Origin of the sequence: Escherichia sp. S10b (assembly GCF_028421345.1) — a bacterium.
Taxonomy (GTDB): domain Bacteria; phylum Pseudomonadota; class Gammaproteobacteria; order Enterobacterales; family Enterobacteriaceae; genus ECMA0423.
In genome coordinates this window covers 1-114,553 of the sequence record NZ_JAHZSO010000161.1, presented here as the reverse complement: position 1 = coordinate 114,553, position 114,553 = coordinate 1, and the positions used below count along the sequence as shown (strand labels likewise).

The following is a 114,553-nucleotide window of genomic DNA, read 5'->3' as shown; positions in this document are numbered from 1 at the left end:
AGGGATACGGCACATCGCTATTAATATTTTGACGAATGATAAGGTATTCAAGGCAGGGTTAAGACGTAAGATGCGAAAAGCAGCTATGGACAGAAACTATCTGGCGTCAGTCCTTGCGGAGAGCGGGCTTTCGTAGTCTTACCCCGACTCTCCCCCAGCCTTAAACACAACCCCCACTCACCGCAACCTAAACTCATCCGCATCCTGCCATGCCGGAAACTTTTCTCTATATTCCCGCAATGCCACCATCGACAGCTCCGCATCAATGCGCGTTGCCTGATGCGCGTCGGCAGTAGCGATAATCTCGCCCTGCGGGTTAATCACCCGGCTGTCACCGCGATAATGGCAGCCGTTGCCATCGCTGCCGACGCGATTGCATCCCGCCACATACGCCTGATTCTCAATCGCGCGGGCCGTCAGCAATGCCTGCCAGTGCAGAGAGCGCGGAGCAGGCCAGTTGGCAACGTAGATGGCGAGGTCATAATCGTTGAGATTGCGCGACCACACAGGAAAACGTAAGTCGTAGCACACCAGCGGCAAAATACGCCAGCCGCGCCATTCCACAATCACTCGCGCATTGCCCGCTTTATAATGCAGATGCTCATCTGCCATGCGGAACAGATGACGCTTATCATAAAAATGTACCGTGCCGCCCGGCTCAACCAGCAAAAAGCGGTTAACCGAACCAGACTCCGTTTGTAATGCAACACTGCCTGCAATCAGCGCATTGCACTGCTGCGCTTTAGCTGTCATCCAGTTCACTACGTCATTTTGTGCTAGCGACGAAGCTGCCGCTTCCATGGCAAAGCCGCTGGTAAACATCTCCGGTAGAACGATCACATCGCGCCCGGTAATACCTTCCAGTTGACGATCAAAATGACGCAGGTTGGCAGGGCCATCCATCCACACCAGTGGTTGCTGCAAAAGCGTAATCTTCAAACCAGGCACGGTGTACAACTCCTTTATGCGAAGGGTTTTATAACTTTAACACCTTATCAGGCAGTTGCCTTAGCGCAGAATAAATTGATAACAAATGCTGATATTGGAAATATCTGATTTGCAAATTATCGTGTTATCGCCAGGCTTTAGGAGGTTAATAACATGGGCAGGATAAGCTCGGGAGGAATGATGTTTAAGGCAATAACGACAGTCGCCGCTCTGGTCATCGCCACCAGTGCAATGGCGCAGGATGATTTAACCATTAGCAGCCTTGCAAAGGGCGAAACCACCAAAGCTACATTTAATCAGATGGTACAAGGGCATAAGCTGCCTGCCTGGGTGATGAAAGGCGGTACTTATACTCCCGCACAAACCGTAACGTTGGGAGATGAGACGTATCAGGTGATGAGCGCGTGCAAACCGCATGACTGTGGCTCGCAACGTATCGCTGTGATGTGGTCCGAGAAATCTAATCAGATGACGGGGCTGTTCTCGACTATTGATGAGAAAACGTCGCAAGAGAAACTCACCTGGCTGAATGTGAACGATGCGCTTTCGATTGATGGTAAAACGGTGTTGTTCGCGGCGTTGACCGGCAGCCTGGAAAACCATCCGGATGGCTTTAATTTTAAATAATTAGCGGATAAAGAAACGGAGCCTTTCGGCTCCGTTATTCATTTACGCGGCTTCAACTTTCCGCACTTTCTCCGGCAACTTTACCGGCTTCGTCGCCAGCTCTTCCGGATCAAAGTCATCAACGTTAATACTGCGCAGACGGCTTTCTTCAGCTTTCACCAGAATAGCGGCTTCATCTTTATCAATCAGCCCCTTCGCCAGCGCGTTGTGCGCCAGTTCATCCAGACGGGTAAACGGCAGGTTTTTACCCAGCTCTTTACAGATCCGCTGATGAATTGGGTCGGCGGCAATCACATCCACCAGCGCCTCTTCCAGCAAGCCAACCGGATTATGCTCGCTCGGCGTCAGGTACTGACCGCGACCAATGCGGGAACGGGTGGCGTTCGGCACTTGTAAAATCTTCGCCACTTTATGATCCAGCTTGTCAGAAGGTGCCAGATAATGACGTCCGGTCGGGAAGATCACCACATTCAGCAGCCCGGCAACCACGCGGTTCGGGAAGTTTTGCAGTAAATCATCCATCGCCTGTTCAGCCTGATACAGCGCATCTTGTACGCCCCAGTGCACCAGCGGCAGGTCGGCTTCATTACGGCCTTCGTCGTCATAACGCTTCAGAACGGCAGAGGCGAGGTAAAGCTGGCTTAAAATATCCCCCAGACGTGCCGAGATGCGCTCACGACGTTTCAGGCTGCCGCCCAGCACAGCCATCGAGACATCAGAAAGCAGGGCGAGGTTGGCGCTCAGGCGGTTCAGGTGCTGATAGTAGCGTTTAGTGGCATCGCCGGTTGGCGTGCTGCTGGTTAAACCGCGCGTCAGGCCCAGCCAGAAGCTGCGAACTTTGTTGCTACCGACGTGACCGATATGTTTGAACAACAGTTTATCGAACGCGTTGACGTCATTGTTCTTCGCTGCTTCCATCTCTTCCAGCACGTACGGATGGCAACGAATCGCTCCTTGTCCGAAGATCATCATGCTGCGGGTCAGAATGTTGGCCCCTTCAACGGTGATGGCAATCGGTGCGCCCTGGTAAGCACGCGCCAGGAAGTTGCTCTGCCCGAGCATAATGCCTTTGCCACCAGTGATATCCATCGCATCAATAATCGACTGCTGCCCGCGGTGGGTACAGTGATACTTAACGATAGCCGACAGCACGGCAGGTTTTTCGCCGAGCATAATGCCGTAGGTAATCAGCGATGCCGCAGCATCCATCACGTAGGCATTACCGGCAATACGCGCCAGCGGCTCTTCAATCCCTTCCATCTTACCGATAGAGATTTTGAACTGACGGCGAATGTGAGCATACGCGCCCGTTGCCAGCGCTACTGATTTCACGCCGCCGGTTGAGTTGGAAGGCAGGGTGATGCCGCGGCCTACCGAGAGGCACTCCACCAGCATCCGCCAGCCTTGCCCGGCCATTTTCGGCCCGCCGATAATGTAATCGATCGGTACGAAGACATCTTTACCGCGCGTCGGTCCATTCTGGAACGGCACGTTCAGCGGGAAGTGGCGACGACCAATTTCCACGCCCGGCGTGGTGGTTGGGATCAGCGCACAGGTAATACCTAAATCTTCTGCGCCACCCAGCAATTTCTCTGGGTCGGAGAGTTTAAACGCCAGCCCAAGCACGGTCGCAATCGGTGCCAGCGTAATGTAGCGTTTGTTCCAGGTCAGACGCATCCCCAGCACCTGCTGGCCCTGCCATTCGCCCATGCAGACAATCCCGGTATCCGGGATAGCGCCTGCATCGGAACCCGCTTCCGGGCTGGTCAGTGCAAAGCAAGGGATCTCCTGACCACGCGCCAGACGCGGCAGATAGTGATTTTTCTGCTCGTCAGTGCCGTAATGTTGCAGCAGCTCGCCCGGGCCTAATGAGTTCGGCACGCCGACGGTAATCGCCAGGATCCCGCTCACGCCGGAGAGTTTTTGCAGCACGCGAGACTGGGCATAAGCCGAGAACTCCAGCCCGCCGTACTCTTTTTTGATGATCATCGCGAAGAAACGATGCTCTTTAAGGTACGCCCACAACTCCGGCGGCAAATCAGCCAGCTCATGGGTGATCTGGAAATCATTCGCCATCCGGCAGGCTTCTTCTACCGGACCGTCGAGAAACGCTTGCTCTTCTGCGGTCAGGCGCGGCTGCGGATAGTTATGCAGCTTTTTCCAGTCCGGCTTGCCCTGGAACAAGTCGCCCTCCCACCAGGTGGTGCCCGCATCAATCGCTTCTTTCTCAGTGCGCGACATCGGCGGCATCACCTTACGGAAACCGCGAAATACCGGCGCGGAAATCATCGACTTACGCATAGGCGCAAAGTTAAATGGCACGAGGATAATGGCCAGAGGCACCAGTACCCACGCCGACCACAGACCAGCAACGCCGAGGGCGGCTGTCCAGGCGAGCAAAATCAGACTGCTGATAAATAAGCTCACGCGGTGATAGAACAACGCGCCGAGCAGGACAACCGTAGCGAGAATACTCAAAATCATCATAACGAAAAGCCCCTTACTTGTAGGAGGTCTGACCACTTGTGATGATATGGTTGTAGTGGATGTAAAAACATTTAGCAATGTGTTTACAATATAATTACAACAAAGCTCACATTGTTGCTGTTTTTATCCGCACTTCAGGTCAAAAAGTCCTGGTCATAGCACCTGCCCGTACTTCTCGCTTTTGGCGGTATCCGGTACACTGCATTTTGTCTATTACATTTATGCTGAAGGATATCCTCATGTACCAGGATCTTATTCGTAACGAACTGAACGAAGCGGCGGAAACGCTGGCTAACTTTTTAAAAGATGACGCCAATATTCACGCCATTCAGCGCGCGGCGGTCCTGTTAGCAGACAGCTTTAAAGCCGGTGGCAAAGTGCTTTCCTGCGGCAACGGCGGTTCCCATTGCGACGCTATGCACTTTGCCGAAGAGTTGACCGGTCGCTACCGTGAAAACCGTCCGGGCTACCCGGCGATTGCTATTTCTGACGTTAGTCATATTTCCTGCGTCGGTAATGATTTCGGTTTCAATGATATTTTCTCCCGCTACGTTGAAGCGGTAGGTCGCGAAGGCGATGTACTGCTGGGGATCTCCACCTCCGGTAACTCTGCAAACGTGATCAAAGCGATCGCAGCGGCGCGTGAGAAGGGGATGAAAGTGATCACCCTGACCGGTAAAGACGGCGGCAAAATGGCTGGCACGGCGGATATCGAAATTCGCGTACCGCACTTTGGTTATGCCGACCGCATTCAGGAGATTCACATTAAAGTGATCCATATCCTGATCCAGTTAATTGAAAAAGAGATGGTTAAGTAAGTCTGGCGTAGGCTGGATAAGGCGTTTACGCCGCATCCGGCACTTGTGCGCTGATGCCTGATGCGATGCTGACGCGTCTTATCATGCCTACAAATCTGTACCCGAACCGTAGGCCGAATAATTCGTTTACGCCGCATCCGACCTGAAAATTCTTAAATCAATCTTCGCCGGGGGCCATTCGCTCCCGCTGTTGTGGAGGTTACCCATGTGCGAATTGCTCGGGATGAGCGCCAACGTCCCTACCGATATCTGCTTTAGTTTCACCGGACTTGTACAGCGTGGTGGTGGAACCGGGCCACATAAAGATGGCTGGGGCATTACCTTTTACGAAGGTAAAGGCTGTCGCACATTTAAAGATCCACAACCCAGCTTTAATTCCCCCATCGCCAAACTTGTCCAGGACTACCCGATAAAATCCTGTTCGGTGGTGGCTCATATTCGCCAGGCTAATCGGGGCGAGGTGGCGCTGGAAAATACTCACCCATTTACCCGCGAGTTATGGGGGCGTAACTGGACTTATGCCCATAACGGACAACTGACGGGCTACAAATCACTGGAAACCGGCAACTTCCGCCCGGTCGGTGAAACCGATAGCGAAAAAGCCTTCTGCTGGCTCCTGCATAAATTAACGCAGCGTTACCCGCGCACACCGGGCAACATGGCGGCAGTGTTTAAATATATCGCCTCACTGGCGGATGAACTGCGGCAGAAGGGCGTTTTCAACATGCTGCTTTCTGACGGGCGCTATGTGATGGCGTATTGCTCGACTAATTTACACTGGATCACCCGCCGCGCGCCGTTTGGCGTGGCAACGCTGCTGGATCAGGATGTGGAAATCGACTTCAGCTCGCAGACCACACCGAATGATGTGGTCACGGTGATTGCAACACAGCCGCTGACGGGCAATGAAACCTGGCAAAAGATTATGCCAGGCGAATGGCGCTTATTTTGCCTCGGGGAGCGTGTAGTTTGATGCCAGTTGTGGCTGCACAACTTCGTGGCTTAACGGCTTGCTGACCACGTAACGGCCATTGACCACAGAAACGGTCGGTGGCTTACGGGTTTGCTCAAAGTAGTCGTAGCCCGGCTTCAGCTGCTCCCAGAAGTCCTTAAAGTTGGAATATTTATGGCGCTTCATATTGGCGTCGGTCATGCGGAACGGGTAAATACTCACTTGCACGCTCGGCTGACCAAACACCAGCGCACCAGTAACGAACTGGAAGATCTCATCAATACCCTGATTGGTCATTGCGTAGCAGCCGATGGAAACACAATCGCCGTGGATCATCAGGTATTTCCCTTCATAACCATGCGCACGGTCATAGGCATTGGGGAAACCAATATTAATCGCTTTGTAGTAACGGCTGTCTGGTTTTAACTGATTACGCTGGACGCTATAAAACCCTTCCGGGCTTTTGAAATCGCCCTGACGCTGTTTTGGCCCTAAGCCGCCGGAATATTTACAGATTTTATAACTGTCGAGCAGCTGATATTGCTCGCCCATTTTGACGTAGAGATCGAGCGTACGTTCTTCCTTGAAGATCTGGATGTAGACAGGGGATCCCATCAACTGCTGCTTATACTCTTTGCTCACTGGCGTGGTCGAGCTACTGCTGCCCAGCAAACCGGCAAACGAAACGCACGGGATCAACAACATCGCAAGAATTAATGCGATTTTACGCATACTGCTTATTCCTTGATAAAACGGTTACACACGCCAGGACGGCAAAATAGATCCCAAATCGGAATAGTCTGGATTTGGAAGGCTCACATTATCACCAAAAGAGTTTTACGCAAGCCTGTCGGCGCAGGGTTTACAAATTTCATCGGCAGCGTGCTTTACCCAAAGAGCGCCGCGTGAGTTCCAGTTCTCTCAAATCGTAAAAGTTTATCGGTAAGTTTGTAAATCAGGATCCAGTCCGGTTCGACATGAGCATCGCGATAACCTTTCCATGAACCTTGCAGCGGGTGGTCTTTATAAACAGCTGGAAGCGGTAAAGCATTATTGATAAGAAGCGTCATAAGATATTTCAATTTATTCATATCCTTATGACGCTTTTGTGCAAGTTTTACATCCTTTGAAAATTGTCCCGAGTATTCAATATCCCTTTGAATCATATTTAAATTCCTAATTTATCAAATAAATCATCGGCGTCTTTGGCCTTATGAACATCAACGCCAGCTTCGCTGTTTTTGATTGATTGAATGGTTAATTGATTAGGCTCGCGTAAATCAAACGGCAATGCCTTTTCACGCGCGACCTTTGTGAGGGTTATGCGAACCAGGTCAGAGATGGTCAGCCCCATCCCGGCCAGTACGTCCGCCGCCTGATTCTTCAGATCTTCATCGATTCGGGCGCGAACAAATGCGTTAGCAGCCATTGGGGTATCTCCTGTGCTGTATATTTATTCAGCTTGAATTGTAGCTCAAATGAGCAACAGCGACAATCCATGAGTAATTTAATAAACGGATGTTTTTACATAATTAACTGAAATATATTTATTAATTTTATAATAATGGTTTATTAAGTTTGTTCAGGTACGGGCCGGGATACACTGCAACATCAATGCATGATCAGCCATTATTGAGTATGTCCTTGCCGTCGATTCCCTCTTTTGTGTTGTCGGGATTACTGTTGCTTTGCTTGCCGTTTTCTTCATTTGCCAGCGCCACCACATCACATATCACTTTCAGCTACGCCGCCCGCCAGCGGATGCAAAATCGTGCGCGTTTATTAAAACAGTACCAAACCCATCTGAAAAAACAGGCCAGCTATATTGTGGAAGGCAATGCCGAAAGCAGAAGGGCGCTACGCCAGCACAACCGCGAACAGATAAAACAGCATCCAGAATGGTTTCCTGCGCCGCTCAAGGCGAGTGACAGACGCTGGCAGGCGCTGGCGGAAAACAACCATTTCTTAAGCAGCGACCATCTGCATAACATCACCGAAGTAGCGATTCACCGTCTGGAGCAACAGCTTGGCAAGCCTTACGTATGGGGCGGCACGCGGCCCGATCAAGGCTTCGACTGTAGCGGGTTGGTTTTCTATGCCTACAACAAGATCCTTGAGGCGAAGCTCCCACGCACGGCCAACGAGATGTATCACTACCATCGGGCAACGATTGTGGCGAATAACGACCTGCGCCGGGGAGATTTGCTGTTTTTCCATATCCACAGCCGCGAGATTGCCGATCATATGGGGGTGTATCTGGGCGATGGTCAGTTTATCGAGTCGCCGCGCACCGGGGAAACCATTCGGGTAAGCCGGTTAGCCGAACCTTTCTGGCAGGACCATTTTTTGGGCGCGCGCAGGATTTTGACGGAAGAGACGATTTTGTAAATGGGTAATATTGACGAACTGGCAAAAGGCCGGATGCCACGCGGCATCCGACTTGTTTACATATGGGCTGAAAACTCACGTTCTAAGACATCAACAATGAGCTGGTTTTTTGAAATGGAATGTTGTCTGGCGACGATGGTCAGCCGCGAATCAATGTGATGAGGAACACGAAGCGTCAGGCGTTTTTGCTCTTCTTCTTCACGAAAAGGGGCAATACCGTCCTCTTCACAATCCGCCATCCACTCATCCAGCGCGCTTTCGCCCTCACGATATAATGCCTCAATGCTTGTGGCTACAAAGTCACAATAACCGTTTACATTGAGGAACTTGCCGCGAAATGCGTTGATATCGGCTTCAAATGTCACTGCGGCTGGTTGACCTTTAATTGTGATAATGTTCGATGCTTTATTCATAATCTACCCCTACACAGTTAACAAACCACTCCTTAAGACCTGCTACTGCACCTTTATCCATCACATTCTTTGGATGTGGCTCATGTGTACTGAATTTGGTCGTTCCAATCTGAAATTTCCTTCTGGACCCATTGTTATTTTTTATTGTTCCACCCACCGCTTTAATGAGCGCAACAACATCATCCCATTTAATTCCAGATTTTGGCGGCTCCGTCATTACATCGTCGAATGTTTTTCTATGGCGGGAGCCTAGCGCGCTGACCTTAATCATACTATCAATCCATGACGTCATTGTATGGTGTCATCGTAGTATGTTTGCAATGTGACGTCAATCAATGGTGTCAGATGCATGCAAAGCATGGAAAAGAATCCTCATCAACTCAACGCTCCCATAATCTTCAACTCCAGCTCATCCGGCACTTCATTATACGACAGCACATGCAGCCCCGGCGCAAACAACCTCGCATAGCGTGCCAGCAAAGGGCGCAACTGCGGCGGCACCAGCAGCACCGGGTCTTTCCCCGCCGCTTTCATCTGCTCCTTCACCTGCGGCATCGTACTCTGGAACTGGTTGAGCATATTCGGATCGACCGGCACGCTGTCGAGCATCACTTTCCCGCCCTGTTGCGCCTGATTCACCACGTTGGTCAGCAGATTTTCCAGCTCATTATTCAGCGTATACACCGTCAGCTCCTGCTTGCGAACGAACGGATGGGTAATGCTTCGCCGCAGCGCCAGGCGCACATCAGCTGCCAGCAGAATATGATCTTTGGTCACCGCGCTACTGGCGACCAGCACGGTGGCAATGGTGACGATATCGCGCAGGGAAACGCCTTCGGTCAGCAGCGCGCGGTACACTTTCAGCAACTGGCTGTAATTCAGCGCCGCGCTTAAATCTTCCGCCAGGCGCGGTGCCATCGACGACAAACGGTTATGCAACTGCGTAATATCGTCATAGTTAAATAAATCAGGAATATAGCTACGCACAATCTTATTCACATGCGTGGCAATCACGCTGGCGCTGTCGATCACCTGATACCCCATATTCAGCGCCTTCGCTTTCTGCGCGGGCTGGATCCAGGTCACCGGCATCCCGTACGCCGGGTCGTTCCCCAGCACGCCGTCAATTTCGCCGTAGGTTTCGCTGGAGGGTAGGGCCATCAGTTTATCCGCCGGAATATCCGCTTCATCAGCCTTAATGCCGTTGATGAAAATAGCGTACTGGCTGGGCTTGAGGCGGAAGTTTTCCCGAATACGGATCTCCGGCAGCAGCACGCCGTTACCGTCGGATATCACCTGCCGCACGCCGCGAATCCGCTGGGTGAGCGGGTTGCCCTGCGCTTTATCCACCAGCGCCACCAGCTTGTAGCCGAGGCTTAAGCTGATGGGCTCGATCAGCGGAATGGTTTCCCAACTGACCTGTTGCTCGCTGGTTTCGGTGATGGTGCGGGTCAGCGTTTCGAGACTTTTCTCTTCCGCTTCCGCCGCCTGCGGGCGTTTGCTCATCCGCCAGCCGGTAAAGCCAAGCAGGGCGCTGAACAGCAAAAACGGCAGATGTGGCATTCCCGGCACTACCGCCAGTACGAACATAATTCCGGTAGCGGTGTAGAGCACCGACGGGCTTGCCAGCAACTGGTTACGCACGTCATGGGCGATATCGCCGTTGTCGCTGACGCGGGTGACGATAATCGCCGCCGCGGTGGAGAGTAGCAGGGAAGGGATTTGCGCCACCAGCCCGTCGCCGATGGTCATCAGCACATACTGCTGGAAGGCGGCGTCGGCGCTCAGGTTGTATTTGAAGATCCCGATACAGACGCCGCCGATCAGGTTGATCGCCAGAATCATCATCCCGGCGATAGCATCCCCGCGCACAAATTTCGATGCCCCGTCCATCGCGCCGTAGAAATCGGCCTCGCTGGCAACATCTTTAGGTCGGGTTTGTGCCTGCGCCTGATTGATCAACCCGGCATTAAGATCGGCGTCAATCGCCATCTGCTTACCGGGCATCGCATCCAGGGTAAAGCGGGCTGAAACCTCGGAAATACGCTCGGCCCCTTTGGTGACGACAATAAAGTTGATTGTCAACAGCGTCAGTAAATCCGAGCGTGAAAGCATTATCGCCGCGCTGCACGGGCAGTCGATTTTTAACGGTGGTGGGCTGTCGCCGTTAAATAAAATCAGCCCGTCTCATCCGCCAAAACCTGCCACCGTGGCGGTGCCGGAAGAAACGGAGAAAAAAGCGCGCGACGTCAATGAGAAAACGGCGCTGCTGAAGAAGAAATCCGCCACCGAGCTTGGCGAGCTGGCAACCAGTATCACCACCATTGCCCGTGATGCGCATATGGAAGCGAATCTGGAGATGGAGATTGTTCCCCAGGGATTACGCGTGCTGATTAAAGACGACCAGAATCGCAATATGTTCGAACGCGGCAGCGCGCAGATTATGCCGTTCTTTAAAACGCTGCTGGTGGAGCTCGCGCCAGTTTTCGACTCGCTCGATAACAAAATTATTATTACCGGGCATACCGATGCGATGGCTTACAAAAACAATATCTACAACAACTGGAACCTTTCGGGTGACCGCGCGCTTTCGGCTCGTCGGGTGCTGGAAGAGGCCGGAATGCCGGAAGATAAAGTGATGCAGGTAAGCGCAATGGCGGACCAGATGCTGCTGGATTCCAAAAATCCGCAAAGCGCGGGCAACCGGCGCATTGAGATTATGGTGCTGACCAAAAGTGCGTCCGATACGCTGTATCAATACTTTGGTCAGCATGGGGATAAAGTGGTGCAGCCGCTGGTGCAAAAGCTGGATAAGCAGCAGGTGCTTTCGCAGCGAACGCGTTAAATGCTGAATCTTTACGCATTTCTCAAACCCTGAAATCACTGTATACTTTACCAGTGTTGAGAGGTGAGTAATGCGTAAAATCATTCATGTGGATATGGACTGCTTTTTCGCAGCGGTGGAGATGCGCGACAATCCCGCCCTGCGCGATATCCCTATTGCTATTGGCGGCAGCCGCGAACGTCGGGGGGTGATCAGCACCGCCAATTATCCCGCGCGTAAATTTGGCGTACGTAGCGCTATGCCGACAGGGATGGCGCTCAAATTATGCCCGCATCTCACCTTGCTTCCGGGGCGCTTTGACGCCTACAAAGAAGCCTCAAATCATATCCGTGAAATCTTCTCGCGCTACACCTCGCGTATTGAACCGTTGTCACTGGATGAGGCTTATCTCGACGTCACCGATAGCGTCCATTGCCACGGTTCTGCGACCCTCATCGCCCAGGAAATCCGCCAGACGATTTTCAGCGAGCTGCAACTGACAGCGTCTGCGGGCGTGGCACCAGTAAAGTTTCTCGCCAAAATCGCCTCCGACATGAATAAACCCAACGGTCAGTTTGTGATTACGCCGGCAGAAGTTCCGGCATTTTTACAAACCTTACCGCTGGCAAAAATCCCCGGCGTCGGCAAAGTCTCGGCGGCAAAACTGGAAGCGATGGGGCTGCGGACCTGCGGTGATGTACAAAAGTGTGATCTGGTGATACTGCTTAAACGCTTTGGCAAATTTGGCCGCATTTTGTGGGAGCGTAGTCAGGGGATTGACGAGCGCGACGTTAACAGCGAACGGTTGCGAAAATCCGTCGGCGTGGAACGCACGATGGCGGAAGATATCCACCACTGGTCTGAATGTGAAGCGATTATCGAGCGGCTGTATCCGGAACTTGAACGCCGTCTGGCAAAGGTAAAACCTGATTTACTGATTGCCCGCCAGGGGGTGAAATTAAAGTTCGACGATTTTCAGCAAACCACTCAGGAGCACGTCTGGCCGCGGCTGAATAAAGCTGACTTAATCGCCACCGCGCGTAAAACCTGGGATGAACGCCGCGGCGGGCGCGGTGTGCGACTGGTGGGGCTGCATGTGACGTTGCTTGACCCGCAAATGGAAAGACAACTGGTGCTGGGATTATGAATAACATACAAATAAGAGACTATCAGCCTGGCGATTTTCAGCAACTATGCGCTATTTTCATTAGAGCGGTTACGATGACTGCCAGTCAGCATTATTCACCACAACAAATTGCCGCCTGGGCGCAGATTGACGAATCTCGCTGGAAGGAGAAACTCGCGAAATCACAAGTGCGGGTTGCAGTCATTAATGCAAAACTGGTCGGCTTTATTACCTGCGTTGAACACTATATCGATATGTTATTTGTTGACCCTGAATACACCCGCCGTGGGGTTGCCAGCGCTTTGTTAAAACCTTTGATTAAGTCTGAATCCGAACTTACGGTGGACGCAAGCATAACCGCAAAACCCTTTTTTGAACGTTATGGTTTTCAGACAGTTAAGCAGCAACGCGTTGAATGTCGGGGAGAGTGGTTTATTAATTTTTATATGCGTTATAAACAGCAACATTAAATCCAGCTTGCAATGAAAATAACGCAAGCCTAGTATGTGCGCGTTTTCTTATTCCACAAACTGCAAGGAGGTAAATCATGACAAATCCTTTATCAATGACTCTTTGCAGACCTTTCCAGGATTAATTCTTTTTTTCTTGCCCTGGATTCGTCTGCCATTTCCTGATTTTTTAATTGTTACTCTCAATAATTCAAGTCGCAACACATGCAACTTGAAGTATGACGAGTCTATTTACGGAATGGTATATGGGCAATTATATTCGTCCCTTATCCGATGCGGTATTTACCATCGCATCTGATGACCTGTGGATCGAGAGTTTAGCGATCCAACAATTACACACCACGGCAAATTTACCCAACATGCAGCGCGTAGTGGGGATGCCAGATTTACATCCCGGACGCGGCTATCCGATTGGCGCAGCGTTCTTCTCTGTTGGTCGTTTTTATCCGGCACTGGTCGGCAATGATATCGGCTGCGGTATGGCGCTATGGCAAACAGATATTCTCACTCGCAAATACAACGCCGATAAGTTTGAAAAGCGATTATCAGATCTGGATGACGTTGCTGAAGAAAGCTGGCTGGAGGAAAACCTGCCGTCAGCATTTGCACAGCATCCGTGGCGCAGCTCGCTTGGCTCTATCGGTGGCGGCAATCATTTCGCTGAACTGCAACAAGTTGATCAAATCTTCAACGCTGAACTGTTTGCACTGGCAGGTCTGGATGCACAACATCTGCAACTGTTGGTTCATAGCGGCTCGCGGGGGGTGGGGCAGTCTATTTTACAGCGGCATATTGCCTCGTTCTCGCATCATGGTTTGCCTCAAGGCAGTGACGACGCGCTACGGTATATTGCGGAACATGACGATGCGCTGGCGTTTGCGTGTATTAATCGCCAGATGATCGCTTTGCGCATAATGCAACAAGTTAAGGCCACGGGAAGTCCGGTTCTGGATGTGGCGCATAACTTTGTTAGCGCGTGTCAAATCGGCGATCAACAGGGCTGGTTGCATCGTAAAGGTGCCACGCCGGATGACAACGGTCTGGTGATTATTCCCGGTTCACGTGGTGATTACTCCTGGATTGTACAGCCTGTTGCGAACGAAAAAACGCTCCACTCGCTGGCGCATGGGGCAGGGCGTAAATGGGGGCGCACCGAGTGTAAAGGGCGTCTGGCAGCGAAATACACGGCGACGCAACTCTCGCGTACTGAACTTGGCAGTCGGGTAATTTGTCGCGATAAACAACTCATCTTTGAAGAAGCGCCACAAGCCTATAAATCGGCTGAAAGCGTGGTGCAATGTCTGGTGCAGGCCGGTTTAATTATTCCTGTCGCGCGGCTGCGTCCGGTGCTAACGCTCAAAAACAGTGGAGGGAAAAAAGGATGATCTTGCTACAACTCTCCTCAGCGCAGGGGCCGGAAGAATGTTGTCTCGCAGTGAAAAAGGCGCTGGACAGGCTAATTAAAGAAGCTGCCCGACAAGACGTCGCGGTAACGGTGTTGGAAACAGAAACGGGCCGCTACTCTGACACGCTGCGTTCAGCTCTGGTTTCTCTGGATGGCGATAACGCATGGGCATTAAGCGAAAGCTGGTGCGGCACTATTCAGTGGATTTGTCCGAGTCCGTATCGGCCTCATCATGGGCGCAAAAACTGGTTTCTGGGCATTGGGCGTTTTACCGCTGATGAGCAGGAACAATCGGATGCAATCCGTTATGAGACGTTGCGTTCGTCGGGGCCGGGCGGTCAACATGTCAATAAAACCGACTCGGCGGTACGCGCCACGCATTTGGCATCCGGTATTAGCGTGAAGGTTCAGTCAGAGCGTAGTCAGCATGCTAACAAGCGGCTGGCACGATTGCTGATTGCCTGGAAGCTGGAGCAGCAGCAACAGGAAAATAGCGCGGTGCTGAAATCGCAGCGGCGAATGTTCCATCACCAGATTGAACGTGGCAACCCGAGACGGACATTTACAGGGATGGCTTTTATCGAAGGATAATGAAGGATGAAACTGCCGGAAGGCGATTAAACGCCATCCGGCAGCAAATCAAATAATTACTTCGCCGGAATTTCTTTCAGCAGTTCAGTCAGCAGTGTCCAGTAATGACCTACGCTTTCGATGTGAACTTGCTCATCCGGAGAGTGTGGACCGGTGATAGTTGGCCCGATAGAAACCATGTCCATTTCCGGATACGGTTTTTTGAACAGACCACATTCCAGGCCCGCGTGGATAATCTGGATGTTCGGCGTTTTGTTGAACAGACGCTGATAGGTTTCACGTACCAGATGCATCACCGGAGAATTAGCGTCCGGCTGCCAGCCAGGATATGCGCCTTTCGCTTCGGTTTTCGCGCCAGCCAGTTTACCCAGCGAATCCAGCATGCTCACGACGTAGTCTTTACCGCTGTCGATCAGTGAACGGATCAGACAGTGAATTTCTACGTTATTATCAGTCATGGTCACCACACCGACGTTCAGGGAGGTTTCGACCACACCTTTTGCCACGTCTGAGTTGCGGATCACACCGTTCGGGGTGGCGTTCAGCAGACGAATAAAGGTATCGCGAGATTTCGCAATCAGGGCAGCTTTATCGTTCGCTACAGAGTCCAGCAACAAGGCCAGATTTTTCTCTTTCTCTGCCAGCTCGTTTTTCAGGATCTCCTGATAGGTATTCACCAGAGATTTCAGGACGTCGACTTTATCAGCTGCGACAGCAATGGTCGCAAAGGCTTCACGCGGGATGGCGTTACGCAGTGTGCCGCCGTTGAAATCGATAAGGCGCAGATCCAGTTCTTCTGCATGACCCGCCAGGAAGCGCACCAGCAGTTTGTTGGCATTACCCAGGCCAACGTGGATTTCCCCGCCGGAGTGACCCCCTTTCAGACCTTTTAAGGTTAACTTGAAGGTTTCAAAACCAGCTGGAACCGCTTCACGATCTAAATGCAGGTTGGAGGTGAAGTCGATACCCCCCGCACAACCCATGTAGATTTCACCTTCTTCTTCGGAGTCGGTGTTAATCAGAATATCAGCCTGCAACCAGTTGCTCTGTAAGCCGAACGCACCGTCCATACCGGCTTCTTCGGTCATGGTCAGCAGCACTTCCAGCGGGCCGTGAACCACGTTTTCGTCAGCCAGAACTGCCAGTGCAGAGGCCATACCAATGCCGTTATCCGCACCCAGCGTGGTGCCGCGCGCTTTAACCCATTCGCCATCAATATAAGGCTGGATAGGATCTTTCGTGAAGTCATGCACGGTGTCGTTATTTTTCTGCGGCACCATATCGAGGTGGGCCTGTAAGACGACCGGTTTACGATTTTCCATACCTGCGGTAGCAGGTTTACGAATCAGGATATTACCTACCTGATCGCGTTCGACATGGAAACCTTTCTCTTTTGCCCAACCAACAATGTATTCAGCGAGTTGCTCTTCATGATAGGACGGGTGAGGAATAGAACAGATTTTGGCAAAAATATCCCACAGCGGCTGTGGAGATAATTGAGACAGTTCAGACACGTTAAGTCTCCTTGTCGATCACCCGCAAAACAGTATTGCAGGTCACAGGGTTAGCAGAAAATGTTGTCAACACAAGACAGGCTTGCGAGATATGTTTGAGAATACCACTTTATCCCGCGTCAGGGAGAGGCAGTGCGTAAAAAGACGCGGACTCATGTGAAATACTGGTTTTTAGTGCGCCAGATCTCTATAATCTCGCGCAACCTATTTTCCCCTCGAACACTTTTTAAGCCGTAGATAAACAGGCTGGGACACTTCACATGAGCGAAAAATACATCGTCACCTGGGACATGTTGCAGATCCATGCACGTAAACTCGCAAGCCGACTGATGCCTTCTGAACAATGGAAAGGCATTATTGCCGTAAGCCGTGGCGGTCTGGTACCGGGTGCGTTACTGGCGCGTGAACTGGGTATTCGTCATGTCGATACCGTTTGTATTTCCAGCTACGATCACGACAACCAGCGCGAGCTTAAAGTGCTGAAACGCGCAGAAGGCGATGGCGAAGGCTTCATCGTTATTGATGACCTGGTGGATACCGGTGGTACTGCTGTTGCGATTCGTGAAATGTATCCAAAAGCGCACTTTGTCACCATCTTCGCAAAACCGGCTGGTCGTCCGCTGGTTGATGACTATGTTGTTGATATCCCGCAAGATACCTGGATCGAACAGCCGTGGGATATGGGCGTCGTATTCGTCCCGCCAATCTCCGGTCGCTAATCTTTTCAACGCCTGGCACTGCCGGGCGTTGTTCTTTTTAACTTCAGGCGGGTTACAATAGTTTCCAGTAAGTATTCTGGAGGCTGCATCCATGACACAGGCAAACCTGAGCGAAACCCTGTTCAAACCCCGCTTTAAACATCCTGAAACCTCGACGCTAGTCCGCCGCTTTAATCACGGCGCACAACCGCCTGTGCAGTCGGCTCTTGATGGTAAAACCATCCCTCACTGGTATCGCATGATTAACCGTCTGATGTGGATCTGGCGCGGTATTGACCCACGTGAAATCCTCGACGTCCAGGCACGTATTGTGATGAGCGATGCTGAACGTACCGACGATGATTTATACGATACTGTGATTGGCTACCGTGGTGGCAACTGGATTTATGAGTGGGCCACCCAGGCGATGGTGTGGCAACAAAAAGCCTGTGCGGAAGAAGATCCGCAACTCAGTGGTCGACACTGGCTGCATGCGGCTACGTTGTACAACATTGCCGCCTATCCTCATCTGAAAGGAGATGACCTGGCCGAGCAAGCGCAGGCTTTATCAAACCGCGCCTATGAAGAGGCCGCCCAGCGTCTGCCGGGCACGATGCGGCAGATGGAGTTTACCGTACCCGGCGGTGCGCCCATCACCGGCTTTTTGCATATGCCGAAAGGCGATGGCCCGTTCCCGACAGTATTAATGTGTGGTGGTCTGGATGCGATGCAGACGGACTATTACAGCCTGTATGAACGTTATTTTGCGCCGCGCGGCATTGCGATGCTGACTATTGATATGCCATCGGTGGGCTTTTCTTCAAAATGGAAGCTCACCCAGGACTCCAGCCTGTTGCATCAGCACGTCTTAAAGGCGCTGCCTAACGTACCGTGGGTGGATCACACTCGCGTCGCGGCCTTTGGTTTCCGTTTCGGCGCTAACGTTGCCGTGCGTCTGGCATATCTTGAATCGCCGCGTCTGAAAGCGGTTGCCTGTCTTGGTCCGGTAGTTCATACCCTGTTGAGTGATTTTAAGTGCCAGCAACAGGTGCCGGAAATGTATCTTGACGTTCTGGCGAGTCGTTTGGGGATGCATGATGCTTCCGACGAAGCGTTGCGCGTGGAGTTGAATCGCTATTCATTAAAAGTGCAAGGATTGCTGGGACGTCGCTGCCCAACGCCAATGTTATCAGGCTACTGGAAGAACGATCCGTTCAGCCCGGAAGAGGACTCACGCTTAATCACCTCATCATCTGGTGACGGTAAATTATTAGAGATCCCATTTAACCCGGTGTATCGGAATTTTGACAAAGGTCTTCAGGAAATCACCGACTGGATCGAAAAACGTTTGTGTTAAAAATTTGCTAAATTTTACCAATTTGGTAAAACAGTTGCATCACAACAGGAGATTGCAATGACGTTACCGAGTGGACACCCGAAGAGCAGATTGATCAAAAAATTTACCGCACTAGGCCCGTATATTCGTGAAGGTAAGTGCGAAGATAATCGATTCTTTTTCGATTGTCTGGCTGTATGCGTCAACGTGAAACCGGCACCGGAAGTGCGTGAGTTCTGGGGCTGGTGGATGGAGCTGGAAGCGCAGGAATCCCGTTTTACCTACAGCTACCAGTTTGGTCTGTTCGATAAAGCAGGCGACTGGAAGAGCGTTCCGGTAAAAGACACTGAAGTGGTTGAACGACTGGAGCACACCCTGCGTGAGTTTCACGAGAAGCTGCGTGAACTGCTGACGACGCTGAATCTGAAGCTGGAACCGGCGGATGATTTTCGTGACGAGCCGGTGAAGTTAACGGCGTGAGTGAAATGTGCCGGATGCATCACATCCGGCAATAATCATTAAAACTGATAGGTCATGCCAACCGCGACAATATCATCATTATTAATATTCAATTTGTTATCGCTATCCAGTTGGTTGATTTTATAATCAACAAACGCTGACATATTTTTGTTGAAATAATATGTAGCCCCGACATCGATATAATTGACCAGATCTTCATCACCGATACCTTCAATATCTTTCCCTTTCGATAAGACATAACCCAGCGATGGACGCAGACCAAAGTCAAACTGGTATTGAGCGACCGCTTCAAAGTTCTGTGTCTTATTGGCAAAGCCGCCAGTTATTGGCGTCATTTTGCGTGTTTCAGAATAAAAAGTTGCCAGATAAATATTATTGGCATCGTATTTCAGACCTGTTGCCCATGCTTCTGCACGCTTGCCAGTGCCACGGCTTTGCAGGTTCTGCTCGTTGGTGCGATCTGAGTTGGTATAGGCACCACTAATGGCGAAATCGCTGCCGCCAAAGTCATATGTCAATGACGTGCCGAAGCCATCGCCGTTTTGCTTTTTAACGTCGCGGTTTTCGTTTTTCCCTTGATATTGCAGGGTTAAGTTCAGGCCATCGATAACGCCGAAGAAGTCGGTGTTCCGATACGTCGCCAGACCGCTGGCGCGTTTGGTCATAAAGTTGTCGGTCTGCGCCGAGGAATCGCCACCAAATTCCGGGAACATATCGGTCCAGGCTTCCACGTCATACAACGCGCCCAGGTTACGACCATAATCGAAAGAACCCAAATCTTTATATTTCAACCCGGCAAAAGCGAGACGCGTTTTTTGCTGTGCAGTATCACTCTCCGCTTTATTTCCGGCAAACTCCGCTTCCCACCGACCATAACCAGTCAGTTGATCGTTAATTTGTGTTTCACCTTTAAAACCAAAACGGATATAACTCTGGTCGCCATCTTTACTGGCGTTATCACTCATATAATGCATGGCTTTAACTTTGCCATAGACATCCAGTTTATTACCGTCTTTATTATATATTTCTGCAGCCTGTACAGATGCAGATGCCACAATGCCCATCACCACTAATGCCAGAGTGCTCTTTTTCATTTTCATTCCTGATTTTAATTAACGCGCGAATATTCAGCGGGAGAGCCCCGTTGAAAACAGGAAAGTTTTTAACCTGAGATTGTTAAAGATATATTACAGATTAATAATATTCTTAAAATGTGGTAATTTATTAAATCTGTAATAAAAGCGTAAACAACTGCCGCTAGGCTTGCTGATCCCGCGCAACAAAACGCCATGCTTTGCTCGCAGATGGTTGGCAACCGACGACAGTCCTGCTAAAACGTTCGTTTGATATCATTTTTCCTAAAATTGAATGGCAGAGAATCATGAGTGACAGCCAGACGCTGGTGGTAAAACTCGGCACCAGTGTGCTAACAGGCGGATCGCGCCGTCTGAACCGTGCCCATATCGTTGAACTTGTTCGCCAGTGCGCGCAGTTACATGCCGCCGGGCATCGGATTGTTATTGTGACGTCGGGCGCGATCGCCGCCGGACGTGAGCACCTGGGTTACCCGGAACTGCCAGCGACTATCGCCTCGAAACAACTGCTGGCAGCGGTAGGGCAGAGTCGACTGATTCAACTGTGGGAACAGCTGTTTTCGATTTATGGCATTCACGTCGGGCAAATGCTGCTGACCCGTGCTGATATGGAAGACCGTGAACGCTTCCTGAACGCCCGCGACACCCTGCGTGCGTTGCTCGATAACAATATCGTTCCGGTAATCAATGAGAACGATGCTGTCGCTACGGCAGAGATTAAAGTCGGCGATAACGATAACCTTTCTGCGCTGGCGGCGATTCTGGCGGGTGCCGATAAACTGTTGCTGCTGACCGATCAAAAAGGTTTGTATACCGCTGACCCGCGCAGCAATCCGCAGGCAGAACTGATTAAAGATGTTTACGGCATTGATGACGCACTGCGCGCGATTGCCGGTGACAGCGTTTCAGGCCTCGGAACTGGCGGCATGAGTACCAAATTGCAGGCCGCTGACGTGGCTTGCCGTGCGGGTATCGACACCATTATTGCCGCGGGCAGCAAGCCGGGCGTTATTGGTGATGTGATGGAAGGCATTTCCGTCGGTACGCTGTTCCATGCCCAGGCGACTCCGCTTGAAAACCGTAAACGCTGGATTTTCGGTGCGCCGCCGGCGGGTGAAATCACGGTAGATGAAGGGGCAACTGCCGCCATTCTTGAACGCGGCAGCTCCCTGTTGCCGAAAGGCATTAAAAGCGTGACTGGCAATTTCTCGCGTGGTGAAGTCATCCGCATTTGCAACCTCGAAGGTCGCGATATCGCCCACGGCGTCAGTCGTTACAACAGCGATGCATTACGCCGTATTGCCGGGCACCACTCGCAAGAAATTGATGCAATACTGGGATATGAATACGGCCCGGTTGCCGTTCACCGTGATGACATGATTACCCGTTAAGGAGCAGGCTGATGCTGGAACAAATGGGCATTGCCGCGAAGCAAGCCTCGTATAAATTAGCGCAACTCTCCAGCCGCGAAAAAAATCGCGTGCTGGAAAAAATCGCCGATGAACTGGAAGCACAAAGCGAAATCATCCTCAACGCTAACGCCCAGGATGTTGCTGACGCGCGTGCCAATGGCCTTGGCGAAGCGATGCTTGACCGTCTGGCACTGACGCCCGCACGGCTGAAAGGTATTGCCGATGATGTGCGCCAGGTGTGTAACCTCGCCGATCCGGTGGGGCAGGTAATCGATGGCAGCGTACTGGACAGCGGCCTGCGTCTTGAGCGTCGTCGCGTACCGCTGGGGGTTATTGGCGTGATTTATGAAGCGCGCCCGAACGTGACGGTTGATGTCGCTTCGCTGTGCCTGAAAACCGGTAATGCGGTGATCCTGCGCGGTGGCAAAGAAACGTGTCGCACTAACGCTGCAACGGTGGCGGTGATTCAGGACGCCCTGAAATCCTGCGGCTTACCGGCGGGTGCCGTGCAGGCGATTGATAATCCTGACCGTGCGCTGGTCAGTGAAATGCTGCGTATGGATAAATACATCGACATGCTGATCCCGCGTGGTGGCGCTGGTTTGCATAAACTGTGCCGTGAACAGTCGACAATCCCGGTGATCACAGGTGGTATAGGCGTATGCCATATTTACGTTGATGAAAGTGTAGAGATCGCTGAAGCATTAAAAGTGATCGTCAACGCGAAAACTCAGCGTCCGAGCACATGTAATACGGTTGAAACGTTGCTGGTGAATAAAAACATCGCCGATAGCTTCCTGCCCGCATTAAGCAAACAAATGGCGGAAAGCGGCGTGACATTACACGCAGATGCAGCTGCACTGGCGCAGTTGCAGGCAGGCCCTGCGAAGGTGGTTGCTGTTAAAGCCGAAGAGTATGACGATGAGTTTCTGTCATTAGATTTGAACGTCAAAATCGTCAGCGATCTTGACGATGCCATCGCCCATATTCGTGAACACGGCACACAACACTCCGATGCGATCCTGACCCGCGATATGCGCAACGCCCAGCGTTTTGTTAACGAAGTGGATTCGTCCGCTGTTTACGTTAACGCCTCTACGCGTTTTACCGACGGCGGCCAGTTTGGTCTGGGTGCGGAAGTGGCGGTAAGCACACAAAAACTCCACGCGCGTGGCCCAATGGGGCTGGAAGCACTGACCACTTACAAGTGGATCGGCATTGGTGATTACACCATTCGTGCGTAAATAAAACCGGGTGATGCAAAAGTAGCCATTTGATTCACAAGGCCATTGACGCATCGCCCGGTTAGTTTTAACCTTGTCCACCGTGATTCACGTTCGTGAACATGTCCTTTCAGGGCCGATATAGCTCAGTTGGTAGAGCAGCGCATTCGTAATGCGAAGGTCGTAGGTTCGACTCCTATTATCGGCACCATCTCAACTTCCCCAAATGTCCGTATTCATCCATAAATACCCTGATTTATAACGATTTTACCGTTTTTTAGTCCATCATCGTCCGCAGCCATCCAGTAGAATCCGATAAAGAATGTGTATAGGATTGTGTATATGTTCCTGTTCGGTCATGGATTCCTATACACATGCCTTTAAACGATATGCAGATTCGCCGCGCTAAGCCTGAAGATAAACCCTATACGCTTGGGGATGGGCAAGGCTTGTCATTGCTTATAGAACCTAATGGAAGCAAGAGCTGGCGGTTCCGCTATCGCTATGCCGGTAAACCCAAGATGATCTCGCTTGGCGTTTACCCAACGATCACTCTTGCCGATGCTCGTTCCCGTCGTGATGAAGCTCGAAAACTTGTGGCAGAAGGAAAGAACCCTAGTGATGTTCGAAAAGAGCAAAAGCTGGCTCTGCAAGCAGAGTCAGAGAACGCCTTCGAAAAGATAGCCAGAGAGTGGCATCAACTTAAATCTGCTAAATGGTCGGCAGGATATGCATCAGACATCATGGAAGCGTTTAAGAACGACATTTTTCCTTATGTTGGAACAAGGCCTGTGAGTGAGATTAAACCGCTAGAGCTGCTGAACGTACTGCGTAAAATTGAGAAACGTGGTGCGTTGGAGAAAATGCGGAAAGTGCGTCAGCGTTGCTCTGAAGTGTTTCGCTACGCAATTGCAACGGGTAGAGCGGAGTACAATCCTGCGGCAGATCTTTCCAGCGCTCTCGAAGTGCACCAATCCAATCATTTCCCGTTCCTAAAAGCTGATGAGATACCCGAATTTCTGCGTGCCTTAGAGAGTTACACCGGGAGTAAGCTTGTCCAGATAGCAACGAAATTACTGATGATTACGGGCGTGAGAACCATCGAATTACGCGCGGCATTATGGCAAGAATTTGATCTGGATAACGCTATTTGGGAAATTCCTGCTGAAAGGATGAAAATGCGCAGGCCGCATCTTGTGCCATTGTCGACCCAAGCGTTAGATTTACTCCATGAACTCAAGATAATGACAGGGAACTATCGTTATGTTTTTCCAGGACGGAACGATCCGAACAAACCGATGAGCGAAGCTAGCATAAATCAAGTTATCAAGCGTATCGGTTACGAAGGCCGACTCACTGGTCACGGGTTCAGACATATGTTATCAACAATTTTGCATGAAGAAGGTTTTCAATCAGCATTTATTGAAGTCCAATTAGCTCATGTTGATAGAAATAATATAAGAGGAACTTATAATCATGCCATATACCTTATGGAAAGGCAGAAGATGATGCAATGGTACAGTGATTATCTTCGCAAAAAAAAGGGGTTATAATATGTTAAACCAGTCATTTTCCGTTTCGAACTTAATTAAGCTTTTAAAAAAAACCGATCCAAAAAGATACAAAATTGGTAGGAATTCAGCTGAATATAAAAAATATATAGCTGATAAAGTTAATGGCTCAATTGAAACATACTCATTTGGTTCGATCTCAAATTCAAGAATTAACAACAAAAATGTGTATATATTTAAAGATTTTATGGATGTACTTGTCGCCAGGAAAATAAATGATAACATTAAGCGTGTGTATAGTGTTAAACAAAACAACAGACATGACATCATAAAAAAAGTAAATACAGTGTTAAGTGAGCCTGTAAATTATTATATTTACAGGCTGGATATTAAGAGTTTTTATGAATCAATAGATAAAAATATCGTTTTCCAAAGAATTAATAATAACCCGATTATTTCTCATAATACTAAAAAATTTATCAATGGTCTTTTTAAACATAACGCTTTCTCTGCAAATAACGGACTTCCCCGTGGTATGGGATTAAGTGCGACTTTATCAGAAATATTTATGGAGGAATTTGATGCTGAGTTGGCGAGGCTGCCTGAAGTTTTTTATGCTTCAAGATATGTGGATGATATCATAGTTTTTTCATTCTATAAAATACCAGATTATAAAAATTATTTTTCAAGGATTTTACCAAATGGATTACATTTAAATGAAAGAAAGTGCAGTGAGTATACCATAGAGGACACTTCAACTAAACATTCTGAAATTGAGTTTTTGGGATATTCATTTATTATACACCATGGATTAAAAAATCAGCGTCGTCATGTTGTGATCAGAATTTCGGAGGAGAAAATAAAGAAAATAAAAAGAAGGATTGCACTTGCGGTAAAAGATTACTCAAATAATTCTGATGCAGAACTCTTGAAGAAAAGAATAAAGTATTTAACTGGTAATATATTAGTAAACTCCAATAGTAATAAAACTGATGCTTTATATAGTGGAATTTATTACAATTATCAACATATAACTGATAAAACACAGCTCAAGGAACTTGATATATTTAAGAATAGGATGCTATTTTCTTCAAAGGGCGAGGTGGGGAGAAAAATTTTAGCAGCAGGTCACAACTTATTAACTGCGCCTAAAAAATACTCATTTTTGGCTGGTTTTGAAAAACGGCTACTGTCTTCTTTTAAACGGGAAGATATTATTAAAATAAATAAGGTTTGGTGATTCATGAAAATTAAAATATCGAAGAGTGATTATAAAAGAGTACTTCTCACGGATATTTTACCATATGAAGTCCCTATCCTTTTTTCTAACGAAGGTTTCTATAAGTTAATTTCTGAAAATAAAGTTTTACCCGGAACATTTTCAGAAGGCCTTAAGCTGGATTCTTATACCATCCCTTACTCCTATAAAATAAAAAAGGGGCTGGCGAGTTCTCGAAGCCTTGGCATTATACATCCTTCAACGCAGTTAAGAATCTGTGATTTTTATGATAAGTATGAACATTTGATGGTTCATATGTGTACAAAAAGTCCGTTTTCGCTACGTTATCCTAGCAAAATAGGGAGCTATTATTACGAAAAGGACTTCTTAAAAAGTAGAATAAATCTAAAAGATGGTCTTGTACAATTTCATAATCATGGCTTTGATTCCCAAGAAACTTCCTCATCTTCCCATTTTTCATATAAGAAATATCCTTTCATCTATAAGTTTTATGAGTCATATGAATTTCATAGATTGGAAAGGAAGTTTAGGAAACTTTTAAAGCTTGATATTGCTAAGTGTTTTAGTCATATATATACACACAGCGTTTCATGGGCTGTAAAATCTAAAGAATTCTCTAAGGTTAATAGAACTTATAACAGCTTTGAAGGTTGTTTGGATAAGCTTTTTCAAGATGCCAATTATGGTGAAACAAATGGCATAATAATTGGGCCTGAATTTTCAAGGATATTTGCGGAGATTATATTACAGCGCGTTGACTTGAATGTTGAGTCTCATTTGAATCTTGAGCCAGGCATAGTTAAAGATAAGAGCTATGCTATAAGACGTTACGTTGATGATTATTTTATATTTGCGGATGATGATGAAACATTTAAGCTAATAGAATTTGTACTGGCAAATGAACTCGAAAAATATAAGCTTTATTTGAATGAATCTAAAAAGGAATTTATCGAGAGGCCATTCGTGACTGGAGCCACGATGGCTAAAAATGATATTGCAGAAATCATTGAGGATTTATATGGATCGTTAATCCATACTGAGAAGTTGGATGAGTTAACAGCTATGGTTAATTTAAATCCAGACGTCAAAATTCAGCCTGAAAATATGAATAACCTTTTTCCATTGAAAGGTGTATGGAATAAAAAGCTACACGCGGACAAATTTATAAAACGAATCAAAATTGCGGTTAGAAAAAACAATACCACATTTGATCTTGTTAGCTCATACTTAATAAGTGCGATTAAGAGTAAGTTTTTCAAAGTAATTAGGCTGTTGAGGATGTTCGATCTGTCAGGAAAAGAAGATATAACTTATAAATTCTTCTCAATATTCAATGAGGTGATTTTTTTTATTTATGCTATGGATTTTCGAGTCCGACAGACATACATAATTAGCCAAGTTATTTTGGAAATAAATTCATTTGCTAATAAGCAAGCTTCAGACATTAGTGAAGTTATAAAAAAGAATACTTTTGATGAGCTTCTTATGTGCATGAAAAGCATGGGTAATATTCATGAGAGGCCAGTGGAGTTATCTAACTTACTTATATGTATGAAAGGTTTGGGGGAGCAGTATAAACTCAATCCAGATGAATTTAAGGATTTGTTGGGTATTAGTGAGAATGAGTGTTTTTACGATTTAGAATATTTTTCTATATGCAGCATGTTACACTATATAGGCGATGATGTTCTCTATCTAAAAATGAAAGAAGATATTGTCCTTGCTATACAGAGTTTGATAAGTGGTCGGAACGATATAAAAAAAGACACTGAAACATTTATGCTATTCCTTGATATGATGACGTGCCCATATCTTACAGTTAAGCATAAGAGAATAATTTATAGAACATATGTCGAAGCAAATACAGGTCAAAAAAGATTTACGAATGCAGTAATTGATTCTGAAATTGATTCTTTAAAAAATAATGTAATCTTTTTTAACTGGTCTGGAGATGCTGATCTTGAGCACGTTCTTTATAAAAAAGAGTTGCGAACAGCATATGAATAGTAGTATTTTAATTTCGTTAAAGGGTTGCGATGCCTAAGGTTTCGACCTGAAGCAGATACCGGAAGATCGGCTTTTGAATGTTCATCCGAAAGATATTCGCGATACGTTTTGAGGATGGACCGATTTAGACACACTATTGCCTTTTAGCTAAACAGGCCGCGAAAGCGGCCTTTTTAATGAATCAGATTTCCCCTCACCGATCTCAATACTTCCCCTCAGCGTGCGCAGCCCCGCCCGCCTGCCCGCTTCGCTTAACAGACTGGTTTTCATGCACCCCTTAAATCGTCTCAGAAGCCACCACACAAGGGCTTTCGCGTCAAAAATGGCGCATGAGACTCATGCGTTTTCATGCGCCATAGATATGCACTCATACGCTCTCAGGCCAGCCAGGGAAAAAGCGTAAAAAATCCCGGTACTGGACCGAGACTTCGTGGGCGTATTTTGCTAATCAGACAGGAATTTGCTGACGGTTTGACAGCTTTGACGCGGAGCCATAGCGATTGAGAGTTTGCTGTTGTTTTTCCGGCATTTTTGCTTTGTCTGATGCCTGTTCATTGCGCCGAGGCTTCATAATTATCGTATCCACGCTTTCCAGTGCGGTAAATGTGCAGGAACATTCCAGACTCTGGCACTGATACCATGAGCGTTTAACCGACGGAGCTTCATAGGCGCTGGTTCTAGCGTGAGCGACCGCGCCACATTCAGGACACTTCAGGGCCATATCAGCACACTCCTTTTTCATTAAGTCGGTTAAGGCGGGCCAGGAAAACTTTATGTTGTGCCGGGGTGAAACTGGCTGAAGCATCAGCGCGCATTGATGCATCCACCGTTAATCCGGTTTCGTCGATAATGCTCTTATATGCTGCTGAAATTACCGGAGTACGGACTTCCGTTTGTCGGGCTACAGCGGTTCGTAATATTTTCATTGCCGCCTCAAGCCCGTATGGTGCGCAAAGAAAAGGAGCCAGAGCGTCAGTGAGTGCATCACCATGCTCGCTCATGAAGTTTTCAGTTGCGCTTGTAACACAGCTTTCCAGCACAATCTGGTGAGCATAAAGACCATCCCGGGCGGCACAGTTAATCTGCCATTCGAGGAGTACAAGATGCTCACGAAGATCCTCAAGTTGGCTGGCATATGCTGCGGGTTTTTCTTCAGTATCCAGCAAAGCCGCCAGACGAAGCTGGCTGGTACTTTGCACATTACGTAGTGTCAGCCAGCTTTTTATCGCCGCGCGGTAATCGTTGAGAGCTTCCTTAGTAATGGTTCCGGTATTCATTCCTTCTCGCCCCCTTTAACCATGTCACGCTGTTTAAGCATCCGGGAACGCGCTGCAGGGCTGGGTGATTGTCTGGCATCCTGTATGGCTTTATCGTCCGCATAAATGCTGATCCCCGGCAGGGCAATATCATCCGTTGAAGATACGTTACAGGACAGTGCCGGAGTGGTGAGTTGCTCGCTGATAAATTGCTTCAGCACACTTTCGGGGTCGTTTACGGTATGAACTACACCGATAACAGAAGATGCGCTTCGGCCCAGAGTCATTTTCAGCAGTCCAAGGATCTGAATAAGTTTCTGGCCGTGTTCCTTCATAAACTCATTCCAGAGCCACACTGCATGAGTTTCAATCAGGCGATTATGTTCGCTGATGTAGCGGTTTGCAGCATCCGCAGTTTTCCATGGCAGGAATTCATTTTCTGCGGCCTGAGCTGCCAGCAAATCTTCGAACTCATCCAGTGTTTCGCGTCCGAGGGCGATTTCTGCCCGCAGTTTTTTCATTCGTGGCGTCATATTCCCCTGATTCTCACGAAACAGGTTTCGCCATTCATCATTAAGCGCCTGCGTCTCCGTTTTTGTATCTTCCTGACGTTTACGGATAGTTTCAGTCATTGCAGCGGCTTCAGTTTGTTTTCGCCGTTCTTCCTGCCAGACAGCTTTTGCTGCTTTAACTTTTTCTACCGCTTCGCGAATTTTCGGCGGGAGGGAAGGTGTAATGTTTACATCAGGGATCTGGTTAACAGTTGTCATGGCTGCTCCGGTAGTGTTTTGTTGTTGAGTCAATTGTGCCGGTGCCCATACAAGCGCACTACCGATGAGGATTGTGCCAGTGACTGAACAATGACCTTGTTCTGGCTAGCCAGAGAAAGGTGTCATGTCTGATCTTCACCCTTCCTTTAATACATACTATTCACTACTGTTCACTTTTATAAAAGAATAGTAAATACATGGAATTAAGGAGTGTAGTGTTTAAATCAAAGTGGTCATCTACTGTTCATGACTGTTCACAGAGATAAATTTAAACTTATATTTGTTTTTCATATGAGTCGCGATCTTTATTTCAGTTTATTACTAGATTTTTACTCATCACCACTATTCACACGTATTCAACACTATTCAATATACAGTATAAAATGTGTCTTATGTCTGTTTGAAAATTCAAAACTTAACCTCCCTACACTCGGTTGCATTTCAAGAAAATATCCATAAAAATGAATCTGTCTGATGCTCATTAAACACATCCGGATAAATGCGGAAGGATGCGGGTAATTTAATTTTTTAGTCGTTAATTTAATTAATACATATGATGAACTGTTTTTTATGGATGTTTTTTGGCCCTTTTATTATTCCGGTGCCGTCTTTGTCCTTATGATGTAACGCCCGGAATGATATGGTCTGGTTCAGGCTTGAGCTGCGATCCTGCCTGGTGTAATAGACTTTTTTATTCTTTAAGTTCCTTATTATATTCCATGAAGGAATGGTTTGTTTTTGTCCGTTTTATCCGGTTTTTAGCTGTTTTATTTTTTGAGAAAGCAATATTTCACTCTAATTAAATAAAGCATGCGCGAGCCGCTTATATAAACATAATAAGGAACTACCTGAATCCGGATGGAATTCTCCGGACTACTGAAAACATATTAGAGAGGTAGCGAGATGCATACTATTTCCGTTTCCACCCAGGCACCAGCTGCTCCGGTGCTCCCGGTTCCGACTCAGCAGGAGCGCTTCATACGATTACCTGAAGTGATGCACCTTTGCGGGCTATCCCGTTCAACCATCTACGACCTTATCAGCCGTGATGCCTTCCCGCAGCAGATCTCCCTGGGTGGAAAAAATGTTGCCTGGGTACAGTCGGAGGTCAGTGCATGGATGGCGGCGCGAATTGCAGCCCGCGAGCAAGGAGTCCATGCGTGAATCTGGCTTTGCAGTCTCATCTCTTTTTTTGTGGCTTGCGTCCTGGCAACCTTTCCAGTTATAGTTTTTCCGCTGCCGCAAAATCGGCAGCCGGGATTTGCAGCCCGTGTAACTTATTGGCGACACAGCACGCGTCGAGCGTGTTTTTTTATGTCGTTGCTCAGGCACACCTATTTTTCGGGCTGTGGTGCTTACACCGTGGCTCCTGTCAGATAATGGTGGTCCGGGCGGGGCAGCCTTCGGGCTGGCCGGTTTCCAATAAGGCCGGTACTGCAAACCCCGTCCGGGCCATCACCCATGAGATTTGCAGCTCTGGTGGTGGCAATAACCGCTACTTATTGGAGATTGCCCTTATGGCTACGATCCTCACCCCATCACATCCTCAATTTATATTTGTTTTTGCCGCCGTTCGTCGTGCAGAACGTAAACCACGTATCAGTATGCTGCGTATTGTCGCCAGCGATGAGTCTCATGCACGTCTTTCACTGGTCCATGAATATGTGCTTTGCCTTGCTGCTCGCCTGCCTGTCCGGGAGGTGATGTGATGAATCACGCCGCAATCTCTTATGACGATATTGTCCGCCTGAAGCATCTTCGTAACGTGGGGGAGTTTGTCACCGGAATGGCTGTTCTTCAGGATTGCTACGAAAAACCTGCCAGTGCTCAATGTGAGCAACTGGTTTCCCTGATTTATCTGATGACAGAGCAGCTTGATGGCGTGGTACAGCGTTGCCAGGATGACCTGATGAACATGGAGGTGGTGCAATGAAATCACGCACTCTTTCCCTTTCACTTCGGGTAGCGTTGTATCGCCGCGCGGTAGCCTGCGCCTGGTTGAGTGCCTGCTATCAGCAAAACCGCCACCTGCAGCTCACTCTGGATGAAATTGAAACCGCTATTGCCCGTGAGCTTGAAGGATTTTATCTGCGACAGCACGGGCAAACAAAAGGCATGGAAATCGCCTGCGCCCTGCTTTCAGACCTGATGGAATCCGGCCCTCTAATGTCCTGTCCCGCACTCTCCCAGCTCGGGATAGCCGTAATGGATGAGTTATGCGTCCGTCACATCAAAAAGCCGGTTTTACACTGAGGGAGAACTGCATCATGTCAGGAATGAAAGTCAGTCAGGCCGTGAAGGCTGCCCGCGGTCACTGGGCTCAGATTCTGCCAGCGCTGGGCGTGAATATATTGAAAAATCGCCATCAGCCTTGTCCGGTCTGTGGCGGTAAAGATCGTTTTCGCTTCGACGATCAGGAAGGACGCGGAACATGGTTCTGCAATCAGTGCGGAGCCGGGGATGGTTTAGCGCTTGTCACCAGGGCACTGAATGTGGATATCAGTGAAGCAGCTGACAGGATACATGGACTGACACATGGTCTGTTTATAGCTAATTCCGAAGTCAGGACGTTAACCGCCGATACCGATAGCGGGAAAGATGCAGCGGCAGCACTTGCCGCGCGACTGCTGCAAGCCTCGCGTGAATCTGCCGGAAACACTTATCTTACACATAAAGGTTTCCCGGAGCATGTTTGCCATGAGCTGACTTCAGCTCATAAAACCGGTGGGGTGATGTTCCGCCCCGGTGATTTGATCGTCCCGCTCTATAACGCTGACGGGGAGCTGGTGAATATTCAGCTTATCAGTGGCAATGGTAGCAAGTGTTTTCTTAAAGGAGGTCAGGTTAAGGAGGCCTATCATCTGATAGAAGGGGGCGGGAGTTCTGTAAGAAGGGTTTGGATTGCAGAAGGTTACGCAACGGCGCTTACCATTCATCATCTGACAGGAGAAGCCGTCATGGTGGCATTTTCGTCGGTCAACTTTCTTTCTCTGGCCAGCGTTGCCCATAACAAGTATCCGGGGTATCAGCTAATTATTGCAGCGGACCGAGATCTGAATGGTTCAGGCCAGAACAGGGCTGAAGCTGCTGCAAAAGCGTGTCAGTGTGACATTGTGCTGCCACCGGTTTTTGGTGACTGGAATGATGCGCTTGCCCATTACGGAGAGGAATCCACCCGGAAGGCAATTCTTGAGGCTTTGAAGCCACATAACGCCAGTCCTTTCGACACAATGAGTGAAGCAGAATTCACAGCGATGAGTGTCAGCGAAAAAGCTCAGAGGGTTCGGGAGCATTACAGGGATGCACTGGCGGTTGATCCGAACGGACAGCTTTTATCCCGCTACGAGTCTGGAGCGTGGAAAGTGATTTCTCAGTCAGATTTTGCCCGAGATGTCGCAGCCCTTTTCCAGCGCCTCGGTGCACCGTTTTCCTCAGGAAAAATTGCCTCATTGGTGGAAACATTAAAGTTAATTGTTCCGCAGCAGCAAAATCCGGCACGTCATCTGATTGGTTTTCGTAATGGCGTCCTCGATACGCGAACAGGGCTTTTTAGTCCGCACTGTAAAGAGAACTGGCTGCGTACCGTGTGTGAAGTCGATTTCACGCCACCGGTAAAAGGGGAAACGCTTGAAACTCATGCCCCGGCATTCTGGCGTTGGCTGGACCGGGCCGCCGGACACAAGCCAGCAAAGCGCGACATTATTCTTGCAGCGTTATTTATGGTGCTGGCGAACCGCTATGACTGGCAGCTCTTTCTGGAAGTGACTGGCCCTGGTGGAAGTGGCAAAAGTATTCTGGCTGAAATTGCGACCATGCTTGCTGGAGAGGATAACGCCACCTCTGCGACCATTGAAACGCTGGAGTCCCCGCGAGAACGTGCGGCTCTGATAGGTTTTTCTCTTATTCGCCTGCCTGATCAGGAGAAGTGGAGCGGCGACGGCGCCGGGCTTAAGGCTATAACTGGTGGCGATGCAGTATCTGTGGACCCCAAATATCAGAATGCTTATTCAACACATATTCCGGCGGTTATCCTGGCCGTAAATAATAATCCTATGCGCTTCACTGATCGCAGTGGTGGTGTGTCCCGCAGGAGAGTTATTCTGCATTTTCCTGAGCAGATAGCACCGGAAGAACGCGATCCGCAGCTGAAAGATAAAATTGCACGAGAACTGGCTGTGATTGTTCGTCAGCTCATGCAGCGTTTCAGCGATCCGATGAGCGCCAGAACATTGCTTCAGTCGCAGCAGAATTCTGATGAGGCTCTCACCATCAAGCGTGATGCTGATCCAGCATTTGATTTTTGTGGCTACCTTGAGGCATTACCTGACACCAACGGCATGTTTATGGGGAACGCCAATATTGTCCCACGTCAGCCTCGTACATACCTTTACCATGCTTATCTGGTCTACATGGAAGCCAACGGCTATAAAAACACGCTCAGTCTGACCATGTTTGGCAAGGGGTTGCCGTTAATGCTGAAAGAGTATGGGCTGCAGTACGAGAAGCGGCGGACCAATCAGGGAATGCAGACCAATCTGGCACTTAGAGAAGAATGCAATGCTGACTGGCTACCGAAGTGCAGTCTCGAAATCACAAAATAGGTATTTAAACCGGTGGAAGCCGGTTTTTTCTTGACATATGAATAAGCTAATCTTCAAATATCTGATCGCAGAATATAATTTAAGAGGTTGTGGATGAAAACTGTATTTGTGCTTGGTGCTGGATTTTCAAAAGAAGCTGGCGCGCCTATGCAGGCGGAAATAATGGGTGAGATATTTAAAATACACCAAGAGGATTCAAACTATTTTAATGGTTCAGATTTTCAGCTTTTTGAAAACTTACTTACTGAACAATTATATTATAAACGTGAGCAATTTAAAGATGTTCAGATTGAAGATATGTTCACTCCTTTAGACCGGTGCTTGGCGGATAATATCCAGTTTAGAGGTCTGTCTATTGAGCAAATGACAAAGACAAGGGATGCTGTTTTTAATATCATTGGTTTGGCCATTAGGAGGATCTTGGAAAGAAAAGGGAATAGTAAGGAATATATTGACCACTTCGCTGAGTATTTAGTGAGGAAATGTAGCAAGAGGCTGGGTGGTAATTATAGACAGCATGATCCTGTAAGCGTTATTAGTACCAACTGGGATATTCTACTAGATAATTCATTGTATGATTACATCCAAAGGAACTACCACGGACGTGCAGTTGTTGATTATTGCTGTTATATAAGCTCCTTAGAAGAAAGGGACGAAACGGTAAAGCCGGGTCTAGAAATGTTAGGAGCAGGTGGTTTTAATGTGAAACTGCTGAAGATTCATGGTTCACTTAACTGGCTACAATGTTCGCGATGCATGCGCCTTTATGTCGGGTTTAATAAAAAAATAGGGGTTGCGAGAGGGGCAACATGTAGGCATTGTGATAAAAATCATGACGCAGTAAATAAAGAGAATAGACTGATATCAAATCTTATTATGCCTACCTTTCTAAAGGATCTATCAAATCCTCAATACAAAATAATTTGGCAGAACGCTGGTATTGAATTATCTGAAGCTGACAAAATAATCTTCATAGGTTATTCGTTGCCGAATGCCGATTTTGAAATGAGACAACTTTTATCTCGAATGATTAAACGAAGTGTTAAAATTGAAGTCGTAACATATGAAAGAGATAAAGAAAAAGAAAAGGATATAAAAAAATATTGGCAGGCGTTTTTTGGTGAGCGTGAGGTTAAAGTTCATTTATGTGGTGCCAGTCAGTTCATTGAGCAATCCTTATATCTTGAATAAATTTAATAGGTTAAGGATGGGGCTAATTTCACAGCCCTATTCTTTTGGAATAGGTTAAAATTTAGGAAAAGATAGTTTTGACCTATCATAAATTTATTGCGAGTGGACCACCAACCCGGCGAATGCTGGGTTTTATTATGGTCTAAGATCAAATGTAGGGTTTGCTGTTCACTCTTCACTTAATGGTTAACTTCTATCATATTGATATTTCATATAAAAATATGATGGTGAATAGTATGTACGCTTTTCTTAAGAAAAAGTATTTTGTTGTGCGATGAGGTGGACGAGTTTTGAACGCTCCCGCCAATGTGTATAGCCATGTGTATAGGATTATTTGTCGATAAGAATAAATTCTTGCAAAACAACGAATTAAGTTGATTTGTTTGTTCCTATTATCGCACCATTAAAATCAAAGAGTTACCCCATATTTAAATACACCACGTTTCCTCCTGTGCCGCATTTGTGCCATTGTAACCTTGGCAATTCATCAAAATACTGTTCTGACATCAGGCAGTGCAGGTGCAGCTATTTAAACCAATTGCTGCCGCCATTCTTTGACGTAGTCAATCAGGGCGCGGAGCTTTGGTGCAATATTGCGACGCTGTGGGAAATACAGATAGAAGCCCGGAAATTGTGGAAGAAAGTCATCAAGCAGCGATACAAGCTTACCGCTTTCAATATATGGCCTGAAAGTTTCCTGAGTGGCAATTGTTATTCCTCCGCCGGCAAGAGCCAGCCTCAACATCAGACGCAGATCATTAGTCGTAATCTGCGGTTCAATCGCAAGGTCGAAAGTTCTCCCGTTTTCTTCAAATGGCCAGCGATAAGGCGCAACCTCCGGGGACTGACGCCAGCCGATACACTTATGGGTATTTCCCCCGGAGGCGAGAAAGCGCTCTCCACGCCCGGCCGCAAGGATCAGGACGACGGGGGCAGGCATGAATCCTCCTCCTGATGGAGACGTACAGAGGCGACTTCTGCCAGCACGGAGAGTGCCAGAGTATGCGCATCCCGGGCTTTGGGGAATATCCCGACGGGTGCCCGGATTTGCGTTGTTTCCTCCCTGGACCATCCCAGCTCGTGGAGCTTTTGCAGACGTAACGTGTGGGTTCGATAGCTGCCCAATGCGCCGAGATAAAAGGGTTTTGCTTCTCGCGCGGCCTGCAACACTGGCAGCTCCCGGTTGAGATCATGGCACAGCAAAATGACCGCCGTATCGGTATCGATCTGAGCGCTGGCTGAGGCCGGAAAAAGATCGAAGATATGGCTGTCATAGCCTGTGGCTGCTGCAAGACTCGCAGTTGCCTGCGCCTCAAGAGAACGTCCGTAAATCATCAGCCTGACGCATGGCCTGAACCCCACCTCAAAGCCATTGAGATTCCAGCCCGTTCGGGTTTGCGTGGGCAGGCACACCAGCGATTGTGCTTGCGGATCGTAGCGCAGCCCCGCCGGTTTTCTCTGTTCCAGACGGTTCAGCACGGCGAGCAGAGGCTGTGCCGAGCGTAGTTTATGGAGCGTCAGCGTGATCCCACCGCCGCAGGGCAGAACGATGTCAAACCACGGCGAACCTTCGCCATAGCGAATTTCGCGATCGCGGCCTGAGCCCATCATCTCCAGCGCTTCAAAAGCGGCAGCGGCCTCCACGCAGCCGCCAGAGACAAAACCGCAGTAACGACCATCTTCGCGAACCACCATCTGCGCCCCGAGCGGGCGCGCTGCGCCGCCGCGTATCTCCACCAGCGTCACCAGCACCGCTCCTTTACCGGACATTAGCGCCTCTACGGCGAAGCGCAGAATGGTCCGGTGGTCATCGGTGAGAAACGCCTGCTCTGGCTTATGCCAGTGTTCGTCTTTATCAAAAAGCGGGTATGACATTGTTTCTCCTTAAACCACATCCGGCAGCTTATCGAGCAGCTTATCCAGAGTGATGGGATAATCCCGTACCCGAATACCGGTGGCGTTATACACCGCGTTGGCGATAGCCGCGCTCACGCCGCACAGGCCCAGCTCACCGACACCTTTGGCCTTCATCGGGGAGGATATGGGGTCGGTATCATCCAGGAAAATCACCTCCTGTTTTGGGATATCCGCATGGACCGGCACCTCATACCCCGCCATATCGTGATTAACGAAGTAGCCCAAACGGTCATCCACCGCCAGCTCCTCCATCAGTGCCGCGCCCATGCCCATAGTCATTGCGCCAATGACCTGGCTGCGCGCAGTTTTCGGATTCAGGATGCGTCCTGCAGCACACACAGCGAGCATACGCCGGACCCGAACTTCTCCCGTCGCGCTATGCACGCCGACCTCCACAAAATGCCCGGCAAAGGTCGACTGCTGGTACTCTTTGCTCAGTGTTCCGAATTCAATGCTCTCTTCCGCTGTCAGTCTGCCGCCTGCGGTGGCTTCATGTAGCGTGGCGCTTCGGGTACCGTTGGTAATCTTGCCGTCGGCAAACTGCGACTGCTCAGGATCAAACCCGACTGCCGAGGCAATCATTTCGCGAAGCTTCATACAGGCGGCGTAAACGCCGGAGGTGGAGGTATTCGCGCCCCATTGTCCACCAGAACCCGCAGAAACCGGGAAACTGGAATCGCCGAGGTGAACCGCAACCTGCTCCAGCGGTACGCCAAGCATTTCCGCTGCCGTCTGGGCCAGAATGGTGTAGCTGCCGGTGCCAATGTCGGTCATGTCCGTTTCTACGGTAACGGTGCCGTTTTGTTCGAGGTGAACCCGAGCACCCGATTTTTCCAGCAGATTATTGCGAAAGCCCGCCGCAACACCGTGGCCGACTAGCCACTCCCCGTCGCGCACCTGTCCGGGTGTGGCGTTGCGCTGCTTCCAGCCAAATTTATCCGCTCCGGTGCGCAAGCACTCGATAAGCTGACGGCGAGAGAAGCAGCGCGTCGGGTCGGCGGGGTCAACCTGAGTGTCATTCAGGATGCGAAACTCGACGGGATCGATGCCCGCTTTTTCCGCCAGTTCGTCGATCGCGATTTCGAGCGCCATCAGACCGGGGGCTTCGCCGGGCGCACGCATGGCGTTCCCTTCCGGCAAATCAAGCGTGGCGAGCCGCAGGCCGGTATGACGATTCGCCCCGGCGTAGAGTAATTCGCTTTGCTGTACCGCCGTTTCCGGCGTGCCGCCGGGCAGGTTTCCAGACCAGCTTTCATGTGAGATAGCGGTGATTTTCCCGCTCTGGTCGGCACCGATACGCAAGTGCTGAAGGGTGGCGGGGCGGTGCGTGGTGTTATTGGGAATAGAGGGGCGGGGGAGCATCACTTTAACCGGACGTTTCACCGCTCGGGCGGCGAGGGCCGCCAGCAGCGCATCGCTTCTCAGGAACAGCTTGCCGCCAAACCCTCCGCCGATATACGGGGAGATAATACGCACATTCTCCACGGGAACTTTCAGCGTTTTTGCCAGATCGGTGCGGCACCAGTCAATCATCTGATTTGAGGTCCAGAGGGTAAGCTTATTTCCATCCCAGACGGCCATCGAGGCATGCGGCTCCATCGCCATATGGCTCTGGTCCGGGGTCGTGTAGGTAGCATCAATCTTCACCGCAGCGGAGGTGAAAGCCCCGTCAAAGTCACCGACGTTTTTGTCGGGCGTGTCTTCCGGCGGCTGATTGACGGCCTGTTTTTCGTCCGCCAGGGAGTAAGCTCCTTTATTACGGCGATAGTGTGCCTGCACCAGCGAGGCCGCCGCTCGCGCCTGTTCGAAGGTCTCGGCCACTACCAGCGCAATGGCCTGATGATAGTGCTCAATAGTGGGGCCGCCTAACAGCCTGGCGGTGTTTTTGTCGCCTTTGCCGAGTGCCCCGGCGTTACTGGCGGTAATGACAGCCAGTACGCCCGGCGCTTTTTGCGCGGCGTCCGTATCAAGGGCGGTGAGGCGTCCTTTGGCAATGGCGGAACCGACGATATAGCCATAGGCGGCGTTGGGGGCCTCTTCATGCCATTCGTAGGCGTAGCGTGCCGTGCCGGTAGTTTTCAGCGGTCCGTCGATGCGGTCATGGGGACGACCGACAACCTTCAGCTGATCGATCGGGTTTTCCCCTGCGGGTTTATCAAATTTCATGCCTGTGCCCTCGCTTCAGCCAGTACGGAGGCAAGCGTTCGCTTCGCCAACAGGAGTTTAAAGGTGTTTTCAGCGGTGGGATGGGCGCTGGCGAACAGCGTGTCATATACGGCCTGCGCCCCCTGGGATAGCTGAGCATCCGCAGCCTCAATGCGCCAGGGCTTATGTGCTACTCCGCCCAGCGCGACGCGCCCGCTGCCGTCAGGCTGAATAATCGCCGCGACCGATACCAGGGCAAAGGCGTAGGAGGCGCGATCGCGCACCTTACGGTAGATATGTTTTCCGCCGAGCGGTGGAGGTAACGTCACCGCAACGATAAGCTCACCGGGAAGCAGGGCGGTTTCAATGTGCGGCGTTTTCCCCGGTGGGTGATAAAAATCAGCCAGTGTGATACTGCGAGTCTTTCCCTCCGGCGTGATGGTTTCCACCACCGCATCCAGCAACCGCATTGCGACCGCCATATCGCTCGGATGGGTGGCTATGCAGGCTTCACTTACGCCTACCACCGCGTGCTGACGGCTAAAGCCTTCAAGCGCCGCGCAGCCGCTCCCGGGCAGGCGCTTATTGCAGGGCTGATTGGTGTCGTAAAAATAGGGGCAGCGCGTGCGCTGGAGCAGATTACCTGCGGTGGTTGCCTGATTACGTAACTGACCAGATGCGCCAGCGAGCAGGGCGCGGGAGAGTACCGCGTAATCACGACGCACGCGCTCGTGAGCCGCCAGGTCGGTGTTCCGTACCAGTGCGCCGATGCGCAGCCCACCCGCGTCGGTCACTTCAATCTTATCGAGCCCGAGGCCGTTCACATCGATAAGGTGGGTGGGCGTTTCAATTTCCAGCTTCATCAGGTCCAGCAGATTGGTCCCGCCCGCGATAAATTTTGCGCAGGGTACGCGCTGAGCGCTAAGTGCCGCCTCGGCTGGGGTGTTCACTCGTTCATAGGTAAACGCCTTCATGATTTTATCTCCCCCGCAGCATCTTCAATGGCGGCAAGGATGTTAGCGTATGCACCACAGCGACAGATGTTGCCGCTCATACGTTCACGGATCTCATCGGCAGTTGTTTCTGGAGCGGAAACCAAATCGACCGTGACGTGACTGGGAATGCCGTCCTGAATCTCTTTTAGCGCCGCTACTGATGAGCAAATTTGCCCGGAGGTGCAGTAGCCGCACTGGAAGCCATCATGCTTGATAAAGGCCGCCTGCATGGGGTGAAGATTATCTGGCGAACCCAGGCCTTCAATGGTGGTGATCTCGGCCCCCTGATGCATGACTGCAAGCGTCAGGCAGGCATTAAGCCTGCGACCATTGACCAGCACGGTACAGGCTCCGCACTGTCCGTGATCGCAACCTTTCTTGGTACCGATCAAATGCAGATTTTCACGCAAAGCGTCCAGTAGCGTGGTTCGGGTATCCACCTCAAGCTGCTCGGTTTTGCCGTTCACCTTCAGTGTCAGGGGCATTATCTCTGGCGCGGGTGTAGCTGCCGGAACGCTTGCCGCCAGCGTAGAATGAGGATAAACCACGGCGGTCGCCGCTGTTGCGGCGCTCACTTTAATCAGATCGCGACGGGTCAAACTTAAATCGTGCGGCTCGTGCTTCCCAACCCGATTATCTTCGGGGTATTCGCCTTGGTTGCTCATACCAGGCCTCCGGTATTCTAAAGGGGAAAATAAGAGTGCGTTGCGAGAGTGCTGATGCTTTTTTAAACGTTAAGCATAGTCGGCGACAGCAGGAGGATTATTCTTAAAACGCGAATGCAGCTATGAGCCCGGCTAATAAATTCATGTTCGCCGGGATGTTGATGATGATGGGAGCTGGTTTATTGCTTTAGTTGTACGATGCAAAAACCAATAAGGAAACCTGTGATTTTCAGCTCTGCATCACCCTGCAAATCTCTGTCACTTCTAATATAAAAATAGGGAGAAATGATGGAGCTTATATTCATTGGCGATTAGGATACCATCTTGTTATACAAAAAAATACAGTTCTTTACATTTGCCTTGTTTTATGAATACTCCTGAAGAGGTGTATAACATAATGGTACAAGCAGGGTAGATATGAATATATTTGAACAAACTCCACCGAACCGCAGACGTTATGGTCTTGCTGCATTCATTGGGCTGATTGCTGGCGTTGTTTCCGCATTCGTGAAGTGGGGCTGAAGTTCCATTGCCGCCACGTAGCCCGGTGGATATGTTTAATGCAGCGTGTGGCCCGGAATCATTAATCAGGGCTGCAGGCCAAATTGATTGCTCGCGTAATTTTCTCAATCCACCGTATATTTTTCTTCGAGACTGGTTGGGGCTGACAGATCCCAATGCGGCTGTTTATACCTTTGCCGGGCATGTCTTTAACTGGGTTGGTGTTACGCACATTATCTTTTCGATAGTGTTTGCTGTCGGTTATTGTGTGGTCGCTGAAGTATTTCCAAAAATTAAACTCTGGCAGGGCTTACTGGCAGGTGCTTTAGCCCAACTTTTTGTTCATATGATTTCATTCCCTCTCATGGGACTGACGCCACCTCTGTTTGATCTCCCGTGGTATGAGAATGTTTCTGAAATTTTTGGACATTTAGTCTGGTTCTGGTCTATTGAAATTATTCGCAGAGATTTACGAAACAGAATTACTCATGAGCCAGACCCTGAGATCCCTTTAGGCTCAAACAGATAATGCATTGAATGATAAAAATGGCGCAAATACAGCGCCATTTTTATAGGTTAAAAACATTGCTTTTTATATTCTGATGCAGATAGTCAGTGAGTATATCGCGCTACTTCAGGATGATGTAGATCCGAAGAACGCTACAGAAGAGAGGCATTGTTGCTGGCAAATAGAAGAAGTATCGGGTTTTGTTACCCCTGAAAAACGAAGCCCCGCTATTATCGCTGGCGGGGCAGTGCAATTAATTATTGTATGTTTATAACGGTGTCAGCCCGTATTTAGCCCTTGCACGGTTGCAAGCCTCATTGACGACTCCGTTCTCACCAGACATGGCGAATTCTCTGCATGTGGACGATCGATTTTTATATATCGTGCAGCAGGCATTTTTGCCCGGGGTTCCTGCAAGGGCAATACATCGGGGGTTTTTCTGATTGGTACCGCTCATGCATCGGTGAAAAGGGGATATTTGTTCAGTGAGCCTGGCGGGAATAGTACCGCCAGCATCGTCGGCTTCGGCCCAGTAAAAAGAGACGCGGAAAAATGCACAACAGGCACCACACGTCATGCATGGATTCAGATTGCTCATAATTCACCAGTACAGCTAAAAATCGTAAAGAGAACAGCGGTACATCGTATGTAAGAACGTACCGCGGTTGGCTGGGGAACTTTCGATAGTGTGAGTATTGAATGATTTCCAGCCGTTACCGATTTTACGTACTAATTCGTGATTAAACCACTCATTAGCAGGCTGCCTGATACCTTTCCGTGTCTCCTGAACACTATGGTGTGCATATGAGAAAGCCCATCGTTACAGGTGACATTGACGATCGCTTCCACATCATTTAAACGATTTTTGGAGCTCTGAGGTGGAATTCTTCCCTCGACCGATGGATAAGTCTTAGTCCGCCGAAGGGGGCTTAGCCGGACAGGAATCGCTAATCTTAATGAATTTGTCGTTATAGACCAGATAATGATTCCCCGGCTGACGTAACTCAGGCTGACGAACCACGTCTCCCGGACGTAGATACCAGGCATCGCCTTCCTCTTCGGTCGAATCACATCCTGGCTTAATCAGTAGCTTAAACCATGTGTTGCCAGTGTTACTTACCGTTCCTGTCACCTTGTCGAAGGACCATTTAAACTGAACCTGACGTGGTCGTACTACCAGAATGGTATCCATCACCACCACCGGCTCCGTGCTGACCTCGCCGCCGGTTGGGCTGCGTCTTGTCTGGTTACGAGTGGGGACCTCGCGAAATGAGACCCGGTAGTAGCGCTCGCGGTTATCCCGTGGACCATGATAGTAAAATTTAAAATACTCGCTCTCACCAGCCTGCAACGCCAGCTGGCGGGGGGCGAAAAGCAGTTCACCATCCACCGGTCGGGTGCGCAATTCACTGCTGCCCGGGCTATCAATAGCACTGATGGCAATACGGTATATCCGTGCGCTTTTGTTGTTATTCACTACACGTTTGCTGACAAAGTCAGTCTCGGACGGCAGCGAAAATGTCAGATTGCCGACCGAAATCGCCTGTGTCAAAGGTGCCGCCAGCATACAGACCGCTGTCAGCAGGGCCTTAGTTAATGTTACGCCACGTCGCCTGAACATGAATCTCTCCTGAAGCGCTGACTTCGCCAAACCAGCCGTTATCATCTACCGTACGCAGCGAAATGGCGTTATCCATTGGAATCGAAAATTTGACTGTGGTCTTATCCATCTGCCCCACTTCGCCAGAGATATCAGTCCACGGTGTGGTCAACCACAGCGCATCGGTCATATCCCGCCAGCTATCATCGCACCCGGCATCGTAGGTTTTTGTAGCTCCGTTGCGGGTAATAAAGGAAAGTGTCGCCGGGAACGGTACTTTCGCCTTACCGTCATCGGAGCTGAAGACACAATAGGAGCGCCCGCCAATCACCTGCGCGGGTCCGGTCACCTTGATCAGCACTTCGTCGGCAGCTGTTTTACCGCTGGTGGTTACGATATAGCCGAAATCGAGTGCCGACTCGCCGCTGCCAACATATCCCTCCCGCGACGGTGTCTGAGTATATTCATCGGAGATAATACTGATGCTGAAATCACGGGGTTTGATAATCAGCGTGTTGGAGGTAGAAAATTCATACCAGCCAGACTCCGGTGATGTGGTGTTCTGAAAGCGAAAGTTGAATAGATCTTTGGTGTTGATATCGCTGATCCCGAGGTTCACCATCTGCTTAAAGAAGTTGCTCGAGAAGAAAACATAGATCGAGTCTGCGCTCTTCATCTCGTTGAAGGTGTAGTAATAGGCGGTATTGCTCACCGGTTTCCATGAACTGCCATTCAGACTGAACTGCATATCGTACGCCCCGACGGCCGAGGCTAACGACGAGTTGGCGATCGCCGGGAATATATGGATTGAGGTGTTGCTGAGTCCGTTTGTTTGCAGGGTATAGTTGACCATCTTACAACTTAATCCTGAAAGGCTGCCGATGGTCTGTGTCCGGCAGTCGGCGTTCCCTTCGCCCAGAGTCGGTACTCCGTCGCTGTTGATAAATACCTCCGCCAGCGAGTGGGTATTTATTAACCGCAGATTTGCTGCTTTCGTATGGGTGACGTTGCGAACATACCAGTTGCCGGTGGCCTGATCCTTACAGCGTGCGCCGCTGCTGGCGTCATAGTTCACAGAGGTCTGGCAGGCATTGATGGTCATTGTAAAGCTGCTGCCGACGGGCATTTGTTGCAGATACTGGTAAAACGCGTCTGACAACATGCCGTGCATCCACTTCGCGCCGCCGCTGGTCACCGTCGCGCCATAAAATCCACTGGCGTCGGTGGTTTGCGGCAGGATAAGACTGGTGGTCATATTACACCCAGCGTACCAGTTGATGCAGCGCAAGCCAGTTAAAGGAGATGAAACTGGTGAATTTTCCAGCCACATATCAAACTTCCAGTTGGTATAAAGGCCGGTGTTGTAACCGTTATCAATGTAGCCGAGGCTTTGCTGATAGATGGTTCCTGAACCAGTGTATTTTAAACCGGTCCAGCGGTTGGCACCGGTCAGGCGCGGATCCAGCGCCCCGCCAGGAGTGACGAAAAAGTTGTCGTCTGAGTTGTTTTCGACAAACACAAACTCGCGTGCCGGTGCATCCGCCCAGGTTGTTTTGCTCACTGCCGCTCTGAGCTCAGTTACTGGCCAGATTAGCGCGAAAATTATCATCGTTATTAGTAGGTTAACTCTCATTCTCTTCTCCTGTCTGCGTCACCGCCGCCCACGATGAGAGGCCGCTGCAGACCACATCACCGACCCAGACGGCACCGCGCGCCTGGTTGAGTTCCAGTGCCACTTCGCAGGTTTTATTGCCACTGTAGCGAAAATCGATAGTGGGATATTTCTTATCCACGTCCATGACAAACTCGCCGTTTTCATCGGTTCGGGTTCGGCCGATATGGTTGTTAATCCGTGCGTTAGCCAGCAGTGTGCCGTCTTCCGCACGGATACGACCGGAGACGGTAACCATCTGCTTCACCTCTGGCTCAATGACAGCGACATTGCCTGGATAGAGAGTCAGATGGCTTTTGCGGCCGCTGACGATATCGTAGCTGTCGAGTGAGTTTTTGCTGTTCTGTAACTCCACCTCATATCTTCCATAGGGAGAGAGCGGGAGATAGTTACGCTTGCCGTTAAGCGGGAAAATCCGCCCGTTGATTTTGGCGCTGATCTGACCGTCGTCCTCCAGCCCGGTGTTGAATATCACCCCAGCGTTGCCATCAGTCCGCCCGCTGGCAGCGATGTTTTTACCCTGCCAGCCGACGCTGCCATTGGCGGTCAAGTTGGTATTGATGTAGCCGTCCGCCGCGCTATTGACGTTCAGCGTTCCGCTGGCGTAACGAGCGTCGAACTGTGCATACGCCCCACCGCTGAGGGTTTTGTCATCACCGGTATCGCCGGAGATGGCACGTGACAGATTGGCACCAACAGTGCGAATGGTTCCTTCATCAAACTGTTTGCGTGCTGACAGGTTTGCCATGGTGTAGCCGTTTTGATGGGTCATCCCTGCGCTAAACCAGTTGCCCAGTGGTAGCGAGAGATCGAGAGCGATATATTTCCCTGTATTGGCGTTGCTGTCGCCGTTGTTATAGCGCTGAATACCGGCCCGCAGGCCAAGCGAACCAAAGGTACCGCTGTAGACATTTTGATAGTAATCTGCCGTGTAATAATGGCTGTTGTAACGGCGGTCATCATTGTAGCTGATGCTGAATGTGCCCAGCTTCGACCACAGTGAGTTCAGGTTGAGTGTGCCGCCGATTGCACGGTTGTCGGCATCGCTACGTCGCAATTGATTGCCAATGCGGGTTTTTTCCTGGTTAACCCACAGCGAACTAAAGCCTCCCGGTAGAGTGGCGCTGATGCTGCCGATGCTGCTCCATGAGCTGTCACTGGCCAGCATATTTTGCAGGTTAACGTTGATCGCCCCCCCAAGCGGCAGCGTCAGACGGGTTTCACCCACCGCCTGATTATCGTATCCATATCCCGTTGCCGCCCAGCTAAGCGTACTCAATGAGCCGGAGGTCGAGGCACCTGCTAGCCAACTCTCTTTAGCTGGTCGCGTCTTTTTCCCGTTTTCCGACCAGCGATCCATATGAAAGCTACCGCCCCATACCTGCCACGCCAGTGGTGCACCGACGCCGCGCCCCCGGCTAAACAGCTTATTGACCCGCTGGGGGCGTTTGCTGATCACGCGACCGTTAACGATCACCTCAACTTCCACATCGTAAATCCCGTACGGTAGACCCCGGGTATCCACTTCATGATTGCCCATAGTGAAGTTCTGAACGCTTAGTAGCCGCCCATCACGGGTGAGATGTACTTCGCCCGCCGCCGGTAAAAAGGCGATCACTGGCGTGGCTGACTGGCTGCTGTCGAAGATGGTGGAGCTGGCCTGGTTTCCCCAGGAAAGGCCGTAAATCTTCCCTGCTGAAATGGCGGTCATCGGCCCTAAGGACTGCAAGTTCCAGGTGTCGAGCATTCCACCGGCAAATCGGTGACCGGCAAAATCGCGTTCATACATCGCTTTATATAATTCACTGTCCTGTTGACCGCTACCGATCCCGTACAGCGAGCCGTCGAGCACCACATGATGTTCGCGCAGCGCAGTAACGTTATTCAGCGACAGATAGCTGGATGTGTTGCTCCCGCCGTTACGCAACTGGTTGTTATAGACGCCCAAGTTATAGCTCAGATTACTGCTGAGGGTGTTAACACTGGACTGCCCGATGTCTTCGCTACGTGAGCGTAGTACGGTGCCCAGCGCTTCGCGCTTGACCACCAGCTGCAGCAGCAGTTGGCGCAAGCTGAGATCCAGCTGCGCGTTGTCAGTCAGGGGGATGGTAAGGGCCTCATTGAACGGGGCGTTGGCCAGAGCCATCAGCTGCTGTCGAGTTTGTTCGCTGACACTGGCGTTATCTTCACTCTCTTCCAGCTGTATTTTCCGGATGCGTAGCTGTCCATCATCCAGCCAGATAAAAGCGCTGCCGATTCGCTGATCGTCCTGGCGACCCTGGCTACCGGCGAGATGAATATAGAGCGGGACGCTCATGCCGTCCTGAAGCGCCTGACTGAAGGCCTGCGGAATAATCACCCCACCTATTTGCTGCGCACTTATGTCAGCAGCGCTGGCATCGGGTTGAACGAACAAAAAGACCATGCCGAAGGCAAACTGGGCTTTCAGTCCTGGGGAGAACCGTCGTAAAGGCATTGTCGTTATCCATCTGCACAGCTATCTATTTCACGGGAATGAACTTATCACCCTGCCAAAGTGCAACCCGTCCTTTGTTATCCGCAGTGTCCACACGGGTAAAACGACGCGACTTGCCCGGCATCAGGTAGTAATTCTCTTTACACTCCTTACCGTTGGCGGCTTTCAGGCAAGGGCCGTAGGCGAGGATCCGCAGCGTCGCATTTCCTGTATTTGTCAGGGAGCCGTTGGCGTACTGAAAGTGGTAGTTCGCCTGGCGAGGGGCGACGACCAGAATGGTGCCGATGCGGGCGGAAGCAGTGGCCACAGCGCTGCGGTTGGCATTATCGCGCTGCGCATCACTGAGGGCCTGATCAAACCAGACAATGCGGTAGTAGCGCTCTTTTTCATCTGCGGGTCCCTTATAGAAGAAGCGGATCACTTCGCTGGCTTGGGCGGGTAGCAGCAAGCTGGCGGGAGTGAGTAGCAACTCATCCGGCTTGTCCATTGAGATAACCTGCCCGTCGTCAAGCGGTGAAGAGAGCCGTTCGAGACGGATATTGATAAGGCGACCACTGTCGGTACTGTTTTTGATCGTTTTGCTCAGCGTGCTGCTGTCACTGTTCATAAACGATGATATATCGCCGACATCCAGCGCCTGGGCCGGAGGTATTCCGGAAAACAGCAGAGCGAGAGGCAGAAGGTGCTTTTTCATAACAATTCCGTCCAGGAATAAAGCAGGGGGGCTACCCCTGCTGGTACATCAGAGAGATTAACTGGTCCAGGTCGCGTCGAACTGTACGCTAACGTCGCCGCTCCAGATGCCTTCCGGTAGAGTGCTGTAATCGGTTACTGCGGTGGTACCATTGGTGGTGCCGCTGATGATGGTGAAGGTGAAACCATCCTGTGCGGTGGTACGATTGCTGGCATTGTAACCGTTAGCCAGCGGGCTAAGGTTGCCGCCCAGTACGCCGTTGGCGGTATCGATCATCACGGTATCGCCAGTTTTTTCGACTGCCGCGCCGTTATAATCCACGCCCACATTCAGTGTGGAACCTGAGGTATCCAACTGGGTTAATGTGTTGGTGATAAGACGTGAGGTCAGTTTAAAGGCGGTAGCCGTTGAGTCACCCTCGATAGCCACGTCAAATAGACCTTTCTGTGAGTTAAAACCTTTAATGCCTTCGGCATACTGGAACGCCAGGCTACCGAGTGGCGTCACAACCAGCTTACTGGTGGTGTCTTTTTTGGCTGTTGCCGACCAGGTCGCTACAGCCTGAGCTGTTACGTCAGCAGCCTGCGCCACACCCATGCCGGTAAACACCGTTACCAGAGCTATTGCCAGAACCTTTTTTTTCATTGCATTTCTTCCCGAGTTGAATTGAGGACGTGATGTCCCAGTGAGTCATTTTTTAAAACTAACTTGCCTGGAGTTTACTGAACCAACTTATATATTTTTGAGTACAGCTTGGCCTCAGCATTACGCCGATGGGTATACACTGTCTTCACACTACAATTTTCAATTCTGGCAATCGATTTAGGTTGCATTCCCTGGGCCGTCATGCGGATAATTTCCATTTCCCGGTCCGTGATTTTATCTTTCTTAATATCTTTTCTCAGGAACCTGCCATTAATCACATAGGCCAGTTCTTTTCTAATATCACGACTCAGTCCAGCGTATACCACGCCCCTAATATTGCTATTGTAATACCAATAATTTGCTAAGGCTTCTGACTTTCTGGCCGCAATCAATACGACCTGTTTCCCCTTTACCGCGGATAACCATTCATTATCACGGTTTATAAATTCAGATAAAGAATCCGTATTGAGATTGATAAACACGAAATCTTTTCTAATTTTCTCCAACGATAGATAAATTAATCTGTCGATATCCACAATCAGTTCAGATAGTCCTTTATAGAAGTAGGCGTCATGGGGAGACCAGATGTATTTATCAGAACGGTTTTGACATTCCATATGGTTTTTAACCTCATAGTCCCTGCTGTAATCACTTTGCCATGTCACTACTTTCCAAACCTATAATTTTTACAGGTGCATTCAGTTTCCTTAGTAAACCGGAAGTAAATAAGATACGTAGCACATATCAATAAAGGTTAAACGAGATTAAGTTTAATTATTTTCGATTGGGCTTAAATTTATGTTTTTTTCCCGATGAGTGTCAATATGTGAACGGAAAAGGAATTCAATGGTTAAGTCAATATTTAGAAAAACTGAAAATATTGCTTTTTTGATAAGAAGAAAAAGACATTTGGTTTCATAAGGTTATTGGCAATATAACGTTCAATTCTTACTTGCATTTTATATTGGTCAGGAACTTTGCCCTGAAGTGTTAGGAATAGTCTTAATGCGCTGTGTGATGGGCTAGTAAAAAAACAAGTTTTAAGGGTAAGGGATAGAATATAAAACTATAATGAGCTGTCATTGAAGATGATTTGCCAATCAGTAAGAAATTTTAATGGATTAACATGCCGCACAAAATGGTTATAGGTGTTCATTACAATAAGTGATGGAAAATTGAACGGGCGTATGTACGTCATCTGTTCGGTAAGCCCCCAAGAGCCAGATTAAGTGAAGTTAAACGAAGGCTGCCAGCTGTCACAGGAACGATGGCCTCTTTGTCAGGGCACTGAGTGCAGTTATCTGTGCGCGTTACTCTAACTGGCACTCGAACGTCGGCGACGGGGTTACCGGTGGATCAGACTGTTCCTGTGGCGTAAACGTTTTTATGTTAGTACCAACAGATTTACCACATTTATCATCTTAACAGTTTGAGTGAAAATGCAGGCTGCGCCGCAAAGGGAGGAGACTGAGTGGCGTGTTCAGTCTAAAAGAGAGTTGATGCCAGCATACAGGGGCGAAGCTGGTCAACAAGTCAACATTAAGATAATGGAATATTCGGAGAGAAACGTCAGGCAGTTGGCCTCAAATGAACAGGAGGAATATATCCCCAGGAAAATTAATGTTGGTGTTATAAACACACCAACATTAATCCGATCTGATTATTAATCAGACAAATATCGTTAATCCGTCGAATTTTGAATCAACGTTTTTTCTTACGACCCTGAACGGCCTTAAAACGTGGATTAGATTTACAAATCACATATAGCCGTCCTTTTCGCTTCACAATCTGACAGTCTGGATGGCGTTCTTTTGCGGTACGCAGAGAGTTAAGAACTTTCATCACGACCCCTTTTTCGTGCTAACAAAACGACCAAAACGTTGGGTGAATCGTGCAACATTTCCTTCTGATGCCACTGTTCTCAGCTTCCCTGTATAGAACGGGTGCGATTTAGAAGAGACATCAATTGTCACGTATGGATACGTTACGCCATCCAGCTCAATCTCACGGTCTGTTTTGATAGTCGAGCCGATTTTAAAGTACTCATCAACACTGGTGTCGTGGAACACCACAGTACGATACTCAGGATGGATATTGGGCTTCATCATTTTTACCTGTTATGTTATAACATAACCATAAAGATACATGCTCATCCGGATCATTTCAACACCCAATCCCTGTGACTCTTTGTGGATGTGGAATTTTCGCAACGGGGAACTCTGGCATTGTTAGCAGCCATTGGTGACGCTCCCATAAACGCCTGGATGAGTGATTGATGATGGTTTTGCTGAGAGTATGGATTTTTCGACAATGGAGGTTATCTCCACTTTACTGGCCGATGATTTATCGCAGTATGATTGATTACCTGACAGCGTGTATTCCTCTCCCACGGATATAATAATTACTTACAAAAAGGGAGAGGATGCATATTTTAAATATCACTGAAGTGAACAGTTTATTGCCGTTATTAATAGAAATGGAGAAATAAATAGGCGTATTCTACAATTGCGACAAAAACAACGATATTAATCAGTTTATGACTGATTTGTTGTACTTTATTCTCTTTCATTGGTACTTCCTCGCTTTAAAAAAGAGCGCACTTCGTAAGTGCCCTTATATAAATAACGAGTTTGGTCAACCAAATTTTTGACATGTATCACAAATTTGAATAGATGTATTACATCGGCTATCTTTTATTGCACCAACGTCATTGATATATGTCGCCTGAAGTCAGTTCCGGGAATGAGTCTGATCTCAAGACTGGCCCAGTCCGGGCGTTGATTGGCGCTGAGGAGCATATCGCATCTCATCATAATGTCGTATCTCCTGGGGTGTTATACAAGATATCGCTGTTGGTGACCTGGGAGAGGAATTGAGTTCTATTAAACCGTCAACTATGCCGGATACATACTGGATTACACTGCAGGCACGCCTTACGAGAGAACGTGCCGCAGTGACGGGTTAATTATCTGAAAGAATTTGTGAGGCTGTATCGGTTACTCATTGATTTGATAGTTTTACTCTCGGGAGAGTAATAGATATTTAATCTATTAACGGAAACCAGCCAGTTCCTTTCGATGCCTGAATTTGATTCCATAGTTTATCCGGAATGGTTAATTCATGAATAAGTTGTGTTCTCGTTCATGAGAAGCATAACGTAAAGGGAAAAGCTCGATTAGACGGCAGGATTTGTCAGGGGTTATGAACGAAATTCATAAATCTGTTTGAGTGTTGCGATGGGTAGTGCAAGTTCGAAATCTCCGCAATTTACAGTCCGATGAAGGAAAATGAATATCCATAAAAAATATATCGATTTATTCTGGCGTATATACCTACTTCGACGTATTTCCAATAGTTGTTAATTAAAGGCAGGCCATTATTATTCACTCTGAATAATGAATTATTCACTGTCCGCAGAGTAAAAAATATAACTTAGGTGTCTATTTAATGACTTGCACAAAAAGCTAAATTTTCACCCATAAATAAAAATATAATCCCGCGCCCAACCACCTGATGAGTGGCTACAGACACTGGATATATTAGGTGGCGGTGCACTTTCTTACATAAAGGTATTTCCTTTTCTGCGGAAAAGGAAATCGGGAAATCCCCGGTTTTTCTGACAAGCAGACGCCATTATTTGTGTCTGCCTATGTTCGTTAATTCGTTCATCAGGAAATTATCTCAATGTCGCGTTATAAAACAGGTCATAAACAACCACGATTTCGTTATTCAGTTCTGGCCCGCTGCGTGGCGTGGGCAAATATCTCTGTTCAGGTTCTTTTTCCACTCGCTGTCACCTTTACCCCAGTAATGGCGGCACGTGCGCAGCATGCGGTTCAGCCACGGTTGAGCATGGGAAATACTACGGTAACTGCTGATAATAACGTGGAGAAAAATGTCGCGTCGTTTGCCGCAAATGCCGGGACATTTTTAAGCAGTCAGCCAGATAGCGATGCGACACGTAACTTTATTACCGGAATGGCCACAGCTAAAGCTAACCAGGAAATACAGGAGTGGCTCGGGAAATATGGTACTGCGCGCGTCAAACTGAATGTCGATAAAGATTTCTCGCTGAAGGATTCTTCGCTGGAAATGCTTTATCCGATTTATGATACGCCAACAAATATGTTGTTCACTCAGGGAGCAATACATCGTACCGACGATCGTACTCAGTCAAATATTGGTTTTGGCTGGCGTCATTTTTCAGGAAATGACTGGATGGCGGGGGTGAACACCTTTATCGACCATGATTTATCCCGTAGTCATACCCGCATTGGTGTTGGTGCGGAATACTGGCGCGATTATCTGAAACTGAGCGCCAATGGTTATATTCGGGCTTCTGGCTGGAAAAAATCGCCGGATATTGAGGATTATCAGGAACGCCCGGCGAATGGTTGGGATATCCGCGCAGAGGGCTATTTACCTGCCTGGCCGCAGCTTGGCGCAAGCCTGATGTATGAACAGTATTATGGCGATGAAGTCGGGCTGTTTGGTAAAGATAAGCGCCAGAAAGACCCGCATGCTATTTCTGCCGAGGTGACCTATACGCCAGTGCCTCTTCTGACACTGAGCGCCGGGCATAAGCAGGGCAAGAGCGGTGAGAATGACACTCGCTTTGGCCTGGAAGTTAATTATCGGATTGGCGAACCTCTGGAGAAACAACTCGATACAGACAGCATTCGCGAGCGTCGAATGCTGGCAGGCAGCCGCTATGACCTGGTTGAGCGTAATAACAACATCGTTCTTGAGTACCGCAAATCTGAAGTGATCCGTATTGCTCTGCCTGAGCGTATTGAAGGTAAGGGCGGTCAGACACTTTCCCTGGGGCTTGTGGTCAGCAAAGCAACTCACGGACTGAAAAATGTGCAGTGGGAAGCGCCGTCATTACTGGCTGAAGGTGGCAAAATTACCGGTCAGGGTAGTCAGTGGCAAGTAACGCTCCCGGCTTATCGTCCAGGCAAAGACAATTATTATGCGATTTCTGCGGTTGCCTACGATAACAAAGGCAATGCCTCAAAACGCGTGCAGACAGAGGTGGTCATTACCGGAGCAGGTATGAGTGCCGATCGCACGGCGTTAACGCTTGACGGTCAGAGCCGTATTCAAATGCTTGCTAACGGTAATGAGCAAAGACCGCTGGTGCTGTCTCTGCGCGACGCCGAGGGCCAGCCAGTCACGGGCATGAAAGATCAGATCAAGACTGAACTAACTTTCAAACCGGCTGGAAATATTGTGACTCGTACCCTGAAGGCCACTAAATCACAGGCAAAGCCAACACTGGGTGAGTTCACCGAAACTGAAGCCGGGGTGTATCAGTCTGTCTTTACTACCGGAACGCAGTCAGGTGAGGCAACGATTACTGTTAGTGTTGATGGCATGAGCAAAACCGTCACTGCAGAACTGCGGGCCACGATGATGGATGTGGCAAACTCCACCCTGAGCGCTAACGAGCCGTCAGGTGACGTGGTTGCTGATGGTCAGCAAGCCTACACGCTGACGCTGACTGCGGTGGATACTGATGGTAACCCGGTGACGGGAGAGGCCAGCCGCTTGCGATTTGTTCCGCAAGACACTAATGGTGTCACCATTGGTACAATTTCGGAGATAAAACCAGGCGTTTACAGCGCTACGGTTTCTTCGACCCGTGCCGGAAACGTTGTTGTGCGTGCTTTCAGCGAGCAGTATCAGCTGGGCACATTACAACAAACGCTGAAGTTTGTTGCCGGGCCGCTTGATGCAGCACATTCGTCCATCACCCTGAATCCTGATAAACCGGTGGTTGGGGGTACAGTTACGGCAATCTGGACGGTAAAAGATGCCTATGACAACCCTGTGACCAGCCTCACGCCGGAAGCGCCGTCATTAGCGGGTGCCGCTGCTGTAGGTTCTACGGCATCGGGCTGGACAAATAATGGTGATGGGACGTGGACTGCGCAGATTACTCTCGGCTCTACGGCGGGTGAATTAGAAGTTATGCCGAAGCTAAATGGACAGGATGCGGCAGCAAATGCGGCAAAAGTAACCGTGGTGGCTGATGCGTTATCTTCAAACCAGTCGAAAGTCTCTGTCGCAGAAGATCACGTAAAAGCCGGCGAAAGTACAACCGTGACGCTTATTGCAAAAGATGCACATGGCAACGCTATCAGTGGTCTTTCGTTGTCGGCAAGTTTGACGGGGACCGCCTCTGAAGGGGCGACCGTTTCCAGTTGGACCGAAAAAGGTGACGGTTCCTATGTTGCTACGTTAACTACAGGCGGAAAGACGGGCGAGCTTCGTGTCATGCCGCTATTCAACGGCCAGCCAGCAGCCACCGAAGCCGCGCAGTTGACGGTCATCGCCGGAGAGATGTCATCAGCGAACTCTACGCTTGTTGCGGACAATAAGGCTCCGACCGTCAAAACGACGACGGAACTCACCTTCACCGTGAAGGATGCGTACGGGAACCCGGTCACCGGGATGAAGCCAGATGCACCAGTGTTTAGCGGTGCCGCCAGCACGGGGACAGAGCGACCTTCAACAGGAGACTGGACAGAAACAAGTAATGGGGTCTACGTGGCGACCTTGACTCTGGGATCTGCCGCGGGCCAGTTGTCTGTGATGCCGCGAGTGAACGGCCAAAATGCCGTTGCTCAGCCACTGGTGCTGAATGTTGCTGGTGACGCATCTAAGGCTGAGATTCGTGATATGACGGTGAAGGTTGATAACCAGCTGGCTAATGGACAATCGACTAACCAGGTAACCCTGACCGTTGTGGACACCTATGGTAACCCGTTGCAGGGACAAAATGTGACGCTGACTCTGCCGAAAGGTGTGACCAGCAAGACGGGGAATACGGTAACAACCGATGCGGCAGGTAAAGCCGACATTGAGCTGATGTCAACGGTTGCCGGGGAACACAGCATCACGGCCTCAGTGAATAATGCTCAGAAGACGGTTACGGTGAAATTCAAGGCGGATTTCAGTACCGGTCAGGCGAGTCTGGAGGTTGATAGCGCCGCGCCAAAAGTGGCAAACGGCAAAGATGCCTTTACGCTGACGGCGACCGTTGAGGATAAAAATGGTAACCCTGTTCCAGGGAGCCTGGTGACCTTTAATCTGCCCCGGGGTGTCAAGCCGCTTACAGGCGATAATGTCTGGGTGAAAGCCAACGGTGAGGGGAAAGCAGAGTTGCAGGTGGTTTCAGTGACTGCCGGAACGTATGAGATCACGGCATCGGCGGGGAATAGCCAGCCTTCGGATACGCAGACTATAACGTTTGTAGCCGATAAGGCTACCGCAACCGTCTCCGGTATTGAGGTGATGGGCAACTATGCGCTGGCGGACGGCAAAGCCAAACAAACGTATAAAGTTACGGTGACTGATGCCAATAACAATTTGGTGAAAGATAGCGAAGTGACGCTGACTGCCAGCCCGGCTTCGTTAAACCTGGAACCGAATGGCACTGCGACAACGAATGAGCAAGGGCAGGCTATTTTCACCGCTACCACTACTGTTGCGGCGACATACACACTCAAGGCGCAAGTGAGTCAGACCAACGGTCAGGTATCAACGAAAACTGCCGAATCTAAATTCGTTGCGGATGATAAAAACGCGGTACTCACCGCATCATCTGATATGCAATCTCTGGTGGCGGATGGGAAATCGACTGCGAAGCTGGAGGTGACACTGATGTCGGCAAACAACCCCGTTGGCGGGAATATGTGGGTCGACATTCAGACGCCGGAAGGGGTGACGGAAAAGGATTATCAGTTCCTGCCGTCGAAAAATGACCATTTCGTGAGCGGAAAAATCACGCGTAAATTTAGTACCAGCAAGCCTGGTGTCTATACGTTCACATTTAACGCCCTGACCTATGGCGGGTACGAAATGAAGCCAGTGACGGTGACCATTACCGCGGTGGATGCCGATACGGCAAAGGACGAGGAGGCGATGAAATAATTTTAAGAATATGAAAGTAACATTCTAATAAACAATAATGGCGTTGACATCTTCAACGCCATTATTTATTGAATTTCCTGACAGTAGTCTCGTTATAAATTCATTTAGATATAGCGAAAACTAAACCGGACGAACGGGGATAAAAATTTCGCAAACAATGTTATTGCTATCAATTTCGACGAAATTTTCATTGTAATAAAACCGCTCAATATCACTGCCGTTCACTCTGGCTAACCCCCTGGCGGGTAATTCCATCAGATAGAGGTTTCGCGCCCATTCAGGGTAGTGCTCCCACTCACCTTCATAGCGGAAAGAGGCATACAGTCCTCGGTTAATTGTCCACTCTTTCGGCATCTCTGAATCGGTTTGTTTGCATACCGTACCGGCAAAAGTTTCAACCGTGAGCAAATCGACCGATTTTGTTGACGGTTCAAACGTGGAGACGAAATAGATATCCGTCTTAAAATTATTCATACATCTGGCTAAATGATGACGTCGCAGTTTGACTTCTTCATCCGGTGATTTATTCGACACTTCAATGTCATATTTAAATGAGTTGCCAAAAATAGGTGTCTCAGGAAAATTGACTAATCTACACTCCGTCTTTTGCTGTTGACGTATTAAAAAAGAAGGGAAGATATTTGCGAGATCCCAATAATCACGGTGGCGGTATTCACGGGGAGAGCAGCCGAATAACTTTTTAAATTCGCGGCTGAATGACTGCTGTGAATCAAAATGCAAAGAGAGTGCAATATCAAGCATAGATTTCGCGGTGAGCCGGACAAGAATAGCGGCACGGCAAAGCCTTCGTTTGCGAATGTATTCTCCCAAAGGCACATGCATGAAATTTCGGAACAGAAGCTGGATGTTGCGTCTGCTGTAGCCAGATTTCTGTGCGATATCTTCGATTGAAATAGGGTGCTCAAGATTGCACTCAATCCACTCCAGGAGCTGCTGTAGAATCTTCTGCCTGATCATCACATTCTCCATTGATTCTTCGTCATATCGCACATTTTCGTTATGCCCTGGGCCCTAAGTGTATCAAAAACAGCAAGTCCGAAGGCAAAAGCACTGGTAGCGTCTGCTTCGTTGTCCCCGAAAATAGAGAGGTTTCAGTCCTACATTATTAATGAATTTTTTGCATAAGTGATATCAAAATCCACATACTAATTTGAGGTTACGTTTTAACGTAGACTCATTGTTCATGCCTAATGGAGGGACTGACAGTGGAATTTTCCGTATTAAGTAACAATCTGAAAATGCCGATGATGGGATTTGGTGTTTTTCAGGTTACCGATAAAAACGTGTGCAAACAGTCAGTGTTGAACGCTATCCGCACGGGTTATCGACTCATCGACACTGCAGCGGTATACGGTAATGAAGATGCCGTCGGTGAAGCCGTTCGTGAAGCTATATCTGAAGGTTTATGTACCCGAGATGAGTTATTTATAACGTCTAAATTGTGGGTGCAGGATATGTTGAATCAGGATACGGCAGCAGCAGGTATTGAAGCATCATTAAAAAAATCGGGACTAGAATACTTCGACCTCTATTTATTGCACCAGGCTATGCGCGATTATTTCAGTGCGTGGCGTGCACTCGAAGATGCCTATGAAGAGGGCAAATTAAAAGCAATTGGGGTTTCCAATTTCTATCCTCATGTTCTGGCGAACTTTTGTGAAACGGTAAGAGTTAAACCGATGGTCAACCAGGTCGAGTTGCATCCCTATTTTGCCCAACCAGAGGCGCTGGCAACCATGAAGTATTATAACGTGCAGCCTGAAGCATGGGCTCCGTTAGGTGGTGGACGACATAAACCCTTTGAAAATAATCTGCTTCAGAGTATTGCAGATGCCCATCAAAAATCGATTTCTCAAGTCATTCTGCGTTGGAATATTCAACGGGGAGTGGTCGTTATTCCGAAATCGACACATCAACAGCGTATCGAAGAAAATTTTGCTATCTGGGATTTCTCACTGACAGAGAAAGAAATGGCACAAATTAGTTCGCTTGATTTGGGTTATGTTGGGGAGTCGGTAAAACATTTTAATCCTGAATTTGTTCGTGGTTGTCTTGCTGTAAAAAATTCATGATTGATATTAATCATATATTTTACCTGAGACGACAAGAATCTTTTAACAGGGGAGTGATATTGATCTTCACTCTGTCATATCTCCGGTAATATGGCGTCAGGCTTCATCATCAGAAAGGGGGCCTGACGCCTGAAAAAGTGAACAACAGACAGTGTTCGGATTATCAATATTCAGTTTTTAACGTTGAACTGGATTCATTACTGCGTTGTTTAAGAATTTCCCGCGCCGAATCTGCCATTATCATGACAGCACCTGCCAGCATCAGAGTATCTTTCAATACCAGGCGACCAGCACCGGATAAATAAGGGAAACCATGATGAGCGTCACCCAATGCGGGTACCCATGCCTCCGGGGTGGTGATTAAAAATGAGAGTGTTACCAACGGTGTGGTAAATGCCATCAGCCCTCCCAATAAACCTAACCAGCGATTGACAGGATTAGCCAAAACCAGCAGAGCAATAATCACCTCCACGACGCCAAGACCGTTGGAAAAACCATAGGTATTATTGGCCGATTGCCATGCCCTTGCTTCTGGTTTGTATTCGCCTTCGTGAGTCAGATACTGTTTATAGTCTTCCGGGTGTTCATAAAAGAACGACATTAGTGGACTGTTTGCGACGAATGGTGTAATGCTGTCTGCCTCGTAAGGGACAAACTTTAATAACCCAATCCACATAAAAACAATCGCAATACTCAGACGAATCAATGTCAGGCCAATTTTATCTCCCCGACTTAACATGTGCAGGTATTTCTCCATTGTAAACATCCTTATTTATACAATACTGCTGTTGCGGTTGAATTATTATCAATTCGCATCGATGTGACTTTCCAGGATGAAGCATTATATTTTCTGGCTATATCAGCAATGGCATCCTCCAGAACTGTCGGTGATGCTGATACTGACGAGACGCTGATATGTTTCAGAATTATTTTATCATCTGCATTGGTGGAAAATGCCATAACGCCAGATAATAGTGTTGCAAATAAAACAGATTTTTTGAACATATAAAATACCATCAATGAAGTGATTAAGAAGTTATAGAGTAACAGGGAATTAATAAGATTCTTTTCTCTGAGACGCCAGAATATTTGTTCTGGCGTCTGATTTTGAGTTTATTTGACTAATGAAAATAGATCATTGAGTGATTCGCTCATCGACGGATGAGTAAATATCTGATCGCGTAATATGCTATAAGGCAGCCCGGCATCCATCACCATTTTCACTATATTGATCATCTCGTGGGAGTCAACACACAGCAGTGATGCCCCTAATATACGTTGGGTTTTATTATCAACAATCGCTTTTAATACCCCACGAGTATCATTCATCACTCTGGCACGCGGAATTGCAGCTACAGGCAATGTCACCACCTGAATATCAGCACCACTCTCTCTGGCCTGTTCTTCTGTCATACCAACCCTGGACAGTGGCGGTGTCATGAATACGGAATAAGGCACATTTTTCCGATCATCAGTACTACGTCTGCCTTCTCCCAGCAACTCATCACGCACAATGCGGTAATCATCCAGTGAAATATAAGTAAATTGCAGCCCGCCGGTAACATCTCCCATCGCCCAAATATTGTCTGCGGTGGTATGTAATTGCTTGTCAACGACAATTGCCCCGCGCTCGTTTACTGCGATACCGGCATTTTCTGGATGTAACGAAGCGGTAGCCGGTTGACGACCGGAAGCTATTAACAGTGCATCCACCGCCAGTTGGGCGTGCTCGCTATGCACTTGCACTTGATTTTCATGGTGACTGATTCGCTCCACATGGGCATTGAGGATAATATCGACGCCCTGATCGCGTAAAATCGTCGCGATATTATCAGCAATATCCCGATCTTCCCGAGGCAAAAACAGCGAAGCTGCTTCTAAAATGGTTACCTTGCTGCCAAAATTAGCGAACATAGAGGCGAACTCAACGCCAATATATCCGCCGCCCAAAATACCTAAATGCCCAGGCAATTCTTTTAGATTAAGTAATCCGGTGCTGTCATATACACCAGGCGTGGTGGTAATTCCAGGAATTGGCGGAACCACGGTTTGTGCACCGGTATTAATAAAAATTTTCTCGCCATGAATTTCCAGATTTCCCTCAGGCCGATGAACACGCAGGCTATGATTATTGATAAACTCCGCCTGGCCGTCGATCACGTCGATATTGGGCATATCCGCAAGATTATGAAAATTCTTATTACGTAAAAAATTAACCACTTCATTTTTACGCTGTATGGCACGGACAAAATCTGTGTGCTGCTGTGCGTCATGAACCAATGTTTTGGTTGGGATGCAGCCGATATTAATACAGGTCCCGCCATACATTGCATTTGATTGTTCGATGAGAGCCACTCGCCAACCTGCTTTTGCCAGCGTGACGGCTAATGTTTTTCCAGCCTTGCCAAAACCAATAATAACTGCCTGATATTTATTCATGATGATTTCCTGTCGAAACGCGTTCATTTGACATCATGACTATAGACGCAAAAGAGCAAATACCATTTCTTCACAACGCTTGATATTTTGTCTTATCGTCTGGTATTTTCTTTTTCTTAATCAGAATCACAAAACAAAAATCATGATTAACCATTTGATGGTATTAGATTAGTTATTTACTAAGATTGTTGGTGTTTGTAATCAAAAACCACTCAGGAGTCTGATATGGATGCCCTTAGCCGTTTGTTGATGCTTAACGCTCCACAAGGAACGATCGATAAGAATTGCGTGTTAGGAAGTGACTGGCAGCTTCCACATGGTGCCGGGGAATTATCGGTTATTCGTTGGCATGCGTTAACGCAAGGAGCGGCGAAGCTGGAAATGCCGACGGGAGAGATTTTTACATTACGCCCGGGAAATGTGGTCCTGCTACCACAAAATTCAGCTCATCGCCTGAGTCATGTCGATAATGAATCGACCTGTATTGTCTGCGGCACTCTTCGGTTGCAACATTCGGCGCGTTATTTTTTAACGTCTTTGCCGGAAACGCTGTTTTTAGCACCGGTTAACCACAGCGTGGAATATAACTGGCTGAGGGAGGCGATCCCGTTTTTACAACAGGAATCCAGATCGGCGATGCCGGGAGTGGATGCACTGTGTAGCCAGATCTGCGCTACATTCTTTACCCTCGCGGTGCGTGAGTGGATTGCACAGGTTAATACTGAGAAAAACATTCTCAGTTTGCTTCTGCATCCACGTCTTGGTGCGGTAATACAGCAAATGCTGGAAATGCCAGGACACGCCTGGACCGTCGAATCGCTGGCCAGCATCGCTCACATGTCCCGGGCAAGTTTTGCCCAGCTTTTCCGTGATGTTTCCGGAACCACGCCGCTGGCTGTATTAACAAAGTTGCGTCTACAAATAGCGGCCCAGATGTTTTCCCGGGAAATGCTCCCTGTTGTGGTGATCGCTGAGTCAGTAGGCTATGCCAGTGAATCATCTTTTCACAAGGCGTTTGTCCGCGAGTTTGGTTGTACTCCGGGAGAATATCGGGAAAGGGTCAGACAGCTTGCACCCTGAATAAAACCGCCAGAAATCAGGGCAAAGATAATCCGCATTCCGGGAGTTGTGAGCCTTTCAACTATTTCTATTTCCAACGGTGGTTTGGGCTTTATATATTTTTTTCTGATGGACTCTAGCTCAGTTTTTAAATAAAAATGCAAACTAAATTGCTTCAATTAAATAAAACCCCGACTATTACTTGATACGTGATTATTGTCGGTGATTTTTTTGTACACCATCAGTGTATATCTCAATAACCCCTGAATAAGTAGCTCTGAATAGGTATAAGGGATGTAGCCTTTTTAAATGGATTTCTTATGCCAAAAATGAACGTCGATTTCCCCATAAAATGTGAGCGATGCCGAAAGAAATAAAATTAGTTATTGCATTTGAAGTTTGGATGAAAGATTATCATTTGTCATACAAATGAGGGGTGGTATGTTGCTAGCCAATTAAAAAAGAACGCCATATTTATTGATGATTGATCCCCCGGTGGGGGGGAAACATCGGGCATAAATGGGCATGAAGTAATGGAGTATTAGTTGTGAATGTCAATTTCTTTGTCACCTGTATTGGTGACGCCCTGAAATCAAGAATGGCACGAGACTCCGTGCTGCTACTGGAAAAACTCGGCTGTCGCGTAAATTTCCCGGAGAAACAGGGATGCTGCGGTCAGCCTGCGATCAATAGCGGTTATATCAAAGAAGCGATTCCAGGGATGAAAAATCTGATCGCCGCACTGGAGGATAACGACGATCCCATTATTTCACCGGCTGGCTCTTGCACCTATGCCGTAAAAAGTTACCCGACGTATCTGGCGGATGAACCTGAATGGGCATCACGTGCCGAAAAGGTTGCCGCGCGTATGCAGGATCTCACCTCTTTTATTGTTAATAAATTAGGGGTAGTCGATGTAGGTGCCAGTTTGCAAGGGAGAGCTGTGTATCACCCATCTTGTAGCCTGGCCCGTAAGCTGGGAGTGAAGGACGAGCCACTTACGCTGCTGAAAAATGTGCGTGGACTGGAGCTGTTGACCTTTGCTGAACAGGATACCTGCTGCGGATTTGGCGGCACGTTCTCGGTCAAAATGGCCGAAATATCCGGCGAGATGGTGAAAGAAAAGGTTGTGCACCTGATGGAAGTCCGCCCTGAGTATTTAATTGGTGCTGACGTGAGTTGCCTGCTGAACATCAGTGGGCGATTACAACGGGAAGGGCAGAAAGTCAAAGTGATGCATATTGCTGAAGTGTTGATGAGCCGCTGAGGATATAAAGATGTCGATCAAAACCAGTAATACAGATTTTAAGACACGCATCCGTCAGCAAATTGAAGATCCGATCATGCGCAAAGCGGTGGCAAACGCGCAGCAGCGTATTGGGGCAAATCGGCAAAAAATGGTCGATGAATTGGGGCACTGGGAGGAGTGGCGCGATCGGGCCGCCCAGATACGTGATCATGTTCTGAGTAATCTCGACGCTTATCTGTACCAGCTCTCAGAAAAAGTGACGCAAAACGGCGGTCACGTCTGGTTTGCAAAAACCAAAGAAGACGCTACCCGCTACATTTTACAGGTTGCCCAACGCAAAAATGCCCGGAAGGTGGTGAAATCTAAATCGATGGTGACCGAAGAGATTGGGGTCAATCATGTGTTGCAGGATGCTGGCATTCAGGTGATTGAAACCGATCTGGGTGAATATATTCTCCAGCTGGATCAAGATCCGCCATCTCATGTTGTGGTCCCGGCAATTCATAAAGATCGCCATCAGATCCGTCGAGTGCTACACGAACGTCTGGGCTATGAGGGGCCGGAAACGCCTGAAGCGATGACCTTATTCATCCGGCAAAAAATCCGCGAAGATTTCCTCAGTGCTGAAATAGGTATTACCGGCTGTAATTTCGCGGTGGCAGAGACAGGTTCGGTATGCCTGGTGACCAATGAAGGTAATGCGCGAATGTGTACCACGCTGCCTAAAACGCATATTGCAGTGATGGGAATGGAGCGTATTGCCCCCACGTTTGCCGAGGTAGATGTATTGATCACCATGCTGGCGCGCAGTGCCGTTGGTGCACGTTTGACGGGATACAACACCTGGCTGACAGGACCGCGCGAAGCGGGGCACGTTGATGGTCCTGAAGAGTTTCATCTGGTTATTGTCGATAACGGGCGTTCTGAGGTGCTGGCCTCTGAATTTCGGGATGTGCTGCGCTGTATTCGCTGCGGGGCTTGTATGAATACTTGTCCGGCATATCGCCATATTGGCGGTCATGGATATGGCTCTATTTATCCAGGGCCAATTGGTGCGGTGATTTCTCCGCTACTTGGCGGCTATAAAGATTTTAAAGATTTACCCTACGCCTGCTCTTTATGCACTGCTTGTGACAGCGTGTGTCCGGTGCGTATTCCGCTGTCAAAACTGATTTTGCGTCATCGTCGGGTGATGGCTGAAAAAGGGATCACCGCAAAAGCAGAGCAACGGGCGATAAAAATGTTCGCTTATGCCAATAGTCATCCAGGATTGTGGAAAGTCGGGATGATGGCCGGCGCTCATGCGGCAAGCTGGTTTATCAATGGCGGCAAAACACCACTCAAATTTGGCGCGATTAGCGACTGGATGGAAGCACGCGATCTTCCTGAAGCTGACGGAGAGAGTTTCCGTAGTTGGTTTAAGAAACATCAGGCGCAGGAGAAAAAGAATGGATAATCGAGGCGAATTTTTGAATAACGTTGCTCAGGCACTGGGTCGCCCGCTGCGACTTGAACCGCAAGCAGAAGATGCGCCGCTTAACAACTATGCTAACGAGCGGCTTACCCAACTTAACCAACAGCAGCGCTGTGACGCGTTTATTCAGTTTGCCAGCGATGTTATGTTGACGCGCTGTGAGCTGACCAGCGAGGCGAAGGCGGCAGAAGCTGCAATACGTCTGTGTAAAGAGCTGGGAGATCAGTCGGTCGTGATTAGCGGTGACACGAGGCTGGAGGAATTGGGGATTAGTGAACGTTTGCAGCAGGAATGCAATGCCGTTGTTTGGGATCCGGCGAAAGGTGCCGAGAATATCTCGCAGGCCGAGCAGGCTAAAGTGGGTGTCGTGTATGCTGAATATGGTTTAACCGAATCGGGAGGCGTGGTTCTTTTTTCCGCCGCCGGGCGCGGGCGTTCATTGAGCCTGCTCCCGGAATCTTCTCTTTTTATCCTGCGTAAAAGCACAATCCTGCCGCGTGTAGCGCAACTCGCAGAAAAATTGCATCAGAAAGCGCAGGCCGGTGAACGAATGCCGTCCTGCATTAACATCATTAGCGGCCCTAGTTCAACGGCGGATATTGAGCTTATCAAAGTCGTCGGGGTTCATGGCCCGGTGAAAGCGGTGTATCTGATTATTGAGGATTGCTGAGAGAGATATGAGATCTGAACATAAACCTGAAGAAGGCATACGAGGTTGAAAATAGCGTTAAGGACAACCTGACTTAACCCCGTTCCGTCATGGTTATGCTGCTCTTCTGTAAATATCCTGGCATTAGTAATGCCAGGATATTTACAGTGAAAAAGACAGGCATCCATTCCTGAAAACGGGTTCCCTTCCCGGTCATTGTCACTTCAGCTTTATACAGGCACTCTCTATCAGAATGCTGTGTATTACTGCCCAGAGTTTTGTTGGTATTCATCTACCATTTTTTTGACAAGGCAAAACATTACAGAAATTACAATGCTTAGAAAAAATCCCAGAGCCAGGCAAATGGCAGCAGGGTATTTATTTTTTATTTCTGGTGAGCTTATAGTTACACAGCCATCACCGTTCGGATACAATGACCAGTTCCTGGTCAGGTATATCATTTTTGTATAAAGCTCACTGTTAATTGCTGAAGGTATTTGTATCTCATCGAGAACTTGCCTGCCATTATGGTATTCTGACGCATACCATTTGATAATAGACGCCTGCACGCGAGATATTTCCGCTTCAGCAGTTGGTAAATCTCTCTTATCTCATGACCATTCCAGCTTTATTTCGCTGTTCTTGACATCTGGGCTGGTGTGAAAAAATGTAGTAATTCGCTGTATAACATCTTCAGTCATTGCGGTCTGACAGGCAAAGTTATTATTGCTATCACAGTTAACAAGTATGCCTGGTGTTGTCTGGTTTATTTTTAGGCTGTAACTCACTTTTATATTATCTTTATTGATATACAGAAACAACAGCATCATTGCCATACAGATAGCTATAATAAAAAGGATAACACGAACCTTTTTCTTCAGATAAAATAAAATCTCAATCAGATCGATATCCTGTTTGATTTGTTCACGCATAATATATCCAGAAAATAAAATCTGTCGCAGATAAGGTTGTATTAATAGTCTGTATCAGGAATGTTCGGGTTAAATATCAGCAAAAAGCCAGCATCATGAATACTGGATATGATGCATGAGAGTTACCTCAGTGTTTATATAAGGATTCGGTCCCCCTCTCTGGAACGGTAACTCTCAATCTGATCGGTTCCTGCGTTAGTTCACATCACGACTCATTTTTTCGCTCTCACCGGCATCCCATTTGCCACAAAATATCCCGCCGTGCTCCTCGGCAGCGCTTCCTGTCCACGAATCATATCCGCTATTTTCTCGCCAATCATAATTGTCGTGGCGTTCAAATTCCCGGTGATAATCTGCGGCATAATCGACGCATCCACCACACGCAGGCCTTCTAACCCGTGTACGCGGCCTTCGCCGTCAACCACGGACATCTCGTCGTAACCCATTTTGCAGGTACCGCACGGATGGAAGGCGGTTTCGGCGTGGTTACGCACGAACTCATCGAGCTGTTCATCCGTCTGACATTCCGTGCCGGGGCTGATTTCGCGGCCACGATACTGATCCAGCGCGGGTTGATGCATGATCTCGCGGGTGATGCGAATTGCGTCGCGGAACTCCTGCCAGTCCTGCTCGTGCGACATGTAGTTAAACAGAATCGCCGGATGCTGGTGCGGGTCGCGGGATTTAATCCGCACATGCCCACGGCTTGGCGAGCGCATTGAGCCGACGTGGCACTGGAAACCGTGCTCTTTCACTGCATTCGAGCCGTTATAGTTAATCGCTACTGGCAGGAAATGGTACTGAATATTCGGCCACGCAAATTCCTCACGGCTGCGAATAAATCCACCTGCTTCAAAGTGGTTGCTGGCACCAACGCCAGTGCCGCCAAACAGCCACTCCGCACCGATTTTCGGTTGGTTCCACCACTGCAGGGCAGGGTAGAGGGAAACCGGTTCTTTGCACTCATATTGCAGATACATCTCCAGATGATCCTGAAGATTTTCGCCGACGCCGGGTAATTCATGCACCAGCGGAATATCAAACTCCGCCAGCAGTTCAGCGTTGCCGACGCCGGAGCGTTGCAGGATCTGCGGTGAGGCAATCGCGCCTGCACATAACAGCACTTCTTTGTTGGCCGTTGCGCGGGTTGGGATGGTGCTGTCGCCTTCCAGCCATTCGACGCCCACCGCGCGTTTGCCGTCAAAAATGATGTGATCGGTCATAGCGTGAGTACGAATGGTCAGGTTAGGGCGCGATTTGGCCTGATCGAGATAACCGCGCGCGGTACTGGCGCGACGGCCCTGCGGCGTGACGGTGCGATCCATCGGGCCAAAACCTTCCTGCTGATAGCCGTTGAGATCGTCCGTGCGCGGGTAGCCTGCCTGCACGCCCGCTTCAATCATCGCTTCAAACAGCGGATTGACGCCGGGTTTGGAGGTGGTGACGCTCACCGGGCCATCGCCACCGTGGTAGTCGTTCTCGCCCACATCGCGAGTCTCGGCCTTGCGGTAGTAGGGCAGGCAGTCGAGATAACTCCAGTTCTCCAGACCGGGTTCTTGCGCCCAGTTATCGAGATCCAGCTCATTGCCACGGATGTAGCACATGCCGTTGATCAGCGACGATCCACCCAGGCCTTTACCGCGTCCGCACTCCATGCGGCGGTTATTCATAAACGGTTCAGGCTCTGTTTCATAGGCCCAGTTGTAGCGTTTGCCCTGTAGTGGGAACGCCAGCGCTGCGGGCATCTGGGTGCGGAAGTCAAAGCGATAGTCCGGGCCGCCCGCTTCAAGCAGCAGCACGGAGGTATTCGGATCTTCAGTCAGACGGGTAGCGAGAACGTTGCCGGCTGAGCCGGCACCAATAATGATGTAGTCAAATTGCAAATAAACCTCCTGGTTAGAATATGGACTGGAATTTAGCCATCTCAACCTGGATGGACTTCACCTGGGTGTAACTCTGGAGCGTCATCACGCCGTTCTCGCGACCAATGCCGGAGTGTTTGTAGCCGCCAACGGGCATCTCTGCCGGGGATTCGCCCCAGGTGTTGATCCAGCAAATACCCGCTTCCAGCTGATGAATGACGCGATGCGCGCGGTTCAGGTCCGCCGTCACGATGCCCGCCGCCAGGCCGTAGTCGGTATCATTGGCGCGGCGAATCACTTCGTCCTCAGATTCATAAGTGAGAAGCGACATCACCGGACCGAAGATCTCTTCGCGCACGATGGTCATTTCGTCGCGGCAATCGGTGAACACGGTCGGTGCAACCCATGCGCCGTTATCGAAGCCATCGCCTTTCAGTACATCGCCGCCGCACAGTACGCGCGCGCCTTCCTCTTTGCCTTTGGCGATATAGCGCAGCACGTTATCGCGATGCGGGAAGCTGACCAGCGGGCCGAAGTTAGTTTGCGGATCGAAAACGTCGCCCGCGCGAATGCGCTCAACGCGCGCCAGAATTTTCTGCTCAAATGCGGCTTTGCATTTCGCCGGAACGAAGACGCGGGTGCCGTTGGTACACACCTGACCGGAGCTGAAGAAGTTCGCCATCATGGCGATATCGGCGGCGAGATCGAGATCCGCATCATCGAAAACGATCAGCGGTGATTTACCGCCCAGTTCCATGGTCACTTCTTTCAGGGAAGAGGCCGCCGAGTTAGCCATCACTTTTTTGCCGCTGGCGACACCGCCGGTAAATGACACTTTGGCAATGCCCGGATGCTCGGTCAGATATTGCCCGGTCTCCGCGCCCACCCCCGGCAACACGTTAAATACGCCGTCCGGCAGGCCCGCTTCGCTGTAAATTTCAGCCAGCTTTAACGCGGTAAGCGGGGTGACTTCGCTCGGTTTGAAAATCATTGCGTTGCCTGCCGCCAGCGCCGGGGCGGATTTCCACAGGGCAATCTGGATCGGGTAGTTCCATGCGCCAATCCCCGCCACCACACCCAGCGGTTCGCGGCGGGTATAAACAAATGACGTCTCACGCAACGGGATCTGGCTGCCTTCCAGCGCCGGGATCAGCCCGGCGTAGTACTCCAGCACGTCCGCACCGGTAACGATATCGACGGTTGAGGTTTCCGAATATGCTTTTCCGGTGTCGAGGGTTTCAAGTTTTGCGAGTTCGTCATTGCGTTCACGCAGAATATCGACGGCCCGACGCAGAATGCGCGAGCGCTCCATCGCGGTCATCGCCGCCCAGATTTTTTGCCCCTGTTGGGCACTCTTCACTGCGCGATCGACATCCTCGCGCCCGGCGGCCTGCACGGTCGCCAGCACGTTACCGTTGGCCGGGTTAATGGTCTCGAAGGTGCGACCGCTGGTGGCGGAGGTATAACCACCATGTATATAAAGCTGCTGTTCTGCCATTCGGGACATCACGTCTCCTCGGTTAATCGGTGGGTAAATGCTGAGTAATAAAGTGACGGGTCAGCGAGTGTGCGAGAGGTTTATCCAGCGGTTTGCCGCTCAGTGCTGCGCGCAGCCATAATCCGTCAATCAGCGCGGCAAGGCCGTAGCCCGCTTCCTGTGCCTGTTCGCGCGGTAACTCGCGGCGAAATTCGCTCACCAGATTCGACAATAAGCGGCGGCTACTGACCTGCTGTAAACGATAGAGCATCGGCTGATGCATACTGCTGGCCCAGAACGCCAGCCAGGCTTTCATCGCCGCACTGCTCACCTGCGTTTCATCGAAGTTTCCGCCAACAATCGCCTGTAATCGCTGCTCTGCACTGCCCTGCGGAAGTGCATGTAATCGATTCAAAACCGCGTCACGCAGCTGACTGGTGATATCGCGCATGGTTGCTTCCAGCAGACCATTTTTGTCCCTGAAATAGTGGCTGATGATCCCCGTAGAAACGCCTGCACGGCGGGCGATCTGCGCGATCGTTGCATCGTGCATGCCCACTTCATTTATTGCTTCCAGTGTGGCGTCGATCAGTTGTCTGCGCCGGATCGACTGCATCCCCAATTTGGGCATTTTCGCCACTCCATTCATCAGCGTTGTTTATCTATTAAAGCGGTTATTGATTGGACGTTCAATATAAAATGTGTCTTAATTGTTACGAATTTGATTTTAAATGGTAACAATAACAGTGGGGATACTGGATGACAGACCTTTCACACAGCAGGGAAAAGGACAAAATCAATCCGGTGGTGTTTTACACCTCCGCCGGACTGATTTTGTTGTTTTCCCTGACAACGATCCTGTTTCGCGACTTCTCGGCCCTGTGGATTGGCCGCACGCTGGACTGGGTTTCTAAAACCTTCGGTTGGTACTATCTACTGGCGGCAACGCTCTATATTGTCTTTGTGGTCTGTATCGCTTGTTCGCGTTTTGGTTCGGTGAAGCTCGGGCCAGAACAATCCAAACCGGAATTCAGCCTGCTGAGTTGGGCGGCGATGCTGTTTGCTGCCGGGATCGGTATCGACCTGATGTTCTTCTCCGTAGCCGAACCGGTAACGCAGTATATGCAGCCGCCGGAAGGCGCGGGACAGACGATTGAGGCCGCGCGTCAGGCGATGGTCTGGACGCTGTTTCACTACGGCTTAACCGGCTGGTCGATGTATGCGCTGATGGGCATGGCGCTCGGATACTTTAGCTATCGTTATAATTTGCCGCTCACCATCCGCTCGGCGCTGTACCCGATCTTCGGTAAACGGATTAACGGGCCGATAGGGCACTCAGTGGATATTGCAGCGGTGATCGGCACCATCTTCGGTATTGCCACTACGCTCGGTATCGGTGTGGTGCAGCTTAACTATGGCTTGAGCGTACTGTTTGATATTCCCGATTCGATGGCGGCAAAAGCGGCACTGATCGCCTTGTCGGTGATAATCGCCACGATCTCTGTCACCTCCGGTGTCGATAAGGGGATTCGTGTGTTATCGGAACTTAACGTTGCGCTGGCGCTGGGATTGATCCTGTTCGTATTGTTTATGGGCGACACCTCGTTCCTGCTTAATGCGCTGGTGCTGAATGTTGGCGACTATGTGAATCGCTTTATGGGCATGACGCTCAACAGTTTTGCCTTCGACCGTCCAGTTGAGTGGATGAATAACTGGACGCTCTTCTTCTGGGCATGGTGGGTGGCATGGTCGCCGTTTGTCGGCTTGTTCCTGGCGCGTATCTCGCGTGGGCGTACCATTCGCCAGTTCGTGCTGGGCACGTTGATTATTCCGTTTACCTTCACGCTGTTATGGCTCTCGGTGTTCGGCAATAGCGCGCTGTATGAAATCATCCACGGCGGCGCGGCATTTGCCGAGGAAGCGATGGTCCATCCGGAGCGCGGCTTCTACAGCCTGCTGGCGCAGTATCCGGCGTTTACCTTTAGCGCCTCCGTCGCCACCATTACTGGCCTGCTGTTTTATGTGACCTCGGCGGACTCCGGTGCGCTGGTGCTGGGGAATTTCACCTCGCAGCTTAAAGATATCAACAGCGACGCCCCCAGCTGGCTGCGCGTCTTCTGGTCGGTGGCGATTGGTCTGCTGACGCTCGGCATGCTGATGACCAACGGGATATCCGCGCTGCAAAACACCACGGTAATCATGGGGCTGCCGTTCAGCTTTGTGATTTTCTTCGTGATGGCGGGGTTGTATAAATCTCTGAAGGTAGAAGATTACCGCCGTGAAAGTGCCAACCGCGATACCGCGCCGCGACCGCTGGGGCTTCAGGATCGCCTGAGCTGGAAAAAACGTCTCTCGCGCCTGATGAATTATCCGGGCACGCGTTACACTAAACAGATGATGGAGACGGTCTGTTACCCGGCAATGGAAGAAGTGGCGCAGGAGCTGCGGTTGCGCGGCGCGTACGTGGAGCTAAAAAGCCTGCCGCCGGAAGAGGGACAACAGTTGGGGCATCTGGATTTGTTGGTGCATATGGGCGAAGAACAAAACTTTGTCTATCAGATTTGGCCGCAGCAATATTCGGTGCCGGGCTTTACCTACCGCGCACGTAGCGGTAAATCGACCTACTACCGGCTGGAAACCTTCCTGTTAGAAGGCAGCCAGGGCAACGACCTGATGGACTACAGCAAAGAGCAGGTGATCACCGATATTCTTGACCAGTACGAGCGGCACCTTAACTTTATTCATCTCCATCGTGAAGCGCCGGGCCATAGCGTGATGTTCCCGGACGCGTGATTGTTTTTGCATAAAACCGCGCCATGTCTGCATATGGCGCGGGAATCATTGACTCGCTGTAAAAAATTATGCATATATTATATATGATTGTCATGTCATATCCTGAAATTCCTCTTGTATCACTTCATGACTTTATATTTTATTAATTAACGATTTTATTTTGTATTAGCTGAATGGATTCAGTCCTATAGAGTTATATATTTATTAATAAGACGATTCTTATATTTGGATACCTAATAAGAGTTACCACTTTTACCGTCTGTATATTAAATGTATTCCTCCTGCTTTTGTTTATATTTTGAGTTGATTTGAGTTCCTGGATACATATAATGCGCAGGTATTAGAGACTGGGAGGAATGTAATGATAAAGTTAAGAGTGTTAACTTAAAATAAGTTTTCAGTAGTAACTTGCTATTTTATTACCCTCTGAACTACATACTCAGATATGTGGTTGCCAATGCTATGCAAAATTTTTGAATTTTTATATGCGATGAACAGTAACCAGAATGGCATTTAATGCGTTGCTGTTTATGCAATCTTGGTTTTATTTGGATGTATTGCTGGAGATTGTGATGAATAAAATATATCGGCTAAAGTGGAACAGGTCCCGTAACTGTTGGAGCGTCTGCTCGGAGCTGGGGAGCAGAGTAAAAGGAAAAAAGTCCCGGGCTGTTTTAATTAGCGCGATAAGTTTATATTCATCTCTGGTATTCGCCGATGATGTCATCGTAAACCAGGATAAAGCTATTGATTTTGGCAAAGAGAACCAGAGCATCGATTACCGTATTACGGTGACTGACAATGCCAATCTGGTAATCAATGCGACAGATACTTCCCGTCCGCGTCTGACTCTCGCTTCTGGTGGTGGGTTGGATATTACCGGAGGAAAGGTAACTATCAATGGCCCACTTAACTTTTTGCTGAAAGGTACGGGGTTCCTGAATGTCTCCAATGCTGGCAGCGAGTTATATGCTGATGATTTGTATGAGTCAAACTCAGGCATGAGACACGATCGCGGCTATTTTAATGTCTCCAACGGCGGCAAAATCCATGTTAAGGGCACCAGCCGTCTGACCTATTTGCAGGGAAATGTCAGTGGTGAAGGCAGCCAGGTAAATTCTAAAACCTTCTTTATGGGCGTTTACGGCAGTTACGGTGGTAATCAGTACCTGTCAGTTAATAACGGCGGTGAAGTTAATGCCAGTGAGAAAATTAGCCTGGGTTATTATGATCAAAACTCCGATACAACACTTGCTGTTTCGGAAGGTGGTAAAATCTCTGCGCCGACTATTAGTTTAAGCACCAACTCTGAGTTAGCGTTAGGTGCACAGGAAGGAAGCGCAGCGAAGGCTGCAGGGATTATTGATGCCGAAAAAATTGAGTTTGTGTGGGCAAAGACATCCGAGAAGAAAATCACCTTAAACCACACGGATAAAAACGCGACTATTTCCGCGGATATTATCAGTGACAGCGAGGGCCTGGGCTATATCAATGCGCTCAATGGTACGACTTACTTAACCGGGGATAACTCCGCCTTTAGCGGTAAAGTCAAAATTGAGCAAAATGGCGCTTTAGGGATCACCCAAAATATAGGTACCGCAGAAATCAACAACCGCGGGAAATTACACCTGAAGGCTGACGATAGCATGACCTTTGCCAATAAGATTTCCGGCAACGGTACAATAAGTATCGACAGTGGGACAGTGGCGCTGACCGGCAATAACTATGCATTCAGCGGATATATTGATGTCGCTTCTGGTGCTGTCGCGGTTATTTCTGAAGACAAGAACATCGGCCGTGCGGACCTGGATGTTGATGGCAAACTGCAAATCAATGCCAATAAAGATTGGGTATTTGATAACGATCTTCAAGGTAGAGGTATTGTTGAAATAAACATGGGGAATCACGAATTCTCCTTCGATGAGTTTGCTTATACAGACTGGTTCCAGGGTTCACTGGCGTTCCAGAACACGACATTTAACCTGGAAAAGAATGCTGAGTTTCTGCAGAGAGGCGGGATCACTGCGGGTCAGGGAAGCCTGGTAACAGTGGGTAAGGGCGCTCACTCCATTAGCACTTTGGGATTCTCCGGCGGAACCGTTGATTTTGGTGCCCTGACAGCAGGTGCACAGATGACAGAAGGGACGGTCAACGTTAGTAAAACGCTGGATTTGCGCGGCGAGGGTGTGATTCAGGTTTCTGACAGTGACGTTGTAAGCTCAGTATCTCGTGATATTGACTCTGCGTTATCGCTCACTGAAGTCGATGATGGTAACAGCACCATTAAGTTGGTTGATGCGCAAGGTGCGGAAGTTCTGGGCGATGCGGGCAATCTGCAATTGCAGGATAAAAATGGGCAAATCCTCTCCAGCAGTGCCCAACGTGATATTCAGCAGAATGGGCAAAAAGCGGCCGTCGGCACTTACGACTATCGTCTGACGAGTGGGGTAAACAATGACGGTCTGTATATCGGTTACGGCCTGACCCAGCTTGATTTACACGCTACCGACAGCGATGCTCTGGTGCTGAGCTCTAACGGTAAAAGCGAGAATGCCGCCGATCTCAGCGCAAAGATTACCGGCAGCGGTGACCTGGCATTCAGCAGCCAGAAGGATCAGACCGTATCGCTTTCTAACAAAGACAACGACTATACCGGTGTTACCGATCTGCGCAGTGGGACGCTTTTGTTGAATAACGATAACGTGTTGGGTAATACCCATGAACTGCGTCTGGCGGCAGAGACTGAACTGGATATGAATGGTCACAGCCAGACCGTGGGCACGCTCAATGGCAGCGCCGATTCACTGCTGAGCTTAAATGGCGGCAGTCTGACGGTTACCAACGGGGGCACTTCAACCGGTTCGTTAACGGGGAGCGGAGAGCTGAATATTCAGGGCGGCACGCTGGACATCGCGGGCGATAACAGCAACCTGACGGCGAATGTGAACATTGCTAATTCGGCTAATGTCCTGGTAAGTCATGCGCAGGGATTGGGTAGCGCAAACGTTGAGAACAACGGTACCCTGGCGTTGAATAATAGCGCTGAAAAAAGAGCGGCTGCGTCTGTGAATTACACCCTGGGCGGCAATCTGACCAACAACGGTACGCTGATGACCGGAATGTCAGGACAGCAAGCTGGCAATGTGTTAGTGGTGAAGGGGAACTACCACGGTAATAACGGTCAACTAGTAATGAATACGGTACTGAATGGCGATGACTCAGTAACCGATAAATTGGTTGTCGAGGGCGATACTAGCGGCACGACTGCCGTTACGGTGAATAACGCTGGCGGTACAGGTGCGAAAACCCTTAACGGTATCGAACTTATCCATGTAGACGGTAAGTCTGAGGGCGAATTTGTTCAGGCTGGTCGTATCGTTGCGGGGGCGTATGACTACACTCTCGCGCGTGGACAAGGGGCAAATAGTGGTAACTGGTATCTGACCAGCGGCAGTGATTCTCCTGAACTGCAGCCGGAGCCAGACCCGATGCCGAATCCGGAGCCAAACCCGAATCCAGAGCCGAACCCTAACCCGACACCTACGCCGGGTCCGGATCTGAATGTGGATAATGACCTGCGACCGGAGGCGGGTAGCTACATTGCGAACCTTGCAGCAGCGAATACAATGTTCACCACGCGTCTGCATGAGCGTCTGGGTAATACGTACTATACCGACATGGTGACGGGTGAGCAGAAACAAACCACTATGTGGATGCGCCATGAAGGTGGTCATAATAAATGGCGTGATGGCAGCGGCCAGCTGAAAACCCAAAGCAATCGCTATGTTCTGCAACTGGGAGGCGATGTCGCGCAGTGGAGCCAAAACGGCAGCGACAGCTGGCATGTTGGGGTCATGGCGGGATATGGCAACAGCGACAGCAAAACCATTTCCTCGCGAACCGGTTATCGTGCAAAAGCGAGTGTGAACGGATATAGCACCGGCCTCTATGCCACCTGGTATGCCGATGACGAGTCGCGTAATGGCGCGTATCTCGACAGTTGGGCGCAGTACAGCTGGTTTGATAACACAGTGAAAGGGGATGACTTACAAAGTGAATCCTATAAATCAAAAGGATTTACCGCTTCACTGGAAGCTGGATACAAACACAAATTAGCTGAATTTAATGGCAGCCAGGGAACGCGTAATGAATGGTATGTTCAGCCGCAAGCACAGGTTACCTGGATGGGAGTCAAAGCCGATAAGCACCGCGAAAGCAACGGAACCCTCGTTCATAGCAACGGTGATGGCAATGTTCAAACCCGACTTGGCGTAAAAACCTGGCTGAAGAGCCACCATAAAATGGATGACGGTAAATCCCGCGAGTTCCAGCCGTTTGTAGAAGTGAACTGGCTGCATAACAGTAAGGATTTCAGCACCAGTATGGATGGCGTGTCCGTCACTCAGGATGGAGCCCGAAATATTGCTGAGATAAAAACCGGGGTGGAAGGACAGCTAAATGCCAACCTGAATGTCTGGGGGAATGTGGGCGTTCAGGTTGCCGATAGGGGATATAATGACACCTCTGCAATGGTTGGCATTAAGTGGCAATTCTGATCTGAATAATGAGTAAAAGGAGAGAGAGCCGAACGGGAGATAATTCGGCTCTCTGTGTCATTTTCTTGCAGCCAGCTTTATCAGTCAGAGTGAAGACTCGCAGATTTAGCTGGCGCACAAGATTTAATCAAGGTGTGTTCGATGGCTTCGCATGATTTGAGTGTTTTTTTGGAAGAGTTCGGGGCAACGGTGAATTTGACGTTGCCTGGTATCGTGTCCGAAAAAGAACGGCTTTTACTCAAGCTGCTAATGGAGGGAATGTCGGTTACAGAAATCTCACAGTACAGAAATCGCAGTGCAAAGACAATTTCACATCAAAAGAAGCAGCTGTATGAAAAACTAGGCATCCAGAGTGATATTACCTTCTGGCGGGATATCTTTTTTCAATATCATCCGCAAGTCATCAGTGGCACGGGAAATAAAAATAATTTTTATATCCCTGATAACCGTTGTCACCATATCGTCACGCCTGAAGCCATCAGTCTGGCGTTGGAAAACCACGAATTCAAACCGTGGATCCAACCGGTTTTCTGCGCGCAGACTGGGGTACTGACGGGCTGTGAGGTACTTGTCCGCTGGGAACATCCACAAACGGGAATTATCCCACCGGATCAGTTTATTCCTCTGGCGGAGTCATCCGGTCTTATTGTCATAATGACCCGCCAACTGATGAAACAGACTGCGGATATTCTGATGCCGGTAAAACATTTGCTGCCGGACAATTTCCATATTGGCATCAACGTCTCGGCGGGTTGTTTTTTGGCAGCGGGATTTGAAAAAGAGTGTCTGAACCTGGTTAAGAAATTAGGTAACGATAAAATCAAGCTGGTTCTCGAGCTAACGGAACGTAACCCTATTCCGGTAACGCCAGAAGCCAGAGCGATATTTGACAGCCTTCATCAGCACAACATTACCTTTGCGCTGGATGACTTTGGTACGGGTTATGCGACCTATCGTTACTTGCAGGCGTTCCCGGTCGATTTTATTAAGATCGATAAGTCATTTGTGCAAATGGCGAGTGTCGACGAAATCTCCGGTCATATTGTGGACAATATTATCGAACTAGCGCGTAAGCCTGGTCTGAGTATCGTGGCGGAAGGGGTAGAAACCCAGGAGCAGGCGGATTTAATGATCGGTAAAGGCGTTCACTTTTTGCAGGGCTATTTGTACTCTCCGCCAGTACCGGGTAATAAATTTATCTCTGAATGGGTAATGAAAGCAGGTGGTTGATGTAAACCGCTATTCACAGCGCATCGGGAGGTTGGCAGCGATTAATTCTCCCGATGCAGTAAATCCTGATAGATCCCCGTTAATATGCCATTTGGCGCAAATTGTTTTTTAATCCACTGCGTCACCTGACCCGTAGCAGAATGCTGAGTCGCCAGCAACATGCGCGAATCCTGGCGCGGATTATGGATTTGTCGGGTAACCAGCAGGGATTGCGCCATCGCCTCACGGACCATGTAATCCGGCAAAAAACCAATCCCTTCACCTAAAATCTGGCACTGACATTTGGTGTTGAAATCTGGCACCAGAATCGACTCCTGCCCATGCAGCAACCAGCCCACTTTTTTATTAATCGTATGCGCGGTGTCCTCCACCATAATATTAGGGTAGAGACGCAGTTGGCTTTCGGCGATGGGTTCCGGCACAAAGGCTAACGGGTGATCCGGGGCGATAGCAAAAGCCCAGCGAATCGCGCCAATTTCAGTGTAATCAATACCGCCGCCGTCCAGTAGTGTATCGGGTGCGCCGATGGCGATATTGGCCTGATTATTAATAATCGCATCCCAGACGCCGTTATACACTTCGGTGGTGACGGTAATCTGGCAGGTAGGAAACTGCTTTTTCAGCACCTGTAATAAGCGCGCGGTGTGTTTGGGCGTATCAAGCAGCTGATTAATACAAATGCGCACACGCGCTTCTATGCCCTGCGAAATAGTATCTATGCTACGTTTGATGGCATAAAAATCATTCAGCAGGTCGGTAGCTTTGCGGAAAAAATAACGCCCGGACTCCGTTAACTCAATGCTGCGGGTACTGCGAGTGAACAGCACCACATCCAGCCCCGTCTCCATACGCTTAATGGTGTAGCTAATGGCGGAAGTGGTTAAACCCAACTCTTCTGCGGCTTTACTGAAGCTGCCAAAACGCGCAGCGGTAGTAAATGCCAACAGATTCTCTTCGGTAAAAATTGAGTTCATTAAACCATTCTCGCCATTATCTACTATGAATTTCTCCAGCTATGACTGTAGAGGTATCGGTTAAAGATAGATAATCATTTTTGAATAACTTTTAATACCCGTCGCGTTTAGTCGTCGCTTCGCTTAATTTTTGTCCACCATATTCTGAAATTATCCCCACGCAGTTACCCGCCAGAAAACCCAGTAACGTCACCGTCCAGTTCATCCCGCTGGCAAAAAACAGCGTCATGCCGAGAAAGCCACCGGGAATAAAGGACAGTAACCAGAAACGCCCTTGCCAGACCACTACCGCCGAGAAGGGTACGGTAGTAATTACGCTCGCCCAGAACGCGGACAGTCCACTTACAGAGGCCAGCCAACCGGCAGCCAGCGCGGCGAAAAATGCCCACACCATCCCGGAATAATTAACCGCCAGACTTCTGATAAACCCCGATTTACCGCCGCCTGCGGCATAAAAACTGCAAAAGGCGACGAAGCCAATGGTTCCTAATAATTCCCATCCCTGAGAGAGCCCGACATGTGAAGACACTAACTGCCAAAGCCCTGCACAAATACCGACGGTGACACCCGTTGCCGTGAGTCCGTTCATCTTGTTCCCCTCTGGTTAGACATGGACGAAAGCTACTCTTACATGTGCAGACTATAGAGAAATAAAACCTGATTGAGTGAAAGGGTATCGGGTCAAAGAAACAAATATTGCACTACCGCACACTGCGAAAAGATTGTTGAACATCATTCAACAAAAAGGCGAAATACAGCGAATTAAATTTAAGCGGGTTCTTTTATCAGATTATCGTTGCTATTCTCAATTCATCGAAAACAGCCACAAAAACCAGGGGAATGTGAATGAGTATAAAAAATCTACCTGCCGACTATTTATTGGCTGCACAACAGGGTGATATCGATAAAGTAAAAACCTGCCTTGCGCTGGGTGTCGATATTAATACCTGCGATCGTCAGGGGAAAACGGCAATTACGCTGGCAAGTTTATATCAGCAATATGCTTGCGTTCAGGCATTAATTGATGCCGGAGCGGATATTAATAAGCAAGATCATACCTGTTTAAATCCTTTTTTAATTAGCTGTCTGAACGATGATTTAACGCTACTACGAATTATTTTACCGGCTAAACCCGATCTTAATTGCGTAACCCGTTTTGGCGGTGTCGGCCTGACGCCTGCCTGTGAAAAAGGCCATTTAAGTATTGTAAAAGAGCTTTTGGCGCATACGGAGATTAACGTTAACCAGACCAACCATGTAGGCTGGACGCCGCTACTGGAAGCGATTGTGCTTAATGATGGTGGTATTAAACAGCAGGCGATTGTGCAGTTATTGCTGGAACACGGTGCCAGCCCGCATCTGACCGATAAATATGGCAAAACGCCACTGGAACTGGCGAGGGAACGGGGCTTTGAAGAGATTGCGCAGTTACTGATTGCCGCAGGTGCATAAACCGGGAGGCTTGCTATCAACACACCAGAAAGACGGTGTGTGTGGGCGCTAACTGCGGATGCGGATTTTCTGGCGCAGCGGGGGCAAGGACAGGTTGAACAGGTCTTTGCCAGAGCGGTAAATATCGCACTCCCGGCTCGCCAGCAGTTGCTGACGCTGCTTTGTGAAGAGTACGACAATGCGCCAAACAGTTGTCGGTTGGCACTCACTCACTTTGATGATCTGTTCCGGCATGGTGATAAGGTTCAGTTTGACGATCAAGGTATTACGGTTGGTCAACATCTTCATATAGAGATGAGTCGTTGTCGGCGTTGGCTGTCCCCAACCTTGCAAATGACCGCTGTGAATTTTCACCTTATCGCCTGGCTACAGTGGCACGACATTATTCATCAGCACCTGGGGGAAAATGAAACCCTGTTTAATTATCGCGGCGATAATCCGTTTTATCAGGCGTTAAATAAAGAACTACATATTAAACGACGGGCAGTTATTCAGGCAGTAAACGAAAAACAAAATATCGCCGCAGCGGTCGCCAGTATGATTGGGTTAGGGATTGGCCTTACGCCATCAGCCGACGATTATTTAACAGGTCTGGCGCTTATTTTATTTATTCCCGGGCATCCGTCGGAAAAATACAAAGAGGAATTTTATCTCGGTATGCAGCGCGGCAGAAATAACACCACATTATTAAGTGCTATAACGCTGGAAGCCGCATTACAACAACGTTGCCGGGAAAATATTCATCGTTTTATTCACAACATTATTTATGACATCCCTGGGAACGCAACTCAGGCAATAGAAAAAATTAAACATATTGGCTCCAGTTCCGGCTGCGACATGCTGTATGGCATGGCCGATGGTTGTGCGCTGAGCCAAACCTACGGAGGGAATTATGTCAGTTAAAATAGTCATTAAACCGAATACCTATTTTGATTCTGTCTCGCTGATGTCTATCTCCACGCGTGCAAATAAACTCGACGGCGTCGAGCAGGCATTTGTGGCGATGGCGACCGAAATGAACAAAGGTGTACTGAAAAATTTAGGACTGCTGACGCCGGAGCTGGAACAGGCGAAAAACGGCGACCTGATGATTGTCATCAACGGCAAAGCGGGCGCGGACAACGAACAGTTGCTGGTGGAGATTGAAGAACTGTTCAACAGCAAAGCGCAAAGCGGCTCGCACGAGGCGCGTTACGCCACTATTGCCAGCGCCAAAAAGCATATCCCGGAAAGTAACCTGGCGGTGATTTCGGTTAACGGTCTGTTTGCCGCTCGCGAAGCGCGTCAGGCGCTGCAAAACGACCTTAACGTGATGCTGTTTTCCGATAACGTCTCAGTTGAAGATGAACTGGCGCTCAAGCAGTTGGCCCACGAAAAAGGGCTGCTGATGATGGGGCCGGACTGCGGCACGGCGATTATTAACGGCGCGGCGCTCTGTTTTGGTAACGCCGTGCGTCGCGGCAATATCGGTATTGTTGGCGCATCCGGCACCGGCAGCCAGGAGCTGAGCGTCCGCATTCATGAATTTGGTGGCGGTGTTTCACAACTGATTGGCACCGGCGGGCGCGACCTGAGCGAGAAAATCGGCGGCCTGATGATGCTCGACGCCATCGGGATGCTGGAAAACGATCCGCAAACTGAAATTATCGCACTGATTTCAAAACCTCCCGCGCCTGCGGTGGCCCGCAAAGTGCTGGAACGCGCACGTGCCTGCCGCAAGCCGGTGGTGGTCTGCTTCCTCGGTCGCGTTGAAACGCCGGTGGATGAGCAGGGGCTACAGTTTGCCCGCGGCAGCAAAGAGGCGGCGCTAAAAGCGGTGATGCTCTCCGGCGTGAAACAGGAAAATCTCGACCTGCATACGCTTAACCAGCCGTTGATTGCTGATGTGCGTGCGCGTCTGCAACCGCAGCAGAAATACATTCGTGGCCTGTTCTGCGGCGGCACGCTGTGCGACGAAACCATGTTCGCGGTGATGGAAAAACATGGCGATGTCTACAGCAACATTCAGCCCGATCCTGAATTCCGCCTGCAAGATATCAACCGCAGCATCAAACACACCTTCCTCGACTTTGGCGATGACGACTTCACCAACGGCAAGCCGCATCCAATGATTGACCCCACCAACCGCATCAGTCGCTTGATCGAAGAAGCGCGCGATCCAGAAGTGGCGGTGATCGTGATGGATTTTGTGCTCGGATTTGGATCGCATGAAGATCCGGTCGGCTCCACCATCGAGGCGATCAAAGAAGCGAAAGCGATCGCCGCCGCCGAAGGACGCGAGTTGATCATTCTCGCCTATGTGCTGGGCACCGATCTCGATACGCCATCATTAGAACAACAAAGCCAGATGCTGCTTGATGCCGGAGTGATTCTGGCGAGCAGCAGCACCAATACCGGATTGCTGGCGCGTGAATTTATCTGCAAAGGGGAGGAAGCCTGATGAGCCAGTCACTGTTTAGCCAACCGTTGAACGTTATTAACGTCGGTATCGCCATGTTTAGCGATGACCTGAAAAAGCAGCATGTAGAAGTGACTCAACTCGACTGGACGCCGCCGGGGCAGGGCAATATGCAGGTGGTGCAGGCGCTGGATAACATTGCCGATTCGCCGCTGGCAGACAAAATCGCCGCCGCTAACCAGCAGGCGCTGGAGCGCATTATCCAGTCGCATCCGGTGCTGATTGGTTTTGATCAGGCGATTAACGTGGTGCCGGGCATGACGCCGAAAACCATTCTTCACGCCGGGCCGCCGATCACCTGGGAAAAAATGTGCGGCGCGATGAAAGGCGCGGTCACCGGGGCGTTGGTGTTCGAAGGGCTGGCGAAAGATCTCGATGAGGCGACTGAACTGGCGGCCTCCGGGGAGATCACCTTCTCGCCGTGCCACGAACACGACTGCGTGGGATCGATGGCGGGCGTTACCTCGGCCTCGATGTTTATGCACATCGTGAAAAACAAAACCTACGGCAACATCGCTTATACCAATATGAGCGAGCAGATGGCGAAGATTTTGCGTATGGGTGCCAACGATCAGAGCGTGATCGACCGCCTCAACTGGATGCGCGATGTGCAGGGGCCAATGCTGCGCGACGCGATGAAAATTATCGGTGAGATCGATCTGCGCTTAATGCTGGCGCAGGCGCTGCATATGGGCGATGAGTGCCATAACCGCAATAACGCCGGGACGACGCTGCTGATTCAGGCACTGACGCCGGGGATCATTCAGGCAGGCTATTCCGTCGAGCAACAGCGCGAAGTGTTCGAGTTTGTCGCCAGCAGCGACTACTTCTCCGGCCCGACGTGGATGGCGATGTGTAAAGCGGCGATGGATGCGGCGCACGGCATCGAATACAGCACCGTGGTCACCACCATGGCGCGTAACGGCGTCGAGTTCGGCCTGCGGGTCAGCGGCCTGCCGGGGCAGTGGTTTACCGGCCCAGCGCAGCAGGTCATCGGCCCGATGTTTGCTGGTTATAAGCCGGAAGATTCGGGGCTGGATATCGGCGACAGCGCCATCACAGAAACCTACGGTATTGGCGGGTTTGCCATGGCGACCGCGCCTGCAATCGTCGCACTGGTGGGCGGCACGGTGGAAGAGGCTATCGATTTCTCCCGTCAGATGCGCGAAATCACCCTTGGCGAAAACCCCAACGTCACCATTCCGCTGCTCGGTTTTATGGGCGTGCCGTCGGCAATCGACATCACCCGCGTGGGTAGCAGCGGCATTCTGCCGGTGATCAACACCGCCATCGCCCATAAAGATGCGGGCGTCGGCATGATTGGCGCGGGCATTGTGCATCCACCATTCGCCTGCTTCGAGAAAGCCATTCTCGGCTGGTGCGAACGTTACGGCGTCTGACTTACATGTTTATGCCGGATGCGGTGTGAACGCCTTATCCGGCCTACGGATGGCCCGAGAATTGTAGGCCTGATAAGCGTAGCGCATCAGGCAGTCTGGCGTTGGTCATAACCTAATCACCCTCTGTAGCGGACATAACAACATGAAAGAGCTTGTGGTCGTTGCCATTGGTGGCAACAGCATTATCAAAGATAACGCCAGCCAGTCGATTGAGCATCAGGCGGAGGCGGTGAAAGCCGTGGCCGATACGGTGCTGGAAATGCTGGCTTCCGATTACGACATTGTGCTGACCCACGGTAACGGGCCGCAGGTCGGGCTGGATTTACGCCGTGCGGAGATTGCCCACGAGCGCGAAGGGCTGCCCTTAACGCCGCTGGCGAACTGTGTGGCAGATACGCAGGGCGGCATCGGCTATCTGATCCAACAGGCGCTGAATAACCGGCTGGCGCGTCACGGCGAGAAAAAAGCCGTCACCGTGGTAACTCAGGTGGAAGTGGATAAAAACGATCCAGGTTTTGCCCATCCCACCAAGCCCATTGGTGCATTCTTCAGTGAAAGCCAGCGTGACAAACTACAAAAGGCAAACCCTGACTGGTGTTTTGTTGAAGATGCCGGACGGGGCTATCGCCGCGTGGTCGCCTCGCCGGAACCGAAACGTATTGTCGAAGCACCCGCCATTAAGGCGCTGATCCAACAAGGTTTTGTCGTAATTGGCGCGGGCGGCGGTGGAATTCCGGTAGTGCGTACTGAAGCGGGGGATTACCAAAGCGTGGACGCGGTTATTGACAAAGATCTCTCTACCGCGCTGCTGGCCCGTGAAATTCACGCCGACATTCTGGTGATCACCACCGGCGTCGAAAAAGTCTGTATCCACTTTGGTAAACCGCAGCAGCAGGCGCTGGATCGGGTGGATATTGCCACCATGACTCGCTATATGCAGGAAGGGCATTTTCCGCCCGGCAGCATGTTGCCAAAAATCATCGCCAGCCTGACGTTCCTGGAGCAGGGCGGCAAAGAAGTGATTATCACCACGCCGGAATGCCTGCCTGCGGCGCTGCGCGGTGAAACGGGCACCCATATTATTAAAACGTAAGGACGTAGGATGAAAGAAAGCAATAGCCGCCGTGAATTTCTGAGCCAGAGCGGTAAGATGGTCACCGCCGCCGCGCTGTTTGGTACCTCTGTGCCGCTCGCCCATGCGGCGGTAGCTGGCACCCTAAACTGCGAAGCGAACAACACCATGAAAATCACTGACCCGCATTACTATCTCGATAACGTGCTGCTGGAAACCGGTTTTGACTACGAAAACGGTGTGGCGGTGCAGACCCGCACGGCGCGCCAGACCGTGGAGATTCAGGACGGCAAAATTGTCGCCCTGCGCGAGAACAAGCAGCATCCGGACGCCACGCTGCCGCACTATGACGCTGGCGGTAAGTTGATGCTACCCACCACTCGCGACATGCATATTCATCTCGACAAAACCTTCTACGGCGGGCCGTGGCGCTCGCTCAATCGTCCGGCAGGCACCACTATCCAGGACATGATCAAACTCGAGCAGAAAATGCTGCCGGAGTTACAACCGTATACGCAGGAGCGGGCGGAAAAACTGATCGATCTATTGCAGTCGAAAGGCACCACCATTGCCCGCAGCCACTGCAATATCGAACCGGTTTCCGGCCTAAAAAATCTGCAAAATTTGCAGGCGGTGCTGGCGCGGCGTCAGGCGGGCTTCGAGTGTGAAATCGTCGCCTTCCCGCAGCACGGTTTGCTGCTGTCGAAATCGGAACCCTTAATGCGCGAAGCGATGCAGGCGGGTGCGCATTACGTCGGCGGGCTGGACCCGACCAGTGTCGATGGCGCGATGGAAAAATCCCTCGACACCATGTTTCAGATTGCGCTGGACTACGACAAAGGTGTCGATATTCACCTGCACGAAACCACTCCGTCGGGCGTGGCAGCCATCAATTATATGGTTGAAACGGTAGAGAAAACGCCGCAACTGAAAGGTAAGCTGACCATCAGCCACGCCTTTGCGCTGGCTACGCTCAACGAACAACAGGTCGATGCGCTGGCGAATCGGATGGCGGCGCAGCAAATTTCTATCGCCTCGACGGTGCCGATTGGCACGCTGCATATGCCGCTCAAACAGTTGCACGACAAAGGCGTAAAAGTGATGACTGGCACTGACAGCGTTATCGACCACTGGTCGCCTTATGGTCTGGGCGACATGCTGGAAAAAGCCAATCTCTACGCGCAGCTCTATATTCGTCCTAACGAACAGAACCTCTCCCGTTCGCTGTTTCTAGCCACTGGCGATGTATTGCCGCTGAATGAAAAAGGCGAGCGTGTATGGCCAAAAGCGCAGGATGATGCCAGCTTTGTGCTGGTGGACGCCTCCTGTTCCGCCGAGGCGGTGGCGCGTATCTCGCCGAGAACCGCAACGTTCCATAAAGGGCAACTGGTGTGGGGGAGTGTGGCAGGTTGATGCGCATTTGAAACGCCTGCAACGGTGAATTGTAAGAGATTTAAGCCCCAGGGAGTGGGGCGGGAATGGTTTGCTAATGAATGATCCTGAACTTTATAATCTCGCGGCATAATTTCCAGGGGATTATTTGAGAGAAATACACAAAAGTGAGTTTTAACAAAGGTATTTATCAGGCCATAAATGTGACCTGCTTCGGATAAAAAAGATTCAGTATCGAAAAACCAATGATACTCTTGCTGATGGTTACCAACAGTAATTAAGATGTGATTTGTTTTTCCGTAATCGCAAAAATATTGCCATGACCATAAAAGAAAAATTCTCACAAAAATATCCCCATGCTTCCTTTTGTACTTTTGGCGATTCAGCAGCGTTGGCCGATCACCTCGCAACGTTGATTGCGACTGGTGTTAAAACAGCTTCCTGTGGTTCGCTGGCGGGATGTATTGAAGACAACGCATTTCCGATGATTGGTGAGTATAAGATTGTAGAAAATAGCCGTGGTGAGCCTGTATGTGTTATCAGAGTGATTGGCCTGCATTTACTGCGCTTTTCTGATGTCACCGTGGAGCTTGCCCGTAAGGAAGGTGAAGGTGACCTCAGTCTTGAATATTGGCGTAATGAACACCGTCGTTTTTTCCAGGCAGAAGGAAGCTATTCACCAGAAATGGACGTTATATTTGAAGAATATGCCCTTATTGACGTTGTGTAGATAACTATTTATCTACGCGAAATAAACTCACACACATAAAATATCGCTAATTTTGTTTATTTTGCTATTTTTTACGTGATGAATGTCACACTTATTGTTGCTGCCCGTTTTGTCCATATTTATAACCATATTTTTAATAGCTGCCTGAAATAGGGCTGTTTATTCTGCATAAAAATATTCGAAAATTCTTATTCTCTCCAGCGCGCTAATTTGGGCGAACACTTCCTGACTACCCTGCAATGAGGCTGAAATGATGAATAAACGTTTTGTTATCAATATGGTGTCTTCGCTGTTATTAGGCGCTGCGCTAATTTCTGCGCCGCTCCAGGCAGCGGAAAAAGTCGTGGTGAATATTTCTAAAGTCGATGGTATGCCGTGGTTTAATCGCATGGGCGAAGGTGTGGTTGAGGCGGGTAAAGCCTTTGGTGTTAATGCCTCACAGGTGGGGCCTTCAAGTACTGATGCTCCGCAACAAGTTAAAATTATTGAGGATTTAATCGCCCGTAAGGTTAATGCAATTACTATCGTGCCAAACGATGCCAACGTGCTGGAACCGGTATTCAAAAAAGCGCGAGATGCCGGAATTGTGGTTCTGACCAACGAATCCCCCGGTCAGCCAAGTGCTAACTGGGATATTGAAATCATTGATAACGAAAAATTTGCCGCTGAATATGTTGAGCATATGGCGAAACGCATGGGGGGCAAGGGCGGCTATGTGATTTACGTGGGTAGTTTGACCGTGCCGCAGCATAACTTATGGGCTGACTTGCTGGTGAAATACCAGAAAGAGCATTACCCGGATATGCATGAAGTTACCCGCCGCATGCCGGTTGCCGAGAGTGTGGATGACTCACGTCGTACCACACTGGACCTGATGAAAACCTATCCTGACTTGAAAGCGGTTGTCTCCTTTGGTTCAAACGGTCCGATTGGCGCGGGACGTGCGGTGAAAGAGAAACGGGCGAAAAATAAAGTCGCAGTCTATGGCATGATGATCCCTTCACAGGCGGCATCACTGATTAAAAGTGGTGATATCACCGAAGGGATTACTTACGATCCGGCCTCTGCAGGTTACGCACTCGCAGCCGTCGCCAGCACGTTGCTGAAGGGTGAAGAGATCAAACCTGGATTAGAAATGCAGAATCTGGGTAAGGCCGACGTAGATATGGATAAGCGAATTATCCGTTTCCATAAGGTATTACTGGTCAACAAAGACAATATCGACTCACTTTATTAATCCATTTCTTCGGGGCGAAAGCCCCGATTCTTATTGCCAGGGGATGTTATGGAAACTTTCCTTTCCCTTCGTCATATCAACAAAACGTTTCATGCCACGCGAGCGCTGCGCGATGTTTCTCTCGACTTTATGTCGGGTGAAGTGCACTGCCTTGCCGGGCAAAACGGCTGTGGTAAATCGACGTTGATTAAAATTATGTCCGGTGTTTATCGCCCGGATGAGGGAGCGGAAATTACGCTTGGTGGGAAAAACTGGTCAAAGCTGACACCCGCCGCTTCGGTGGCGCAGGGGATTCAGGTGATTTATCAGGACCTCTCTTTATTTCCTAACCTGAGTGTCTGGGAGAATATCGCCGTGAATCACTATCACCACGGTCTGTTTGTTAACCGCCGTCGTCTGCGTGAGGTGGCGCAGGCGGCAATGACCAGTATTAACGTCACATTGCCACTGGATACACTCGTTTCTGAGCTTTCAATTGCCCGCTGTCAGCTGGTGGCTATTTGCCGTGCACTGGCGCAGGACGCACGGTTGATCGTGATGGATGAACCAACCGCTTCGCTGACCCATCAGGAAGTGCAAGGGTTATTACAGGTGGTGCATCAATTGCGTGAACGCGGGATCTGCGTGGTCTTCGTCAGTCATCGTCTGGAAGAAGTGATGGAAGTTTCCGACCGTATTTCAGTGCTGAAAGATGGTGAGCTGGTCGGGACTTTTCCGGCTGCAGAGATGACCACAAAACAACTCGGTTTCCTGATGAGCGGCCAGGAGTTCGAATATCAGGTGCGAGAGTTGTGGCAGGGAAAATCCAGCACCCCGGTGCTTGAGGTGCGTAATTTAAGTCGTCATGGGGAATATCTAAATATTAACTTGCGGGTGGAAGCGGGCGAAGTGGTATCGATTGTTGGCCTGCTTGGTGCGGGGCGCACGGAATTATGTCTGAGTCTGTTTGGTATGACCCGACCGGATGCTGGCGAGATCCTCATCAACGGCCAGCCGGTTACACTGCATAGTAACCAGGACGCTATCCGCCACGGTATTGGTTATGTTTCGGAAGATCGCATGTCGCGCGGTTTGGTGATGGCGCAATCTATTGAAGACAACATCATTAGCACTGTTTTTCACAAGGTAAAAGATCGCTTCGGCTTTCTGAGTGAAACTAAAGTTCGTGACCTGGTGGACAGGCTAATCAAGGCATTGACCATCAAAGTCTCTGATCCTCATCTTCCGGTGAATACGCTTTCTGGTGGTAACGCGCAGCGAGTATCGATCGCCAAATGGCTGGCGATTGGGCCACGACTGTTGATTCTCGATAGCCCGACAGTCGGTGTTGATATCGCCAACAAAGCAGGAATATACGGCATTATCAGCGATCTGGCGGCTCATGGCATTGCGGTATTGATGATCTGCGATGAAATTGAAGAAGCGTGGTATCAAAGCCACCGGATTTTGGTAATGCAAAAAGGTCAGATCACCCATAGCTTCCTGCCTGACAGCAGTTCTCAGGCCAGGATTGCGGAGGTGGTAAATGGCTGAACTGAAAAAACGCCATGAATTCTGGCTGGCATTACTGATTGTGGTGCTGTTTGTTGGCCTTGCCTGGCGCAGCGACGAGTTTCTGACATTCGGTAATTTGTACGATCTCGCCAATAACTATGCCATGTTGACTATTCTCGCCTGTGGTTTGTTTGTGGTGTTGATTTCCGGTGGAATTGATATTTCGTTTCCAGCAATGACCATCATTGCGCAATACGGCATGGTGCTGTTGCTGCAAAAAATTGGTGGCAACTTCGCTGTCGCGTTTGCACTGGCGGGCTGCATCGGCATTTTACTTGGCTTAATTAACGCCTTACTGGTTAATCGCCTACGGGTGCCTTCTATCATCATCACTATCTCGACGCTGAATATTTTCTATGGCCTGCTGTTATGGTTGAGTAAAGGTGTGTGGCTGTACGACTTTCCGCCGTGGTTTGAGCAGGGGGTTATGTTGTTCAAGTACACCGATGCTGATGGCTATGACTATGGCCTTGGTCTGCCGCTGATCGCCATGATTACGGTGGTGCTGCTAACAGCGTTTATCATGAATTTCACCAGTGTAGGGCGCAAAATTTATGCCCTTGGCGGGAACCGCGAATCAGCCAGTCGCATCGGCTTTAGCGTGCTGAAACTGCAACTTTTCGTCTATGGCTATATGGGATTGATGTCTGGCGCTGCGGGTGTAGTGCAGTCGTGGACGGTGATGACTGTCGCCCCCGATTCTCTTCTGGGTTATGAGCTGACAGTACTGGCTGCGGTGGTGCTTGGCGGCACTAGTTTGCTCGGCGGGCGCGGCACGTTAACCGGTACTTTGCTCGGCGTGGTGTTGTTGGCAGTGATGCAAAACGGGCTAAATTTATTGGGAGTCTCGTCTTACTGGCAAACATTGATCACCGGCATCATCATCGTTGCCAGCATTAGTGCCACGGCGTGGAGTCAGCATCAGAACCGGAGTCTGCTATGAAAAAATCGTGGCGTAATAACGTTGAGTTTTACTTGATCGGCCTGCTGGTGCTAACTGTTGCCGCGTTCAGCATTACTATGCCGGAGATTTTCTGGTCGATAAGTAATTTCCAGTCCGTCGCTTCGCAAATGCCCGTGCTGGGCATTCTGGCGTTGGCTATGGCGGTGACCATGCTTTGCGGTGGCATTAACTTGTCAATTATAGCCACTGCTAACGCCTGTTCACTGGTGATGGCGTGGGTGGCGACTCAGTATCCACCGGGTATTGCTACGGTTGTCGCTACGTTACTGGCGGGCGCTGGCGCGGCGGTGATAATCGGTTTATGTAACGGCGTATTGATTGCTGGTATTCGAGTGTCGCCAATTCTTGCAACGCTTGGGATGATGACGTTGCTCAAAGGGATAAATATTCTGGTGACAGGTGGTAGCGCCATTGCCAATTATCCCTCATGGGTGCTGTGGTTGAATCATGCGCAATGGTTCGGTATTCCGCTACCGATGTGGTTGTTTGCCGCAGTGGCACTGGGGCTATGGATATTGCTGGAGAAAACGCCGCTCGGTAAAGCCATTTACCTGATTGGGTCTAACGAACGAGCAACACTTTACTCCGGCATTAACACTCGTCGGGTGCTGATTTGGGTTTATGTCATTTCCGCCTTGCTTTGTGCGGTAGCGGCATTTTTGATGATGTCGAAACTCAACTCGGCTAAGGCCTCTTATGGCGAATCGTACTTGCTGGTGTCAATCCTCGCGGCAGTACTCGGTGGGGTTAATCCGGACGGCGGCAGCGGGCGGATAATTGGTATGGTGCTGGCGCTGTTTCTTCTGCAAATTATTGAAAGCGGCTTCAATATTCTCGGTATAAGCCCCTACCTGACGATGGCCTTATGGGGAACGTTGCTGCTCTGTTTCATTCAGGTTCGCGGCATGTTGGGGCTGGATCGGGTGGTTTAAATATTGGCTATATTCAATGGACGCGTTTTGCCGCGATGACATATCAGGCGTCGCCAAATACACATAGCTAATCAGGAGTAAACACAATGAAGATCAAAGCTGTTGGTGCATATTCCGCTAAACAACCACTTGAACCGATGGATATCACACGGCGTGAACCGGGACCGAATGATGTCAAAATCGAAATCGCTTACTGTGGCGTCTGCCATTCCGATCTCCACCAGGTCCGTTCCGAGTGGGCGGGGACGGTTTACCCCTGCGTACCGGGTCATGAAATTGTGGGGCGTGTGGTAGCCGTTGGTGATCAGGTAGAAAAACATGCGCCGGGCGATCTGGTCGGTGTCGGCTGCATTGTCGACAGTTGTAAACATTGCGAAGAGTGTGAAGACGGGCTGGAAAACTACTGTGATCACATGACCGGCACCTATAACTCGCCGACGCCGGACGAACCGGGCCATACTCTGGGCGGCTACTCACAACAGATCGTCGTTCATGAGCGATATGTTCTGCGTATTCGTCACCCGCAAGAGCAGCTGGCGGCGGTGGCTCCTTTGTTGTGTGCAGGGATCACCACGTATTCGCCGCTACGTCACTGGCAGGCCGGGCCGGGTAAAAAAGTGGGCGTGGTCGGCATCGGCGGTCTGGGACATATGGGGATCAAGCTGGCCCACGCGATGGGGGCGCATGTGGTGGCATTTACCACTTCTGAGGCAAAACGCGAAGCGGCAAAAGCCCTGGGGGCCGATGAAGTTGTTAACTCACGCAATGCCGATGAGATGGCGGCTCATCTGAAGAGTTTCGATTTCATTTTGAATACAGTAGCTGCGCCACATAATCTCGACGATTTTACCACCTTGCTGAAGCGTGATGGCACCATGACGCTGGTTGGTGCGCCTGCGACACCGCATAAATCGCCGGAAGTTTTCAACCTGATCATGAAACGCCGTGCGATAGCCGGTTCTATGATTGGCGGCATTCCAGAAACTCAGGAGATGCTCGATTTTTGCGCCGAACATGGCATCGTGGCTGATATAGAGATGATTCGGGCCGATCAAATTAATGAAGCCTATGAGCGAATGCTGCGTGGTGATGTGAAATATCGTTTTGTTATCGATAATCGCACACTAACAGACTGAAAAAATTAATAAATACGCTGTGGTTTAACATATTAACTTCGCTCTCCACTTAACTTTTTAGTTAAGGAGAGCGAAATAATATCAAAGTAGCAGTAAAACCTATAACGTAAATTCAAATTGTTAAATTAACTCCCTCCAGTACACAATACTTCACACGTTAGTTATGAGCGATTTCTGATAGTGCCTGGTTTAATCAGAGCTTTATTATCTGCGACGTTTATTTTTATTTAAGAGAGATCGCGATGATATCATTAAAAGCTCCGCACAATAATTTGATGCCATATACGCAACAAAGCATACTTAATACGGTTAAAAACAATCAGTTACCAGAGGATATCAAAAGCTCCCTGGTTTCCTGTGTCGATATATTCAAGGTTTTGATTAAACAATATTATGATTATCCTTATGATTGTCGTGATGATTTAGTCGATGACGACAAACTCATTCATCTCATGGCTGCCGTACGAGACTGTGAGTGGTCAGACGATAACGCACTCACCATAAATGTGCAGTTTAATGATTTCCCAGGATTTTATGACTGGATGGATTACCCTGATCACCCGGTTAAGTTTGTTTTTCGCATACTTGAAAATCAAAAAGGGACAGTTTGGGTATATGACCAGGATGATGCGTTTCTTGATATTAAAGCAAATGTGCAGGCTGGACGCTTTACCGGGCTTAAGAAATTAGTGCAGTTTATCGATTCAGTGCGAACAGATTGCAAATGTATTCTTCTTGAAAGAATTTTCCCTAAAGGGAAAGAGTGTATGCGTGTGGAAAAATGGCTTCGCGAAATGTCGTCTATTCCGGAGACAGACGCGCCCATTAAGCAGGCGCTTGCGCATGGATTATTATTACACTTAAAAAATATCCACCCTGTTTTTCCTGAATCACTGGTGATGTTATTGCTCTCTGTTCTGGACGTAAAAACATACAGAGATGACGCACGATTAAATGAATGGATATCGAATAGAGTGCAGGAATTAGGTGACAGATATTATCCTGTAAATAAGCACGTTAAAATCCGCTACACTCTTTAGTTCAGAAAGGGTTCCACCTGCAAGTTGTTATTCCACCAGAGAGTGAATCGCAAAGCAGGTAATCATTTCATCTGTATATCCGTATGCCAAATGGCATTCCACCGCCTTTTCGCCGATATTTTGTTGTGATCGGCGACACTTCGCTTAAAAAAGCACCAGCAGTGGTTTCGCAGCCATGCGGTGTATAAAAAATGATCTCATGCAGATGTTTTGTGAATGTGTGGGTTGACATTCATATGAAAAAAATCATAATTCCATCATGTTTGTGTGGGGTCTTTTCTGTATCTTACGCATCGCACTCAAGCCTGACAGAAAATATGCTGTAAGGCTCATATCAAAAACCGCCATTAGCTCATCAGGAAGAGCAGACGACAACCAGGATTGTTGTATGGTACGGGGTTCGAGGCCTCGATGGCGGTCCAACTTTTCAAAACTCTTCTGAATCAGATCCCCTTATTATCGTCCCTGCAAAGTGGAACATTGCCATTGTTTGGCTATTCAGGACGGGTCAGACCAATGAAAAAAGCCCACACAGGGGAGAGTGGGCTGAAATGGGAAGCTAAAGACTCAAATAAACTTATCGGAAATAAGGACCACGCATTACGGGGGCTATCATCGCCGATGGCCGGGATTCGGCAAATCAGGTTGATTACGTAGAGAGTAAATTATCTGCTCACCGCTGCGTCACCCCTTCGTAAATCAGGCGTAGCGCGAATACACCAATAATTGCACCAATAACCCGACTGGCAACGCGTTGCATACGCCCATAAGCACGACGCACAGCGGGCAAAGAAAACGCCTGACTAAGAAAAACTCGCCAGATAATTGATGCGAGCACAATCCCCGCCCAGGCCATTAAACGTGCCCATGTTGGTGTTTCGGCATTTAATGTTACTGAGAAAATACTGATAAAAAATAAAACGGTTTGCGGGTTAGAGAGATCGGTAATTAATCCGCGGCGAAAAAAGACATACCAGGGGGCGCTAATCGGTTGTTGTAGTGTGCTCATTTGCGGTGTTGACTGGCGGCGCATGCTGCACCACGCAAACCATAAGAGATAAGCGCCGCCGACGATTCTGATAAGCGAAAAAATCTCCTCACACTGCGTAATTAGCGTTGCAAGACCAAACAAACCCAACCCGGAATAAAATGCATCGCCCAGCGCCACGCCCAGCCCGGTCAGCACCCCTGCGCGTCGACCGGAAGCCAGGCTGGTTTGTACTACCACAAAGAGATTGGCTCCCGGATTAAAAAAAGTAATCACGAACAGTCCTACGGTCAGGTAAACGGCGTGCAAAGGATCCATCGTGATTTCATCCATAAATAAGTGAAGTAACTTAATAATATTTCTACCAAAAATAATCGGGTGCGAGAGAGATCACAAAGTGTCTTATTTCCGGTTACTGGCGTTTATGCCCTGACTGAACTAATTATTAATCAACCCAATAATGTGGGTGGGTGATAGTGTGATAACAACTCTGGAGCCGTAATATGAAAATAATCTCTAAAATGTTAGTCGGTGCGTTAGCGTTAGCCGTTACCAATGTCTATGCCGCTGAATTGATGACCAAAGCGGAATTTGAAAAAGTTGAATCGCAGTATGAAAAAATAGGTGATATTTCAACCAGCAATGAAATGTCGACTGCAGACGCGAAAGAAGATTTGATCAAAAAAGCGGATGAAAAAGGGGCTGATGTGTTGGTACTGACCTCCGGTCAAACTGACAATAAGATCCACGGCACGGCAAATATTTATAAGAAGAAGTAATTCTGAACCCTATGTAAACATCCCCGATGCGTAAGTTTATCGGTGATCATCTATTGAAATTTATGCCGGATAAAGCGTTCGCGCTGCATTCGGCAGTTCAGCTTTTCAGCCGCCGCCAGAACGTCGTCCGGCTGATGCCTAAATAATTCGCCGCTGCTGTTTTATCGCCATTAAATTTCTCCAGTGCCTGTTGTGGTGTCAGTAAGCGTGGAGCGGGAGTTTTCGCCGACTCGCGCGCCAGTTCCGGCAGTAGCAGCTGCAAAAATTGCGGCGTTAAATCCGGCGTCGGTTCCACACTTAAAAATAGCGCCAGTCGCTCCATCATATTGCGCAGTTCACGAATATTACCTGGCCAGTCGTAGTGCACCAGCACGGTTTCGCTTGCCTGTAATCCCTGGCGTAATGCGGCAGAAAACGGGGCGGAGAGCGCCGCCAGAGACACTTTCAAAAAGCTTTCCGCCAGCGGAAGAATATCCGCCACCCGCTCGCGCAGTGGTGGCAATTGCAGACGCAAAATACTCAGCCGATAAAACAGATCACGGCGAAAACGTCCTTGCTGCATATCTTCTTCCAGCTTGCAGTGAGTGGCGCTAATGACCCGTACATCTACCGGAACAGGCTGATGCCCGCCGACGCGGGTGACCTCTTTTTCTTCCAGCACCCGTAACAGGCGAGTCTGCAAAGGTAGCGGCATTTCGCCAATCTCATCCAGAAACAGCGTACCGCCGTGGGCAATTTCGAACAGCCCGGCGCGACCTCCGCGTCGCGAGCCGGTAAACGCCCCTTCCTCATAGCCAAACAGCTCCGCTTCCAGCAGCGATTCGGCTATCGCCCCGCAGTTGACGGCAACAAACGGATGCGACTTTTTGCCCTGTCGCGCATCGTGGCGGGCAAAATATTCCCGATGAATCGCCTGGGCCGCCAGCTCTTTGCCCGTCCCCGTTTCCCCCTCAATCAACACCGCTGCACTGGAGCGGGCATACAGCAAAATAGTCTGCCGTACTTGTTCCATCTGTGGTGATTGACCGAGCATATCGCCCAGCACGTAACGAGTTCTCAGGGCGTTGCGGGTGGCATCGTGAGTGTTATGGCGTAACGACATGCGCGTCATATCCAGCGCATCGCTGAACGCCTGGCGCACGGTGGCGGCGGAATAGATAAAAATTCCGGTCATTCCGGCTTCTTCTGCCAGATCGGTAATCAGCCCCGCGCCGACCACCGCTTCAGTGCCGTTAGCTTTCAGCTCGTTAATCTGCCCGCGGGCGTCTTCTTCGGTAATGTAGCTACGTTGATCGAGGCGCAGATTAAAGGTTTTTTGAAACGCCACCAGCGCTGGAATGGTTTCCTGATAGGTGACAACGCCGATAGAAGAGGTGAGTTTTCCGGCTTTTGCCAGTGCCTGTAACACATCGTAGCCGCTCGGTTTAATCAAAATAACTGGCACTGACAGGCGGCTTTTCAGGTACGCGCCGTTAGAGCCAGCAGCGATGATGGCGTCACAGCGTTCGTTTGCCAGTTTCTTGCGGATGTAGGTCACTGCTTTTTCAAAGCCAAGCTGAATAGGGGTAATGTTCGCCAGGTGATCAAACTCGAGGCTGATATCGCGAAACAGCTCGAACAGGCGCGTTACAGATACCGTCCAGATAACCGGTTTGTCGTCATTAAGCCGTGGTGGATGTGCCATAGCGCACCGCAAAGTTAAGAAACCGAATATTGGGTTTAGTCTTGTTTCATAATTGTTGCAATGAAACGCGGTGAAACATTGCCTGAAACGTTAACTGAAACGCATATTTGCGGATTAGTTCATGACGTTATCTCTAACAAATTGAAATTAAACATTTAATTTTATTAAGGCAATTGTGGCACACCCCTTGCTTTGTTTTATTAACGAAAATAACAAGTTGATAACAAAGGATGGGCTATGTCTCTACACTCTCCAGGTAAAGCGTTTCGCGCTGCACTGACTAAAGAAAATCCATTGCAGATTGTTGGCACCATCAACGCTAATCATGCGCTGTTGGCGCAGCGTGCCGGATATCAGGCAATTTATCTCTCCGGCGGTGGCGTGGCGGCAGGGTCGCTGGGGCTGCCCGATCTCGGTATTTCTACCCTTGATGATGTGCTGACAGATATTCGCCGTATCACCGACGTTTGTTCGCTGCCACTGCTGGTGGATGCGGATATCGGTTTTGGTTCTTCGGCCTTTAACGTGGCGCGTACGGTGAAATCGATGATTAAAGCCGGTGCGGCAGGATTGCATATTGAAGATCAGGTTGGTGCGAAACGCTGCGGTCATCGCCCGAACAAAGCGATCGTCTCGAAAGAGGAGATGGTGGATCGGATCCGCGCGGCGGTGGATGCGAAAACCGATCCTGATTTTGTGATCATGGCGCGCACCGATGCGCTGGCGGTAGAGGGGCTGGATGCGGCGATCGAGCGTGCACAGGCCTATGTTGAAGCGGGTGCCGAGATGTTGTTCCCGGAGGCGATTACCGAACTCGCCATGTACCGCCAGTTTGCCGATGCGGTGCAGGTGCCGATCCTCGCCAACATTACCGAATTTGGCGCAACACCGCTGTTTACCACCGACGAATTACGCAGCGCCCATGTCGCAATGGCGCTGTACCCACTTTCAGCGTTCCGCGCCATGAACCGCGCCGCTGAGCATGTCTACAACGTCCTGCGCCAGGAAGGCACGCAGAAAAGCGTCATCGATACCATGCAAACCCGCAACGAGCTGTACGAAAGCATCAACTACTACCAGTACGAAGCGAAGCTCGACGACCTGTTTGCCCGTAGCCAGGTGAAATAAAACACAACGAAAAATATCTCGACCCTACAAATGACGAGGACAACATGAGCGACACAACGATCCTGCAAAACAGTACCCATGTCATTAAACCGAAAAAATCTGTGGCACTTTCTGGCGTTCCGGCGGGCAATACGGCGCTCTGCACCGTGGGTAAAAGCGGCAATGACCTGCATTACCGCGGCTACGATATTCTTGATCTGGCGGAACATTGCGAATTTGAAGAAGTGGCGCATCTGCTGATCCACGGCAAACTGCCGACCCGTGACGAACTCGCCGCTTACAAAACGAAACTGAAAGCCCTGCGCGGTTTACCGGCTAACGTGCGTACCGTGCTGGAAGCCTTACCGGCGGCGTCACACCCGATGGATGTTATGCGCACCGGCGTTTCCGCGCTCGGCTGCACGCTGCCAGAAAAAGAGGGACATACCGTCTCTGGCGCGCGGGATATTGCCGACAAACTACTGGCATCACTTAGCTCGATTCTCCTTTATTGGTATCACTACAGTCACAACGGCGAACGCATCCAGCCGGAAACCGATGACGACTCCATCGGTGGTCACTTCCTGCATCTGCTGCACGGCGAAAAGCCATCGCAAAGCTGGGAAAAGGCGATGCATATTTCGCTAGTGCTGTACGCCGAACACGAGTTTAACGCCTCCACCTTTACCAGTCGGGTGATTGCGGGCACTGGCTCTGATATGTATTCCGCGATTATTGGCGCGATTGGCGCACTGCGCGGGCCGAAACACGGCGGAGCGAATGAAGTGTCGCTGGAGATCCAGCAACGCTACGAAACGCCGGACGAAGCCGAAGCCGATATCCGCAAGCGGGTGGAAAACAAAGAAGTGGTCATTGGTTTTGGTCATCCGGTTTATACCATCGCCGACCCGCGCCACCAGGTGATCAAACGTGTGGCGAAGCAGCTCTCGCAGGAAGGCGGCTCGTTGAAGATGTACAACATCGCCGATCGCCTGGAAACGGTGATGTGGGAGAGCAAAAAGATGTTCCCCAATCTCGACTGGTTCTCTGCTGTTTCCTACAACATGATGGGCGTTCCCACCGAGATGTTCACACCACTGTTTGTCATCGCCCGTGTCACCGGCTGGGCGGCGCACATCATTGAACAACGTCAGGACAACAAAATTATCCGTCCTTCCGCCAATTATGTTGGACCGGAAGACCGCCAGTTTGTCGCGCTGGATAAGCGCCAGTAAACCTCTACGAATAACAATAAGGAAACGTACCCAATGTCAGCTCAAATCAACAACATCCGCCCGGAATTTGATCGTGAAATCGTTGATATCGTCGATTACGTCATGAACTACGAAATCAGTTCTAAAGTGGCCTACGACACCGCACATTACTGCCTGCTCGACACGCTCGGCTGCGGTCTGGAAGCTCTCGAATACCCAGCCTGTAAAAAACTTCTGGGGCCAATTGTCCCCGGCACCGTCGTACCCAACGGCGTGCGCGTCCCCGGAACTCAGTTTCAGCTCGACCCTGTCCAGGCGGCATTTAACATTGGCGCGATGATCCGCTGGCTCGATTTCAACGATACCTGGCTGGCGGCGGAGTGGGGGCATCCTTCCGACAACCTCGGCGGCATTCTGGCAACGGCGGACTGGCTTTCGCGCAACGCGGTCGCCAGCGGCAAAGCGCCGTTGACCATGAAACAGGTGCTGACCGCAATGATCAAAGCCCATGAAATTCAGGGCTGCATCGCGTTGGAGAATTCCTTTAACCGCGTCGGCCTCGACCACGTTCTGTTAGTGAAAGTGGCTTCCACCGCCGTGGTCGCCGAAATGCTCGGCCTGACCCGCGAGGAAATTCTCAACGCCGTTTCGCTGGCGTGGGTGGACGGTCAGTCGCTGCGCACCTATCGCCATGCGCCGAACACCGGCACGCGTAAATCCTGGGCGGCGGGCGATGCCACTTCCCGCGCGGTACGTCTGGCACTGATGGCGAAAACGGGCGAAATGGGTTACCCGTCAGCCCTGACCGCGCCGGTATGGGGCTTCTACGACGTCTCCTTTAAAGGTGAATCGTTCCGCTTCCAGCGTCCGTACGGTTCTTACGTCATGGAGAATGTGCTGTTCAAAATCTCCTTCCCGGCGGAGTTCCACTCCCAGACGGCAGTTGAAGCGGCGATGACGCTCTATGAACAGATGCAGGCAGCAGGCAAGACGGCGGCGGATATCGAAAAAGTGACCATTCGCACCCACGAAGCCTGTATTCGCATCATCGACAAAAAGGGGCCGCTCAATAACCCGGCTGACCGCGACCACTGCATTCAGTACATGGTGGCGATCCCGCTGTTATTCGGGCGCTTAACGGCGGCAGATTACGAGGACAACGTTGCGCAAGATAAACGCATCGACGCCCTGCGCGAGAAGATCAATTGCTTTGAAGATCCGGCATTTACCGCTGACTACCACGACCCGGAAAAACGCGCCATCGCCAATGCCATTACCCTTGAGTTCACCGACGGCACACGATTTGAAGAAGTGGTGGTGGAGTACCCCATTGGTCATGCTCGCCGCCGTCAGGATGGTATTCCGAAACTGGTCGATAAATTCAAAATCAATCTCGCGCGCCAGTTCCCGACTCGCCAACAGCAGCGCATTCTGGAGGTTTCTCTCGACAGAACTCGCCTGGAACAGATGCCGGTCAATGAGTATCTCGACCTGTACGTCATTTAAGTAAACGGCGGTAAGGCGTAAGTTCAACAGGAGAGCATTATGTCTTTTAGCGAATTTTATCAGCGTTCGATTAACGAACCGGAGCAGTTCTGGGCCGAGCAGGCCCGGCGTATTGACTGGCAGACGCCCTTTACGCAAACGCTCGACCACAGCAATCCGCCGTTTGCCCGTTGGTTTTGTGAAGGCCGAACCAATTTGTGCCACAACGCTATCGACCGCTGGCTGGAGAAACAGCCAGAGGCACTGGCATTGATTGCCGTCTCTTCGGAAACAGAAGAAGAGCGCACCTTTACCTTTCGCCAGCTGCATGACGAAGTGAACGCGGTGGCCTCAATGTTGCGCTCACTGGGCGTGCAGCGCGGCGATCGGGTGCTGGTGTATATGCCGATGATTGCCGAAGCGCATATTACTCTGCTGGCCTGCGCGCGCATTGGTGCTATTCATTCGGTGGTATTTGGTGGTTTTGCCTCGCACAGCGTGGCGGCGCGAATTGATGACGCTAAACCGGTGCTGATTGTCTCGGCTGATGCCGGAGCGCGCGGTGGCAAAATCATTCCCTATAAAAAATTGCTCGACGATGCGATAAGTCAGGCGCAGCACCAGCCACGCCATGTTTTGCTGGTGGATCGCGGACTGGCGAAAATGGCGCGCGTCAGCGGGCGGGATGTCGATTTCGCGTCGTTGCGCTATCAACACATCGGCGCGCGGGTACCGGTGGCGTGGCTGGAATCCAACGAAACCTCCTGCATTCTCTACACTTCCGGCACGACCGGCAAACCTAAAGGCGTGCAGCGTGACGTCGGCGGATATGCGGTGGCGCTGGCGACCTCGATGGACACCATTTTTGGCGGCAAAGCGGGCGGCGTGTTCTTTTGCGCATCGGATATCGGCTGGGTGGTGGGGCATTCGTATATCGTTTACGCGCCGCTGCTGGCGGGGATGGCGACTATCGTTTACGAAGGATTGCCGACCTGGCCGGACTGCGGCGTGTGGTGGAAAATCGTCGAGAAATATCAGGTTAGCCGGATGTTCTCAGCGCCGACCGCTATTCGCGTGCTGAAAAAATTCCCTACCGCTGAAATTCGCAAACACGATCTCTCGTCGCTGGAAGTGCTCTATCTGGCTGGAGAACCGCTGGACGAGCCGACCGCCAGTTGGGTGAGCAATACGCTGGATGTGCCGGTCATCGACAACTACTGGCAGACCGAATCCGGCTGGCCGATTATGGCGATTGCTCGCGGTCTGGACGACAGGCCGACGCGTCTGGGAAGCCCCGGCGTGCCGATGTATGGCTATAACGTGCAGTTGCTTAATGAAGTCACCGGCGAACCGTGTGGCGTCAACGAGAAAGGGATGCTGGTGGTGGAAGGGCCGCTGCCGCCGGGGTGTATTCAGACCATCTGGGGCGACGACGGCCGCTTTGTGAAGACTTACTGGTCGCTGTTTTCCCGCCCGGTGTACGCCACCTTTGACTGGGGCATCCGTGACGCTGACGGTTATCACTTTATTCTCGGGCGCACTGACGATGTAATTAACGTTGCCGGGCATCGGCTGGGGACGCGCGAGATTGAAGAGAGTATCTCCAGCCATCCGGGCGTTGCCGAAGTGGCGGTGGTTGGGGTGAAAGATGCGCTGAAAGGGCAGGTGGCGGTGGCGTTTGTCATTCCGAAAGAGAGCGACAGTCTGGAAGATCGTGATGTGGCGCACTCGCAAGAGAAGGCGATTATGGCGCTGGTGGACAGCCAGATTGGCAACTTTGGCCGCCCGGCGCACGTCTGGTTTGTCTCGCAATTGCCAAAAACGCGATCCGGAAAAATGCTGCGCCGCACGATCCAGGCGATTTGCGAAGGACGCGATCCTGGGGATCTGACGACCATTGATGATCCTGCGTCGTTGGATCAGATCCGCCAGGCGATGGAAGAGTAAGGTATTGTCGGATGCGTCGCGTGGCGCATCCGACACCATGCGCCGATGCCTGATGCGACGCTTACCGCGTCTTATTATGCCTACCCACTGTTTTTACACCGATAATTTTTCCCCCACCTTTTTGCACTCATTCATATAAAAAATATGTTTCCCCACGAAAACGATTGCTTTTTATCTTCAGATGAATAGAATGCGGCGGATTTTTTGGGTTTCAAACAGCAAAAAGGGGGAATTTCGTGTCGCAAGATAACAACTTTAGCCAGGGGCCAGTCCCGCAGTCGGCGCGGAAAGGGGTATTGGCATTGACGTTCGTCATGCTGGGATTAACCTTCTTTTCCGCCAGTATGTGGACCGGCGGTACTCTCGGAACCGGTCTTAGCTATCATGATTTCTTCCTCGCAGTTCTCATCGGTAATCTTCTCCTCGGTATTTACACTTCATTTCTCGGTTACATTGGCGCAAAAACCGGCCTGACCACTCATCTTCTTGCTCGCTTCTCTTTTGGTGTTAAAGGCTCATGGCTGCCTTCACTGCTACTGGGCGGAACTCAGGTTGGCTGGTTTGGCGTTGGCGTGGCGATGTTTGCTATTCCGGTGGGTAAGGCAACCGGGCTGGATATTAATTTGCTGATTGCCGTTTCCGGTTTACTGATGACCGTCACCGTCTTCTTTGGCATTTCGGCGCTGACGGTTCTTTCGGTGATTGCGGTTCCGGCTATCGCCTGTCTTGGCGGTTATTCCGTATGGCTGGCCGTTAACGGCATGGGCGGCCTGGACGCCTTAAAAGCGGTCGTTCCCGCACAACCGTTAGATTTCAATGTCGCGCTGGCGCTGGTTGTGGGGTCATTTATCAGTGCGGGCACGCTCACCGCTGACTTTGTCCGCTTTGGTCGCAATGCCAAACTGGCGGTGCTGGTGGCGATGGTGGCCTTTTTCCTCGGCAACTCGTTGATGTTTATTTTCGGTGCAGCGGGCGCTGCGGCACTGGGGATGGCGGATATCTCTGATGTGATGATTGCTCAGGGCCTGCTGTTGCCTGCGATTGTGGTGCTGGGGCTAAATATCTGGACCACCAACGATAACGCGCTCTATGCGTCGGGTTTAGGTTTCGCCAACATTACCGGGATGTCGAGCAAAACCCTTTCGGTAATCAACGGTATTATCGGTACGGTCTGCGCATTATGGCTGTATAACAATTTTGTCGGCTGGTTGACCTTCCTTTCGGCAGCTATTCCTCCGGTGGGTGGCGTGATCATTGCCGACTATCTGATGAACCGTCGCCGCTATGAGCACTTTGCGACCACGCGTATGATGAGTGTCAATTGGGTGGCGATTCTGGCGGTCGCCTTGGGGATTGCTGCAGGCCACTGGTTACCGGGAATTGTTCCGGTCAACGCGGTATTAGGTGGCGCGCTGAGCTATCTGATCCTTAACCCGATTTTGAATCGTAAAACGACAGCAGCAATGACGCATGTGGAGGCTAACAGTGTCAAATAACGCTTTACAAACAATTATTAACGCCCGGTTACCAGGCGAAGAGGGGCTGTGGCAGATTCATCTGCAGGACGGAAAAATCAGCGCCATTGATGCGCAATCCGGCGTGATGCCCATAACTGAAAACAGCCTGGATGCCGAACAAGGTTTAGTTATACCGCCGTTTGTGGAGCCACATATTCACCTGGACACCACGCAAACCGCCGGACAACCGAACTGGAATCAGTCCGGCACGCTGTTTGAAGGCATTGAACGCTGGGCCGAGCGCAAAGCGTTATTAACCCATGACGATGTGAAACAACGCGCCTGGCAAACGCTGAAATGGCAGATTGCCAACGGCATTCAGCATGTGCGTACCCATGTCGATGTTTCGGATGCAACGCTAACTGCGCTGAAAGCAATGCTGGAAGTGAAGCAGGAAGTCGCGCCGTGGATTGATCTGCAAATTGTCGCCTTCCCTCAGGAAGGGATTTTGTCGTATCCCAACGGTGAAGCGTTGCTGGAAGAGGCGTTACGCTTAGGGGCAGATGTAGTGGGGGCGATTCCGCATTTTGAATTTACCCGTGAATACGGCGTGGAGTCGCTGCATAAAACCTTCGCCCTGGCGCAAAAATACGACCGTCTCATCGACGTTCACTGTGATGAGATCGATGACGAGCAGTCGCGCTTTGTCGAAACCGTTGCTGCCCTGGCGCACCGTGAAGGCATGGGCGCGCGAGTCACCGCCAGCCACACCACGGCAATGCACTCCTATAACGGGGCGTATACCTCACGCCTGTTCCGCTTGCTGAAAATGTCCGGTATTAACTTTGTCGCCAACCCGCTGGTCAATATTCATCTGCAAGGACGTTTCGATACGTATCCAAAACGTCGCGGCATCACGCGCGTTAAAGAGATGCTGGAGTCCGGCATTAACGTCTGCTTTGGTCACGATGATGTCTTCGATCCGTGGTATCCGCTGGGAACGGCGAATATGCTGCAAGTGCTGCATATGGGGCTGCATGTTTGCCAGTTGATGGGCTACGGGCAGATTAACGATGGCCTGAATTTAATCACCCACCACAGTGCCAGAACATTGAATTTGCAGGATTACGGCATTGCCGCCGGAAACAGCGCAAACCTGATTATCCTGCCGGCTGAAAATGGATTTGATGCGCTGCGCCGTCAGGTTCCGGTACGTTATTCGGTACGTGGCGGCAAGGTGATTGCCAGTACACAACCGGCACAAACCACCGTATATCTGGAGCAGCCAGAAGCCATCGATTACAAACGGTAATTTCCTCTGTGTTGAAGAGCCACTGACCTGTGTCAGTGGCTACCGTGATTCATTCTCGCCAACATCCGCACATTCCTCCAACGCCATGTGCAAAAATGCCTTCGCGGCGGCTGTCTGCCAGCTATTTTTCCGCCGCAACAAAACCGCCGTTCTCTCCAGTAGTGGCGGGGCAAGAGAAATCGCTTTAAGCCCGTCATGTTGTGTGGCAATCGCTGCTGGTAACAATGTGGAAAGGGAAGTGCGGCGAATCAGCTCCAGAACCGCGCTAATTGAGTTCGCCTCAATGACCACCTGTGGATGTAGCCCCGCTTTCTCGCAGTAGTGGTCAATTTGCTCTCTGGTGGCAAATTCCGCGCTGAGCAGGACCAGTTTTTCATCATGCAAGCGACTCAACGCCACCTGTTCACAGGCAGCCAGCGGATGATGTTGCGCCACGACTAACGCTAAACTTTCTGTCAGTAAAGGAATTGCCTCCAGCTCCGGCGAATGCACAGGCGCGAAGGCAATCCCAACGTCCAGCTCGTCGCGACAAAGCAGATCTTCGATTTTCTCCTGCGACATTTCCTGTAGCTGGAGCGTGATGCCGGGGTAGCGCGCATAGAAATCCGCCATTAAAGGGCCGATAAAGTAGCTTGTAAAGGTGGGGGTGACGGCGATACGCAGCGATCCTCGCGTCAGATCGGCAACATCATGAATCGCCCGTTTACCCGCTCCCAGTTCCTGTAACGCCCGGCTGGCGTACTGTCGCCAGACTTCTCCTGCATCGGTGAGACGAATCGTTCGCCCGCTACGGTCAAACAGCGGCACGCCTAAACTCTCCTCTAACTGGCGAATCTGCTGGGAAAGCGCAGGCTGAGAGACGTGCAACGCACTGGCGGCACGGGTGAAGCTGCCATGTTCAGCCACGGCAAGAAAATAATTGATATGTCGAGAGAGCATTCGCCAACCTATAAGTAAATCCAATAGAACTCATCATAAATGAGACTTTTACCTTATGACAATCGGCGAGTAGTCTGCCTCTCATTCCAGAGACAGACAGAGGTTAACGGTGAAAGAGATTATTGATGGATTCCTTAAATTCCAGCGCGAGGCATTTCCGAAGCGGGAAGCCTTGTTTAAACAGCTGGCGACACAGCAAAGCCCGCGCACACTTTTTATCTCCTGCTCCGACAGCCGTCTGGTCCCTGAGCTGGTGACGCAACGTGAGCCTGGCGATCTGTTCGTTATTCGCAACGCGGGCAATATCGTCCCTTCCTACGGGCCGGAACCCGGTGGCGTTTCTGCTTCGGTGGAGTATGCCGTCGCTGCGCTTCGGGTATCTGACATTGTGATTTGCGGTCATTCCAACTGTGGCGCGATGACCGCCATTGCCAGCTGTCAGTGCATGGACCATATGCCTGCCGTCTCCCACTGGCTGCGTTATGCCGATTCAGCCCGCGTCGTTAATGAGGCGCGCCCGCATTCCGATTTACCGTCAAAAGCTGCGGCGATGGTACGTGAAAACGTCATTGCTCAGTTGGCTAATTTGCAAACTCATCCATCGGTGCGCCTGGCGCTCGAAGAGGGGCGGATCGCCCTGCACGGCTGGGTCTACGACATTGAAAGCGGCTGCATCGCAGCGTTTGACGGCGCAACCCGCCAGTTTGTGCCACTGGCAGCTAATCCGCGCGTTTGTGCCATACCGCTACGCCAACCGACCGCAGCGTAACCTTATTTTTAAACCATCAGGAGATGCACCATGATTCAGTCGCAAATTAACCGCAATATTCGTCTTGATCTTGCCGATGCCATTTTGCTCAGCAAAGCTAAAAAAGATCTCTCATTTGCCGAGATTGCCGACGGCACCGGTCTGGCAGAAGCCTTTGTAACCGCGGCTTTGCTGGGGCAGCAGGCGCTTCCTGCCGACGCCGCCCGCCTGGTCGGGGCGAAGCTGGATCTCGACGAAGACGCCATTCTACTGTTGCAGATGATTCCACTGCGTGGCTGCATTGATGACCGTATTCCAACCGACCCAACGATGTATCGTTTCTATGAAATGTTGCAGGTGTACGGCACAACCCTGAAAGCGTTGGTTCATGAGAAGTTTGGCGATGGCATTATCAGCGCGATTAACTTCAAACTCGACGTTAAGAAAGTGGCGGACCCGGAAGGTGGCGAACGTGCGGTCATCACCTTAGATGGTAAATATCTGCCGACCAAACCGTTCTGACAGCCATGCGCAACCATCAAAAGACGTTCACGATGCTGCTGGTTCTGGTGCTGATTGGTCTTAATATGCGACCACTGCTCACCTCCGTCGGTCCACTGCTACCGCAATTGCGCCAGGCGAGCGGAATGAGCTTTAGCGTGGCTGCCCTGTTGACCGCTCTGCCGGTGGTCACCATGGGCGGGCTGGCGCTGGCCGGAAGCTGGCTTCATCAGCATGTCAGCGAACGTCGCAGCGTCGCCATCAGTCTGTTGCTGATTGCCGTCGGTGCATTGATGCGTGAGCTTTACCCCCAAAGTGTGCTGCTGCTTAGCAGCGCACTGCTTGGTGGGGTGGGGATCGGTATCATTCAGGCGGTGATGCCTTCAGTGATTAAACGGCGGTTTCAGCAACGCACGCCACTGGTGATGGGGCTGTGGTCTGCGGCTCTGATGGGCGGCGGTGGACTTGGTGCCGCCATAACGCCCTGGTTAGTTCAACATAGCGAAACCTGGTATCAAACACTCGCCTGGTGGGCGCTGCCTGCCGTTGTTGCGCTCTTTGCCTGGTGGTGGCAAAGCGCCCGCGAGGTCGCCTCTTCCCACAAGACAACAACCACTCCGGTTCGCGTGGTATTCACTCCCCGCGCGTGGACGCTGGGTGTTTACTTCGGTCTGATTAACGGCGGTTACGCCAGCCTGATTGCCTGGTTACCCGCTTTCTATATTGAGATTGGTGCCAGCGCGCAGTACAGCGGTTCCTTACTGGCATTGATGACGCTTGGGCAAGCCGCAGGAGCTTTGCTGATGCCTGCTATGGCTCGCCATCAGGATCGGCGCAAACTGTTAATGCTGGCGCTGGTGTTACAACTGGTGGGGTTCTGCGGCTTTATCTGGCTGCCGCTGCAATTGCCGGTATTGTGGGCGATGGTGTGTGGGTTAGGTCTGGGCGGCGCGTTTCCGCTCTGTTTGCTGCTGGCGCTCGATCACTCTGCGCAACCAGCTATTGCTGGCAAGCTGGTGGCGTTTATGCAGGGGATCGGTTTTATCATCGCCGGGCTTGCCCCTTGGTTTTCTGGTGTGCTGCGTAGTATCAGCGGCAATTACCTGATGGACTGGGCGTTTCATGCGCTGTGTGTCGTTGGGCTGATGATCATAACCCTGCGTTTTGCACCAGCACGTTTTCCGCAGCTGTGGGTCAAAGAGGTATGATGCGACGCTTGTTTCGCCAGATGATGGAGCTATAAATAATTGTCGGATGTGCCCAGTGGCGCATCCGACATTAATTGCTTAAGCGACTTCATTCACCTGACGACGCAGCAGGGAAAGCGGGCCGGGGCCGCTAAGCGTGAACACGGAAATTAAGGTGAAGCCCAGCGCCACCAGACCCAGCACCAGATAAGCGCCCTGGAAACCGATGCTTTCATACATATTGCCCGCCAGTACAGACATAAAAATCATCGCCAGTTGCTTAAAGAAGCAGAAACAGACCAGATAAATCGTCGCTGAAAAACGCACTTCAAACTGGCTGGTAATATATTTAAAGCAGCCCACCAGCAGGAACGGTACTTCAAACATATGCAGCGTTTTCAGAATAACCACTTCCAGCGCTGAGGTGGCGAACGATGAGCCAATAATACGTACAGACATAATAGTGCCAGCCAGCAGCAGGGCATTTTTCCCACCGATGCGATTAATAATCAGTGGCGCAAAGAACATAATCGAGGCGTTAAGTAATTCGCCCATTGTCGTTACGTAGCCAAATACCCGCGTACCCTGTTCACCGGTAGCAAAGAACGAAGTAAAGAAATTAGCAAACTGTTGGTCAAAAACATCGTAGGTGCAGGAAACGCCAATAACATACAGTGACAAAAACCACAGTTTTGGCTGTCTGAACAGTTCCAGCGCCAGCTTAAGGCTAAATGCCGAATGGTTGGCACCTACCGCATTGGCAACCGTGGCGGAAGAGGGCGCATCCGTTTTGGCGAAAAAGAGTAAAACGGCGAGGATGAGTGCACAGCCAGAACCCAGCCAGAAAACAAACTGATTATTGATGGTGAACATGATGCCGACAATCGAGGCACACAACGCCCAGCCAACACAGCCAAACATCCGCGCGCGACCAAATTCGAAATTACTGCGACGGCTGACTTTCTCAATAAATGCCTCTACTGCTGGCGCACCGGCGTTAAAACAAAAGCCTAGATAAATACCACCAACAATCGATCCTACTAAAATGTTGTACTGTAACAGCGGGCCGAAGATAAAAATAAAGAACGGCGCAAACATCACTAACATGCCGGTAATAATCCACAGCAGGTATTTGCGCAGCCCGAGTTTGTCAGAAAGCAGACCAAACAGCGGTTGGAATAATAGCGAGAACAGAGAAATAGCGGCAAAAATAATACCCGTATCACTTTTGCTGATATGGTTGATGTCATGTAGCCAAATCGGGAAAAACGGGAAGTAGGCTCCCATGATAAAAAAGTAAAAGAAAAAGAATAAACCGAACATCCAAAAGTTTGTGTTTTTTAAATAGTACATAATGGATTTCCTTACGCGAAATACGGGCAGACATGGCCTGCCCGGTTATTATTATTTTTGACACCAGACCAACTGGTAATGGTAGCGACCGGCGCTCAGCTGGAATTCCGCCGATACTGACGGGCTCCAGGAGTCGTCGCCACCAATCCCCATATGGAAACCGTCGATATTCAGCCATGTGCCTTCTTCCGCGTGCAGCAGATGGCGATGGCTGGTTTCCATCAGTTGTTGTTGGCTGTAGCGACTGATATTGAACTGGAAGTCGCCGCGCCACTGGTGTGAGCCATAATTCAATTCGCGCGTCCCGCAGCGCAGACCGTTTTCGCTCGGGAAGACGTACGGGGTATACATGTCTGACAATGGCAGATCCCAGCGGTCAAAACAGGCGGCAGTAAGGCGGTCGGGATAGTTTTCTTGCGGCCCTAATCCGAGCCAGTTTACCCGCTCTGCTACCTGCGCCAGCTGGCAGGTCAGGCCAATCCGCGCCGGATGCGGTGTATCGCTCGCTACTTCAACATCAACGGTAATCGCCATTTGACCACTACCATCAATCCGGTAGGTTTTCCGGCTGATAAATAAGGTTTTCCCCTGATGCTGCCACGCGTGGACAGTGGTAATCAGCACCGCGTCGGCAAGTGTATCTGCCGTGCACTGCAACAACGCCGCTTCGGCCTGGTAATGGCCCGCCGCCTTCCAGCGTTCGACCCAGGCGTTCGGGTCAATACGGGTCGCTTCACTTACGCCAATGTCGTTATCCAGCGGTGCACGGATGAACTGATCGCGCAGCGGGGTCAGCAGTTGTTTTTCATCGCCAATCCACATCTGTGAAAGAAAGCCTGACTGGCGGTTAAATTGCCAACGCTTATTATCCAGCTCGATGCAAAAATCCGTTTCGCTGGTGGTCAGTTGCGGGATGGCGTGGGGCGCGGAGGGGAGTGTCACGCTGAGGTTTGCCGCCAGACGCCACTGCTGCCAGGCGCTGATGTGTCCGGCTTCTGACCATGCGGTCGCGTTCGGTTGCACTACGCGTACTGTGAGCCAGAGTTGCCCGGCGCTCTCCGGCTGCGGTAGTTCAGGCAGTTCAATCAACTGTTTACCTTGTGGAGCGACATCCAGAGGCACTTCACCGCTTGCCAGCGGCTTTCCATCCAGCGCCACCATCCAGTGCAGGAGCTCGTTATCGCTATGACGGAACAGGTATTCGCTGGTCACTTCGATGGTTTGCCCGGATAAACGGAACTGGAAAAACTGCTGCTGGTGTTTTGCTTCCGTCAGCGCTGGATGCGGCGTGCGGTCGGCAAAGACCAGACCGTTCATACAGAACTGGCGATCGTTCGGCGTATCGCCAAAATCACCGCCGTAAGCCGACCACGGGTTGCCGTTTTCATCATATTTAATCAGCGACTGATCCACCCAGTCCCAGACGAAGCCGCCCTGTAAACGGGGATACTGACGAAACGCCTGCCAGTATTTAGCGAAGCCGCCAAGACTGTTACCCATCGCGTGGGCGTATTCGCAAAGGATCAGCGGGCGCGTCTCTCCAGGTAGCGAAAGCCATTTTTTGATGGACCATTTCGGCACAGCCGGGAAGGGCTGGTCTTCATCCACGCGCGCGTACATCGGGCAAATAATATCGGTGGCCGTGGTGTCGGCTCCGCCGCCTTCATACTGCACCGGGCGGGATGGATCGACAGATTTGATCCAGCGATAGAGTGCGTCGTGATTAGCGCCGTGGCCTGACTCATTTCCCAGCGACCAGATGATCACACTCGGGTGATTACGATCGCGCTGCACCATTCGCGTTACGCGTTCGCTCATCGCCGGTAGCCAGCGCGGATCATCGGTCAGACGATTCATTGGCACCATGCCGTGGGTTTCAATGTTGGCTTCATCTACCACATACAGGCCGTAGCGGTCGCACAGCGTGTACCACAGCGGATGGTTCGGATAATGCGAACAGCGCACGGCGTTAAAGTTGTTCTGCTTCATCAGCAGGATATCCTGCACCATCGTCTGCTCATCCATGACCTGACCATGCAGAGGATGATGCTCGTGACGGTTAACGCCGCGAATCAGCAACGGCTTGCCGTTCAGCAGCAGCAGACCATTTTCAATCCGCACCTCGCGGAAACCGACATCGCTGGCTTCTGCTTCAATCAGCGTGCCGTCGGCGGTGTGCAGTTCAACCACCGCACGATAGAGATTCGGGATTTCGGCGCTCCACAGTTTCGGGTTTTCGACGTTCAGACGTAGTGTGACGCGATCGGCATAACCACCACGCTCATCGATAATTTCACCGCCGAAAGGCGCGGTGCCGCTGGCGACCTGCGTTTCACCCTGCCACAAAGAAACCGTCACCCGCAGCTCATCGCGCAGCTCGCCATACATCTGAACTTCTGCTTCCAGTACCGCGCGGCTGAAATCATCATTAAAGTGAGTGGCAACATGGAAATCGCTGATTTGTGTGCTCGGTTTGTGCAGCAACGAGACGTCACGGAAAATGCCGCTCATCCGCCACATATCCTGATCTTCCAGATAACTGCCGTCACTCCAGCGCAGC

General features: G+C 50.1%; 98 protein-coding genes, 1 tRNA gene and 6 pseudogenes. 61 read left to right on the top strand and 44 right to left on the bottom strand.

The window, feature by feature from the left end; genetic code table 11:
• A pseudogene (locus FTE26_RS11940) lies at nt 1–136 on the top strand (ISAs1 family transposase); the annotation flags it as partial.
• A gap of 41 nt (nt 137–177) precedes the next feature.
• Here the strand turns inward: FTE26_RS11940 and yafV are convergent.
• A complete protein-coding gene (gene yafV, locus FTE26_RS11935; RefSeq protein ID WP_001118055.1) occupies nt 178–948 on the bottom strand; it encodes a 2-oxoglutaramate amidase in 771 nt (256 codons plus the stop codon).
• A gap of 180 nt (nt 949–1,128) precedes the next feature.
• Between yafV and ivy the strand changes: the two genes are divergently transcribed.
• Nucleotides 1,129–1,575 (top strand): Ivy family C-type lysozyme inhibitor, encoded by a 447-nt coding sequence (gene ivy / locus FTE26_RS11930; RefSeq protein ID WP_024198545.1) that lies wholly within the window; start codon nt 1,129–1,131, stop codon nt 1,573–1,575.
• Nucleotides 1,576–1,617: 42 nt separating this feature from the next.
• Here ivy and fadE read toward each other — a convergent pair whose 3' ends face one another.
• A complete protein-coding gene (gene fadE / locus FTE26_RS11925) occupies nt 1,618–4,062 on the bottom strand; it encodes an acyl-CoA dehydrogenase FadE (RefSeq protein ID WP_000973094.1) in 2,445 nt (814 codons plus the stop codon).
• A gap of 239 nt (nt 4,063–4,301) precedes the next feature.
• Between fadE and lpcA the strand changes: the two genes are divergently transcribed.
• Nucleotides 4,302–4,880 (top strand): D-sedoheptulose 7-phosphate isomerase, encoded by a 579-nt coding sequence (gene lpcA / locus FTE26_RS11920; protein WP_000284050.1) that lies wholly within the window; start codon nt 4,302–4,304, stop codon nt 4,878–4,880.
• 205 nt (nt 4,881–5,085) lie between these two features.
• Nucleotides 5,086–5,853, top strand: coding sequence for a class II glutamine amidotransferase (locus FTE26_RS11915; RefSeq protein WP_000333380.1), 768 nt, complete (start codon nt 5,086–5,088; stop codon nt 5,851–5,853).
• Here the strand turns inward: FTE26_RS11915 and dpaA are convergent.
• The 3 genes from dpaA to dinJ all read right to left on the bottom strand — a co-directional run bounded on the left by dpaA (nt 5,824) and on the right by dinJ (nt 7,261).
• Nucleotides 5,824–6,564 carry a peptidoglycan meso-diaminopimelic acid protein amidase gene (gene dpaA, locus FTE26_RS11910; protein ID WP_001225679.1) on the bottom strand — a complete coding sequence of 247 codons (741 nt, stop codon included), beginning with the start codon at nt 6,562–6,564 and terminating at the stop codon, nt 5,824–5,826. The two genes, FTE26_RS11915 and dpaA, sit on opposite strands and share 30 nt — an antisense overlap.
• A gap of 155 nt (nt 6,565–6,719) precedes the next feature.
• A complete protein-coding gene (yafQ, locus tag FTE26_RS11905) occupies nt 6,720–6,998 on the bottom strand; it encodes a type II toxin-antitoxin system mRNA interferase toxin YafQ (protein ID WP_000615976.1) in 279 nt (92 codons plus the stop codon).
• 2 nt (nt 6,999–7,000) lie between these two features.
• On the bottom strand, nt 7,001–7,261 hold the full coding sequence (dinJ, locus tag FTE26_RS11900; RefSeq protein WP_000729704.1) for a type II toxin-antitoxin system antitoxin DinJ: 261 nt from the start codon (nt 7,259–7,261) through the stop codon (nt 7,001–7,003).
• 185 nt (nt 7,262–7,446) lie between these two features.
• On the opposite strand from dinJ, the gene FTE26_RS11895 reads away from it, so the two are divergent.
• Complete coding sequence (locus FTE26_RS11895) at nt 7,447–8,220, top strand: C40 family peptidase (RefSeq protein WP_000543895.1); 774 nt, start codon at nt 7,447–7,449, stop codon at nt 8,218–8,220.
• A gap of 56 nt (nt 8,221–8,276) precedes the next feature.
• Here the strand turns inward: FTE26_RS11895 and FTE26_RS11890 are convergent, their stop codons facing one another.
• The 3 genes and pseudogenes from FTE26_RS11890 to FTE26_RS11880 form a co-directional block, all read right to left on the bottom strand.
• Entirely contained in the window at nt 8,277–8,633 is a 357-nt protein-coding gene (locus FTE26_RS11890; protein WP_001030483.1) for a type II toxin-antitoxin system HicB family antitoxin, read from the bottom strand.
• Nucleotides 8,626–8,904, bottom strand: coding sequence for a type II toxin-antitoxin system HicA family toxin (locus FTE26_RS11885; RefSeq protein WP_000598760.1), 279 nt, complete (start codon nt 8,902–8,904; stop codon nt 8,626–8,628). Before FTE26_RS11885 ends, FTE26_RS11890 begins: the two co-directional genes overlap by 8 nt.
• Nucleotides 8,905–9,008: 104 nt before the next feature.
• Nucleotides 9,009–10,727: pseudogene (locus tag FTE26_RS11880) on the bottom strand (flagellar biosynthesis protein FlhA); the annotation flags it as partial.
• On the opposite strand from FTE26_RS11880, the gene lafU reads away from it, so the two are divergent.
• From lafU to prfH, 5 genes are all read left to right on the top strand, one after another.
• Nucleotides 10,693–11,478 (top strand): putative lateral flagellar export/assembly protein LafU, encoded by a 786-nt coding sequence (gene lafU, locus FTE26_RS11875; RefSeq protein WP_000207568.1) that lies wholly within the window; start codon nt 10,693–10,695, stop codon nt 11,476–11,478. The pseudogene FTE26_RS11880 and the gene lafU overlap by 35 nt on opposite strands.
• 70 nt (nt 11,479–11,548) lie before the next feature.
• A complete protein-coding gene (gene dinB / locus FTE26_RS11870) occupies nt 11,549–12,604 on the top strand; it encodes a DNA polymerase IV (protein WP_001226182.1) in 1,056 nt (351 codons plus the stop codon).
• Complete coding sequence (locus FTE26_RS11865) at nt 12,601–13,053, top strand: GNAT family N-acetyltransferase (protein ID WP_001059855.1); 453 nt, start codon at nt 12,601–12,603, stop codon at nt 13,051–13,053. The genes dinB and FTE26_RS11865 overlap by 4 nt, the downstream gene beginning before the upstream one ends.
• 245 nt (nt 13,054–13,298) lie before the next feature.
• Nucleotides 13,299–14,438, top strand: a complete 1,140-nt coding sequence (locus FTE26_RS11860) for an RNA ligase RtcB family protein (RefSeq protein WP_000528867.1) — start codon at nt 13,299–13,301, stop codon at nt 14,436–14,438.
• Nucleotides 14,435–15,049, top strand: coding sequence for a peptide chain release factor H (gene prfH, locus FTE26_RS11855; protein WP_000602112.1), 615 nt, complete (start codon nt 14,435–14,437; stop codon nt 15,047–15,049). Before FTE26_RS11860 ends, prfH begins: the two co-directional genes overlap by 4 nt.
• Nucleotides 15,050–15,105: 56 nt before the next feature.
• On the opposite strand, the gene pepD is transcribed toward prfH, so the two are convergent.
• The gene (gene pepD, locus FTE26_RS11850) at nt 15,106–16,563 is read right to left on the bottom strand and encodes a cytosol nonspecific dipeptidase (RefSeq protein ID WP_001293016.1); all 1,458 of its coding nucleotides are present in this window, start codon (nt 16,561–16,563) and stop codon (nt 15,106–15,108) included.
• Nucleotides 16,564–16,823: 260 nt separating this feature from the next.
• Between pepD and gpt the strand changes: the two genes are divergently transcribed.
• From gpt to crl, 3 genes are all read left to right on the top strand, one after another.
• On the top strand, nt 16,824–17,282 hold the full coding sequence (gene gpt / locus FTE26_RS11845; RefSeq protein ID WP_001291990.1) for a xanthine phosphoribosyltransferase: 459 nt from the start codon (nt 16,824–16,826) through the stop codon (nt 17,280–17,282).
• A gap of 91 nt (nt 17,283–17,373) precedes the next feature.
• Nucleotides 17,374–18,618, top strand: coding sequence for an esterase FrsA (gene frsA / locus FTE26_RS11840; RefSeq protein ID WP_000189545.1), 1,245 nt, complete (start codon nt 17,374–17,376; stop codon nt 18,616–18,618).
• A 57-nt stretch (nt 18,619–18,675) separates the two neighbouring features.
• Nucleotides 18,676–19,077 (top strand): sigma factor-binding protein Crl, encoded by a 402-nt coding sequence (crl, locus tag FTE26_RS11835; RefSeq protein ID WP_000174677.1) that lies wholly within the window; start codon nt 18,676–18,678, stop codon nt 19,075–19,077.
• A gap of 38 nt (nt 19,078–19,115) precedes the next feature.
• On the opposite strand, the gene phoE is transcribed toward crl, so the two are convergent.
• Nucleotides 19,116–20,171, bottom strand: coding sequence for a phosphoporin PhoE (phoE, locus tag FTE26_RS11830; RefSeq protein ID WP_000749863.1), 1,056 nt, complete (start codon nt 20,169–20,171; stop codon nt 19,116–19,118).
• Nucleotides 20,172–20,458: 287 nt separating this feature from the next.
• On the opposite strand from phoE, the gene proB reads away from it, so the two are divergent.
• From proB to drt3b, 6 genes are all read left to right on the top strand, one after another.
• Complete coding sequence (gene proB, locus FTE26_RS11825) at nt 20,459–21,562, top strand: glutamate 5-kinase (protein WP_001285288.1); 1,104 nt, start codon at nt 20,459–20,461, stop codon at nt 21,560–21,562.
• A gap of 11 nt (nt 21,563–21,573) precedes the next feature.
• Nucleotides 21,574–22,827, top strand: a complete 1,254-nt coding sequence (proA, locus tag FTE26_RS11820) for a glutamate-5-semialdehyde dehydrogenase (protein ID WP_000893255.1) — start codon at nt 21,574–21,576, stop codon at nt 22,825–22,827.
• Nucleotides 22,828–22,941: 114 nt separating this feature from the next.
• Nucleotides 22,942–23,017, top strand: a tRNA-Thr gene (locus FTE26_RS11815).
• A gap of 163 nt (nt 23,018–23,180) precedes the next feature.
• Nucleotides 23,181–24,359: a tyrosine-type recombinase/integrase gene (locus FTE26_RS11810; protein WP_001130502.1), complete on the top strand. Its 1,179-nt coding sequence runs from the start codon at nt 23,181–23,183 to the stop codon at nt 24,357–24,359.
• 1 nt (nt 24,360) lies between these two features.
• The gene (gene drt3a / locus FTE26_RS11805; protein ID WP_000934358.1) at nt 24,361–25,557 is read left to right on the top strand and encodes an antiviral reverse transcriptase Drt3a; all 1,197 of its coding nucleotides are present in this window, start codon (nt 24,361–24,363) and stop codon (nt 25,555–25,557) included.
• A gap of 3 nt (nt 25,558–25,560) precedes the next feature.
• Nucleotides 25,561–27,564 (top strand): antiviral reverse transcriptase Drt3b, encoded by a 2,004-nt coding sequence (gene drt3b / locus FTE26_RS11800; protein WP_000694210.1) that lies wholly within the window; start codon nt 25,561–25,563, stop codon nt 27,562–27,564.
• A 448-nt stretch (nt 27,565–28,012) separates the two neighbouring features.
• Here the strand turns inward: drt3b and FTE26_RS11795 are convergent, their stop codons facing one another.
• The 3 genes from FTE26_RS11795 to FTE26_RS11785 are packed head-to-tail and all read right to left on the bottom strand — an operon-like array spanning nt 28,013 to nt 29,590.
• Complete coding sequence (locus tag FTE26_RS11795) at nt 28,013–28,285, bottom strand: ogr/Delta-like zinc finger family protein (RefSeq protein WP_001185335.1); 273 nt, start codon at nt 28,283–28,285, stop codon at nt 28,013–28,015.
• A 1-nt stretch (nt 28,286) separates the two neighbouring features.
• Nucleotides 28,287–28,841: a phage polarity suppression protein gene (locus FTE26_RS11790; RefSeq protein ID WP_001091692.1), complete on the bottom strand. Its 555-nt coding sequence runs from the start codon at nt 28,839–28,841 to the stop codon at nt 28,287–28,289.
• Complete coding sequence (locus tag FTE26_RS11785) at nt 28,838–29,590, bottom strand: hypothetical protein (protein ID WP_000214379.1); 753 nt, start codon at nt 29,588–29,590, stop codon at nt 28,838–28,840. The genes FTE26_RS11790 and FTE26_RS11785 overlap by 4 nt, the downstream gene beginning before the upstream one ends.
• Before the next feature lie 903 nt (nt 29,591–30,493).
• Here FTE26_RS11785 and FTE26_RS11780 point away from each other — a divergent pair.
• The 6 genes from FTE26_RS11780 to FTE26_RS11755 all read left to right on the top strand — a co-directional run bounded on the left by FTE26_RS11780 (nt 30,494) and on the right by FTE26_RS11755 (nt 35,382).
• The gene (locus tag FTE26_RS11780; protein ID WP_000556937.1) at nt 30,494–30,754 is read left to right on the top strand and encodes a helix-turn-helix transcriptional regulator; all 261 of its coding nucleotides are present in this window, start codon (nt 30,494–30,496) and stop codon (nt 30,752–30,754) included.
• Nucleotides 30,751–31,299, top strand: coding sequence for a host cell division inhibitor Icd-like protein (locus FTE26_RS11775; RefSeq protein ID WP_001046684.1), 549 nt, complete (start codon nt 30,751–30,753; stop codon nt 31,297–31,299). Before FTE26_RS11780 ends, FTE26_RS11775 begins: the two co-directional genes overlap by 4 nt.
• Nucleotides 31,299–31,523, top strand: a complete 225-nt coding sequence (locus FTE26_RS11770; RefSeq protein WP_001014982.1) for a hypothetical protein — start codon at nt 31,299–31,301, stop codon at nt 31,521–31,523. Before FTE26_RS11775 ends, FTE26_RS11770 begins: the two co-directional genes overlap by 1 nt.
• The gene (locus FTE26_RS11765; protein WP_000842357.1) at nt 31,520–31,843 is read left to right on the top strand and encodes a DUF5375 family protein; all 324 of its coding nucleotides are present in this window, start codon (nt 31,520–31,522) and stop codon (nt 31,841–31,843) included. The genes FTE26_RS11770 and FTE26_RS11765 overlap by 4 nt, the downstream gene beginning before the upstream one ends.
• A 14-nt stretch (nt 31,844–31,857) precedes the next feature.
• Nucleotides 31,858–34,191, top strand: coding sequence for a primase-helicase zinc-binding domain-containing protein (locus tag FTE26_RS11760; protein WP_000016238.1), 2,334 nt, complete (start codon nt 31,858–31,860; stop codon nt 34,189–34,191).
• 93 nt (nt 34,192–34,284) lie between these two features.
• Entirely contained in the window at nt 34,285–35,382 is a 1,098-nt protein-coding gene (locus FTE26_RS11755) for a hypothetical protein (RefSeq protein ID WP_000859441.1), read from the top strand.
• Nucleotides 35,383–35,911: 529 nt separating this feature from the next.
• Here FTE26_RS11755 and FTE26_RS11750 read toward each other — a convergent pair.
• The 5 genes and pseudogenes from FTE26_RS11750 to paoA all read right to left on the bottom strand — a co-directional run.
• Nucleotides 35,912–36,250 (bottom strand): annotated as a pseudogene (locus FTE26_RS11750) (LysR substrate-binding domain-containing protein); the annotation flags it as partial.
• Nucleotides 36,251–36,300: 50 nt separating this feature from the next.
• Nucleotides 36,301–37,257, bottom strand: a complete 957-nt coding sequence (gene paoD / locus FTE26_RS11745) for a molybdenum cofactor insertion chaperone PaoD (RefSeq protein ID WP_000121356.1) — start codon at nt 37,255–37,257, stop codon at nt 36,301–36,303.
• Nucleotides 37,258–37,266: 9 nt separating this feature from the next.
• The gene (gene paoC, locus FTE26_RS11740; protein WP_000667026.1) at nt 37,267–39,465 is read right to left on the bottom strand and encodes an aldehyde oxidoreductase molybdenum-binding subunit PaoC; all 2,199 of its coding nucleotides are present in this window, start codon (nt 39,463–39,465) and stop codon (nt 37,267–37,269) included.
• Nucleotides 39,462–40,418, bottom strand: coding sequence for an aldehyde oxidoreductase FAD-binding subunit PaoB (gene paoB / locus FTE26_RS11735; protein WP_000643313.1), 957 nt, complete (start codon nt 40,416–40,418; stop codon nt 39,462–39,464). The genes paoC and paoB overlap by 4 nt, the downstream gene beginning before the upstream one ends.
• Nucleotides 40,415–41,104, bottom strand: coding sequence for an aldehyde dehydrogenase iron-sulfur subunit PaoA (gene paoA / locus FTE26_RS11730; RefSeq protein ID WP_000070693.1), 690 nt, complete (start codon nt 41,102–41,104; stop codon nt 40,415–40,417). The genes paoB and paoA overlap by 4 nt, the downstream gene beginning before the upstream one ends.
• A 417-nt stretch (nt 41,105–41,521) precedes the next feature.
• Here paoA and FTE26_RS11725 point away from each other — a divergent pair.
• Nucleotides 41,522–42,134, top strand: a pseudogene (locus tag FTE26_RS11725) (YagU family protein).
• A gap of 247 nt (nt 42,135–42,381) precedes the next feature.
• Here FTE26_RS11725 and FTE26_RS11720 read toward each other — a convergent pair.
• The 7 genes from FTE26_RS11720 to ecpR form a co-directional block, all read right to left on the bottom strand.
• Nucleotides 42,382–42,711, bottom strand: a complete 330-nt coding sequence (locus tag FTE26_RS11720; RefSeq protein ID WP_001303809.1) for a YkgJ family cysteine cluster protein — start codon at nt 42,709–42,711, stop codon at nt 42,382–42,384.
• A 312-nt stretch (nt 42,712–43,023) separates the two neighbouring features.
• The gene (gene ecpE / locus FTE26_RS11715) at nt 43,024–43,734 is read right to left on the bottom strand and encodes a fimbrial chaperone EcpE (protein WP_001296887.1); all 711 of its coding nucleotides are present in this window, start codon (nt 43,732–43,734) and stop codon (nt 43,024–43,026) included.
• Nucleotides 43,703–45,346, bottom strand: a complete 1,644-nt coding sequence (gene ecpD, locus FTE26_RS11710) for a fimbrial adhesin EcpD (RefSeq protein ID WP_001315269.1) — start codon at nt 45,344–45,346, stop codon at nt 43,703–43,705. Before ecpD ends, ecpE begins: the two co-directional genes overlap by 32 nt.
• Nucleotides 45,336–47,861, bottom strand: coding sequence for a fimbrial usher EcpC (ecpC, locus tag FTE26_RS11705; protein WP_001131079.1), 2,526 nt, complete (start codon nt 47,859–47,861; stop codon nt 45,336–45,338). Before ecpC ends, ecpD begins: the two co-directional genes overlap by 11 nt.
• A gap of 25 nt (nt 47,862–47,886) precedes the next feature.
• Entirely contained in the window at nt 47,887–48,555 is a 669-nt protein-coding gene (gene ecpB / locus FTE26_RS11700; RefSeq protein ID WP_000716392.1) for a fimbrial chaperone EcpB, read from the bottom strand.
• Nucleotides 48,556–48,612: 57 nt separating this feature from the next.
• On the bottom strand, nt 48,613–49,200 hold the full coding sequence (ecpA, locus tag FTE26_RS11695) for a common pilus major fimbrillin subunit EcpA (RefSeq protein WP_000730974.1): 588 nt from the start codon (nt 49,198–49,200) through the stop codon (nt 48,613–48,615).
• Between the two features lie 74 nt (nt 49,201–49,274).
• Nucleotides 49,275–49,817 (bottom strand): ECP biosynthesis operon DNA-binding transcriptional regulator EcpR, encoded by a 543-nt coding sequence (ecpR, locus tag FTE26_RS11690; protein ID WP_001296902.1) that lies wholly within the window; start codon nt 49,815–49,817, stop codon nt 49,275–49,277.
• A gap of 822 nt (nt 49,818–50,639) precedes the next feature.
• Here ecpR and ykgL point away from each other — a divergent pair.
• Nucleotides 50,640–50,867, top strand: coding sequence for a protein YkgL (gene ykgL / locus FTE26_RS11685; protein ID WP_001147277.1), 228 nt, complete (start codon nt 50,640–50,642; stop codon nt 50,865–50,867).
• A 34-nt stretch (nt 50,868–50,901) separates the two neighbouring features.
• Here ykgL and ykgO read toward each other — a convergent pair whose 3' ends face one another.
• From ykgO to FTE26_RS11665, 4 genes and pseudogenes are all read right to left on the bottom strand, one after another.
• The gene (gene ykgO / locus FTE26_RS11680; RefSeq protein ID WP_000866436.1) at nt 50,902–51,042 is read right to left on the bottom strand and encodes a type B 50S ribosomal protein L36; all 141 of its coding nucleotides are present in this window, start codon (nt 51,040–51,042) and stop codon (nt 50,902–50,904) included.
• A complete protein-coding gene (locus FTE26_RS11675) occupies nt 51,042–51,305 on the bottom strand; it encodes a type B 50S ribosomal protein L31 (protein WP_000803999.1) in 264 nt (87 codons plus the stop codon). The genes ykgO and FTE26_RS11675 overlap by 1 nt, the downstream gene beginning before the upstream one ends.
• 362 nt (nt 51,306–51,667) lie before the next feature.
• Nucleotides 51,668–51,769, bottom strand: coding sequence for a small membrane protein YkgR (ykgR, locus tag FTE26_RS11670; protein ID WP_000662258.1), 102 nt, complete (start codon nt 51,767–51,769; stop codon nt 51,668–51,670).
• 473 nt (nt 51,770–52,242) lie between these two features.
• A pseudogene (locus FTE26_RS11665) lies at nt 52,243–52,332 on the bottom strand (hypothetical protein); the annotation flags it as partial.
• A gap of 552 nt (nt 52,333–52,884) precedes the next feature.
• Here FTE26_RS11665 and fdeC point away from each other — a divergent pair.
• The gene (fdeC, locus tag FTE26_RS11660; RefSeq protein WP_000092609.1) at nt 52,885–57,138 is read left to right on the top strand and encodes an inverse autotransporter adhesin FdeC; all 4,254 of its coding nucleotides are present in this window, start codon (nt 52,885–52,887) and stop codon (nt 57,136–57,138) included.
• 120 nt (nt 57,139–57,258) lie between these two features.
• Here the strand turns inward: fdeC and FTE26_RS11655 are convergent, their stop codons facing one another.
• Complete coding sequence (locus FTE26_RS11655) at nt 57,259–58,116, bottom strand: helix-turn-helix domain-containing protein (RefSeq protein ID WP_001716185.1); 858 nt, start codon at nt 58,114–58,116, stop codon at nt 57,259–57,261.
• 248 nt (nt 58,117–58,364) lie between these two features.
• On the opposite strand from FTE26_RS11655, the gene FTE26_RS11650 reads away from it, so the two are divergent.
• The gene (locus tag FTE26_RS11650; protein ID WP_001716187.1) at nt 58,365–59,231 is read left to right on the top strand and encodes an aldo/keto reductase; all 867 of its coding nucleotides are present in this window, start codon (nt 58,365–58,367) and stop codon (nt 59,229–59,231) included.
• A 163-nt stretch (nt 59,232–59,394) separates the two neighbouring features.
• Here the strand turns inward: FTE26_RS11650 and rclC are convergent, their stop codons facing one another.
• The 3 genes from rclC to rclA form a co-directional block, all read right to left on the bottom strand.
• Complete coding sequence (gene rclC / locus FTE26_RS11645; protein WP_001296896.1) at nt 59,395–59,988, bottom strand: reactive chlorine species resistance protein RclC; 594 nt, start codon at nt 59,986–59,988, stop codon at nt 59,395–59,397.
• 11 nt (nt 59,989–59,999) lie between these two features.
• Entirely contained in the window at nt 60,000–60,236 is a 237-nt protein-coding gene (rclB, locus tag FTE26_RS11640) for a reactive chlorine resistance periplasmic protein RclB (protein WP_000474077.1), read from the bottom strand.
• A gap of 108 nt (nt 60,237–60,344) precedes the next feature.
• Entirely contained in the window at nt 60,345–61,670 is a 1,326-nt protein-coding gene (rclA, locus tag FTE26_RS11635; RefSeq protein ID WP_001046304.1) for a reactive chlorine resistance oxidoreductase RclA, read from the bottom strand.
• A gap of 225 nt (nt 61,671–61,895) precedes the next feature.
• Here rclA and rclR point away from each other — a divergent pair, with 225 nt between their 5' ends.
• The 4 genes from rclR to FTE26_RS11615 all read left to right on the top strand — a co-directional run bounded on the left by rclR (nt 61,896) and on the right by FTE26_RS11615 (nt 66,122).
• Nucleotides 61,896–62,750 carry a reactive chlorine-specific transcriptional regulator RclR gene (gene rclR / locus FTE26_RS11630; protein ID WP_000339593.1) on the top strand — a complete coding sequence of 285 codons (855 nt, stop codon included), beginning with the start codon at nt 61,896–61,898 and terminating at the stop codon, nt 62,748–62,750.
• Between the two features lie 526 nt (nt 62,751–63,276).
• Complete coding sequence (locus FTE26_RS11625; protein WP_001102119.1) at nt 63,277–63,996, top strand: (Fe-S)-binding protein; 720 nt, start codon at nt 63,277–63,279, stop codon at nt 63,994–63,996.
• 10 nt (nt 63,997–64,006) lie between these two features.
• On the top strand, nt 64,007–65,434 hold the full coding sequence (locus FTE26_RS11620) for a LutB/LldF family L-lactate oxidation iron-sulfur protein (RefSeq protein WP_000023907.1): 1,428 nt from the start codon (nt 64,007–64,009) through the stop codon (nt 65,432–65,434).
• On the top strand, nt 65,427–66,122 hold the full coding sequence (locus tag FTE26_RS11615) for a LutC/YkgG family protein (RefSeq protein WP_000370308.1): 696 nt from the start codon (nt 65,427–65,429) through the stop codon (nt 66,120–66,122). Before FTE26_RS11620 ends, FTE26_RS11615 begins: the two co-directional genes overlap by 8 nt.
• A 242-nt stretch (nt 66,123–66,364) precedes the next feature.
• Here FTE26_RS11615 and FTE26_RS11610 read toward each other — a convergent pair.
• The 4 genes and pseudogenes from FTE26_RS11610 to betI form a co-directional block, all read right to left on the bottom strand.
• A pseudogene (locus tag FTE26_RS11610) lies at nt 66,365–67,033 on the bottom strand (hypothetical protein).
• Between the two features lie 212 nt (nt 67,034–67,245).
• The gene (betA, locus tag FTE26_RS11605) at nt 67,246–68,916 is read right to left on the bottom strand and encodes a choline dehydrogenase (protein WP_272457583.1); all 1,671 of its coding nucleotides are present in this window, start codon (nt 68,914–68,916) and stop codon (nt 67,246–67,248) included.
• A gap of 13 nt (nt 68,917–68,929) precedes the next feature.
• On the bottom strand, nt 68,930–70,402 hold the full coding sequence (betB, locus tag FTE26_RS11600; protein ID WP_000089075.1) for a betaine-aldehyde dehydrogenase: 1,473 nt from the start codon (nt 70,400–70,402) through the stop codon (nt 68,930–68,932).
• A 13-nt stretch (nt 70,403–70,415) separates the two neighbouring features.
• Nucleotides 70,416–71,003, bottom strand: a complete 588-nt coding sequence (betI, locus tag FTE26_RS11595; RefSeq protein ID WP_001351501.1) for a transcriptional regulator BetI — start codon at nt 71,001–71,003, stop codon at nt 70,416–70,418.
• 128 nt (nt 71,004–71,131) lie between these two features.
• Here betI and betT point away from each other — a divergent pair, with 128 nt between their 5' ends.
• The 3 genes from betT (at nt 71,132) to FTE26_RS11580 (ending at nt 78,951) form a co-directional block, all read left to right on the top strand.
• Nucleotides 71,132–73,165 (top strand): choline BCCT transporter BetT, encoded by a 2,034-nt coding sequence (gene betT, locus FTE26_RS11590; protein ID WP_000131049.1) that lies wholly within the window; start codon nt 71,132–71,134, stop codon nt 73,163–73,165.
• Nucleotides 73,166–73,737: 572 nt separating this feature from the next.
• Nucleotides 73,738–77,721 carry an autotransporter adhesin EhaA gene (gene ehaA, locus FTE26_RS11585; protein ID WP_073516345.1) on the top strand — a complete coding sequence of 1,328 codons (3,984 nt, stop codon included), beginning with the start codon at nt 73,738–73,740 and terminating at the stop codon, nt 77,719–77,721.
• 141 nt (nt 77,722–77,862) lie between these two features.
• Complete coding sequence (locus tag FTE26_RS11580; protein WP_000146390.1) at nt 77,863–78,951, top strand: EAL domain-containing protein; 1,089 nt, start codon at nt 77,863–77,865, stop codon at nt 78,949–78,951.
• 41 nt (nt 78,952–78,992) lie between these two features.
• Here FTE26_RS11580 and FTE26_RS11575 read toward each other — a convergent pair whose 3' ends face one another.
• Both FTE26_RS11575 and FTE26_RS11570 read right to left on the bottom strand, forming a co-directional pair.
• The gene (locus FTE26_RS11575) at nt 78,993–79,925 is read right to left on the bottom strand and encodes a LysR substrate-binding domain-containing protein (protein WP_001084395.1); all 933 of its coding nucleotides are present in this window, start codon (nt 79,923–79,925) and stop codon (nt 78,993–78,995) included.
• Between the two features lie 91 nt (nt 79,926–80,016).
• Nucleotides 80,017–80,514 (bottom strand): DUF1097 domain-containing protein, encoded by a 498-nt coding sequence (locus FTE26_RS11570; RefSeq protein ID WP_001013880.1) that lies wholly within the window; start codon nt 80,512–80,514, stop codon nt 80,017–80,019.
• Nucleotides 80,515–80,771: 257 nt separating this feature from the next.
• On the opposite strand from FTE26_RS11570, the gene FTE26_RS11565 reads away from it, so the two are divergent.
• From FTE26_RS11565 to yahM, 15 genes are all read left to right on the top strand, one after another.
• On the top strand, nt 80,772–81,377 hold the full coding sequence (locus FTE26_RS11565) for an ankyrin repeat domain-containing protein (protein ID WP_000023635.1): 606 nt from the start codon (nt 80,772–80,774) through the stop codon (nt 81,375–81,377).
• Nucleotides 81,378–81,416: 39 nt separating this feature from the next.
• On the top strand, nt 81,417–82,280 hold the full coding sequence (locus FTE26_RS11560; protein ID WP_001296901.1) for a DUF2877 domain-containing protein: 864 nt from the start codon (nt 81,417–81,419) through the stop codon (nt 82,278–82,280).
• Nucleotides 82,270–83,817 (top strand): acyl-CoA synthetase FdrA, encoded by a 1,548-nt coding sequence (fdrA, locus tag FTE26_RS11555; protein WP_000111784.1) that lies wholly within the window; start codon nt 82,270–82,272, stop codon nt 83,815–83,817. The genes FTE26_RS11560 and fdrA overlap by 11 nt, the downstream gene beginning before the upstream one ends.
• Nucleotides 83,817–85,235, top strand: coding sequence for a DUF1116 domain-containing protein (locus FTE26_RS11550; RefSeq protein ID WP_000083455.1), 1,419 nt, complete (start codon nt 83,817–83,819; stop codon nt 85,233–85,235). Before fdrA ends, FTE26_RS11550 begins: the two co-directional genes overlap by 1 nt.
• A gap of 142 nt (nt 85,236–85,377) precedes the next feature.
• Nucleotides 85,378–86,328 (top strand): carbamate kinase family protein, encoded by a 951-nt coding sequence (locus tag FTE26_RS11545; protein WP_000661649.1) that lies wholly within the window; start codon nt 85,378–85,380, stop codon nt 86,326–86,328.
• A 9-nt stretch (nt 86,329–86,337) separates the two neighbouring features.
• Entirely contained in the window at nt 86,338–87,720 is a 1,383-nt protein-coding gene (locus FTE26_RS11540; protein WP_000665131.1) for an amidohydrolase family protein, read from the top strand.
• A 298-nt stretch (nt 87,721–88,018) separates the two neighbouring features.
• Nucleotides 88,019–88,429 carry an ASCH domain-containing protein gene (locus FTE26_RS11535; protein WP_001325907.1) on the top strand — a complete coding sequence of 137 codons (411 nt, stop codon included), beginning with the start codon at nt 88,019–88,021 and terminating at the stop codon, nt 88,427–88,429.
• Nucleotides 88,430–88,682: 253 nt separating this feature from the next.
• A complete protein-coding gene (locus FTE26_RS11530; protein WP_001042107.1) occupies nt 88,683–89,666 on the top strand; it encodes an autoinducer 2 ABC transporter substrate-binding protein in 984 nt (327 codons plus the stop codon).
• 48 nt (nt 89,667–89,714) lie between these two features.
• The gene (locus FTE26_RS11525; protein WP_000447327.1) at nt 89,715–91,199 is read left to right on the top strand and encodes a sugar ABC transporter ATP-binding protein; all 1,485 of its coding nucleotides are present in this window, start codon (nt 89,715–89,717) and stop codon (nt 91,197–91,199) included.
• On the top strand, nt 91,192–92,163 hold the full coding sequence (locus FTE26_RS11520; RefSeq protein ID WP_000818900.1) for an ABC transporter permease: 972 nt from the start codon (nt 91,192–91,194) through the stop codon (nt 92,161–92,163). Before FTE26_RS11525 ends, FTE26_RS11520 begins: the two co-directional genes overlap by 8 nt.
• Complete coding sequence (locus tag FTE26_RS11515; RefSeq protein ID WP_000750340.1) at nt 92,160–93,116, top strand: ABC transporter permease; 957 nt, start codon at nt 92,160–92,162, stop codon at nt 93,114–93,116. Before FTE26_RS11520 ends, FTE26_RS11515 begins: the two co-directional genes overlap by 4 nt.
• 86 nt (nt 93,117–93,202) lie before the next feature.
• Nucleotides 93,203–94,252, top strand: coding sequence for an NADPH-dependent aldehyde reductase YahK (yahK, locus tag FTE26_RS11510; protein ID WP_000692742.1), 1,050 nt, complete (start codon nt 93,203–93,205; stop codon nt 94,250–94,252).
• 242 nt (nt 94,253–94,494) lie between these two features.
• Nucleotides 94,495–95,292, top strand: coding sequence for a protein YahL (yahL, locus tag FTE26_RS11505; protein WP_272457582.1), 798 nt, complete (start codon nt 94,495–94,497; stop codon nt 95,290–95,292).
• 259 nt (nt 95,293–95,551) lie between these two features.
• Nucleotides 95,552–95,734, top strand: a complete 183-nt coding sequence (locus tag FTE26_RS20300) for a hypothetical protein (RefSeq protein WP_437438054.1) — start codon at nt 95,552–95,554, stop codon at nt 95,732–95,734.
• Nucleotides 95,704–95,949, top strand: coding sequence for a protein YahM (gene yahM / locus FTE26_RS11500; protein ID WP_000290611.1), 246 nt, complete (start codon nt 95,704–95,706; stop codon nt 95,947–95,949). Before FTE26_RS20300 ends, yahM begins: the two co-directional genes overlap by 31 nt.
• A 16-nt stretch (nt 95,950–95,965) precedes the next feature.
• Here yahM and FTE26_RS11495 read toward each other — a convergent pair whose 3' ends face one another.
• Entirely contained in the window at nt 95,966–96,598 is a 633-nt protein-coding gene (locus tag FTE26_RS11495; RefSeq protein ID WP_001299549.1) for a LysE family transporter, read from the bottom strand.
• 185 nt (nt 96,599–96,783) lie between these two features.
• Here FTE26_RS11495 and yahO point away from each other — a divergent pair, with 185 nt between their 5' ends.
• On the top strand, nt 96,784–97,059 hold the full coding sequence (yahO, locus tag FTE26_RS11490; protein ID WP_000691956.1) for a DUF1471 family periplasmic protein YahO: 276 nt from the start codon (nt 96,784–96,786) through the stop codon (nt 97,057–97,059).
• A 97-nt stretch (nt 97,060–97,156) separates the two neighbouring features.
• Here yahO and prpR read toward each other — a convergent pair whose 3' ends face one another.
• Complete coding sequence (gene prpR, locus FTE26_RS11485; RefSeq protein ID WP_000941039.1) at nt 97,157–98,743, bottom strand: propionate catabolism operon regulatory protein PrpR; 1,587 nt, start codon at nt 98,741–98,743, stop codon at nt 97,157–97,159.
• Between the two features lie 237 nt (nt 98,744–98,980).
• Here prpR and prpB point away from each other — a divergent pair, with 237 nt between their 5' ends.
• The 6 genes from prpB (at nt 98,981) to codA (ending at nt 107,265) form a co-directional block, all read left to right on the top strand.
• The gene (prpB, locus tag FTE26_RS11480; RefSeq protein ID WP_000052202.1) at nt 98,981–99,871 is read left to right on the top strand and encodes a methylisocitrate lyase; all 891 of its coding nucleotides are present in this window, start codon (nt 98,981–98,983) and stop codon (nt 99,869–99,871) included.
• A 44-nt stretch (nt 99,872–99,915) separates the two neighbouring features.
• Complete coding sequence (gene prpC, locus FTE26_RS11475) at nt 99,916–101,085, top strand: bifunctional 2-methylcitrate synthase/citrate synthase (RefSeq protein WP_001285909.1); 1,170 nt, start codon at nt 99,916–99,918, stop codon at nt 101,083–101,085.
• Nucleotides 101,086–101,118: 33 nt separating this feature from the next.
• Nucleotides 101,119–102,570: a 2-methylcitrate dehydratase gene (gene prpD, locus FTE26_RS11470; RefSeq protein ID WP_001275861.1), complete on the top strand. Its 1,452-nt coding sequence runs from the start codon at nt 101,119–101,121 to the stop codon at nt 102,568–102,570.
• 39 nt (nt 102,571–102,609) lie between these two features.
• The gene (gene prpE / locus FTE26_RS11465) at nt 102,610–104,496 is read left to right on the top strand and encodes a propionate--CoA ligase (RefSeq protein ID WP_000010294.1); all 1,887 of its coding nucleotides are present in this window, start codon (nt 102,610–102,612) and stop codon (nt 104,494–104,496) included.
• A gap of 236 nt (nt 104,497–104,732) precedes the next feature.
• Nucleotides 104,733–105,992: a cytosine permease gene (gene codB, locus FTE26_RS11460; RefSeq protein WP_000076234.1), complete on the top strand. Its 1,260-nt coding sequence runs from the start codon at nt 104,733–104,735 to the stop codon at nt 105,990–105,992.
• The gene (gene codA, locus FTE26_RS11455) at nt 105,982–107,265 is read left to right on the top strand and encodes a cytosine/isoguanine deaminase (RefSeq protein WP_001295686.1); all 1,284 of its coding nucleotides are present in this window, start codon (nt 105,982–105,984) and stop codon (nt 107,263–107,265) included. Before codB ends, codA begins: the two co-directional genes overlap by 11 nt.
• Nucleotides 107,266–107,304: 39 nt before the next feature.
• Here codA and cynR read toward each other — a convergent pair whose 3' ends face one another.
• Nucleotides 107,305–108,204, bottom strand: coding sequence for a transcriptional regulator CynR (cynR, locus tag FTE26_RS11450; protein WP_000952485.1), 900 nt, complete (start codon nt 108,202–108,204; stop codon nt 107,305–107,307).
• Between the two features lie 109 nt (nt 108,205–108,313).
• On the opposite strand from cynR, the gene cynT reads away from it, so the two are divergent.
• Genes cynT through cynX form a run of 3 tightly spaced genes read left to right on the top strand, consistent with a single transcriptional unit; the run spans nt 108,314 to nt 110,661 of the window.
• Nucleotides 108,314–108,973 (top strand): carbonic anhydrase CynT, encoded by a 660-nt coding sequence (cynT, locus tag FTE26_RS11445; RefSeq protein ID WP_000658648.1) that lies wholly within the window; start codon nt 108,314–108,316, stop codon nt 108,971–108,973.
• Nucleotides 108,974–109,003: 30 nt separating this feature from the next.
• Complete coding sequence (gene cynS, locus FTE26_RS11440) at nt 109,004–109,474, top strand: cyanase (RefSeq protein WP_000616241.1); 471 nt, start codon at nt 109,004–109,006, stop codon at nt 109,472–109,474.
• A gap of 5 nt (nt 109,475–109,479) precedes the next feature.
• A complete protein-coding gene (gene cynX, locus FTE26_RS11435) occupies nt 109,480–110,661 on the top strand; it encodes a cyanate transporter CynX (RefSeq protein ID WP_001348386.1) in 1,182 nt (393 codons plus the stop codon).
• A 78-nt stretch (nt 110,662–110,739) separates the two neighbouring features.
• Here the strand turns inward: cynX and lacY are convergent, their stop codons facing one another.
• On the bottom strand, nt 110,740–111,993 hold the full coding sequence (gene lacY, locus FTE26_RS11430) for a lactose permease (RefSeq protein ID WP_000291549.1): 1,254 nt from the start codon (nt 111,991–111,993) through the stop codon (nt 110,740–110,742).
• Between the two features lie 51 nt (nt 111,994–112,044).
• Nucleotides 112,045–114,553, bottom strand: a 2,509-nt coding sequence (lacZ, locus tag FTE26_RS11425) for a beta-galactosidase (protein WP_272457581.1), incomplete at its 5' end; no start/stop codon positions are given.

Coding starts and splice junctions, on each gene's coding strand:
- rclA (WP_001046304.1), bottom strand. CDS start 61,670: ATGAATAAATATCAGGCAGTTATTATTGGTTTTGGCAAGGCTGGAAAA.
- paoC (WP_000667026.1), bottom strand. CDS start 39,465: ATGAAATTTGATAAACCCGCAGGGGAAAACCCGATCGATCAGCTGAAG.
- lpcA (WP_000284050.1), top strand. CDS start 4,302: ATGTACCAGGATCTTATTCGTAACGAACTGAACGAAGCGGCGGAAACG.
- FTE26_RS11860 (WP_000528867.1), top strand. CDS start 13,299: ATGGGCAATTATATTCGTCCCTTATCCGATGCGGTATTTACCATCGCA.
- cynS (WP_000616241.1), top strand. CDS start 109,004: ATGATTCAGTCGCAAATTAACCGCAATATTCGTCTTGATCTTGCCGAT.
- rclC (WP_001296896.1), bottom strand. CDS start 59,988: ATGGAGAAATACCTGCACATGTTAAGTCGGGGAGATAAAATTGGCCTG.
- cynX (WP_001348386.1), top strand. CDS start 109,480: ATGCGCAACCATCAAAAGACGTTCACGATGCTGCTGGTTCTGGTGCTG.
- fadE (WP_000973094.1), bottom strand. CDS start 4,062: ATGATGATTTTGAGTATTCTCGCTACGGTTGTCCTGCTCGGCGCGTTG.
- prpE (WP_000010294.1), top strand. CDS start 102,610: ATGTCTTTTAGCGAATTTTATCAGCGTTCGATTAACGAACCGGAGCAG.
- ehaA (WP_073516345.1), top strand. CDS start 73,738: ATGAATAAAATATATCGGCTAAAGTGGAACAGGTCCCGTAACTGTTGG.
- gpt (WP_001291990.1), top strand. CDS start 16,824: ATGAGCGAAAAATACATCGTCACCTGGGACATGTTGCAGATCCATGCA.
- ecpA (WP_000730974.1), bottom strand. CDS start 49,200: ATGAAAAAAAAGGTTCTGGCAATAGCTCTGGTAACGGTGTTTACCGGC.
- FTE26_RS11530 (WP_001042107.1), top strand. CDS start 88,683: ATGAATAAACGTTTTGTTATCAATATGGTGTCTTCGCTGTTATTAGGC.
- FTE26_RS11885 (WP_000598760.1), bottom strand. CDS start 8,904: ATGATTAAGGTCAGCGCGCTAGGCTCCCGCCATAGAAAAACATTCGAC.
- FTE26_RS11540 (WP_000665131.1), top strand. CDS start 86,338: ATGAAAGAAAGCAATAGCCGCCGTGAATTTCTGAGCCAGAGCGGTAAG.
- ykgR (WP_000662258.1), bottom strand. CDS start 51,769: ATGAAAGAGAATAAAGTACAACAAATCAGTCATAAACTGATTAATATC.
- prpR (WP_000941039.1), bottom strand. CDS start 98,743: ATGGCACATCCACCACGGCTTAATGACGACAAACCGGTTATCTGGACG.
- rclR (WP_000339593.1), top strand. CDS start 61,896: ATGGATGCCCTTAGCCGTTTGTTGATGCTTAACGCTCCACAAGGAACG.
- paoA (WP_000070693.1), bottom strand. CDS start 41,104: ATGAGCAACCAAGGCGAATACCCCGAAGATAATCGGGTTGGGAAGCAC.
- cynR (WP_000952485.1), bottom strand. CDS start 108,204: ATGCTCTCTCGACATATCAATTATTTTCTTGCCGTGGCTGAACATGGC.
- ykgO (WP_000866436.1), bottom strand. CDS start 51,042: ATGAAAGTTCTTAACTCTCTGCGTACCGCAAAAGAACGCCATCCAGAC.
- ecpB (WP_000716392.1), bottom strand. CDS start 48,555: ATGAAAAAGCACCTTCTGCCTCTCGCTCTGCTGTTTTCCGGAATACCT.
- prpB (WP_000052202.1), top strand. CDS start 98,981: ATGTCTCTACACTCTCCAGGTAAAGCGTTTCGCGCTGCACTGACTAAA.
- paoB (WP_000643313.1), bottom strand. CDS start 40,418: ATGAAGGCGTTTACCTATGAACGAGTGAACACCCCAGCCGAGGCGGCA.
- proA (WP_000893255.1), top strand. CDS start 21,574: ATGCTGGAACAAATGGGCATTGCCGCGAAGCAAGCCTCGTATAAATTA.
- FTE26_RS11545 (WP_000661649.1), top strand. CDS start 85,378: ATGAAAGAGCTTGTGGTCGTTGCCATTGGTGGCAACAGCATTATCAAA.
- FTE26_RS11765 (WP_000842357.1), top strand. CDS start 31,520: ATGAAATCACGCACTCTTTCCCTTTCACTTCGGGTAGCGTTGTATCGC.
- rclB (WP_000474077.1), bottom strand. CDS start 60,236: ATGTTCAAAAAATCTGTTTTATTTGCAACACTATTATCTGGCGTTATG.
- crl (WP_000174677.1), top strand. CDS start 18,676: ATGACGTTACCGAGTGGACACCCGAAGAGCAGATTGATCAAAAAATTT.
- FTE26_RS20300 (WP_437438054.1), top strand. CDS start 95,552: ATGTTTGTGTGGGGTCTTTTCTGTATCTTACGCATCGCACTCAAGCCT.
- FTE26_RS11535 (WP_001325907.1), top strand. CDS start 88,019: ATGACCATAAAAGAAAAATTCTCACAAAAATATCCCCATGCTTCCTTT.
- yahL (WP_272457582.1), top strand. CDS start 94,495: ATGATATCATTAAAAGCTCCGCACAATAATTTGATGCCATATACGCAA.
- prfH (WP_000602112.1), top strand. CDS start 14,435: ATGATCTTGCTACAACTCTCCTCAGCGCAGGGGCCGGAAGAATGTTGT.
- yafQ (WP_000615976.1), bottom strand. CDS start 6,998: ATGATTCAAAGGGATATTGAATACTCGGGACAATTTTCAAAGGATGTA.
- ecpE (WP_001296887.1), bottom strand. CDS start 43,734: ATGTTCAGGCGACGTGGCGTAACATTAACTAAGGCCCTGCTGACAGCG.
- FTE26_RS11615 (WP_000370308.1), top strand. CDS start 65,427: ATGGATAATCGAGGCGAATTTTTGAATAACGTTGCTCAGGCACTGGGT.
- drt3b (WP_000694210.1), top strand. CDS start 25,561: ATGAAAATTAAAATATCGAAGAGTGATTATAAAAGAGTACTTCTCACG.
- FTE26_RS11895 (WP_000543895.1), top strand. CDS start 7,447: ATGCATGATCAGCCATTATTGAGTATGTCCTTGCCGTCGATTCCCTCT.
- FTE26_RS11495 (WP_001299549.1), bottom strand. CDS start 96,598: ATGGATCCTTTGCACGCCGTTTACCTGACCGTAGGACTGTTCGTGATT.
- fdeC (WP_000092609.1), top strand. CDS start 52,885: ATGTCGCGTTATAAAACAGGTCATAAACAACCACGATTTCGTTATTCA.
- ecpR (WP_001296902.1), bottom strand. CDS start 49,817: ATGGAATGTCAAAACCGTTCTGATAAATACATCTGGTCTCCCCATGAC.
- prpD (WP_001275861.1), top strand. CDS start 101,119: ATGTCAGCTCAAATCAACAACATCCGCCCGGAATTTGATCGTGAAATC.
- FTE26_RS11525 (WP_000447327.1), top strand. CDS start 89,715: ATGGAAACTTTCCTTTCCCTTCGTCATATCAACAAAACGTTTCATGCC.
- lacY (WP_000291549.1), bottom strand. CDS start 111,993: ATGTACTATTTAAAAAACACAAACTTTTGGATGTTCGGTTTATTCTTT.
- FTE26_RS11915 (WP_000333380.1), top strand. CDS start 5,086: ATGTGCGAATTGCTCGGGATGAGCGCCAACGTCCCTACCGATATCTGC.
- FTE26_RS11550 (WP_000083455.1), top strand. CDS start 83,817: ATGAGCCAGTCACTGTTTAGCCAACCGTTGAACGTTATTAACGTCGGT.
- FTE26_RS11620 (WP_000023907.1), top strand. CDS start 64,007: ATGTCGATCAAAACCAGTAATACAGATTTTAAGACACGCATCCGTCAG.
- dpaA (WP_001225679.1), bottom strand. CDS start 6,564: ATGCGTAAAATCGCATTAATTCTTGCGATGTTGTTGATCCCGTGCGTT.
- FTE26_RS11785 (WP_000214379.1), bottom strand. CDS start 29,590: ATGACAACTGTTAACCAGATCCCTGATGTAAACATTACACCTTCCCTC.
- FTE26_RS11760 (WP_000016238.1), top strand. CDS start 31,858: ATGTCAGGAATGAAAGTCAGTCAGGCCGTGAAGGCTGCCCGCGGTCAC.
- ivy (WP_024198545.1), top strand. CDS start 1,129: ATGTTTAAGGCAATAACGACAGTCGCCGCTCTGGTCATCGCCACCAGT.
- dinJ (WP_000729704.1), bottom strand. CDS start 7,261: ATGGCTGCTAACGCATTTGTTCGCGCCCGAATCGATGAAGATCTGAAG.
- phoE (WP_000749863.1), bottom strand. CDS start 20,171: ATGAAAAAGAGCACTCTGGCATTAGTGGTGATGGGCATTGTGGCATCT.
- FTE26_RS11565 (WP_000023635.1), top strand. CDS start 80,772: ATGAGTATAAAAAATCTACCTGCCGACTATTTATTGGCTGCACAACAG.
- FTE26_RS11890 (WP_001030483.1), bottom strand. CDS start 8,633: ATGAATAAAGCATCGAACATTATCACAATTAAAGGTCAACCAGCCGCA.
- yahK (WP_000692742.1), top strand. CDS start 93,203: ATGAAGATCAAAGCTGTTGGTGCATATTCCGCTAAACAACCACTTGAA.
- dinB (WP_001226182.1), top strand. CDS start 11,549: ATGCGTAAAATCATTCATGTGGATATGGACTGCTTTTTCGCAGCGGTG.
- FTE26_RS11655 (WP_001716185.1), bottom strand. CDS start 58,116: ATGATCAGGCAGAAGATTCTACAGCAGCTCCTGGAGTGGATTGAGTGC.
- FTE26_RS11755 (WP_000859441.1), top strand. CDS start 34,285: ATGAAAACTGTATTTGTGCTTGGTGCTGGATTTTCAAAAGAAGCTGGC.
- FTE26_RS11575 (WP_001084395.1), bottom strand. CDS start 79,925: ATGAACTCAATTTTTACCGAAGAGAATCTGTTGGCATTTACTACCGCT.
- FTE26_RS11675 (WP_000803999.1), bottom strand. CDS start 51,305: ATGAAGCCCAATATCCATCCTGAGTATCGTACTGTGGTGTTCCACGAC.
- ykgL (WP_001147277.1), top strand. CDS start 50,640: ATGCAGGCTGCGCCGCAAAGGGAGGAGACTGAGTGGCGTGTTCAGTCT.
- yahM (WP_000290611.1), top strand. CDS start 95,704: ATGGCGGTCCAACTTTTCAAAACTCTTCTGAATCAGATCCCCTTATTA.
- FTE26_RS11515 (WP_000750340.1), top strand. CDS start 92,160: ATGAAAAAATCGTGGCGTAATAACGTTGAGTTTTACTTGATCGGCCTG.
- fdrA (WP_000111784.1), top strand. CDS start 82,270: ATGTCAGTTAAAATAGTCATTAAACCGAATACCTATTTTGATTCTGTC.
- betI (WP_001351501.1), bottom strand. CDS start 71,003: ATGCCCAAATTGGGGATGCAGTCGATCCGGCGCAGACAACTGATCGAC.
- FTE26_RS11810 (WP_001130502.1), top strand. CDS start 23,181: ATGCCTTTAAACGATATGCAGATTCGCCGCGCTAAGCCTGAAGATAAA.
- FTE26_RS11770 (WP_001014982.1), top strand. CDS start 31,299: ATGAATCACGCCGCAATCTCTTATGACGATATTGTCCGCCTGAAGCAT.
- FTE26_RS11790 (WP_001091692.1), bottom strand. CDS start 28,841: ATGAATACCGGAACCATTACTAAGGAAGCTCTCAACGATTACCGCGCG.
- FTE26_RS11865 (WP_001059855.1), top strand. CDS start 12,601: ATGAATAACATACAAATAAGAGACTATCAGCCTGGCGATTTTCAGCAA.
- betB (WP_000089075.1), bottom strand. CDS start 70,402: ATGTCCCGAATGGCAGAACAGCAGCTTTATATACATGGTGGTTATACC.
- FTE26_RS11520 (WP_000818900.1), top strand. CDS start 91,192: ATGGCTGAACTGAAAAAACGCCATGAATTCTGGCTGGCATTACTGATT.
- prpC (WP_001285909.1), top strand. CDS start 99,916: ATGAGCGACACAACGATCCTGCAAAACAGTACCCATGTCATTAAACCG.
- paoD (WP_000121356.1), bottom strand. CDS start 37,257: ATGTCATACCCGCTTTTTGATAAAGACGAACACTGGCATAAGCCAGAG.
- drt3a (WP_000934358.1), top strand. CDS start 24,361: ATGTTAAACCAGTCATTTTCCGTTTCGAACTTAATTAAGCTTTTAAAA.
- ecpD (WP_001315269.1), bottom strand. CDS start 45,346: ATGAGAGTTAACCTACTAATAACGATGATAATTTTCGCGCTAATCTGG.
- proB (WP_001285288.1), top strand. CDS start 20,459: ATGAGTGACAGCCAGACGCTGGTGGTAAAACTCGGCACCAGTGTGCTA.
- betT (WP_000131049.1), top strand. CDS start 71,132: ATGACAGACCTTTCACACAGCAGGGAAAAGGACAAAATCAATCCGGTG.
- FTE26_RS11795 (WP_001185335.1), bottom strand. CDS start 28,285: ATGGCCCTGAAGTGTCCTGAATGTGGCGCGGTCGCTCACGCTAGAACC.
- FTE26_RS11570 (WP_001013880.1), bottom strand. CDS start 80,514: ATGAACGGACTCACGGCAACGGGTGTCACCGTCGGTATTTGTGCAGGG.
- yahO (WP_000691956.1), top strand. CDS start 96,784: ATGAAAATAATCTCTAAAATGTTAGTCGGTGCGTTAGCGTTAGCCGTT.
- FTE26_RS11780 (WP_000556937.1), top strand. CDS start 30,494: ATGCATACTATTTCCGTTTCCACCCAGGCACCAGCTGCTCCGGTGCTC.
- ecpC (WP_001131079.1), bottom strand. CDS start 47,861: ATGCCTTTACGACGGTTCTCCCCAGGACTGAAAGCCCAGTTTGCCTTC.
- frsA (WP_000189545.1), top strand. CDS start 17,374: ATGACACAGGCAAACCTGAGCGAAACCCTGTTCAAACCCCGCTTTAAA.
- FTE26_RS11720 (WP_001303809.1), bottom strand. CDS start 42,711: ATGAGCAATCTGAATCCATGCATGACGTGTGGTGCCTGTTGTGCATTT.
- FTE26_RS11580 (WP_000146390.1), top strand. CDS start 77,863: ATGGCTTCGCATGATTTGAGTGTTTTTTTGGAAGAGTTCGGGGCAACG.